This is a genomic window from Terrihalobacillus insolitus (assembly GCF_028416575.1).
GTDB lineage: Bacteria > Bacillota > Bacilli > Bacillales > Amphibacillaceae > Terrihalobacillus > Terrihalobacillus insolitus.
The window spans coordinates 230,687-333,189 of record NZ_JAMQKB010000002.1; the positions used below are offsets into that span (position 1 = coordinate 230,687).

The following is a 102,503-nucleotide window of genomic DNA, read 5'->3' on the forward strand; positions in this document are numbered from 1 at the left end:
GTGCAGCTTCATGTAGAACGTTTAATTGCTTTTCCAAATTTTCTAGAAGCTTTTTCCCCTCATCTTCATCTACCAAATCTAATCGGACAGCAAAGTCAATTTCTCTTGATAGACCAAACATTTGTGTATCTAAAACCTCTTCGTATAAAGGACACTGAGGCATCGTTAAGTTATCGATTTGAACCTTAATTAATTTCAAAATCTTATTTGCGTCAGCCTGTAGAAGGGCATAGGCTTTTTCACGATCACTAATAGCCACTTCAGGTATCAATAAAATCCCCTCCATAAACAACGTTCTTCTATTTATATTAGCGTTTGTCACATAAAAATGCAAGAAGTATTCTAATACTTCTACCCACTATGTTTAATGATTCACTCTAGATGAAATTTGAAATAATGTCTGCTATTCTGTTTAGAGGAATGTGACTCGATTATATCTTTCATCCAAATAATCGCCCTTCACAAAATAATTTCCGAAAGGTGGCTCATGCCATGATCGTTCAATTAACAGGCAAAGTAAATTATCCCATAACACTTGATCCGACAGTATGGATCTTTGATGATCGAAAAATTCCATTTGATGAATTAACCCAATCAATTGAAAAAAAAGAAAACAAAGTAGACGAGGCTGATCAGACTGCTTTAAGATTGGATCGAGAAGTCTTTCAACAAAAGATTAATCCTCCAGTAAACAAGAGCATTTCTAAATTTGAACGGGAAAAAATATTAAAAGGTACATACGTTATGCCAATCCATGACTTTATCCAAACTGCTGAAATAAAAAGCGATGCAGCAATTGCAAAAATCATAACAGACACCAGTAATGAAACCATTTCATTAAAAAAACTGGAACAAAGCTATCTATTGTTTTCCGTTGATGGAAAACCCGTTAAAGACAAAGGACCTGTTCACCTCTATGTTATGGATGAATCTGACCTTTCAGAACCAATCAAAGGAGTTAAAAAAATTGTTATTGACTAAGAAATGTTGTTCAACAACAGTTTTTCTGATTGACCAAAGTTTTTATTAATGGCAGATGCTGCACAATTTTAATAAAACAAGAAAAAGTTCGATCATCAAGGTTATGAGGACGTTTGTGGGTACGAAAAACTTTAATTCGCGCTCTCATTCTAATAAATATTTATGTGAATCGTCTTTTTTATTTATACATCTGTTTTTAATTCGTAATATCTGCCAATATTCGGCATATTTTTACGCAACCCATTTAGTTTATTCCATCCTCATGCATAATCTTCGTAATTACATCAAAAAATACGATAAAAAGGAGGAGTATACAACTATGGGTAAGCGTACTTTTATCATCAGTGCCATTAGCTTCACTACTCTTTTCCTTGTAGCTTGTCAAGAGGAAGAAAGCTTACCGAACCAAAAGAACCAAAATCCCACGACCATACAAGTAAAAGATTCGGATCCAATCAAAAAACAAACATTATCCAATGAGCAAATTGCCAATCACTTAGCCGATCTTGCTAATGACGTTCCTAATGTCCAAGGTGCTACCTCTGTAGTCGCTGGTTCATATGCTGTTGTCGGAATTGATGTTGATAAAGATTTAGATCGATCTCGAGTAGGGACTATAAAATACACAGTTCTAGAAGCTTTACAAGAAGATCCTTATGGGAAAACAGCAATTGTAATTGCAGATGCGGATGGTACTGAACGAATTAAGCAAATGGCTGACAAAATAGAACAAGGACATCCAATTCAAGGAGTAGTAGATGAGCTTTCTGCGATTGTTGGAAGATATATGCCAGAATTCCCAATTAATGAAGATCAGCCATCAGAACCAGATCAAAATGAAGAAGTTATTCCTAAAGAAGATGAAAAGGAATTAGATCAAATTCAAGATGATCAATCTAACAATAAGATTAATGAAAGCTCATAACCTAAAAGACCCTCCAACTCTTGAGGGTCTTTTTTTCCAAGAAGCACTAATAAATCGAGGAATTACAGCTCACTGTGCTGCCTTTCATTATAATAATGAACACCAAATTGAGATCCTTCCGATACCATCTTAGCATTTTCAGGATCTTCTATGTCTGGAACACCAGCTTGTTTAATAGGGAGCTGATTCGAAACTTGAATTGCTCCATTCTTTCCTTCTTTTTCTTTTGTCTTTTTCAACCGATCGGGACAAATAGCCAAATAGCTAGCAATACTAGTTGTTATGGCACCTGCAACAATAAACATTACCTTTTTAATCATAGTCACCACCTTCTTAGTCTATTTAATTTCCCGATTGTATATAGAATAAACATAAACACAATGAAAACGCATTCATATATCATTATCTATTTTTATCACTTTGTGTTACAATAGGCTGAAAGATAAAAGAGAGGTGACAACATGCGGGTAAAATGTGTGATTTGTGATACGATCGAAAATATTGAAAAGAACTCTCTACAAGCGAAACGACTCAGAAATCGCCGAATCCACATGTATCTCTGTAATAAATGCAATAATCGCATTGAAAAGAAGACAAAAGAGAGGCATGCAACAGGCAACTTCAGATTATATCGCGAAAAGAAAACGACTGATTGCTTATTATAAATGAAACCAACTATTCAAAAAAGACATCCTCTTAATAATGTGAGAATGTCTTTTTTGCATTTTATTTTTGGTGGTCAGATACCCTGTTTTGTCTTTCCCTGTGAAGTCGTACACGGTAAATAGCTAATACGATTGCTATTATCGATAGGCTTTCTGCAATTGGCAAATATAATCCTAAAATAGTCAAAATAATGGATCCAATGGCAAGGAGAATATAGATAACGACATTCTTTAAAATGGGTAGTTTCCTTGCAAATCCAAGTTTATATGTTATAGCTGACAATATAAAGATAGTGAAGTATAGAATAAAAGTTCCCTGTACCAAAATAGCCGTTTCCACATCATTATTCAAATTTATTTCGGAACCAATCTGCCTAAAAAGAAAATCAGTCAAAGGGCTTAGGTTTGTCGGCATCTGCATGACATTACTCATTGTACGTTCCCCCTATGTACATCTTAATCCCCTACCCTTAACATCATACTAAATCAAATGGAATGAAGCTAGTCTTACTATGTGTTCTTTCATAAAAAAATAAGTTATACTAATAACTGAAATAAAATTAAGGTGGTTATAAAAGTGAAGAAAATACAATTCCCTATGTTACTATTAGCATTTTTGGTTATTTTGTCTTATATGCTCGTTGGAGTTGCAATTGGTTACCGTAATTACATTTTGGCAATATTTTTTGTTGTCTTAGGATTTGTTTTAATGGGCTTTGGACTCGCTAGAAAACGAAGAAATAACAACACAGTAAATTAAACCCTTGTAAAACAAGGGTTTTCTTCTATTTACTTTAAATCAACGTATTCATTAACAATTTGATGATAAAGACTTGGATTGCATGTTAAAACAGTACTTTTGTTGAGCATGTCTAATTCTTTTCCATCGGCTGTTGTAGTGATTCCACCTACTTCATTCACAAGGATGACCCCAGCAGCAATATCCCATGGAGCAAGATTCATCGTTAAATACGCATCGACAATCCCCTCTGCTACAAAAGCAAATTCAAGTGCTGCAGAGCCATATGAACGTGTCCCTCGTACTTTTCTTACTAATTTTTGCATTTTTTTCTCGTCCACTTTTCGGTTTTCGCTTGTCCAGAAATTGTTTAAACCTATTATTGCTTCCTCGAGTTTTCTGTCCTCGAGGTTCGGAAGCTTTTCCCCATTTTTGAAGGCTCCTTTTCCTCGCTGAACATTGTAAAGCGTATCTTCCATCACATTATATATTAATCCAATTTCACCTACTCCATCTATAAAAATCCCAACCGATATCGCAAAATTCCTTTTTTGGTGCACAAAATTCATTGTCCCATCAATTGGATCGACAATCCAAACAACTCCAGCTAAATCAGAAATATCATGCCCAAATCCTTCTTCACTTAACAGTTTATGATCTGGATAGGTGGTAGCTATTTTTTCTGCTATTACTTTTTCTGTGTGTCGATCCATTTCTGTAACCAGATCATTTGGGTTTTCTTTTGTGTCGATCGATAAAGGATCATCAATCCTATCTTTTATGTGGTAACCAGCCTCTAATACCCATTTTTTAGCGTGGTCATACAATTGCTGTCGATTCGTTTCATCCATTTGCAACTTGTCCTCCATCCTACATGTTTCTATTCATCTTACCAAATAATATTGACACATGCACAATTAACACTCCTTATTGTTGGTCACAATTTTAAAATTACTATGAGTTTTGCAAACAGGATCTGGTGATAAGACTTTTTTAAAATCAAAAAAAAACGAGCGACTTGCCCGCTTCAATTTAGCAATCGATTTAATTCCTGTCGAAGCTTTTCTAACCGTTCCTTTGTTTTTCGTACCTGCTCTCTATCCCCTTCTACCATGGCATCATGCAATGTAACCAATTCATAGTCAATTTCCATTCGAATAACTGGAAGTTGCTCTTTTGCTTCTATCCGTTTAAAAACTTCCATCACATGCTTCAAGCCTTTTCACGCTCCTTTTCATACTGCTATCTACTACTATTATATAATCCGAAACCATTTTTGTGTCATTTCATCCTCTAATATGCAGACCTAAATTTGCATCAGTCATACTTAATCATTATTTTTTGTAGAAATATGTGGTAAACTGTTATCAAGAATTATCGTGAAAGGAGAGCGGCTATTGTCAACATTTATTGGATTTTCTGAACAGGATTTTGAAATATTTTCTATTGAAGGACTTGACGAGAGAATGGAGGCCATCCAAAACTATATACAACCAAAATTTAAATTGATTGGGGATGACGTAACCACTTACCTCAGCAACGCCTTAGAGTTAGATATGTTTTTACATATTGCTAAACATGCTAGAAGATCTGTTAACCCCCCAAAGGATACTTGGTTAGCGGTCGCGGCAAATAAACGTGGATACAAAAAACATCCCCACTTCCAAATTGGTCTATTTGATGATCACGTTTTCGTTTGGTTTGCATTGATTTATGAGCTTCCAATGAAGACAGAAATAGCAAAAAAATTGTTGGATCATTATCAGGACTTAAAAGCATTGCCTGCCAATTTCGTCATTTCTTTAGACCATACAAAAAAAGATGCTTTTCCAATTTCCGATTTACAGACCGAACATCTTGAACGTTTTCGTGATGTAAAAAAGGCAGAATTTTTAATTGGGCGACACTTTCAAAAGACGGATCCGATCATTCAAGATGGAAAAGCATTCATTACAGAAGTAAAGAAGACGTTTGATACAATGATCCCGTTGTATCAGATTTCAACGGATTAACTTTTTCCAAAAACACGCACTAACAGAAAACAGCTTAAGAGCACTCTCAAGCTGTTTTCATGTTTATTTTCTTGCCTTCTTGTGATTCCTTTGCTTTTTGAATCGTATGGTAGCTAGAATACCCAGAGTCTTTTTCAAATTTCGCAAACAATTGTTTTTCTTCGCTTTTAGAAGGGACGATTTGTTTAAACCTAGTATAGGTTATCATTAGATCCTCTCGCTTCACTCCTTGCTCATACGCTTGCTCTACAAGCGAGAAAAAATTTACTACATCAATCATTTCTTGTTTTGACCATGATTCATCTAGCGGATAACTATATTCCATATGTTCAATCCTTTCTAAGTTGTTGCTGAAGCCTTTTAAACACTTATGTTGCCCATTGCATCCTGATCTCTTCTGCCTTTGTTATGATTCTAGAAAAAAGTTCATCAACAGATGGGATATCCTCTATTTGTCCAGTTATTTGCCCTGCCCAGCCAAATCCTTCTAATTCCTGCCCATCTATAGCATACCTTTTGTTAGCGGTACCGCTAATATATGATTTCAATACTTCAAAACCTGGCTGTCCCTCTTCTAAACGCACAATATTCTCTGTCCAGTCGTTTCGCAGAGCTCTTGCAGGTGCTCCGATTGATTTTTTAATAACAACCGTGTCCTTTTCATCTGCGTGAATCAGAGCATCTTTATAAACAGGATGTGCGTGTATACATTCCTTTGTTGCGATAAAACGTGTTCCCATTTCAATCCCTTCCGCACCAAGAGAAAGAGCCGCAATCAATCCTCGACCATCACCAATTCCGCCAGAGGCAATAACAGGAATGGAAACCGAATCAACCACTTTAGGTGTTAGGACAAATGTACCAATATCGTCTCTACCTAGATGACCTCCACCCTCATTTCCGACTACCATGACAGCATCAGCCCCAAGCTCTTCTGCCTTTTCTGCTTGACGTCTTGCTGCAACGAGCACTAATTTCTTTATATTGTGTCCCTCCACCATTTCTAGTACAGGTTTTGGATTCCCACCTGTAACAGAGATAACAGGTACTTGTTCATCGATTGCTACCTCCACCATTTCTTCAAAGGGGCGACCGTGTTGACCTATCGCAAAATTCACCCCAAATGGTTTATCTGTCATTAACCGCAGACGCCTGATTTCATCTCGTAATTCATTGGGGTCGTCTAAACTCATCGCTGTTATTTGTCCCAGCCCACCTGCCTTAGATACTGCTGCCGCTAACTCTGCATATGCTAAATGTGCAAGACCTCCTTGAATGATCGGATAAGTAATACCTAGCAATTCTGTTACTCGTGTATTCCATTTCATGTAAAATAATCCCTCCCTTTATTTTATAAGTGAGTTGAACATCCTCATTAAGTTTAACATGATTGGAGAAATAGATGCTAAGACTAGTCATTAACTCACTAATTTGCTATAATGCTTTTGCTTTACCATTTGATACGAATGCTTAATTATATGAAGAGGTGCAGGTATATTATGTTGTCACAATTAAACACACCATTATTTACAGGACTACTTAATCACACCCAAAAAAATCCGGTGCAATTTCACATACCCGGACACAAAAAAGGTGCTGGAATGGATCCAGCATTTCGATCCTTTATTGGAGAAAACGCGTTGGCCATTGACTTAATTAATATTGAACCATTAGATGATTTGCATCACCCACAAGGTATGATTAAAGAAGCACAAGAGTTGGCTGCCCAAGCATTTGGAGCAGATCATACTTTTTTTTCTGTACAAGGGACGAGCGGGGCAATTATGACAATGGTACTCAGCGTTTGCGGACCAGGGGATAAAATAATTGTGCCAAGAAATATCCACAAGTCTGTCACAACAGCTATTATTTTTTCTGGTGCTACACCTATATTTATTCACCCAGAACTAGACAAGTCTCTAGGAATTTCCCATGGGATTACACCTAAAGCTGTGAGCAAAGCATTACAGGCACACCCTGATGCAAAGGCTGTATTGGTCATAAACCCAACATATTTTGGCATCGCAGCTGATCTTAAGAAGATAGTGGATATCGCACATGAGTGGGATACCCCAGTTTTGGTCGATGAAGCACATGGTGTTCATATTCATTTCCATGAACAGTTACCAATTTCGGCAATGGATGCAGGTGCAGATTTAGCAGCTACAAGTGTCCATAAATTAGGTGGATCCCTTACACAAAGTTCTATTTTAAATTTAAAGGAAGGCCTTGTCTCTCATGAAAGAGTGCAAAGTGTACTTTCTATGTTAACAACTACGTCTACTTCCTACATCCTCCTTGCATCGTTAGACGCGGCAAGAAAGCACCTTGCCACAATGGGAAAAAGCCTTATTAATGAGACAATCAAACTGGCTCAGTCAGCACGAGAGGTAATTAACCAAATCCCTGGGCTTTATTGTGTTGGAGAAGAAATAATTGGTAGTGAGGCTATATATGCTTATGATCCAACAAAATTAATCATATCCGTGAAAAATTTAGGTTTAACTGGATACGATGTCGAGGTTTGGTTACGTGAACATTGTTCAATAGAAGTGGAACTTTCAGACTTGTACAACATTTTGTGTATTATTACTCCAGGAGATACACAAACAGAGGTTACACTTTTAACTGAAGCCCTTCAAAAGCTTTCGGATGAAACAGCATTCACCAATAATGAAAAGGGCATTACAGTTAGAGTTCCAGATATTCCGCTATTGGCGCTTTCACCAAGAGAAGCCTTCTATTCCGAATCCGAAACAATCCAATTTCAGGATGCATCAGGCAGAATTAGTGCGGAATCTATTATGATTTACCCGCCTGGAATTCCTGTTTTTATACCTGGAGAAATCATTTCAAAAGATAATATCCGTTATATTAATGAAAATTTAAATGCAGGTCTACCTGTACAAGGTTTAGAAGATGAATCATTACAAACCATTCGAGTAATTAAAGAACATCGTGCATTTAAATAAAGAGAAATCCATTGTTTCATCTAGGAATTCTGTTTTTAGAAATAATTCACAACAAACAAGCCACAAATGTCAAAAACTTAACTTCAAGATAATTGCTAATTTAAATGAACCTGTCATCCTAGTCGATCATTTTGCTCATTTCATTAAAGAAAAAAACGAGTGTAAGAACCGTTATGGCTCACACTCGTTTTCCTAGTTATGTGTAATGTTTCGCCACCTTATTTAAACTTGTGGCGGAAACTATCTTTCGTCTTTCTCGTCGCAATTAGAGCATTTACTGTAAAGAGTTGTAACCTTTTCATCGTCAAAGTGTTCGATAATGCTTTGGCATTCCTGACAGACAATTGTTCCCATATTGTCCAACTCCCTTTTTTGTAATCGCTTCCTATATACATATTATAAAAGGTGTGACCACAAAATTCAATAGTATGACACAAATATTTTATTTGTGTCATACTATTGTCAAAAAAGAACATTCCAAAAATCCTTCCGACGAGAATTTTTGCCAAATCAAGGCATTTGGATTAAAGAAGGATCAGCAATCTCAAATTCTTTTTCACGTAGCCCCACGACAATTTCTTCTAGCGCATTTGCTGTCCATTCCCTGTCATGCATTAGCAAGTTAGCACCGTTACTTAACAATTTTGTATTCACCATAATGTCTGCTATAGCTGTTTCATTCATGTATTCTTTATTCCAATCATAACCATATGTCCAATTCATTAATATCATACCTTGTTTTTTAACGAATGATGCCGAAAAATCAGTATTTTTACCAAACGGGGCTCTAAAATACTTAGGTTTTTCTCCTGTGATTTCAGCAACCATTTCATTTACACGGACGATCTCTTCTTTTTGTTCTTCTTCCGGCATTTCCACTCTTTGTCCATCCTCTTTCCACCACAATGCTTTATGACTGTATGTGTGGTTCCCTATTTCAAAACCCATTTCAGCGATTTTTCTTAACGCTTCCTTTCCCTTATCAGTCGTTAAGAACTGTCCATTGACAAAAAAGATCGCCTCAGCATTCAATGATTTTAACGTTTTAGCCATTTCAAGAGAATATTTGTCTGGACCATCATCAATCGTCAGTAAAACAATTTTTTCATTACTTTCTTCCAACAAAGGCTGTAGACTCCAGTTGTCCGATACTCTATACTTTGGTTCCACATCTTCTTTCTTGACAGGAGAGTCTACCGTGGTATCTCTATCTTTTTTATTATCTTGCTCCGCATCTTCTTTCACCACATCCTGCTCCTCTTTTTCCTGTTTGTCCTTGTCCACATCTGTAGAAAAAACATCATCTTTCTGTATTTCCTTCTCGGATATCGATTGAACCGTTTGACATCCAGACAATATGAACAAAAACCCAAATAAAGTAATGATCGCTCTCTTTCCCATTCTGTTTCCCCCTTGATGTTTTCTCTATCTTTATTATTATACATAATTTCGACTCCGTTTTTTAGAAACAATTTTTGTTTATTTTATTTTTATTTGGGAAAAGTTTATGTGTGTTGTTGAACAACCTCTAAGATTGAATGATTTGCACTCATTGCTTTTATAGGATACCCTGTTTCTTGTTTCCAGTCTGTTTGAGAAGTATCATTTTAGAGTGTACGGTTATATTAAAAACAACATTTAGAAATGAACGTAAGAAAGGATGAATGATATGAAAAATGTAACAAAGGTTTTTTATATTTCTGTAGTTATTTCAATCTTATTTATCATATGGGGGATTATTCCAAAAGAGACCCTTCCGAATGCAAATATGTCGATTATCACAAATTCCATCCAAGAATTTATCGTCGAGAAATTTGGATGGTTTTATTTACTATCGGCAACTGGCTTTTTAGTCTTTGCTTTGTTTCTTATTTTTTCGAAATACGGGAACATAAAATTAGGGAAACCAGATGATCAACCGGACTATTCCTACATTACGTGGTTTGCTATGCTTTTCAGTGCAGGAATGGGAATTGGCTTAGTTTTTTGGGGAGCAGCAGAGCCACTGTCACATTTTCATAATCCTCCTTTTGGCGAAGCAGAAACAGATAATGCGGCCAGAGTTGCTTTGCGATATAGCTTTTTCCATTGGGGATTACACCCTTGGGCCATTTATTCCGTTATCGCTTTAGCCCTTGCTTATTTTAAATTCCGAAAAGGGGCTCCTGGATTAGTAAGTGCTATTTTAGAGCCTTTGTTTGGTGACAAAATTAAAGGTGGTTGGGGAACTTTAGTAGATTTCATAGCAGTTTTTGCAACCATTTTTGGTGTTGCTACATCACTTGGTTTCGGTGCCATACAAATAAGTGGTGGGTTATCCTATTTATTTGACGGGCTCGAAAAAACATTTGCCTTACAATTGACCATTATCTTGATTGTAACCGTATTGTTTTTACTATCAGCCATGACAGGATTGAATAAAGGAATAAAATATTTAAGTAACACAAATATTGTGCTTGCTATTTTACTCATGTTATTTCTCTTATTTACAGGTCCAACTAATTTTATTATGGATCTGTTCACAACAACGTTTGGGAGCTATCTGCAGAACATTCCTGGCATGAGCTTTCGATTAACCCCTTTCGATAGTGGAAATAACTGGATTCAAGGGTGGACGATCTTTTATTGGGCTTGGTGGATTGCTTGGGCACCCTTCGTCGGAATGTTTATTGCCCGTGTTTCAAAGGGCAGAACGATTCGGGAATTTGTTTTAGGCGTTTTGTTAGTTCCAACGATCTTTGGTGCACTGTGGTTTTCCATTTTTGGTGGATCTGGGATTTACCTAGAATATTTTGACGGAGCAAATATCATTCAATATATAAACGATCCAAACTTTGGTAATGAGGTTGCTTTATTTGTAGTATTAGAGCAGTTTCCACTAGGAACTTTTATGTCACTGCTCGCTATATTACTTATTAGTACATTTTTCATCACTTCAGCTGATTCGGCAACATTTGTTCTCGGCATGCAAACGACTGGTGGAAGCCTGAACCCTAGTAACAAAGTGAAATTTGTCTGGGGTATCATTCAATCGGCCGCAGCAGCCATCCTTCTTTGGCAGGGAGGCCTTACTGCATTACAAACAGCATCTATTATAGCAGCATTTCCATTTACCATTATCATGATTTTAATCGTTTTCTCTCTACTGAAATCATTTAAAGAAGAAGCAAAAAAAATGAACCTAAAAATTCCGAAATAAAAGTAGGAACACTTACATTTATCGAATTTAAAAGGTGACTTCATGAAAATGAAGTCACCTTTTGCCACTTTTAATTTACTTTATAATATGGATTGGAGAACCAAGTGCAACCTCAGCAGCTTCCATCGTAATCTCACCAAGAGTTGGGTGAGCATGGATCGTAAGTGCTAAGTCTTCTGCAGTCATTCCTGCCTCAATTGCAAGTCCCAGTTCTGCAATCATATCACTTGCATTTGGTCCAGCAACTTGAGCTCCAATAACTAAACCATCATTTTTTCTCGTAACAAGTTTTAAGAACCCATCACTATCATTCAACGATAATGCACGGCCGTTTGCAGCAAATGGAAACTTAGCTGTTGTTACCTCGTAACCTGCATCCTTTGCATCTTGTTCTTTGTACCCTACAGATGCTAATTCAGGCTCAGAGAATACAACCTCAGGGATGCCGTTGTAATCAATCTCTGATTTTTCACCACTAATTACTTCTGCAGCAATTTTTCCTTCATAGGATGCTTTGTGTGCTAATGGTGGCCCTTCAACAATATCGCCAATCGCAAAAATGTTGTCGATATTTGTTCTGCATTGTTTGTCAATTTTAACTAGACCACGTTCTGTTAAGTCAATTCCAACTTGTTCAAGACCAATTTCAGCAGTATTTGGACGTCGACCAACCGTAACGAGGACGTAATCCGCATCGATTTTTTCTTCTTTGCCTTTGGCTTCATAGGTAACTGTCACACCAGAATCCGTCTCTTCTACCCCTTTTGCCATTGCTTCCGTGATAACATCCATATTCTTTTTCTTCATACGACGTTTAACAAGCGAAGACATTTGCTTTTCAAATGTACCTAGAATTTCTTTTGTACCTTCCAGAACAGTTACTTTTGTTCCAAAATTCGCATATGCCATACCTAATTCTGTACCAATATAACCGCCACCAATGACAACTAGCTTTTCTGGTATCTCGTTTAAATTAAGTGCACCTGTTGAATCCAATACACGTTTTGAATATTTAAATCCAGGAATTTCAATTGGTGATGACCCTGTCGCGATTATACAATTGTTAAACGTATATGTTTGTGAATTTTTGTCATCCATTACACGAACAGTATTTTTGTCAACAAAGTAAACCTCGCCTTTTATAATGTCGGCTTTGTTTCCTTTTAAAAGCCCTTCAACGCCAGTAGTAAGTTTGTTTACAACACTACCTTTCCATTCTTGGACTTTCGAAAAATCAACATCGACTTTTTCTGACTTAATTCCCATATCTTCAGAGCCGTGAGCATATTCCACACGATGTCCTGCTTGAATTAAAGCCTTAGAAGGGATACACCCAACGTTTAAGCAAACGCCGCCTAAATCTCCTTTATCTACAATTGTCACCTTTTGACCTAATTGTGCTGCTCGAATAGCGGCTACATAGCCACCAGGCCCAGCTCCAACAACAAGAGTGTCTAGTTCAATCGGAAAATCTCCTACTACCATAATCTACGCCTCCATCATAATTAATTGTGGGTCGTTCAACAATCGCTTGATCTGGTTTAACGCCAGTTGTGCCGTTGCACCATCAACAATGCGATGATCAAAGCTTAAGGATAGAGATAACACTGGAGCGACAACAATTTCACCGTTACGAACGACTGGTTTCTCGCCAATTCTTCCAATACCCAAAATCGATGCTTCAGGGTAATTTAAAACAGGCGTAAACCATTGTCCACCAGCTGAACCAATATTAGATATCGTGCTTGATGCACCTTTCATTTCTCCAGATCCTAGTTTACCATCTCTTGCCTTGACTGCCAATTCATTTATTTCTTGGGAAATATCAAAAATAGACTTTTTATCTGCATTTTTAACAACAGGTACTAATAGACCTTTGTCCGTGTCGGCAGCAATTCCGATATTGTAGTAATGCTTATGGATGATTTCGTCTGTTTCATCATCAATAGCTGCATTTAATATCGGATAATTTTTTAATGCTGATACGAGCGCTTTTACAACATACGGTAAATACGTCAGCTTAATGTCTTTTTCAGCAGCAATCGGCTTGAATTTTTTGCGGTGTGCTACAAGTTCTGTAACATCCACATCATCATGTAATGTTACGTGTGGAGCTTTTGTTTTAGAATTAACCATCGCTTTTGCAATCGTCTTCCTAATTCCACTCATTTTTTCGCGTGTTTCTGGATATTGTCCCTCTGGTACCGACTGTTTTGCTTCTTTTGGCTGTTCAGCTGTTTGAGCATCTGTATTAGCTTCTGTTGGCTCCGTTTTTTCTTGTCCACCATCTAAATGTTGTGAGACGTCTTCTTTAAGGATACGTCCATTTTTGCCTGATCCTTGCACTGCGCGGATATCGACACCTTTGTCTCTAGCAAATTTACGAACAGATGGCATCGCAATTACACGTTTATTTTGATCCTGTGCATCTGCTTGTTCGTTTGATTTGGCAGCTGGTGCTTCTTTTTCCTCTTTTTCTTCTTGTTTCGATTCTTCTTCTTTAACAGCAGGTTCTTCTTTTTTTGTTTCTTCTTTAGATTCTGCGGCATCAGATTCATAACCTTCTGCATCAAAAGAAATAATTGTGTCTCCTACGATCGCAACTGTCCCCTCTTCAACGTGCAGCTCCATTACTTTACCCTCCACTGGGGAAGGGATTTCGACAACAGCTTTATCGTTCTGTACTTCACATAAAACATCGTCTTCTTTCACTTCGTCTCCAGGCTTGACAAACCATTTAACGATTTCGCCTTCATGGATACCTTCACCGATATCCGGAAGCTTAAATTCATATGCCATTATTAATTACCTCCCGTCTTATGTTTACTAAAAGTTAATTACTTTATCTACTTTTTCTATAATATCTTTATAATTAGGCAGCCATACTTCTTCAGCTTGAGAAAATGGATAAACAGTATCAGGTGCTGCGACTCGTAGCACAGGTGCTTCTAAATGTAAAATTGCCCGTTCTTGAATTTCCGTAACAATTTGTGCTGCCAATCCAGCCTGTCGTTGTGCCTCTTGAACAACGACTACTCGATTCGTCTTTTTAACTGATTCAAGGATCGTGTCAATATCAAATGGCATAACAGTTCGCAAATCGATCACCTCTGCCTGAATGCCGTCTTTCTCCAATTCCTCTGCTGCCTTAAGGGATGCATGCACCATTGCACCATAAGCTACAAGGGTTACATCGCTACCCTCACGCTTAACATCTGCCTTGCCAAGTTCAATCGTATACTCTTTTTCTGGCACTTCACCACGGAACGAGCGGTATAGTTTCATATGTTCTAAAAATAAAACCGGATCGTTATCTCGAATCGAAGATATTAACAGTCCTTTTGCGTCATAAGGGGTAGACGGAATCACAACCTTCATTCCTGGCTGTTGTGCTATTAATCCTTCCAAGGAATCCGCATGCAATTCGGGTGTATGAACACCTCCGCCAAAAGGAGAACGGATCGTGACTGGCTGAGAGTATGTTCCGCCAGAGCGGTAACGCATCCGTGCCATCTGCCCATTAATGGCATCCATCGCTTCATACACGAAACCAAAAAACTGAATTTCTGGCACAGGGCGATATCCTTGTAACGCAAGGCCAATCGAAAGACCGCCGATGCCTGACTCTGCAAGTGGTGTATCAAATACCCGTTCTTCACCAAATTCTTTTTGCAAGCCTTCCGTCGCACGGAATACACCGCCATTTTGGCCAACATCTTCACCATATACAAGCACATTTTCATCGTTTTTTAATTCGGTACGAAGTGCATCCGTTATTGCTTGAATCATTGTCATTTGTGCCATGATCTACTTCGACTCCTTTTCTTTGTACTCTTCCATTTGTTCTTTCAAGTTAGATGGAAGTTCTTCATACATATAAGAAATTAAATCGGTTACTTTTTGCTTAGGCTGTTCGTCCGCTTTTTTAATCGCAGCTTTAATTTCCTCTTTCGCTTGGTCAATCACTTTATTTTCTTCGTCTTCTGACCACAATCCCTTACCTTCTAGGAATTTGCGGAAACGAACGAGAGGATCCTTTTTCTCCCATTCATTATCTAAATCGTCCGTACGATAACGGGTTGGATCATCTCCAGCCATTGTGTGTGGGCCATAACGATAGGTTAACGTTTCGATTAATGTAGGGCCTTCACCATTAATTCCACGCTCACGAGCATCTTTTGTTGCTGCGTACACTGCAAGTACGTCCATACCATCTACTTGAATGCCCTCAATACCTGCAGCAACTGCTTTTTGGGCCAGTGTTTGAGCTGCGGTTTGTTTTTCTACAGGAACAGAGATCGCAAATCTGTTGTTTTGCACAACAAAAATCGCTGGAGCTTGGTAGGCTCCGGCAAAGTTCATTCCTTCATAGAAATCGCCTTGAGATGTTCCACCATCACCTGTATATGTGATCGCAACTGCTTTCTTACCTCGTTTTTTCATTCCAAGTGCAACACCAGCTGCTTGGGTTATTTGTGCTCCAATAATGATTTGAGGGCTTAATGCATTCACTCCTTCAGGCATTTGGTTTCCATGGAAATGTCCTCTAGAAAACAAAAACGCTTGATACAAAGGTAATCCGTGCCATATTAGTTGGGGCACATCACGATATCCTGGAAGAATAAAATCGTCTTTTTCTAACGCAAACTGCGATCCTAATTGTGATGCCTCTTGTCCTGCTGTTGGCGCATAAAAACCTAATCGTCCCTGACGATTTAATGCAATAGAGCGTTGATCCAAAATACGAGTATAAACCATTCTGTGCATAAGTTCTTTCAATTCTTCATCCGACAAATTTGGCATGGCTTCTTGGTTAACTATTTCGCCATCTTCGTTTATAATTTGAAACATTTCAAATTGGCTTTCTACATTTTCAATGGTACGTTTCAAAATAATTCACCTCTTCCTTTCTAATCCAGTTTTATTTATCCTCTTCTAGCTTTCCCAAAAGATGAAAAAATCTGTACCTTTTTTGCTAATCTGTACCCTTTTTTGTCTTCTACTAATCATTGTATCTCATTAGCGAGAAAACTGTTATATATGTAAGCAAAAAAATAATGGTACAATTAATTTCCTGTTTTTAGTTTAGCTTAAATGAATGGAAAAGGTCAAACACTTTACCTATTGTTTATTTCATTTTGTAGTTCTCGTACTTTTTAATAAGATCGTTTGGGTCAACCATCTGTTACAATCGTGTTTCACATATAAGCTTATTCTGTATTAGTCTGTCACAGCAAAAAGGAAGCGTTTGCAAGATGCGTCTTGTTATAATCGCGGTAAAAACAAATAAGACCCCTATTTTTATAGAGGCCGACTCCAACGTTCAATTAAGATTTGTTCATAAAATTACTAAGGTCAAATCCAGTACATGCACTAGTCTTTTTGATTTACATCGCCACTTTCACCTTTGTATTGAACATCTAATTCAACTAACTGATAAAATTCTTCCTTCAATTTGTTATACGCTTTTGTTTTCTCATTAAATGTTTGGTTAGCGGAAATGACATTTCCATAGCTTTTATTAATTTTGTCTATTTGCTCGCTTAATTCCTTCTCTGTTAAATCTTCTTTTTGAAGTAATTCATACAATGTTCTGTCGAGTGAAAGAGAATCTATGTACGCCTTGTTCAACTTGAAATAGGCCTCATACCTTTCACTCATTATTTTATACAACGTGTTTGCTTCCTCTTTTGCTTTTTCACTTTCTAGTTCTTCAATTAGAGGCTCTATTTTTTCAAATTCCTTTTGAGCAGCTATAATACTTTCTTTCTCTATTTTCATCCTGTCTTCCCTGTTGTCGATGCTATTGAGTGCCTTTTTGGATAACTTTTTCACTCGCTCAAGCTCTTCTATCCCAAGGGAAATAATTTGTGTGTACAATTCTTTTTCCTGCTCCTCAAGTTGGACTAAAGGCTCTTGTTGTTCCTGGAAATCTTTTTCTAAAGCTACCGTTTCCTCTAAGTGGTTGTACATTTTTTCTGCAGTTGAAGTGTCGTTACAAGCGCTAAGTAGTAACACGAAAAAGATGATCGTGAAAAGCTTTTTGAATAACACGGTGGTTCCTCCTTTAATGATGTCGTTGCAATTGATGAATGGATTTCTACCTTTAATAGTATATCACTAAGCTAGCTGGAATGACCCATGAATTTATTTGTTTTCTTGAACACATATGTGTTATTTCCATATCATTTACCATAAACTATCTTATGACTTGGGTGTTTAATTTATGTCTAGTATTAGGTGTGTTCCTTTTTTACACAGATTATCAAGAGGACGTTATAATACCACTACATTTTGATTATATGTTAGACTAATACTCACTAAAGATCGTTGTGAGGAGTGATGGAATGATTACCATGGATGATATTGTTCGAGAAGGTAATCCAATCTTAACACAGGTGGCAACAAAAGTAGAGTTGCCTCCAACTAGTGAAGAAATAGATACACTAAAGGAAATGCTGATGTACTTAAAAAACAGTCAGGATCCAGAAATTGCGGAGCAATACGAACTAAGACCAGGGGTGGGGCTAGCAGCACCTCAAATTGGCATTTCAAAGCGAATGATTGCTGTTCACTTTGATGACTTAGACGAAAAAATCAGTCACGGTTTATTTAATCCCCGTATTGTAAGCCACTCTGTTGAAAAAGCATATCTTACATCTGGAGAGGGTTGTTTATCCGTTGATCGAGAAGTACCTGGGTATGTGCCTCGTTATGCTCGGATTACGGTTAAGGGAACAAATATAGAAGGCGAAGAACTTAAATTGCGTTTGAAAGGATACGCCTCCATCGTAATACAACATGAAATTGATCACCTAAACGGTATCATGTTTTACGATCACATTAATCCAGATAACCCATTTGAAAAGCCAGAAAACGCTATTGCTTTGGATTAACGGGAAGGACCAGTTTGTTGCTGGTGCCTTCCTTACTTTGTTAATAATCCCAAATGGCGTAATCCTTTTACGATACCTCCATTGTCTACATCATCTGTTACATAATCGGCTATCTGCTTCAATTCTTCTATCGCATTGCCCATTGCAATACCCGTACCAACATGTTTGATCATTTCCAAATCGTTAAGCCCATCCCCAAATGCATATGAATCTTCCACTTTCAAACCACTAGCCTCTATTAATTTTTCTACACCAACTGCCTTTGAACCACCATTTGGTAAGACATCGCAAGAATAATCATGCCACCGAATGAATCGTAACTGTTCACTAGCATTCACATATGAAGCTTCTTCTTTATCTTTGCAGAAAAGTAGTGCCTGATAAATAGTCGTTTTATGAAGAAAGTCTGGGTCTACTTCTGGATAATGGAATTTTAAAGATGCTAAGCTATTTTTAATATCAGGATGACCTTCAATCGAAGCTTTCATATCATTATTTGTCATAAATACCATCGGGTGGCCGCCACTTGTTGCCTGTTTATAGAGTGTTACGAGATTCGTTTTAGTAATCGGATGCTCATAAACTGTTTCACCTTCAAAAACAACGTATTGTCCATTAAAACTGACAAATGATTCAATAGCTAATTTTTTGCGTATATCCTCAAACATAAACGGCGCTCGCCCAGTTGCAATTGCAACATATATACCACATTCTTTAAGAAGTTCAATTGCTCTAACTGTTTCTCTTGGAATATCCTTATTGTGATCCACCAACGTACCATCTATATCAAAGAATACAATTTTATTGTTCACGTATATCCCCCATTATTACTGTATTTGGCAAAGCCTTCGTTCAAAACTTATCTGATCAACATACTATTAGTTATACCATTATTCAATGTCCGACGTATAAGAAAATGCAATATGCAAAAAATATCCTTAAAGAGGATATTCAAAAAGTCACCAAATGATAAGCTGTGCATCTGCTTGATTCTAATTCGGCGACTTTTGAACACGCATTAAGAAAAGAAATTTGATTTGTTTGCACTGTTTCTATTTCAATCTGAACGAAACCATATTATACTATACATTAGAGGGATTGGATCGGTATTCGTTTTTTTGTTGCTTTTCTTTGGTATAAGGAAAGGGGCTGAAAGAAATAATGTTAAAACGTTTAAAGGAGAAGCTAAAAAAACGCTGGAAGGATTTTATTGGCCAAAAGCGTGTTCCTACTACGTACGATAACGATTTTTAATAGGTTTCCTGTTGACTAATATTAGGTACTTTCTGACAAAATAAACAAAAAACTATTAGCTATGATGTACAAAAAAGAGAAAAGAACACCAAAGTTAGGAGAGGTTTAAACATGATTTTTAAAGTAATGTATCAGGAACTTCCAAATGAAATTCCTGTTCGCGAACGTACAAAAAGCTTGTATTTTGAAGCTCAATCTCAACGTGAAGTACGCCAAAAACTCTCCGATCGTAGTATTAATATTGAATTTATCCAGCAGTTAGACGATGCGCATCTTGCTTACGAAAAAAATTCTCCAAATTTTAAAGTGGAGAATGCCTCGTAATGAAATTTGTTAAAAATGACCAAGCTGCTGTCTTTGCATTAGGTGGCTTAGGTGAAATTGGGAAAAACACATATGGAGTACAGTTCCAAGACGAAATTATTCTCATCGATGCTGGGATTAAATTTCCTGAAGATGAACTACTCGGAATTGACTATGTAATTCCAGATTACACCTACCTTGTGCAAAATCAAGATAAAATAAAGGGATTGTTTGTAACGCATGGTCACGAAGATCATATTGGCGGCATCCCTTATCTATTAAGGGAAATTAACATCCCTATATACGCTGGAAAACTCGCGATCGGAATTCTAAAAAACAAATTAGATGAACATGGCCTTTTACGGAATGCAACGATTCACACCATTCAAGAAGACGATATCATTAAATTCCGTAAAACGTCAGTAACCTTTTTCCGTACAACACATAGCATTCCCGATTCTTTCGGGATCGTAGTTAAAACACCACCAGGTAATATTGTGCAAACAGGTGACTTCAAGTTCGATTTTACACCTGTTGGCGAACCTGCAAATCTTGCCAAAATGGCCGAAATTGGTAATGAAGGTGTCCTTTGTTTATTGTCAGATAGTACCAACAGCGAAGTCCCAGGTTTTACCAAATCCGAACGAGTCGTTGCGAAAAGTATTGACGATATATTTGGGAGAGTGAACGGTAGACTGATTTTTGCAACCTTCGCTTCTAATATTCATCGACTTCAACAGGTAGTAGAAGCATCCGTGAAACACAATCGTAAAGTAGCCGTTTTTGGAAGAAGCATGGAAGCAAATATTAAAATCGGACAAGATTTGGGATATATCCGTGCGCCTAAAGATACTTTTATCGATGCCCAGCAAATAAATCGTCTACCTGCACATGAGGTAACGATATTGTGTACTGGGTCACAAGGAGAACCGATGGCTGCCTTATCTAGAGTGGCTAATGGTACTCATCGCCAAATTCAAATTATTCCAGGAGATACCGTTGTATTTTCATCCTCTCCAATCCCAGGCAATAATGTAAGTGTAAGTCGTACCATTAATATGTTGTACCGCGCAGGTGCAGAAGTTATTCATGGACCGCTAAATGATATCCATACATCTGGACATGGAAGTCAGGAAGAGCAAAAAATGATGCTTCGATTAATGAAGCCAAAGTATTTCATGCCTATCCATGGTGAATACCGAATGCTAAAAGAACATACAAAGTTAGCTCAAGCAACTGATATTGATCCTGGCAACTGTTTTGTGATGGATATTGGTGACGTTTTAGCACTAGGAAAAGATAGTGCGATGATCGCTGGAAAAATCCCTTCTGGCTCAATTTATGTTGACGGAAGTGGAATTGGCGATATTGGAAACATTGTATTAAGAGATCGTAGAATTCTTTCAGAAGAGGGATTAGTTATTGTAGTCGTTAGCATTAACATGAAAGAATTTAAAATCGCTTCTGGCCCAGACATCATATCACGAGGATTCGTATATATGAGGGAGTCAGAGGATTTAATTAATGAAGCACAAAAAATTGTATCCTCACACCTCGATAAAGTAATGGAAAGAAGAACGACACAATGGTCAGAAATAAAAAATGAAATCACAGATACGATCGCTCCATTTTTATATGAAAAAACGAAGAGAAAGCCAATGATATTACCGATTATCATGGAGATTTAACGATAAGAAAAACCCTTTGCTAAATAGCAAAGGGTTTTTCTTATCGTTAAATCACGACCTCTTAACAAGTATGAATACACACTTAAGAGGTTTTCAAGATTTTTAATCTTCATCGTCCACAACTAGATGTTTTTCAAAACGTGAAATATCCTTATCTGCACCAATGACAATCAATATGTCATTTTCGTGTATAAGCTCTGTAGCCATAGGAGATACATTTATTTCCTTTTCTTGTTTAATAGCTACTACGTTGCATCCATACTTCGCGCGAATATCAAGTTCAACCAGTGTCTTGCCACTCATTTTTTTTCCTGCTTTTACCTCGACAATGCTGTGATCATCCGATAATTCTAAATGGTCTAATATATTATTCGAAATAATACTATGAGCAATTCGTTTCCCCATATCGCGCTCAGGATGAACTACTTGATCTGCTCCAATTTTATTTAGCACTTTCTCATGATAATCATTTTGTGCCTTTACTGTTATTTTATTTATACCCAATTCTTTTAACATTAAAGTAGTAAGAATGCTAGCCTGAATATTGTCCCCAATTGCAACAATTACATGATCAATATTCCGGATTCCTAGTTCTATTAACACTTTTTCATCTGTAGTATCTGCTATGACAGCGTGGGAAGCAATATTTTTAAATTCAGAAACTTTTTCTTCTTCTATGTCGATGGCAAGAACCTCCATCCCTTCATTGCTTAGCTCCCTGCAAATACTACCACCAAAGCGGCCTAGTCCGATAACAGCAAATTCTCTTTTCATTACTCATCCTCCATCCTTATCGCCTTCCATAAGCAGTCTATCACATTTTTAAACAAGAAGGGAGTCAACTTATTTTTTTCCTTTTACATAATCTGCGTCAAACAAAAACATTTTCATGAGCAACAGTAATGACGGAATCAAAAGGAATAACCCTAAAATAAAGGCAATTACTAATGCATAACCCATTGATTCATGGGTAGCACCATCATAAATGGTGATATATGGCTCAAGTAAATATGGTAAATGCCCAGCCCCATAGCCGAAAAACGCGAAGAAAAATTGAAACATAACACATAGAAAAGCGATTCCATAAAGCTTACCTTGAAAAATAAGCCAGATTGCCAATGAAAAGAAGCCAATGGACAGTCCAAACACCCACCATAAATCAATTAAATTCATATAGTGCCTTGGGTTATGTTGGCTTAAAGCGATAAAGGTTGTAAGACTAGCAATAATCGTTGGAACACTCCAAAATAACGCGTAGTTGCGAACCAATGCTAGAGCTTGTTTATCATTCGCTCGATTGGCATAAAATGTTAAAAAGGTTGCACTAATAAATAATACCGAAACAATTGCTAAAAATACAACACTCCATGAATATGGACTTGTTAATAGCTTCTTTGTCATTAGGATTACACCGTTTTCTGTTTCCTGAATAAAACCACCCTCTGAGATCGTCAGCGCAGTAGATAAGGATGCAGGAATAAGCAGACCCGTTGCACCATATAAAAACAAATAAACCGGATTTTCCTTCGAACCATAGTTCTCAAATGCATAAAACGAACCTCTAATTGCCAATAGTACAATGGCAATACTCCCAGGTACGAGTAAGGTTTGTCCAAAGTAATAAGCAGTATCGGGAAAAAAACCGACCAAACCGACAAAGAAAAAAACGAAAAAAACGTTGGTCACTTCCCAAACAGGTGATAAGTAACGAGAAATTAGTTTGTTGATTACATGATCTTTCTTTGTCCGCTTGGCATAGTAAGCAAAAAAGCCGGCCCCGAAATCAATAGAAGCTACAATTAAATATCCGTAAAGAAATAACCATAATGCGGTAATTCCAATCATTACGTAGTCCATTTTGAATCATCCTTTTTTGTCACATTTGGATATCGGTGTTCTAGTTCTAGTTCCACTGGATTATTTCGAAACATTTTCCGAAGAACAACAACACAAGTTACCCCAAGCGCAGTATACAGCGCTAAAAAGAGTAGGAACATCAGGCCTACGTTTGGTGAGGTTGTTGCACCTTCCGCAACCTTCATATAGCCTTTTAATATCCATGGTTGCCGTCCAACCTCTGCATAAATCCAACCGAATTCTATTCCCAGCATTGCTAAGGGACCATTTGCAACAAGTAACCAAAGTAACGGCTTATTCAATTCATTCCATTTTTTTAGCCTCATGAACAGGATATACAAGAGTGAAACTCCAATACCATACATTCCTATCGTTATCATAAAGTCAAACATATAGTGTATCCATAAAGGAGGGGTTAGGGATTCTGGGAATTGATCTAGGCCAGTAACTTCACTGTTAAAGTCACCATTAGCTAAAAAGCTGAGCAATTTAGGGAATCTTATTCCACCTACAATTTCATTGCTTTCATTCAGCCTTCCAAACATTATTAAATCTGCACCCTCTTCTGTTTCAAACAACCATTCAGCAGCAGCTAATTTTTCTGGCTGGTTCTCAGCCAAATACTTAGCCGAAAAGTCACCAGCAACTGCTGTCAAGATACCAAACATAAGTGTTAACGTAACTGTTAATTTTAACGCCTTACGATGATATACATTTGATTTCTTACGTAAGATACTATAGGCAGCAATTGCTGCTAAAATGGCTGCAGACGTAAAGTAAGAAGATGTTAACACATGTGCAACCTTTGTTGGTGTTGCTGGATTTAGCATAGCTGCAATAGGATCTATCGTTGTTATCGTTCTCCCCTCAAGTGTAAAGCCTTGAGGTGCGTTCATAAAAGCATTCACAGTCGTAATAAAAACCGCAGACATACCAGAACCAATGACGACTGGGATGGACAATAGCCAATGGTAAATTGGTTTTTTAAATCGATCCCACGTATAAAGATAAGCACCTAAAAAAATTGCTTCAAAGAAAAACGCAAATGTCTCTAAAAAAAGTGGCAAGCTTATCACATTACCAGCAATCTGCATAAAGCTTGGCCATAATAAAGACAGCTGTAACCCAATAGCAGTACCTGTTACGACCCCAATAGCTACGGTAATAACAAATCCGCGCGTCCACCTGCGTGCTAAAAGAATGTAGTGCGAATCCTTTTTCTTAATACCTATATACTCTGCGATAGAAACCATGAGTGGTACCCCTACCCCGATGGTAGCGAAGATGATATGAAACACAAGTGTTAAAGACGTTAACATACGACTCAATACCACAGAATCCAATTCAGGCATATCTATCCCTCCGTTCTTTTAAATTGAACAACCTCTTTAATGTGAAAAAAGCTTCTTCTTCTTTTTATAACCCTAATTATTTTATGCTAAACAGTTACTTTTAGTATAAACCCTACATGTTCCGTATAATTAAAATAAAGCTGACACTTTTGTGACATTATTCACAAACTTTATTTTCATTAAAATAGGCAGACGCCTCTTTACCGACGTCCGCCATTATATTAAATGTTTATTGCTTATTTACCTTTTACTCGTCGATCAGCTGCTTTAGCCCTTTCCTGCGCTTCTAAATCTTCATGATCTGCGAGCTCCTGTGAAAATTCAATATCACGACCGTCTGGCGTGATCTCCTGTTTATCTGTCCCATTATTTTTGCTTCTCGTCTGTTGGTTTCTAGTACGGCTCATTCGAATCCCCTTTCTAACCAATAATTTGAACAGTTCCTGCTCATTTTTATGTTTTCCAAATTGACAATAAAGTATGAACATCTCGCTTGGATTTGCTTTATATACTTCATTGCCACCAGCAACACATAGTCAAAAAGAAAACCCTCACCATAAATGGCAAGAGCATTACATACATACGTTATATTGCATCTAACATTTGGAATTGGGATTTTACTAAATCAAAGTATTCCCCTTTTCGGTCCATTAACTCCTGATGGTTACCTTGTTCCAATATTGTTCCATTTTCCAAGACGATAATTTTGTCCGCTTCCCTTATCGTTGAAAGACGGTGTGCAATCATAATGGAAGTGCGACCTTTTAAGAGCCTCTTTAATGCTTTTTGAATTTTTACTTCTGTTTCCGTATCAATGCTTGCAGTTGCTTCATCCAGTATAATAATTCTCGGATCAGCCAACAATGCTCTAGCAAACGACAATAATTGTCTTTCACCAGCAGACAGTATGTTTCCTCTTTCTTCTACTTCTGTTTGATAATCCTCCGCTAAACGTTGAATGAAATCGTCAGCCCCTACGACCTTGGCTGCTTCGATTACTTCTTCATCGGTAGCACTAGGGCGGCCAAATCGAATATTTTCCATTATTGTTCCCGAAAAAATAAACGTGTCTTGTAGAACAACACTAATATTGTTTCTCAAGCTATCAATTTTCATGTCCTTAACATCTTGGCCGTCAATTTTTACAGACCCTTTCGTTGGGTCATAGAATCGACTAATTAAGTTTGCTATTGTTGATTTCCCTGAACCTGTATGTCCAACAAGCGCCACTGTCTGACCTGGTTTCATCTCAAGTGAAATTTCATGAAGTGCAATACGATCATCATCATAAGAGAACTGAACATGATCTAATTCAACATGTCCTCTCATATTTGAGAATTCTTTTGCATTTTCTTTTTCAGCGACATTTGGTCGTTCATCTAAAAATTCAAATATCCGTTCCGAAGATGCCATCGCTACAAGTAGCTGATTGTAAATTTGTCCTAATCTTGAAATAGGTTCCCAGAACATTCCTAAAAAGAAAGCAAAAGAAACGAACGTACCGATCTCTATTCCACCATTGGCTTCACCAAGAAGTAGTAATCGGGATCCATAGGAAATGAGAATAACGGTCCCTATTGCATTACTCATTTCTACAAATGGGCCAAAGTAAGCACTTTTCTTTGTAGCAATTCGCTCCGTTTCAAAATTGTCCGTGTTTACACCATCAAAGAACTCCGTGTTTTCTGTTTCTTGTGAAAAGGATTGTGTAATTCGAATCCCTTGAATACTTTCATTCAAATGAGAGTTCAGCCGGGATTTTTGAATTCGCACATCCTGCCAAGATCGACGGATATTTCTTCTTAATTTAGTAGAAATATAGAACATAATTGGTAAAATGACCATTACGGCAAGTGCTAGCTTTGGACTAAGTACAAACAAGGTGACGAAAATTCCAACTAACATAAATAAATCCATTAAGAGGTTGATTATTCCATTCGTAAACAATTCCTGTAGGGAATTAACATCATTTAAGATACGAACTAAAATAGATCCTGCCGACCTTTTGTCAAAGAAATTATGGGATAAACGTTGAATGTGCGAAAATAACTGCCGTCGCAAATCGTAAATAACATTTTGCCCTAACACGTTCACCCATTTAATTCGAAATACATTCGCTACATAACTGATCAGATAAAGTACACCAATTCCAATCACGAGATACATAAGAAAACTCATATCATTGTTGGCAATTGCCATATCTATTGCTACCTTACCAATAAGGATCGGCACAGCCAGTCGAACAAGTGTAGAAATCAACATAGCAATGATGGATCCAGGCAACAATGTCTTACTATAAGGTTTTACATAACTTAATAATCTAAGCATCTGATTCCAATTAAATGGCTTTTCTACTGCTTGATCTAACGGATAATAAAACCGTTTTAAATGATGGCTCTTTTTTTTCAGTTGATCTTTCGTACGTTTTGACAACTTTAATCCCCCCCTAGTTAACAGCATCCATTATTGCCTGTTTGTCTTGATACTGTATATCGTAAATGCGCTGATAGGGTCCATTATTTGTTAAAAGCTCTTCATGTGTTCCGCGTTCAACAATTCTCCCATTTTCTAAAACTAAAATTTCGTCTGCATGCTTTAAAGAAGAAATACGGTGGGCAATAATGAAGGTTGTTCGATCTTCCATTACTTCTTTTAACGCTTTTTGGATGTTAAATTCGGTTTCCATATCAACTGCTGACGTCGCATCATCTAGGACTAAGATGCTTGGATTAATTAGAATGGCTCGAGCAATTGCGATCCGCTGCTTTTGTCCTCCAGATAACCCCATACCTCTTTCACCAAGCATCGTGTCGTAGCCTTTTGGCATTTCCATGATGAATTCATGAGCCTGTGCTCGCTTCGCTGCATCCACAATTTCTTCCATTGATGCACTTGGGTTTCCATATGCGATATTCTCTTTAATGGTAGTTGAGAATAAAAAGGACTCTTGAAGTACAAACCCTATATTTCGCCTTAATTCTTTTAAGTCATATGAGTCCACTTTTTTACCATCTACCAATACTTCCCCTGCTTCAGGTTCATAGAAACGGGTGATCAGCTGGGTAATACTTGTTTTCCCAGATCCTGTTGCCCCAACAAGTCCTATAGTTTTTCCAGGAGGTGCATCAAATGAAATATTTTTGAGTGCTGCATCATCATCTTCAATATAGGTCAACGTAACATCGTTAAACGTAACATGCCCATTGATCGATTTTTTGTCTAATGTGTTTTCTTTTTCAACAATATCTTCTTTTGCTTCTAAAATTTCTAGTAAGCGCTCACCAGATGCCTTCGCTTGTGAGAACATATTTATAACAAATCCAAGATTGATTAATGGCCATAAAATGTAGCTAATCAAACTAAAGAATGCCACAAGTTCCCCTATGCCTAACTGTTCATCAACAACAAGGAATCCTCCATATGCGATCAGGACGACCATACATACGTTTCCAATGAATTCCATCAACGGAAAATATCGAGACCATATGTTAGAGGTGTGAATATATTTTCCACGATAATCTTCGTTACTTGAAGTAAATCGGCCAATTTCAAAATCCTCTTTTGACAAGGATTTTACCGTATTCATCCCACTTACATTTTCTTGTATTCTAGTATTTAAGCGACCGAGTGACTTTCGAATATTCCGAAATGCGGGATGCACACGTCGGTCAAACTTGTAAACTACAATCGCTAAAAATGGCATAGCAGCCATCGTTGTCAATGTAAGCGTAACAGAGTAATAAAACATGACACTAATACTGACAACAATAAGAAGGACGAGGCGAATCAATTCTTTCATACCAGCGGCTAAAAAGAATTTAAATCCCTCCACATCCATTGTTAGCCTAGACATTAAATCTCCTGTTCTAGCATTATCGTAATACGTAAAAGAAAGACGTTGGAGTTTTTTATATAAACCATCCCTCAATGTATAAACCGACTTCACTCCAAAAAGATCCCCGAGATATTGTTGCAGAAAATTTGCGATTCCTTTTACCATCATTAAGAGTATGAAACCAATCGATAGGTACGGAATTAAGTTGTACTGCTCTCCAAGTACAACATCATCAATCGTAATTTGCAGAACGATCGGATAGACCACTGTAATCCCAGTAACCATCAAAACAAACACTATTGATAATAGGAAATACCTCCTAAACGGCCAATAATACTGTTGAAGCTTTTTAAAGGTTTCCATCGTTTCCCTCCCCCTGATGAATTTTTTACCGTAATAATAAATATATCGGGTATCGAAATAAATTTCCACCTATTTGGCTTAATTTTTTTAAAGTTTTTTTGTAATAATTCTTGACTTTTTTAAAGAGAAATCAAAAACCCCCTGTTTTCAGTAACAAGGGGTTCGTTTTATCATTTTAAGTCTTACCAAGGACACGATTCACACGTTTACGAAGCATTTTCATTCCTCCACCACCTGCTTGAAAGTGACGCAGCTTTCCATCAACGTCAAAAACATAGTAGGAGGGAACATATTTATTATCAAATGCATCATTTAGCTTCCTGTCGTTATCAACGAAAATGGTTTGTGAAATATCGTACTGTTTTGCAATCTCCTTAATCTTGTCAAGATCTAAATCCTTTTCAGATCTTGGTATATGGACAGCGAGGACATTTAGTTCCTTCTCATATTCATCTCTAAATTCGTTTACTTTCGGCATTGCCTCTTTACACAGCTCACAGCTTACAGACCAAAAGTGGATTAATGTCGGCTTGTTACCAATCAAAGCTTCTTTCCTTATTTCACTACCATTAAGCCACTCTGATTCACCTAGTAGCTCTGGCATTTCATCACGCAACTTCATATATTTTTCTCCTCCTTTAAACGCTTCAAATAAACAGACCCATCATATATAGGAGACGAGTAGAAGAGATACGTCGCTTAACATTTGGTGACTTTTTGAACAACCTCTTATAGCGTCGCTTGGCCTGGTTTCCAATCTGCTGGACATAATCCACCAGTTTGTAATGCTTGCAACACACGAAGAGTCTCATCAACATCACGGCCTATATTGTTATGATTCACTACTTGATATTGGAGTTCTCCTTCTGGATTGATAATAAAAAGACCCCGAAGTGCAACACCTTCTTCATCAATTAATACACCATAATCACGGGCAATTTTATGATTGGTATCTGCAGCTAAAGGATATTGTAAATCACCTAGGCCGTTTTTATCCCGCGACGTATTAATCCATGCCAAATGTGTGTGGATTGTATCAGTGGAAACACCAATCACTTCCGCATCAAGATCTTCAAACTCATCAAAACGATCAGATAAGGCTGTAATTTCTGTTGGGCAAACAAACGTAAAATCCATTGGATAGAAAAAGAGAACCGTCCATTTATCCTCTTTCATGTTCTCCTCCAGAGACACCTTGCCAAATTCTTTGTTTGGAAGTACAGCCTCCATTTCAAATCGTGGAGCTTGTTTTGCTACCATACGTTCTACCATATGTAATTCCTCCATTATTATATATTAAGTGAATACGTTTGTTTATTATGCCCAACATAGTAAAAAATAGTACCATTCATCTTGGATTTTTTTACATGTTATCGTATGATCATTTTCTTTTCGGGGTGCGTGTTCCATCTTGAAAATCATATAACTTGTCCATAAAAATCCTTTATATTATCGTAAATAATGAGTTCCTAGAAAGGAGAATATATATGGATTTATTTAATGATTTTGATATAACTGCAATAGTGGGGCCTGTTGTTTCAAATGGATTAAAAATAATCTTGTTAATTGTAGCATTTATGATTGCTTCACCTATTGGAAAAAAGGTAATTAAGTTGTCGATAGAAAGAGCAGGTAAACACCATCAAGTTAATAAAGGAAGAACAAGAACATTAGAAAAACTATTAATTAATGCATTCTCTTATACATTAATCTTCCTTTTTATTGCAATGCTGCTTGGCATATTTGAAATTGAAATAGGACCGCTTTTAGCTGGTGCTGGTATTCTCGGTCTAGCAATAGGTTTTGGTGCCCAAGGTCTTGTGAGTGATGTTGTGACAGGATTCTTCCTCTTACTAGAAAAACAAATTGATGTTGATGACTATGTGACAACTGGTGGCTTTGAAGGAATTGTAGAAGAAGTTGGGCTACGTACAACTAAAATTAGAAGCTTTGATGGCACATTAAACTTCATTCCTAATCGAAATATTTCCGGTGTAAGTAATCACTCCCGCGGCAATATGCGGGCACTCGTAGATATTGGAATTAGTTATGAAGAAAATATGGATGAGGCGATGAAAGTTTTGCAAAATGTCTGTGATGAATTTGCTTCTGATGAGCGAATGAAAGAAGGGCCAGATGTTCTAGGCGTACAGCAGATGGGTTCCTCTGATGTTGTCCTTCGTATTATTGGCTTTACGGAAAACATGGAGCAATGGGCAGTAGAAAGAGACCTTAGAAAAAGACTGAAGGAAGCTCTCGATACTGCTGGAATTGAAATCCCATACCCACACCAAGTCAATATTACAAAGTAATTCATTCATGCATTTATTACCCATTCAACTTTTATAGAGGATGTTCAAAAAATAACAGAAGGAAGCTGCTCCCTTCTGTTATCGTATTATTGTAAGCGACTTTCCACCTCTTGTGTTACTTCTTCAGCGGTCAGTCCTTCTGCATTAATGACAGAACCTTGCGTACTCGTTGTAGCAATTCCCATTACATTTTTATCTTGACCAGAGATGACACAACAATCAACACCCTTTGCATCCTCTTCTTGCCGAAGATCAACGATATCATACCCTTTTTCTTGAAGTGCTGCCTTAATATCAGATAATGATCCTTCAATTCCAACTCGTGCCAATTGAATACCTCCTCAGAATTTTATACACGTTTATCTTTTCCAAGTTATGACTTCGTATTCAAGAGTTTGTTCAAAAAAGGGAATCACTTGCTTGGAACGAGAGAATTGAACGCACTTAAAGCCTTCTTAAAGTTGATTCAACAACATCAACCCCAACCTGGAGCGCTTCTTCCTTCGGATTCAATTTTGCGTGATGTAGGCCATACCCTGAATCAACCCCTAACCAGAACATGAATCCTGGTATCTCTTTTAACATATAGCCAAAATCCTCTCCCGTCATAGCTGGACCTGCTTCTTGGTACTGAACACCGATTGCTTCTACCGTGCTTTTAAAGCGTTTAACGAGATTTGCATCATTAAATACTTGATAATAATTCGATCCATAGTCAATCGAAATGGAGCAATCAGCGGAAATTTCGAAGCCTTTGGCCATTTGTTCTATGTTTTGTTTAATGTCATCTATAACAGGAGCCTTTAACGTGCGAATTGTCCCCTCTATGCGCGCTTCTTCCGCAATGACATTTTGAACAAACCCACCACTTATCTTGCCAATTGAAATAACTGCGCTTTGCAGCGGGTCCATTTTTCGAGAAACGATTTGTTGAAGCTGTGTTACAAAGCTGCTAGCAGTTACGACCATGTCCTTTGTTAAATGGGGGTATGCCGCATGACCGCCTTTTCCCTTAAAATGAACAAAAAGTTCACTCGTATTTGCAAAAAGTAAACCAGCTCTCGAAGATACCGTACCTACTGGAAGCTCTGGAGCTATATGAAGCGCAAATATAACGTCTGGGTTCCATTGTTTCCATTCGCTCGATTGCAGGAAAGGCAATGCACCTCCTGGGCCTTCCTCGGCTGGTTGAAAAATAAATACAACATCATCATCGATTGGTTGATTAATAAGACGTTCTAACACCCCAAGTGCAATTGTCATGTGAAAGTCATGTCCACAAGCATGCATGTTGCCCTTGTGCATGGATTCAAATTCTAGTCCTGTTGCTTCATGAATAGGTAGACCATCTATATCAGCCCGAAAGCCAATTGTTCTAATAGGATTTTTTCCCGAAACCTTAACTAAAATACCTGTTCTCCACTGTTTTACCTCAACATGTCTCTTTTTCATTCTCTCAACCTTCTGAAGTAAATATGCTTGTGTCTTTATCTCCTGAAAGCCGAGCTCAGGTATCTGGTGTAAAGTTCTCCTAGTTTCCTGTAGTGTAGTATAATCCATTTGTTCTTCCCCCCCCAAACTTTCATTCTCATCGATAAAAAGACAGGAGAATGAATCTCCTGCCCTGTTCATGACTACTGATCCAGTTTCCTTAGTTCTTGCTTGATCTCAGTCTTTGCTTTCGTTTGGTCGTCAATTTCTTTCAGTATTTTTGCGGGGGTACCTGCTACTAATGTGTTCGGTGGGACATCTTTTGTAACGATAGCACCAGCAGCAACGACAGCGCCTTTTCCGACAGTTACACCCTCAAGTACAACAGCATTGGCACCTATAACAACATCATCTTCAATGACAACGGGCTTAGCAGAAGGTGGTTCAATGACTCCCGCTAATACGGAGCCAGCACCGATATGACAGTTCTTTCCAACGGTTGCTCTTCCTCCTAGCGTCACATTCATATCAATCATCGTACCACTACCAACAACAGAGCCAATATTAATCATTGCTCCCATCATAATGACACAGCCATCGCCTATTTCGACTTGATCACGAATAACCGCTCCAGGTTCAATTCGAGCATTAATATTTTTAAGGTCTAACAAAGGAATGGCAGAATTTCGTCGATCGTTTTCAACCACATAATCTTCAACCTTGTCCTTTTGTTGATCGAGTATATTTTGGATATCCTTCCATTCACCAAAAAGAATACCTGTGTTTCCCGTTACAAAATCCTTCACACTCTCTGGAAATGAGATATCCTCTAATTGTTTCCCTTTAATATAAACCTTTACAGGCGTTGATTTTTTGCTGTTTGAAATAAAAGAAATTATTTCGTTTGCATCCATCATTTTCAATCTGCTTTTCCTCCTATGTATTAAAAAACTATTTTCTCTACTTTACCAAAAGAACTTCTGTCTATTCAAGAAATATCACTCTTCTTAATTATTAAAGGGCTCCTGACTTATATATGACAAGAGCCCTTTAAACTTTTCTACACTTTATTCGGTTTTGCTTTTATTGGCGTGAAGGTCTTTATTCAACTGCTTGAGAATTGCTCTCCTTGTCAAAATCCCATCAAAATACCCTTCTTCATCCGCAACACATACAAACGGGTAATCAATAACGGCTTTTAAAGCTACCAAAAAAGAATCGGACTTTTTTAAACAAGGCACATCCTTTTGCATTACGTCGTTTACAGTGATTTTAGATAAACGTTCCATTTCAAACCGCTCAATGCCAAGAATATGATTTAAAATGACCGTTTTACCAATGGTTCCCTTTAGTTTATAAGATGTATCCAAAACAGGCACTGCAGAATAACCAGATTTCACTAACACCAATAAAGCATGTTCCAATGGATTAGCCAATTGGACGTGAGCAACTTTTTCAGAAGAAATCATTAATTCCTCAACCACAATTTCAGTTAATGGTTTATGTTGAACACTTGTCACAGTAACACTCCCTTAGGATAATGCCCAAAAAATTTTTTTGAACATTTACATTCATTTAATTGAAGGAGTTTTCATTTACGCTTTTTAATCCCATACATAGTTTACCACAAATAACCTAAACAGACCACGGAAACGAATGACGGAATTTTTAAGAACACACATGATAAAACCCTTTATTTTACTTTACATATTTTATTCCAAAATCCAAGGCAATACATGCTATAATGCAGTTACCCATTCTAGAGTATTAAGAAAGGTTCGAGTGTTGCATGAAACGAAGATCATTTTTAAAAAAATCGCTTACAAGTACATTGTCTCTATTTGGACTGAGTGGAGGAACTTATTATTATGCAAAGGAAATAGAACCTTCCATGCTTCGAATACAGAAGGAACAGATATCTTCATCCAAAATTCCAAAAACATTTCACAATTATAAAATTGTTCAGTTTAGCGATACGCACATTGGATTTAACTATAATTTGGATCAATTTAGTGAATTAATTGAAGAAATGAATAAACAAAAAGCAGACATCGTAATTTTTACTGGAGATTTAGTAGATAAGCCACAGGAGTATGATTGGAATCAAGAAATAATTGATTTACTGCAACGAATTGACGCCCCAAAAAAGTATTGGATATACGGAAACCATGATCACGGAGGCTATGGTACAGAAATTGTAAAAGAGACAATGGACCGTGGTGGTTTTGTCCTACTTCAAAATTCTTCGGTCCGTATTGAAAAATCAAGCCAATACATTAATCTGGCAGGAATAGACGATATCATGTTAGGCAAACCAGATATAAAAAAAACACTTAACAATGTAGATCCAAATTACTTTACGATATTTTTGGTTCATGAGCCAGACTTTGCTGATACAACGAAATCGTATGATGTAGATATTCAGCTATCAGGGCATAGTCATGGAGGACAAATTCAAATACCCTTTTTCGGTTATGTCTATACCCCTGCACTCGCAGAGAAATACGTTGAAGGAAGATATAATTTACCGGCATCTTCTTTGACACTCTATGTTAGTAGAGGAATTGGCACAACAAGACTTCCGTACCGCTTTTTATGCAAACCTGAGTTTACTGTTTATCAATTAAAGGCGACTGTTGAGTGAGAATAAAGGAGGAGATGATATCTAATATGTACCTTATTCTTCCTTTTTACGGAATATAGTTTTAGCCCTGTTTCTGATTTCCTACTTATTTCTTTCCATATATTCTATTTTTTTGTTGATCTTTTATGGACAGTTGCTGTAAGATGGTAGAAACCTTACTACTAATAGTGGGTGTTCAAAAATGGAACATCCTCTATATAACGGAATTTGATCGAAAGGAGGAAAACGGTGAAACCCTACACAACTCACGATTTGGCAATGGCCATATTTACAGTTAATCGGCATGCAAAGACCGCCCCAAATCCAAAGGCATTGTATACATTAAAAAAAGAAACCATTTATAAACTATTAAAAGAAAATAGAGCAAAAAAAATAGGCCTCCATTTTACAGAGCAACCTAAGCTTAGTCATCAGCATTCTACACTTCTGATCCAGATAGAAGATTACTTCTTCCATATTCCACCATCTAAGGAAGACTTCAAAACAGTTCAGCACTTAGGGAAAATAGATCAACACTATCGTAATCCGAAAACAAAGATGTCTCTTTCCTATGCAAAAAAAGTGCTTTATCATTACCTAGATTGGAAAGAAGAAAAAAGTAATCCCTCATCGAAACATAGAAGATTTGCTTCTTATTATACACCTTCTTCTTTAGGAAAAATGGACTGGCCCAATAACAAAAACGGTTTCAGAAAATAGTTCAAATTTAACAATCCCAATGTGTATTGGGATTGTGGTTAACGTTGTACATTCGAATTTTTCCCTTTGGCCAATCTGAAAATACTTTGAACTAGTTCGATGACAAATAAAATACCACCAAAAAAAGTAATACCAAGTATTCCACTAGCAAGATCCTTTAGTTGCAGATTATATGGTTGGCTTGTTTCTTGATATAACTTATACAAGATAAGAAGAAATAACATCCCAACCCCTGCAACAATATAGGTTAGTAGTCTATTCATATTTAATGCAATTAGCCATCTTAAAACAGGTCTTAGTACATAATAGCAACAAAAAATTCCGATTAAACCTATAATAAAGTACAATTGCTGATCCGTGATCCCTAATGGCAATAACTGTGATTTTGTATTTGCCCAATTCAGATTGCTTATTTCTCCAAATGAAAACAATTGAGCCACCCGATCACCCCCTGCTTTCAAACAGGATGCTCACTCTAAATTAGATTTATACATTTATGACTGAAAACAATGTTATATTGTACAACCGTTAGAAGGGATGAACATGCATTGAAACGTGCCTATATTTTTATTTTAATTGGAGCAAGTCTTTGGGGAACGATTAGTTGGTTCGTTAAGCACCTTTATGCTCTTGGATTTACACCAATGGAAGTTGTTACATTAAGGGTTTGGACAACTGCTATTGTTTTAGTATTATTTTATTCTATTACATCTCCTAACACCTTAAAGCTAAAATCTATCAAGGACATCCGATATTTTCTAGGTACTGGGATTATTAGTATCGTCTTTTTTAATTTTTGTTTATTCACTGCCATTCAATTATCTACTGTGCCAGTTGCAACTGCCTTACTATATACTGCACCAGCATTCGTTTCTATTTTTTCTTATTTTTTATTTGGTGAATCATTTACCAAAAATAAAGTAATTGCGTTAATCGCAACACTTGTTGGTACGTCATTCATTGTTGGACTTTTCCCAGTTTCCGAACAATCACTAGGAGTTAGCACGATTTTAATTGGACTTGGATCTGGTTTAGGATATGCTTTATATAGTGTATTTAGCAAATATGCGTTAAAGAAATATTCTAGTAATAGTGTGACAGTACATACTTTTATTGTCTCAAGTATCTTTTTGACTCCATTTTTTTCGTTTGGAGATAAAGGAACGAGTATAATGGATCCAATGGTGCTTTTTTATGCATTCGGTCTTGGTCTATTTCCTACAGCGATCGCCTACCTCATCTACACAAATGGCTTACATTTTGTTGAAGCATCAAGAGCATCCATTTTAACAACAGTTGAGCCAGTGGTCGCATCCATCATCGGAGTTTTCGTTTTTCAAGAGTCCTTTGGGCTTTTTCAGGCAATTGGAATGGTGTTAATCCTTTCTGCAGTTTATCTTGTACAAGCGAAACAAAAGGATAAGGCGATCGACTATGCAGAAATGCGGGAAAATGGATAATATAAGACGAAAATCAAAAATTGCATCCCATTATAGTACTAAAATACCTAAATATGCGGATTACCCCTCTTACTATGTACTTCTATAGCAATTGCGAGGATTCACCTTCCAAAAATGCTTGGATATTTTCCTTTTGTTGTTTAGCTTCGAAATAGCCTTGTTCATAAAGGGCGTGAAGCTTTTGTTTATTTTTTTCTACTCTGCTAACCAGTAGTGGTTCTTTCGGTCGTATTAGAAAGGCCTCTCCTACCTTTTCCATCGCCTCTAATTTTGTCATTGTATGATTGTATAATTGATGTCTTTTTGAAATTGCTTTCTTTAAACCAGGGTGTTTTTTATAGGCATTCTTTACTACCCAATTAAACTTTGCACGTTTCTTTATGTACCCTTCGTTTCTCGTTAACACTACAACATGTTTTTTGTTTCCCGCTTCAATTGACGGCTGGATCGCAATAGGATCTGCAATTCCTCCGTCCATTAGATTTTTCCCTTTATAATGAATACTTGGTGCTAAGAAAGGCAAAGAACTCGAGGCTCGAATGACTCTTAATAGCTCCTCCTTGCTCGAAAAATGATGATAATAAACGGATTGGCCACTGTAAATATCTGTTGTGCCAACAACAAATTTAGTGTTACTTTCTGAGAAACTAGCATAATCAAACGGAACCAAACTGTTTGGCAATATGTCAAACAAGAAATCCATTCCAAATAATTCCCTTTTACGAATGGCACGTGTGAATGAAATATATTCAGGATGGTCTCCATACTCAACGATTATCTTATAGTTTCTCTCACGCTGTTTCGCAACATAGGAACTACCAACGCAGGCACCAGCTGAAGAACCAACTACATAAGGAAAAGTGATATTGTTGTCAAGAAAGAAATCAAGGACCCCTGCAGTATAAGCGCCTCTCATTCCTCCTCCTTCCAAAATTAACCCTGTTTTTTCTATCACATTGACACTTCCTTCTCACACCGAAAAATTAAAAATCATCCTAAAACTGAAAAATAATCTTCCTACACAAATACAATTTATGGATAAGTATAACACAGGCATCGATAAAATTAGTACACAATGCTTAAGACAAAAAGATACTCCTTTTACAGTAGTAAAAGGAGTATCTTTTTGTCTTGTTTAAATCATCTATGGTATGATCTTTTTACACGATTTTTTTTGTCGCTTCATTCTTTTTTTGTTGTTTTAACTCCATTTGTTTCTCAATTTCAGTCATTGCTTGTTGATCTCTTAAAAGCTCTTGTTTATTTTGATCAACCAATTCCTGGAAAGTTAACCGACGTGGTCTCAATTGTGACACACTCCTTAGTCTAGTAGTAGTTTTTCTTGTTTCTATTTATATTATACCCAAAAGATCAGCGCACTAATCGAAATTGTTTGAACATTTTGTTAACATTTGCACACAGGAGGATCTATTTTGAAAAAAAATCTAAATCACCAAGTAACCAATATCGAAATATCGGGTATCCGACAGTTTTTTAACCTAGTATCAAACAAGAAAGACATCATTTCATTAACGATTGGGCAACCAGACTTCCCAACCCCTGAACACATAAAACAAGCTGCAAAGCATGCGATCAATATGAATTATACAACCTATACACATAATGCTGGAATAACGCCACTGCGTCAGGCTGTTGCGATGTATATGGAGGAAAAATACAACCTAACTTATCGTTCCGAAGACGAGGTGATTGTTACTGTCGGTGCTTCTCAGGCTATTGATATCACGCTTAGAACAATCCTGACAGAAGGAGATGAGGTGATCCTACCTGGCCCGATTTACCCAGGTTATGAGCCCCTCATTACACTGACGGGTGCCAAAACAGTGTTTGTAGATACAACAACAAGTGGATTTAAATTAACGAAAGAATTGTTAAGGCAGCACATTTCACCCAAAACAAAGTGTCTCATTTTACCCTATCCTTCTAATCCAACTGGTGTCTCGTATACAAAAAAAGAGCTTTCAGAATTGGTAGAGGAATTAAAACAAAGAAACATTTTCATTCTTTCTGATGAGATTTATAGCGAACTCAATTATGAGGGGAAACACTACTCGATTGCTCGGTTTGAAGAAATAAAAGATAAAACGATTGTAATTAATGGATTATCAAAATCACATGCAATGACAGGTTGGCGTATCGGGTTTTTACTTGCACCGAGGTGGCTTAGTGAACATATATTGAAGGTTCACCAATATAATGTGTCTTGCGCAACGTCTATCAGTCAGTATGCTGCATTGGAAGCTTTGACCAACGGGAAAAACGACGCCATATACATGCGTAATGAATATCGAAGCCGACGTGATTATGTTTATGATCGTTTAACAAAAATGGGATTGGAAGTAACCAAACCAGACGGTGCATTTTACTTTTTCCCAAAACTTGCGTTAGGCACTATGTCCTCTTTTGAACTAGGAATAAAGCTGTTAGAAGAAGCCAAGCTTGCATTAGTGCCTGGAGATGCCTTTTCGAAACATGGACAAGGCTACATGCGACTTTCCTACGCATATGACAGAGAAACATTAGAGAAAGGATTGGATCGGCTTGAAAATTTTATACAAAAGAAATAATGAACGATAGCAGAGATGGCAATGCCATCTCTTTACTTATCACTAAGCGAACTCGTTTCAGCAAGCTGAAACATCGGGGGAATCAGATGGAGTCTCGACTCCACCTAATTGGAAATTCTCACCTACGCTTCGCTTAGAGGTGGGGGTCTAAAACCCTAAAACCATTTAAAGATAAAAAAATCCTTTATACAAAGGATTTAATGAACTAATTTTTGTTATTGTTTTTATACGACTCATATACATTTAAGAGCCTGTCCAATTCTTGACTAATTTTAATCGAATCTTCACTCGTAAATCCTTTTTTTAAGGCAACCTCGGTCATTTTATTTCTCAAATGTTCAATTCTCTCCAAAAGCTGTTCTAGATTACACACCTTAATACCGGGTTACCCCCTCTCATAGACAGCCAATTTTTTATATTCTACCATATTAGAACTTTATATAATAGAATATTTTCTTCAACCTTTTAACAAATTAAGTACAAATTACATGCTATTGTTTTTATATAAAAAGTACTTATTAATCAATAAGTCTAGTTCTTGGCTTTCTTGAACAGTCTTCACATCGGATAACCCGTATAAATTTGCCGTCTTAACCATTTCTTTTCTTTTTTCAGAAATTTTTCTTTGGAGTACATACTCCTTTTTCTCCATTAATTCTAATTCTTTCTGCATACTCCCCATTACCCTTCTTTTATATATTTCACAAACGCTAATGAGTATGACAGAGTGAACAAAAGTTGTAAAGAGATTCGCAAAATTAGACAAACTTTTCAAAAAAATATCGAACCATTAGCACTAAAGGGCTGTTTTGGCGACAAATACCGACAATTAACTCGGTTGCCCCACTCTTTTTTCACCTGTTTTTTTCTATCATTTTATTTCATTAAATGGTATCTTTAAATTACATATGTAAAAAGGAGCATTAAATTCTATGTACTACAAACGTAATGAGCCCTATCGTTATTCCTTTCCCGAACCAGTACAAGGCACCCTAGAAGACATAACAGAAGAAAGGGATGCTGTTTTTGACGTATATCTACTTGACCTAAGCTTAAGCGGGGCTAAAATCACATGCCCCCTAGACTCGCCAATCGAAAAATGGACGACTTATATGTTACGGTTTTCACTTAAGGATGAGGATTTTCACACTGCAGTGAACCTAGTTTGGATCAGACAAGCTGGTAAAATATCTATTGGGGGGTTAAAGTTGGATTCTGATAACGAATTTCGACAGCGTATTACTAGCATATTAAAACAGTTAGCTAAAGCCAATACATAACCAGTCAAACATAATAATCCATCTTGTGTCGATACAGAAAGGAAGTACAATCATGTCAAGTCATACGAATAGCGAATGGATAGATTGGCTAAAAGCCATTTTCATTGCTATAATTCTTGCATTTATCTTAAGAACTTTCCTATTTTCTACCTCGATTGTTCTAGGGGAAAGCATGTATCCAACTTTAGAAGATGGAGAGCGTATACTATTTAATAAATTTGTTTATCTTGTCGATGAACCTAATCGGGGTGATATTGTAATCATTCAACGCCCAAACAAAAATTACGTAAAGCGTGTCATTGCATTACCTGAAGAAACGATCTCTGTCAAAGACGGTGCTTTATATATAAACGGGGAAAAGTATACGCAATCCTTTCTTGAAAAACAAGCTATAATGAGGACAGGAAATTTTGGCCCGATCACTGTTCCACCTAACAGTTATTTTGTAATGGGAGATAATCGTGGTATAAGTAGGGATAGTCGAAATGGATTAGGCTTTATTTATAAAGATGAAATTGTTGGCCGTACAGAATTTATCATCTACCCGATTGATGAATGGGATAGAACAAAATAAGTCCTGACAATCGACTTATTGACGCACACTACATAAAAGGGGATCAAAAGAATAATATTTTGCACCCCCTTTTATGTACTTTATGAAAGATTTTCGTCGGATCAAAATATAAGAAATATCTCATTTTCCGATTTTTGGATAATGTTTTTCCTTTTAAATCACTGTCACGAATATTAACCTCTGTCAAAAATGCAATAACCAATATTCAATAGAATGATACCCAATCCAACAACAAACATGATAATCTCCAACACTTAGAACCCCTCCTTTGAATTTCTTTAGGACATTAGTTTAAAATTGACTAAAGATGATAAGATCTATTGTTTCCACTTTTATACTACCAAGAAATGAATATCAAATAAAGAAAAATATATGGTAAACTATTAGCAGTGCGTATTTTTTTGACGGAAGTGGGTGAGCAATTATGTTCTATTGCCCATATTGTGGTAGCATAATTAAAGATGATGAACAGTTTTGTATTCAATGTGGCAAGAAATTGCCTTCAGACATGTATACTCGTATGGAAAAACCTGCACCAAATCGGTTCTGGTATCTCCCTTTCATCTCTGTCTTTTTTATTTTGGCCATTATAGGGAGTTTTTATTTATTTTTAAACTACAAAACAACTCAAGCCAAGGAACTATACTTAGAAGGAGAACAATTAGCATTAGATGGCAGTTATGACAAAGCAAGCTCTGCATTTACAGAAGCACTATCCTACAAGCCGAATTTCCCAGCAGCAGAAACAAATCAAGTGTTTATGGGTATTGCTAAAAAAGTTACCAACTTACTTAATGATGCGCAGGAACAATCAAAGGAAAACTCTTTCAACGAAGCATTGGAACTTATCGATAGCGCTGAAAACAAGCTTCAGAATTATAATGGTGAGGTAGTCAATGAACTCATCAAATCGATATCGGAGCAAAGAAATTCGATCAAGTTGCAACAGCTTACTGTTGAAATGAATAATGATCCAACCATTGAAGAATTGAAAACATTATTGTGGCAGGCCCAAGCTATTAAACTAGAAGAAGCAACTCGAATTGCAACCGAAATAAGAGACAGAATCATTGCTTATACATTTTCTCGTGCTAGTGAACTACTAAATAATAAGCAATTTTCCGATGCAAAGGCCACTGTAAAAGAAGGCTTAAAATATGCTCCAGAATCCGACAAGTTAGTCAGTCTTAAAACAACAATTGAAAAAGAAAAAACAGCATTTGAGACAGCTCAGCAACACAGAATTGAACAAGCAATAAATGCAGCTGAAGAAGAAGAAAAATGGAATGAAAACGAAGCAGTTTCCCTTCAAGATACAACATTAGAAGAAGATAAACAGCAAAATATTGTCGTGAAAGGAAAAATTAAAAGTCTTGCTACCGTTCCTATTACATCTGTATCTATCCAATACCAAATTTTAGATAAAGATGGGTATGAGATTACTTCTAATGAGGTGTTTGTGAACCCTAACACCATATATCCCGAAGAAAACGGGGAATTTGAGTTCACCCACTATGACATTAAAGAAGATGTCACGAACATTCAGGTGAAAGTAACGAAAATAAAATGGTTTGTAGACTAGAGCAATGGGGGGAGAAAATGACAAAGAAAAAAAAAGTTTTTCCTATCCTGCTAACCTGTTTTCTGTTATTACTCGGAGCTTTAAGTGTTTCTAAACTATATGAAAAATGGAACAAGGATTCGCTGTCCGTAAAAAATACTTTAGCAACAAAAGTGAAAGTGGATGATAACGAAAATAAAGATTTAAAAACGATTATCCACGAGGCCCAAAAAGGGGTTGTCCAAATTGAAGCAGCCGGAGAAGAAAGTGACATGATTGGTTCAGGATTCCTCTATAATGAAAAAGGAGACATTATCACCAATGCCCACGTTGTAAAGGACGCGAATGCTATATATGTCAAAACCACAAATGCCAGCACATATCCTGCAGCAGTTGTTGGTATTGGAAAAGAAACTGACATTGCAGTTATTCGTGTACCACAACTTGCCAATCAAAGTCCAATGCAACTAGAGCAAAATATCGTAACAGATGTGGGAGATGAAATCATAGCTGTCGGCAGCCCATTAGGCTTTCAAAATTCAGTAACACTCGGAATCATTTCTGGAATGAATCGTAGCTTTTCAATAGATGATTTCTCATATACTAATGTGTTTCAAATATCCGCTAATATTACGAACGGTAATAGTGGTGGACCATTAATCAATCGTGATTCAGGAAAAGTGATCGGAATAAATTCTGCAGGAGCTGAAGAAGGAACAATTGGATTTAGTATACCAATTAAAAATATAATCGATCAAGTTACCGAATGGTCAAAAACCGCGGACGAGGATACACTTGAATATGCAACACTTGAAAATGAAGTAAAAGAAATAGATCAAGAGCAATTAAAAGAGGATGCGACCTATCTCATCCAGTATTTTTTTAGTAGTCTCGAAGTAAGAGATTATGTGAATGCGTATGCTTTGTTAGGCAGTGATTGGCAAAGTCAAACGACTTATCAAGAGTTTCGTGAGTCCTTTGTCCGTGTTGTCACTACTACAATTACAAATATCGATATAACCTTAGTGGAAGAACAACAATTTATGGTAAAGGTGAATGCCGATAGTACCATTAGACAATCTGATCAGACGACCCAAAAGGTAACCTCTACGTTTGCATTTGAAGTTGGATATGAAAATGATCAGCTCAAAATTTTAAACAGTGAACAATCACCCCTTAACTTAGAAGATCAAGTTGATCCTAACAACTAGAAGCATTTATTTAATTACACCAAAACGAGCTTGGAATTCCAAGCTCGTTTTGGTGTAATTAAAATGTGAGTTCATCCTCTTTAAGTGCGTGTTCAAAAAGTCACCGAATTAGAAGCAAGCAGGTCGAGGTGGCGTAGTTTTGAGGAGCGCAGTGTAGACATAACCTACATGAGCACAAGGAATGCTTCCCCGAATATACATCGCACGAAGGAAAAGTGGGTTTCTTTTCCAAGGACCAGAAAAACAAGCCATTTAAGGAATACAGGCTAAGACCGCCACGTCCTGTGGCAACGCCTGCATGACCCACATCGTGTGGGCCTGAGATGCGCAGCTTATCATTTGGTGACTTTTTGAACATCCTCTTTAAATTCTTTCTTTAAATTCTTCCAACAACTTCTCACCTTGGTGGCCTTCTTCAATCAACGTTTTTAGCATATGCTCAATCAAACTTTTCTTCCGATCTACTAATGTTCCGATAAATAACACATTAATATGATCACCAATTTCATTTACATCTATTACAGTGGACATGAAGGTTGCCGGTTCATTGCTTTCTTTCGTAATTTTAGCTTGAAGCATGATCGGTTCATTATGATTATGAAATTCATTAAAATAGACTAGATACGATTTGTCTAAATATGCTTCTAATACCCAATGGTTTTTATCGTCTTCACGATTTATAATGAGCCCATCCAGTAACGGGATCTTATGTTGGACAATATCCTTCTGCTTATCTTCTAATACATCAAGGGATATCAACTTAAATGTTTTCAACTGAGCACCTCCTTGAGGCCTTTTGTCATATTATTTGTAAACGTTTCAACAACAAAAAATTAACCACCAATATAAGACATTTCTATTTTTTCACGTTTGGTGACTTTCCCCTCTGCACGCTCATCTGAATAGCGATCCTTTCGATTGGACCAAATACTTATCAACTTTTCTTCTAATTGTTCATCGGTAATACCATCCCGTAGTAAGACTCTTAGATCATGACCTGATCCAGCAAAAAGACAAGTGAATATTTTGCCGTCTGCAGACAAACGAACCCTTGTGCAGCTTCCACAAAAAGAATCAGTTACAGAAGAAATCACACCAATCTCGCCTACTCCATCCTTGTATTGATATCTTGAAGCAACTTCACCAAAATAGTTTTGCTCGACAGGAACAAGCGGGAGTTCAGTGTCTATTTGATCAACAATGTCTTTCTTCGTTATGACTGCGTCCATATTCCATCCGTTATGGTTTCCAACGTCCATAAATTCAATAAATCGAAGGATTACGCCTTTATCCTTAAAATGTCTCGCCATTGGAAGAATCTGACTTTCGTTAAGACCTTTTTTTACTACCATGTTTACTTTTACCTCTAGCCCTGCAGTGATTGCAGCTTGAATGCCTTTTAAAACAGGTGCAGCTGTTACACCCCTACCATTGATATGTTTAAACACATCATCATCAATTGCGTCAAGACTAATGTTTACTCTTTTCAAGCCTGCATCTTTAAGTCTTTTAGCTCTTTTTGGTAAAAAAACACCATTTGTCGTTAAAGCAATGTCTTCAATACCTTCAATTTGCAGGAGTTGCTTCACAAGCTGATCTAAGTTTTGCCGAAGAAGCGGCTCTCCCCCGGTTAGTCGAATTTTTTCTGTACCAAGCTTAGCAAACTTAGTCGCAACCCGAATGATTTCGTCAAAGCTTAACAATTGATCCTCATTCAAAAAGCGATATCCTTCTCCAAATATCTCAGCAGGCATACAATAAGTGCATCTAAAATTACATTTATCAATAACAGAAATTCTCAAGTCTTTTAAGGGTCTATCAAACTTGTCTCTGATGAATGCTTTCTTTTTCCCCATTTACCTAAACTCCTTAGATCTGACGTTTAACTTTTTTATGACTAATGGAAAATGTTTCTTGACCGGACAGGGAATCGACCAGCAAAACATCCACAACAGCTCCTGCTTCAAATCCTCTAGTTCCCCCAGGCAGAACCATCAATGCATTTGTATTAGAAAGAGAAGTAACAACAGCAGATTTATCTATTCCTGCTGGGCGAACATAAACACTACCGTTTCTGTAGTTAATCTTTGCTCGTACAAACCTTGTAAACGGGTTAGGTTTCGGAAAGTCTTCTTCTAACGTTGCTTGAATCGTTTGCGTAAAAGGCTTATTATCATGCAAAAACATTTGGATAATCGGCCGCGTAAATAGTTCAAACCCAACATAACAAGCAGAAGGATTACCTGAAAGGCCGAACAATAATTTCGAATTCCATTCTGCTACTGTTGTTACACTCCCTGGCCGCATCCCAATTTTATTAAATAACACACGAGCCCCTAATTTCTCATAAATGGCAGGAAGCAAATCAAAGTCTCCTACAGAAACACCACCTGTTGTTACTAAAAAGTCAACATGTTGGATGGCTTGCTCAATGGCTTCAAAACTTTGTTCAAAATCGTCAATCAGCTTACCAAAATAAACAGGTTCTCCGCCTGCGCGCTTAATTTGGCTAACGATCATCGGCGCATTTGAATTTCTGATCTTTCCTGGTTCTAATTCTTGCTCAATATCCAAGAGCTCTGAACCAGTTGCAATAACACCTATAACAGGCTTTTTTACAACTTTTACTTTCGCATATCCAAAGGTCGCTAGTAAGGCCTTTACCCCTGGATTAATCCTAGTTCCTTTTTCAACAAGTATTTCACCTTGAGACGTTTCTGAACCTTTTATAATAATATTCTGTCCAGGCTTTATAGTACGCTTGATCGTCATAAAGTGATTGCTATCTTGTTCATACGTTTGGCAAATTTCAAACATGGCAACACAATCGGCACCATATGGGATTTCTGCTCCTGTCATTATCCGTACAGCTTCACCCGCTTTGACAGCATTTTGGGCACGGTGACCTGCTCCAATGTGCTCTGTTACCTTAAATGTAACGGGATTGTGTTGCGAGGCGTTGGCTGTATCTAAAGAACGAATAGCAAAACCATCATAAGGGGATTTGTCAAATGGTGGGATAGGATGTGTGGCAATTATCGTTTCAGCAAGCTTTCTGTCATCGCAATCATCAATTGAAATGCTTTCCATTTCACCTGTTTTTTTATAATCCATTACTAATTTCACAGCTTGATCTACAGGTATTGGCTTTCTAATTTCCAACTGAAATCCATCCCTTCCACCGAACACTTATTTTATTTAATTTTAACAGAAAAAAAGCAAAAAAAACAACAGTAAGTCACTGCCAGCAGAAAAGGGGGAATGGTTAACAAATGTATCTTTTCGGGAATAGTATTAAATACACATAAAAAGGAGGATTAAATATGGATCAGAAGCAATTGCATATTGGGAAATATGACATATTTTTTAAAAAACGTTATGAGATCATGTATAATATAAATGACTTCTTAATCGCAATCTTGTTTTTAATTGGGAGCATTTTCTTTTTTTACGATTCCTTACAATATTACGGGATATGGCTTTTTGTTATAGGAAGTATACAATTAAGCATTCGTCCATTCATCCGAATCATTCATAACATCCATTTTAAAAAGCATATTGAAAAACAACAAAAAAATCGCCGCTCATAATTTGGAGGATATAAATTCACAGGAGATGGTTATGTGAAAAAGTACTTATTTTTTATTTTATTTTTTATTTTACTTAGTGCATGTTCAAAGGAGGAAAAACCCGTTATTGAAAAAGAAGTTTCTCCTGCTAAAGGTCAGGACGAACAACCAGTCCTCGTTGAAAAACAAGATGAAGAAAAACAGAAAAAGGAAATGTCCATTACGTTTCCACTAGAAGATGAGCAAATTATTATTAACCTAGAAATGGTCCCAATTTTAGAGGAATATTTAGCTGCGGTTCCAAATCGCAAAGAAGAAATCAAACGAATGAAATTAGAAAGAATGGATATTGTAGACAAAAGCACCATCTATCTGCTGGAGTTTGCCTGTCAAAATGACAAATGTTCTTACATTCTGTTTGATCAAAGTAATGACGATAGCGCCTACCTTGTCGCTGATTTAGCAAAACTGAACAAGATACTTGTTTCCCCAGACGAAAGTAAGCTTGCATTACAATTCCGGCGGCAGATTAATAAAGAAAATGACGTCTATACAGATAAATTGATCGGTGTAAATCTTGAGGATTGGGGAGTGGTGTCTTTCGTATCGGATACAGATGAAATAGACCTTAACTATAAGTGGCCGATCATTTTCTCCACTTGGAAAGATAACAACACGCTGTTGGTTGAAATTCCAGATCTAATTGAACCTTCTATCGAATCATTAAAACAGTGGAAAAACATGGATAAAAAAACGAAATCAATCAATCTGAAGGTAAAAACGGAACAGTAATTTTGTTCACAGAAAAAGCCATGGGTCAGTGAAACCACGGCTTTTTCCATTTATGTAATTTACTGAAACTGAATCGTTTCTTCTGATTTAATATTAATAATTTGACCATTAAAATAAAACTGACCATTGGCAAATAAGGTGTACTCTCCTTTTTCCAGAGAGGAGTAGACTCTAGGTTCTTGCGGATAATATACATCACCAGGATCTAGAGTTTGTGTCACAGGACTTCCAGTGAAACGTGGTTTATCATATTCAACTGAAATAGAAATTAATGGTGTCCTGTGCATAATGGTAATTTGTTCTTCTCCTTTATATTCCAGTGATCGAAGGACCTGAAACCCTTGATCCGTTCTTTCTGCACGCACATGCAAAATAAAATCATCATTCACCTTGTTCATTTCAACTGGCTCCGTCAACTTCGCTTTGCTAGAACCCATAACTAAATAAAATGTACCACTAATAACAACCATTAATATGAACAAAAGTCCTATTAAACGTTTCACACGCTAACTCCTCCCATCCTCTTGTAGATCCTCTTTAAAAAACTTCTCTATATATTAGTAAGACGTTTGAAAGTTGGAAAAAGTTTCATTATTTTCAGAATTTATTTCCATACCGCTCCATATTTTTCGAAACATGCATACGCTTTATGCCCATAATTCTAAATTAGATTACTCCTATAATTTTAGGTCAATCCTTTATTCTTGTCCGTATAATAAACCTTTATTTGCAAAAATTAATTCATGTGAACTTCTTTATTCTTCTATAAGTAGGGATAAATAGGAAGGTTAAAATCGTCATTTTGTAAGACACTATATCGTGTAAGAAATGAATGAAGGAGGAAACTAGATGACCGTAGCAACGCAAGTAAAACAAACATTAGCTGGACTTAAAAGTGCACAAGCAAGTTTTGAAACATTTGCACTTCAAACCCAAAATAAACAGGCGAAACAATTATATGAGAGTGCAGCACAACAAACCCAAACACTTGTTAATGAATTACAACCCCGAATAAACCAAATAGAAAACGAAGAACCACAATATAAATAATTTGTTAACAAAGAGGTTGGACTCAACCCAACCTCTTTATACTTATTTAAAGAAATGGGTGATAAAAGGATGAAAATCAAACATCTGCACCTTTTGGTTTGTTTAATCTTTCTTATGACATTCATAGGAGGCTGCTCGAACCAAGATAATGACAATCGTGAAACAGTAGAAGGGTCAGACATTAACTACACAAAGGTAAAAACAACTACGCCACTTGACCAAACCGTGTCAAATGAGGCCAAAAAATTGTTAGCAAACAAAAATAGTATTTCAGGTGTCCGGGCAGTTAACACAGATAAAAAACTCTTTGTCGCACTTGAAATAACTCAGTTTGATCGCCTTCAGCTTAAAAAAATCGAAAAAGAAACTAAAGAAACTTTGAAAAAGAAATACCCAAACATGCAACATGAAGTATCAACAGATAAAAAAATTTATATTGAGTTAGATGAATTAGAAAAAAAACTACAACAAAAAAAGATAAAAATGAAAGATTTAAATCAAGAAATAAAGTCAATTAAAAAGAAAATGAATGACAAAGCCTAAACACGATACGGGAGGGACTATAATGGCAAACAAGAAAAAAAAGAAACTAACCCCAACACAGCAACAATATCAAACATTACAAAAACAAAACGAAACAAAACGTCCTGTCCTTAAAAACTGTATAAAGGCCTTTTTTGTAGGTGGATTTATTTGCTTTGTCGGTCAGCTCCTTTCTACTTTTTACATTTATTACTTTAATTTCACGGAACAAACAGCTGGTAATCCAACCGTTGCGACACTAATTTTTATCACGATGTTGTTAACTGGTTTTGGTGTGTACGATCGGATAGCGCAATTTGCAGGAGCTGGAAGCGCCGTCCCTGTAACTGGCTTTGGCAACTCCGTTATTTCAGCCGCAATTGAACATAGGACAGAGGGTTTTGTGCTAGGAGTAGGTGGAAACATGTTTAAGTTAGCTGGATCGGTCATTTTATTTGGTGTATTTTCTGCCTTTATTGTTGCTTTAATTAAAACCATCTTGATCCAATGGGGGGGATTATAATGCTTACTGGACACCGAACTTGGTTATTTGAAAACAAACCAACTATCGTATCCACAGGGACGATTGGTGGCCCTTTTGAAGGAAACGGAAACATTCCAGATGATTTCGATACGATACATGCCGATCTTTACATTGGTCAGGATTCGTTTGAAAAAGCGCATAAAATTTTGCTTGAAGAGGCCTGTCAAAAAGCGATTGAAAAAGCGGGCATCCAAAAAGAAAATGTACAATTTTTTCTTGGCGGTGATTTAATCAATCAAATCACACCGACAAGCTTTGCAGCTCACACACTTGGTTCACCATACTTAGGACTATTTGGTGCATGTTCGACCTCAATGGAGGGACTTGCTCTGGGTGCTTTTTTAGTAAATGGAAATGGGGCACAATACGTCCTAACTGGAGCTTCCAGTCATAATGCAGCTGTTGAAAGACAATTTCGCTATCCTACAGAATATGGGGGACAAAAACCGCCTACAGCACAGTGGACTGTTACTGGTGCAGGAGCTGCATTATTAACAAATATAGGACAAGGCCCTAAAGTTACTTCGGCAACAATAGGAAAAGTTGTTGACATGGGGTTAACAGATCCATTTAATATGGGGGGAGCAATGGCACCAGCTGCCGTTGACACAATTGAAGCACACCTAAAAGAACGAGGTGTAGATGCCTCCTATTATGACTTAATTGTAACGGGTGACTTGGGTCATATTGGTAGAAAGGCTTCCCTTGAGCTTTTTGAAAAACATGGAACAAAGATAAATCCTGACCGTTATGTGGATTGCGGATTAACCATTTACAAAGAGGAACAACAGGTGAATGCCGGAGCAAGTGGTGCAGCATGTTCCTCTGCCGTTATATATGGGCATTTTTTAAACCGACTCAAAAAAGGGGAAATTTCCAAAATGTTGGTGGTGGCAACAGGTGCCTTACATTCTCCAATTACCGTGCAACAAAATGAAACAATGCCTTGTATAGCCCATGCGGTATCAATAGAGGCTGGAGGTGACGAAAGGTGATCTTCTTTTGGGCTTTTGTCGTTGGCGGGCTCATTTGTGTTATTGGTCAAATTATGTTTGACGTCTTTAAATTAACACCAGGTCATACTCTTAGTACTTTAGTTGTAGTAGGAGCAGTGTTAGATGGGCTCGGTCTTTACGAACCACTAATCGATTTTGCTGGTGCTGGTGTGACCGTACCGATTACGAGCTTTGGTAATTCCCTCGTACACGGTGCAATGGAAGAAGCAGAGAAACACGGACTTATCGGTGTTGTAACAGGGATGTTTGAAGTAACAAGCGCAGGCATTTCAGCTGCCATTATCTTTGGTATGATTGGTGCCATTCTATTTAAAGCAAAAGGATAAGGAGTAATCAACATGACCATTGGAACACAGGTAAAACAGTGTCTTTCAAGTATAAAAAGTATTGAGGCCGGACTTTCCAGTTTAGCAATCCGTACTCAGGATAAAGAAACAAAAGCTATTTTAGAGGAAAGTGCAGGAACAATAGGCGAGATCAAACATGATATGAAAGCAAGAATAAAAGACCTAGAAAGAGAAGAAGATCAATACAAAGGCTTTTGATCAAAGGAGTGGAAACAATGCCAGATTGGCTGCTTGTAATCCTACGAGCGATAGGCCTGCTCATTACAGTGTTCGCCATATTAAAGTGGCTTGGAAAACGACAACTTTCAGAATTAACCTTGTTTGAATATATAATCGGAATCGTACTGGGAAGTATTGCTGCTGAGATTACAATAAGCCCGAATCAAAACATGACAAATGGATTAATTGGAATGGCGGTTTGGTTCATTGTTCCATTTATCGTTATTTTACTGTCAATGAAAAGCCACGCAATACGGAATATTACCCAAGGAAAAGGGACAGTTTTTATTAAAGATGGGAAAGTATTAGAAGATAATTTAAAAAAAGAAAAATATACAGCGGATGAACTGCTAGAGAAATTAAGGAGAAAGAGTCTTTTCAATACAGCAGATGTGGAATTTGCTGTACTTGAAACAGATGGTAGCTTGAGCGTTCTTCCTAAAAAGGATAAACAACCCATTACGCTTAGTGACTTAGGAGTAAAACAATCAACAAAAGAACCCCAAACCGTTCTGATGGATGGAGAAATTTTAAACGAACCATTAGCAACAGCGGGAAGAAGTGTGGCATGGTTGGAAACGGAATTAGATAAGCTTGGTGTTAGTATTGAAAATGTCTTTTTAGGACAAGTAGATGCAATGGGTCAGCTAACTGTTGACTTATATGATGACAAGTTAACGGTTCCGTCTCCACAAGAAAAGCCGCTTTTATTAGCTGAAATGAAAAAATGCCAAGCAGATCTTGAATTGTTTGCACTTCAAACAGACAATACAGAAGCAAAGAAAATGTTTGAAAAAAACAGCAAAAGGCTTCAATCCGTAATTGATAAAGCAACTTCTGTCTTACAAAATTAAATATTCCCAAACCATCTGAGATCAGGTGGGTGTCTCCTCCACCTGATGAAAACTCTAATGGAGATCTATCCTAACCAATATTCCTTTTCAACCTATTTTCAATGCTACTTTTCCAAATTGTTTCCCTGCTTGTAAATAGTCAAACGCTTCCTGTGTATCCTTTAAATCAAACACTTGATCAACAACAGGTTTGATATCTTTCGTTTCAATAAATCTTAACATGTCACGAAGTTCTTCTCGACTCCCCATCGTAGTCCCAAGTAATTGATACTGACCATAAAAGAATTTGCGGATATTAATCGTCACATCATCCTCAGTAGTTGCACCAAATGTAACCAATTTACCTCCACGTTTTAACACCTCAAGTGATCGGTTAAAGGTTGCTTTACCAACACTTTCAATAACGATATCAATTTGCTCATTTTGAAGAATTTCTGGCCAGTCGGCTGACGTATCGATTGCTAGATCTGCCCCAAGTTGGATTGCTTTTGCACGCTTCTGTTCACTTCTTGAAGTGACAATTACTCGTGCATCTGCAGCTTTGGCGAACTGAATGAGATAGGTTGCAACACCACTACCAGCACCCGGAATAAATACGGTATCTCCACTTTTTACTTGTCCTTTTGAAAATATAGCACGATAACCTGTTAACGCTGATAATGCAACAACCCCTGCTTCTTTCCAATCAAGATGAGCAGGCTTTTTTTCAACGTGATCTTCCGAAACCACTATCTTTCCAGCGAACGTTCCATTGTCTGGAAGACCTAAAATTTCAAAACCTTCAGGTGGTGCATCACTCTTTTCTTTCCAACCAAGACCCGGGTTTACGATCACTTCATCCCCAATCGTAAATTCTCGAACCCCTTCTCCAACTTCAACAATAATTCCTGCCCCATCAGACCCAATCACAAGTGCAGGATCTGCTTCGTTTCTTCTATTGGGCAATTTTAAGTCGCGGTGGTTTAAACCTGCATACTTCAATTTAATCTTGACTTGGTTTTGCGAAACTACTGGCTCCTCTACTTCTTTGTATACAAATGATTTTCCTTGTAGCACAAAAGCATGCATACTGCCTCACCCTTTCTGTAAAAATGACCCGAATTCTTCTAGCTGATCCATCGTCGTAATATCGCGATCAAAAAACGGAACTTTTATAATGGATTGATCCACGAACGTTTGCTCAATCATAGCTAAATAGTGTTTTTCGTGTTCTTTACGATTCGAGAAAAACTGCCCCTCCACTTGATCTGGTAACTGCTTATTTACGATAATTGTTCGGACGTGCAAGTGATAATTGTCAAGTAATTGGATCGCTTTTTTCGTTTCCAATATGGGTACCTTTTCTGGATTAAGCACAAAAATAAATCCAGTTTTTTTCGTATCCAGTAGAATTTCTCTTACTCTCTTAAATTTTGTTTGTCTTTGCTGTAATACGTCAAAAATTGGATCTTCAACAGGTTCACCATCATGCAACAATTGTGCATAGTTCTGATTCGTCTTTTTCCTTTTTTCAAGAAGTCCTTCCATCCATACCCCCATTAACTCAGGCAAGGATAACAAGCGAATCGTATGACCAGTTGGAGCTGTATCAAAGATCAGCATATCATAATTGTCGCTTTCCTCTAAAATGATTGATACAAGCTTGTCAAAAAGAGCCGCTTCCTCCGCACCTGGAGAAGCTTTTGCAGTGTCAATTTGACGATTTACTTCATCTACCATTTCCGCTTTCACTAGACCTTTTAAGTTTTCTTTTACGCCTTTTATATAGTGCTCAGTCTCCAACTCTCCATCTATTTCTAATGCATCAAGGTTCGTAGTTATATTGGTGATGGATCCACCGATTCCCTGGTCAAACATATCTCCAAGATTATGGGCAGGATCCGTTGAGATGAGTAAGGTCTTTTTTTGATTTTGTGCACTGTTTAATGCCAGGGCTGCTGCGGTAGTCGTTTTCCCAACACCACCTTTGCCACCAACGAAAACAATCGACTTATTTAATTCATTCATTTCTACACCTCTTTTTTTTGAACAACCTCTATTAACAGCAACGAAAACCATCTAATGGTGATTTGTCCATCCCCATTCTTAGATGCCAATCATGAAATTTCTCTAACATATAAGGATACAGTTCTAACGTGTAATAATATACAGGGTTCGGAATCCCAATCATTTCTGAGTATAATAAAAGTAAAAACAGGTCATCTTCATCTCTTAGTTCTCTGGCAATCTCCAAACGATGGGGCATGCTTAATACCTCATCATACCATTGGATTAATTTTTTCAGCTTGTCCAACGCCATCTTAACAGATACTCCCTTCTTTTCTTATGAAAGCGGGGATCAAAATAATGATCCCCGCAAATCTTATTTAAGTACATTGAGACATTCGCTTGCTTTACGTTAGTCTATCTTTTTTATATAAGGTTGACACTGCTGTCAATATAATCCATACAGCAAATACAAAGATAATCGCGCCAAAAATAAATAGTAACATACTAGCTTCAGAACCGTACCAAGCCCACTTGAAAAGTACTTGGTTAAACATCGCTAGTAGCGTCATAAATAATAGGAACACCATCGGGATAAATGCAATCATATAGTTTCTGCCCTGATTCTTTAACCAGATCGAAATAAGTAACAAGCTAATTCCTGCTAAAAGCTGATTGGATGTTCCAAAAAGTGGCCATAGTAAATATCCTCCTGAACCAAAACCCTTTGGTCCTTCTGGTAATAGCACAAGTGCTGCACTTAATACAACCGCAACCGATGTGGCCACATGTGTTTTTGTTAAGGCAGGAATCTTATATTCCACGCCTAGCTCCGATATGATGTAGCGCATTAACCGAACAGATGTATCAAGAGTCGTTGCCGCAAAACTCACAACGATGACAGACACAATGGTTGTAGCAATATCAGCAGGAATGCCAAGTCCTCCAGCAAGTTGACTTGCACCATTTACAAACACACCTAGACCTGCACCACTTGCTTCCGTAAAACTGCTATATGTTGCAGTAAATTGTTCGGTAGACGGAAAAAATGTAATAACCGCAACAATGGTGACCAGTGCAAGTGCACCCTCACCAACAGCACCTAAGTATCCAACAAATCGAGCATCTGTTTCCTTATCTAACTGTTTTGAAGATGTGCCCGACGAAACGAGTCCATGAAATCCTGAAATGGCACCACACGCAATCGTAATAAAGAGGAGCGGGAACCAGGATACATCTGCACCACTATTTGTCGCTGGTGCTGTAATTTCTGGATTCGAGAATAACAGACCCAAATATAAAATAGCCAGACCGACAACTAGTTGGTGTGAATTAATGTAATCCCTAGGTTGTAAAAGCTTCCAAACAGGTAGCGTAGAAGCGATATATACATAGATCATTAAAATAATAATCCAGATAAAAAACGCGCTAGAAGTTGTGCTCAATCCGAACATTCCTGTTGCACCTTCTCCACCCATCCATGCGATTAAATCAATTTGGAGAAATGATACCCTGCTTGAAATAATAGCAGTCAAATACATGACAGCTAACGCAATTAGGGAAGGAACCAACATGCTTCCCTTCTTCTTATAGACGGAATAACCAATCCAAACCGCGAGTGGAATTTGAATAAACACAGACAATACACTCGCTGGAAAGGAAATGAATAGATTTGCAATAACCCAAGCAAACACTGCATTAACCATAAGCACTAAAATGAGAATGATGAACAAAAACAACAATTTTGCTTTCTTTCCAATCAAATTCTGTGCTAGCGTACCTACAGATTGTCCTTTGTTACGTACCGACAACACCAATGTTCCAAAATCGTGCACACCTGCTGCAAAAACCGTTCCTAGTACTACCCATAAAAATGCGGGCAGCCATCCCCAATAAACGGCAATTGCTGGTCCAACAATTGGAGCTGCACCTGCCACAGATGTGAAGTGATGTCCCCATAACACAAACTTATTTGTTGGTACAAAATCTACTCCATCCTTGTATTGATGTGCTGGAGTGACATAGTTTGGATCTAATCGATAGATCCGTTCGGCAATCAGCTTAGAGTAATAACGGTAACCTAAGAAAAAAACAATAATACCCACAATTGCAATACCAATACCACTCATTTTTAAACCTCCCTTTGATTAAGTTTTACTCGTATAAGTAGCTTTGCGCCGCGCCTTCACTAAGAAAGCGCTTTAACCTTATACAAGAAATAAAACCGCATGGCGATCCCATTACCACTAGTGTATCGTCTAAAACACCTAAATAGTACTTATTAACGAAGAAAAATTGCGTAATAGATGGATGAACTAGTGTTAACAGAATTTTATAAATAGCGGTTCCATTTCATTTTAAACGATGATAGAAGTTGAATCAATACATAATCACATCACCATCGACTAAACACAAAAATGCTGAGTTCTCACTGAACCCAGCATTTTTTGTAAAACCTCTTAAAATAATAAAACCGCTAAAATGGTTGATACAATCAACCCTAGCATAACAGGAAGAAAGTTTTTTCGAACTAATTCCATTACTGGCACACCACAAAAGCCAGCTACCGCTACTAAGGAGGACCAAGCAACAATCGTTCCACCACCAGTCCATATCGAACCCATTTGACCAATTGCAGCTAAAGTTGCGGGGTCAATTGGGCCGTTCGCTAGTGCACCTGCCAATGAACCTGTCAACGGAAGACCGGAAAATCCTGAACCATCTAATCCAGTGATGATCCCAATAATCAAAATACTGAAAGCAGCCAAGAAAGCATTTTGCGGTAGAAATGCTTGAGATGACTGAACGAGTTCAAATAAAAGTGCAGGTGGATCTCCTTCCGTAATCGAAAGGATGCTTCCAGAAAAATCAGAGCTTCCAAGGAAGAAGAAACCTGCTATCGGGATAACTGGTCCCATCGCTTTAAAAGCAAAAACAAAACCATTTGTTATATGGTCACTAATATGATCTAGAGCACTTCTTTTTCCGAATGCAACAGTTGACAATAAGAGTAGAATAACAGCAACGCCACCAATAAATGCAGCACCGTCCCCACCTTCAAAACCACCCATTCTGCCTGTCGTTAATTTGGTAGACACCATATAAACCATGACAGCTAGCATGGAAAGTGGAACTAAAACGGCAAAAATTCTACTCCAAGTTGTTGTCGCTTTGCTTTCGGCAGGTTCTGTTTGTTCTTCAGAGCCTTGCAATAATTGCAACTCACCCTCTATTCTAGGGTCGTTTGCAGACATTATTGATTTACGGTTTACTAAATAGGCTACAGCAAGTGCGACAAAACCTGAAATGAGTGATAAAATTAACGCCTCATTAATCATTGCACTAGGTTCAATTCCCGCAGCTTTTGCCGATAATCCTGGAGCGACTTGAATCACGTAGTCTGAGGAGAGTGCCATCCCCTGACCCGCAAGTGCGACCGCCACAGCGGCGAGCATTGCTGGCAATCCAGCCCTTACGGCAGCAGGTACTAATAGTGCACCAATAAGTGGTACAGCTGGTGTCGGCCAAAAGAATAACGAAATCACATAGGTGACACCAATTAACACGAAGAATGCGACATGACCATTGACCATTATCTTCTGAATTGGTTGAATCATCCGTTTATCTGCACCTAAATCTTTAAGTGAGTGCAGCAATGCAACCATGAACGTGATAATCAAAAAAATGTTAAACAATTCTTTTGCCGCAACTAAATTTGCATTAAAAATGGCAGTAAATCCATCGATTACACTCCCCTTATATACCCACGCAATGACAAAGGTACCGAGCAAGGTCGGGAGAACCACACCCCGGCGGCATGCCATCGTGATAATAATGAGCAGCGTAAAAGCACCATACAACCAATGAGAAACCGTTAAATCCATCCGTATACCTCCCTTTCGCATGATCACTTACTTGGTTTCTATGTGATAGCCTATGCGAAAGGGTAGGATTGGGTGATACTAGCGGAGTCTGCCTCTTAGTGTATGGAGTAAATTAGAAAATTTTCAAGTTTATTTATTTTTCATGAACTCCAACACTTCTTTGTCGATTTTTCCTTTTTCGAGCTCCCTTTCTTCAAAATTTTCAGTATGGAGAAATTGTGTTAATGCCTTGTGAAAAGCGTCATTTTCAGGATTCGACTCTGATAGATAGCCCCATTTATTGAGTGCCTCGATCACTTCTGTTTTCGTATCTCCCTCAATGGATAAAATGTTCTCCTTTTTTGTTTCACCAAAATAAAGCTGTTGGAGCTTGTATAACCTCGCCAATTCATCAATTGGTTCAGGATGATCATCGACCCGTAAATCAATATACCTGTCATTAAAACCACCATAGCCACCTTGTTCCTTAACAACGTATAGGGCCGCTGATTGTTTTCCCCTGCTATCACCGCCAGCAGTTTGGGCGGCGTCTAATGCTGCTAATAAGCGCTCTGCCAAGCTTCCTTTATTCTCCTCAAAAGCACGCCCCATGGCAGTCACTGTTTCTTCGTTCACGAGAATATTTCCTTGTACCGCATAATTTTTTCCTGTGACTCCACCTGCCCAATCATAACAATTTTCACCTGTAAAAGTGGCAGCATTCCCTTTTGCATCTATTATTCCAACCTGACGTTCCTCACGATCTGAATCATGAGCAAGTAATGCCTGTAAAGCCTCCTCTGGTGATTTACCTTCCTCCAAAAGCTGCAATCCGTCTGGCCCATAGGATGGATTACCAAATGCTTGTGTTGCAACGGCTCCTACACCCGCCTTTGCCCAAGGAACAACAGACCCAACTGCAATAAATTTAGACTGAACACCTACACCAAGTTCACCTGTTTCTGGATCAAATCCGACAATAGAAAAAGTAGCAATCGTTTTCGTTGTATTCATTTCCAATTCCTCCTTGTATGTACGTTCTCTTCTATTTTTCTAAATCATCTGTATCAAAGCAAGCAAAACAAAACAATTGGCCATTCTCATGAACACCGTTAAGGAAACCATTTTCACAATAAATCTCTTTCTCGCACTTCTGACAGGTGCCGATCAACTCTTGCATAAAAAGGTCAACTCCTTTTTTACGATTCCTTTAAGCGGATGTTCAACCGTTAATACGTTGTGTTTCCTTCTGTCAATTTTAAAAATTCTTCAACATCCCTAATACAAATTTGAATTGCCTTTTCCCAAAAATCAAGTTCTTCAAGGTCAATCCCTAAATGTTTTTTTGCCAAATCTTCTACTTGCATTTGCCCAGTATCTCGTAATAATGCTTGATAGGACTCTTCAAAATTATCTTCCCCATCTAAGGCATTCGCGTAAATTCCTAGGCTAAACAAATAACCAAACGTGTATGGAAAGTTGTAAAAAGGTACGTCGGTAATGTGGAAGTGTAATTTGGAAGCCCAAAACATTGGATCGTATTCTTCTAACTCGCCACAGTATGCCTCGGTCTCGGCCCCTACCATTAGTTCCTTTAATTTTTCTACAGATACAAGTCCTTGTTTACGTTCCTCATAAAATTTAGTTTCAAAAAGAAATCGCGCATGAATATTCATAAAGAATGCAACGCTTCGTTGAATTTTATTCTCCAATAAAGCAATTTTTTCTTGTTTGTTTGTAGCTTCTTTCACTGCCGCATCTGCTACTACCATTTCAGCGAAAGTAGAAGCCGTTTCGGCAACATTCATCGCATAACTCTGGTTTATAATATCTAAATCATTCATTACATGCTGATGATAACCATGACCAAGTTCATGGGCCAATGTCGCAATATTGGAAGATGTCCCTGAATAGGTCATAAAAATCCGAGTTTGTTGACTGTCTGGGAAGCTTGTGCAAAATCCACCTGGTCGCTTTCCAGGGCGATCCTCTGCCTCAATCCACTGTTCCTCAAATGCTTTTTTCGCAAAAGATGCCATTTGCGGACTGAACTTTTGAAACTGGTTCATAATAAAATGTGCTCCATCTTGATAATGAAATGTTTTTGTTGAATTGGAAATAGGGGCATCAAGATCATACCAGCTTAATTTTTCAACACCAAGTAATTCTGCTTTCCGCTTTAAATACGAAACAAATGGCGTTTTGTTGTTTTCAATTGCATTCCACATGGCATATAGTGTCTTTTCACTCATCCGATTATACTCAACTGGTTCCTTTAAAACATTATTCCATCCTCTATGCTTATACGTTTGTAATCGAAACCCAGCTAAATGATTAAGCGTTTCACCGAATAATTCCGCATTTGCATCCCATGCTTGTGAGATTTTCTCAAAAACCTCCTTTCGTACATTTCGATCAGGATCACTTAATTTATTAGCTGCTTGGCCCATCGATAAGTGTTTTGTTTGCCCACTTTCACTAATAGGCACACTCATTTTTCCAACAATCGTGTCATACATTTGACCCCATCCATGGTAACCATCAACCCCCAAATCATTGATCATAACCTCTTGCGTAAACGGTAACCTGTCCTTTGCTTTACGGCGTCTTTCATCTAATACAAATGAAACATTTAATATAGGAGGTTGAGCGATTAACTCTTCCCAAACTACATCCGTTACTTCCACTATTTTCTGGTCAAAAGCAGCTAATATTGTCGACTTCTTTGCAGAGAACTCGGATCGCTTTCCAATAAGAAGTTTTGCCTTTTTATCGTTCACATCCTGGGCTGAAAGACAACTGATGTAGGCACTCGATTCTTGAAGCATTTTCGATGTCTTGTTTAGCAAAGAAACAATTGATTCTAGTTCTTCCCTTTTACTAGAATCAGTAGGTACGCTCCAGCGATTCACCCTTTCTGAAAGCCTATCCAATTCTTTATCTAACGCACTCATGTACTCCATTAATTCCCTTGAGTCACTACCACCTTTAAAAATAACGTCTAAGTCCCAAGTAGGTTTATAACCAACAGCCACGTAACCATCTCCTTTTTGTAGATCTTTAGTACAGTAATGCGGTGGGATACCCTTCAACTAGTATACGCTTTTTTTAAAAATGAGGAAATCTATCCCACTTTTCTTTTCAAAATTCCCTGGTTTTTTACTAGCAAAACGTGTGAACGACATTCATACCTAATACTCTATTAGATAAATAAAAAAAGCCCCCAGCAAGAAGAGCTAGGGGGTAAGGTTAACAGTTTTTTTACACTACTTCGCTAATCCTTTTTCCTTTAAAACATCACGTTGTTGTCGTCCTTTTTTCGTTATATAGTTATTTTTAAACCACGCTATAATGGATGATGCAATTGTAAAAAGAAGTGCAAGGAATTGTTCGAGTTCTTCACTTTCGATTGGTAGTGGAGACATATCAAACATAACAAGAATTTGATTTAAAAACGCAACACCTAGAACGACAGTACGAATTAAAGTACCTTTATCCAATTTGGTCACCTCCAACTAGGATAGAATAGATAGCCAATCATATGCACCTTCTTACATTGGCTACTACATTTTTTTCATTTAACATCCAATTTGGAACGGCTTTTCGAGTAATTATGAAAAAAATAGGTAGTGAACCAGTATAATGGAGGGTGTAAATGAAGACCCATCTATTCTTATATCGTATGGATGAGGCGGGTAGGTGTTGAAAACGAGTGTATGCAGGGGGGTAATTCGCTGTAACATCAAAAAAGACACCCCAGTAGGTGACTTTTTGAACATCTTCTATAAATGAATTGGCTTGTGTTCTTCTAATGAACGCTTAAGCATTTGTTGCATATAACCGATCCCTTTTGTTCCTAAAAGTGGAAAAAGTATCGTTCCATTTTCATGAGCTTCAAAGCTTTCTAACACGATAGGTTTGTATTTCTTGCCGGTAAGCACTACTATTTTTTTATACTGTCCAAGTCCTTTGTCTTTCACTTGACTTTGTAAAAAATCTGTTTTAATTACTTCCTTGCTGTTTTGATTAAATGTAACATCATACGGACCATCTACTATGTCATCAGGATCTAAATAACCATACTTTGCAGACAATATGACCCAGCGATCTAAAAACGTGGTTGCATATTGTTCACAAAGCGTATGAAAAGTTCCTATATAAGCCTCTTTTGCACGTACAGGTCCTACATCTTCATTTTTATCCCATATTTTTTTGTTCCCGCATGGAATAATTCCTAATTGTTTCATCAATGTCCCACCCACTATTCTTGTTTGTGCTACAATAAATGATCTTCTAGATGAAACATTACTATATAACCATCTAACTGACCAGTCCGCGCCACCTGTTGAGCTAAAATAAAAAATATGTTTTCGCCTACAGTCACTACTTTTCCCAATATATCAACAATGAAAGCGTTTGCTACTTATCTGACTTATCGCAACTATCAGAAAACTTTTCATTTACCTGTTGACCTTGCTTCAAAATCGCTGTATGATTATCGACAATACAAAAAAATATCATTTTCATATGATTATGTGATTGCATGAAAAAGCGAGCAAAAGTATACCAAAATTTAAAGCTATCGCCAATAGGAAGTTGGCGCCTAAGCAAAGTTTTTCTAAGTTGCTTAATTGATAAAAAAATAGACAGAGAGGAGTGAAAATATGGGCAATCAATGGATCTTCCTTGACGAAGGCTTTGTAAAAAAAGAAGATGCCGTCGTTTCCGTTTACGATCATGGATTTCTATATGGAGACGGGGTCTTTGAAGGCATTCGTGTATATAACGGGAATGTGTTTAGGCTTGAAGAACACCTCAATCGATTAGTTGAATCCGCGCAATCGATTATGCTAGACATCCCATACACAAAGGAGGATCTCGAACAAATTATTGTGGACACTGTTCGAAAAAACCAACTAGAAAATGCCTATATTCGTGTCGTCGTATCACGCGGGGTTGGCAACCTTGGACTTGATCCAACAAATTGCTCCAAACCTCGACTGATCGTCATTGCGGAGTCACTTGCTCTTTTCCCAAAAGAAATGTATGAGCGCGGCATAAAAGTTGCTTCTGTTCCTAGCAGGAGAAACCGTCCAGATGTATTAAGTCCACAAGTAAAATCATTAAATTATTTAAATAATATTCTAGTGAAATTGGAGGCAAACCAAGCTGGCGTTGACGAAGCACTAATGTTAAATGATCAAGGATACGTAACAGAAGGTTCTGCTGACAACATTTTTATTATAAAGAACAATGTAATCTATACACCGCCAGTATATTTAGGTGCATTACAAGGGATTACTCGAAATGCAATTATTGATATAGCGAACCATTTAGACTATGAAATAAAAGAAGCTCCATTCACTCGTCATGATGTGTATGTTGCAGATGAAGTATTTTTGACTGGAACCGCAGTTGAAGTCATTGCAGTTGTTCAAGTAGATGGTCGCAAAATAAAAGACGGAACACCAGGAAATATTACGAATCATTTGCTTTCTGAATTCAGAAAAGTGGTTACAAGTGACGGCGTTCAGTGCTATCATGATACAAAAAGTAGTGCTATCGTTAGTTAAGGAGAAACACGATGCGAGGTAACATTGTACAAAAAGAAACAACATGTGCTTCCCATCGCAGTTTACTATTGTGGACAAATAAATTGTAGACAAAGTATAAAACAGTGGAAAAATACAGAACCTAAATAATAACTTGTTATTTACCGAAAATATGCAAAACTTGTTACTTCTGCCAACACGGGCGGGATAATGAAAATATACTATAATAATTAAATAATTTTCAAATCGATGACGGGAACAAAGGAATAAGAACCTGTATTCACAGAGAGCCGGGGTTGCTGGAAGCCCGGAAATACACCTTATTCTGACTTCATCCCAGAGTGTTAAACGGAACGATTTTTTCTAGTAGGTTTAACCAGGTGTTCCAACTGAGCACCTGTTATCAAAGAGGAACATTATGTTACCTCATAAGGCAGTATTCGTGAGGATGCTGCAAACACAGGGTGGTACCGTGAAAAAGGAAAGGCCTTTTCTCCCCTTCTATTCTGCAATTGTGCAGTTTATTTGGGAGGAAGGCCTTTTTATTATTTAAAAAACGAAATCTAATAAGCTTTTAGGAGGGATTAGAAAAATGAAGGTAGAAGCAGAGAACAAAGTTGACACGAGCACACAACCGAAAACGGGTGCCGATCTTTTTGTTGAATCATTAATAAAAGAAGGTGTCGACACATTATTTGGCTATCCTGGTGGTGCAGTGTTACCGATCTATGATGCCTTATATAAAGCACAAAAATCATTGAATCACGTTCTTTCTAGACATGAACAGGGTTCTATTCATGCCGCTGAAGGATACGCGCGAGTATCTGGTAAACCTGGTGTCGTAATCGCAACCTCAGGTCCTGGAGCAACCAACTTAGTCACAGGAATTGCGGATGCAATGATGGATTCTTTGCCACTTGTTATTTTTACAGGACAGGTTGCGCGTAACGTTATCGGAACGGATGCGTTTCAAGAAGCGGATGTAATTGGAATTACCACTCCCATTACAAAGCATAATTATCAGGTGCAATCATTAAGTGATTTACCAAAGATTATTAAAGAAGCATTTCATATTGCTTCTACCGGCAGAAAAGGTCCCGTTTTGGTAGATATTCCGAAAGATATTTCTGCTAGTCTATTTGAGGAGGTAAATGACACTGACTTTCATCTCCCAGGCTATCAACCAACAACGAAGCCCAATCCTTTGCAAATAAAAAAATTGGCGGATGCATTAGCAAAAGCAAAGAAACCTGTACTTCTTGCTGGTGCTGGAGTACTTCATGGTGGAGCGTCAACAGAATTAAAAACATTTATTGAAAAACATTCTCTACCTATTACGACCACTTTACTAGGTTTAGGAAGCTATCCAGGAGAAGCAGAACTTAGTCTGGGAATGGCAGGAATGCATGGCACATATGCTGCAAACACTGCTTTATACGAATGTGACCTTTTAATAAACATTGGAGCACGTTTTGATGATCGACTAACTGGAAATCTAGCCCATTTTGCTCCTTGGGCCACCGTTGCACACATCGATATTGATCCAGCCGAAATTGGCAAAAACATTGAAACACATATACCTATTGTTGCAGATTCTAAAGAGGCATTGAAAGCTCTATTATCTAATACTGAAGAATCACCCGACCATCAAGAATGGCTCACTGAGTTGAAAAGATTTAAACAAGATTATCCATTGTGGTACAACAATCCCAAAAACGAAATTTCACCACAATGGTTAATAGAAGCCATTCACAAAGTAACGAAAGGCGATGCAATCGTCACAACCGACGTTGGACAGCACCAAATGTGGGCTGCACAGTATTATACTTTTACTAAGCCTGATCGCTGGGTTACATCTGGAGGGCTTGGAACGATGGGGTTTGGCTTTCCTGCAGCAATTGGCGCACAAATAGCGGCACCAGATGAAACAGTTGTGGCAATAGTTGGTGACGGTGGATTTCAAATGACACTTCAGGAGCTTTCGATTCTGCAAGAAAAGGGTCTCCCTGTCAAGGTCATTATTGTGAACAATCAAGCACTCGGAATGGTCAGACAATGGCAAGAATCTTTTTATGAAAAGCGATATTCTGAATCACTACTTACCACGCAACCTGACTTTGTCAAACTTGCTGAAAGCTACGAAATACGTGGTATGAAGATTGACAATCAAGAGGATCTGATTCACGCGCTTCCAGAAGTATTCTCATACGACGGTCCAGTTCTTTTGGATTGTAGAGTACGAAAAGAAGAAAATGTATATCCAATGATTGCACCAGGAAAAGGACTAAACCAAATGATTGGGGTGAAACCATGAAACGCATCATAGCTGCTACCGTACAAAATCGGAGTGGTGTCCTCAATCGAGTGACCGGCCTCCTCCAAAAAAGGCAATTCAATATCGAAAGTATCTCGGTTGGTCGAACAGAAACAGAAGGCGTGTCTAGAATGACTTTTGTCGTAGAAGTAGCAGACAATCAAAAGCTAGAGCAATTGATGAAGCAGCTAAATAAACAAGTGGACGTATTGAAGGTATCGGATATAACGGACAAAGCAATCGTCGCCCGCGAGCTTGCCTTAATAAAAGTAATGAGCAATGGCCAGGTTCGTAACGAAATCCAAGGAATGATTGAACCTTTTCGCGCATCCGTTATTGACATTAGTAAAGATAGCTTAACCGTACAAGTAACTGGTAAGACAGATAAAATTGAAGCACTCATTGACTTATTACGTCCGTATGGGATTAAAGAATTAGCTCGCACTGGGTTGACCGCGTTCTTACGTGGACATCAACCACAAGTTACAGAGCTTGCACCCTATTCTTTATTAAAATAAAAAAATTTGGAAGGATGATTTAAAATGGCAAAAGTACTTTATCACAATGACATTCAAGAAGAGGCATTGAAGAACAAGAAGGTTGCAGTAATTGGTTACGGCTCTCAAGGCCATGCACATGCATTAAACTTAAAGGAAAGTGGTTTTGAAGTTGTAGTAGGATTACGCCCAGGTAAATCATGGGATAAAGCAGTAGAAGATGGCGTACAAGTTGAAACAGTTGCGGATGCAGTAGCACAAGCAGACGTTGTTATGATCTTACTACCTGATGAACATCAACCAAAAGTCTTTGAAGAACACATTAAACCGAATCTTCAAGCTGGTAATGCATTAGCATTTGCTCACGGGTTTAACGTCCATTTCAACCAAATTGTTCCCCCTTCTGATGTTGATGTTTTCCTTGTCGCACCAAAAGGTCCTGGGCATCTTGTTCGTCGTACATTCACTGAAGGCGCTGGAGTTCCAGCTTTATACGGAATTAAACAGGACATTACAGGAACTGCAAAAGAAATTGCACTTGCTTATGCAAAAGGAATCGGCGCTGGCCGTGCAGGTATATTAGCCACTACATTCCAAGAGGAAACCGAAACAGACTTGTTTGGTGAGCAAGCCGTCCTATGTGGTGGTCTTACCAGCCTCGTTAAAGCTGGCTTTGAAACGCTTACCGAAGCTGGCTACCAACCTGAAGTTGCTTATTTTGAATGTATGCACGAATTAAAACTAATTGTAGATTTGATGTATGAAGGTGGACTCGAGTATATGCGGTATTCCATTTCCGACACTGCTCAATGGGGTGATTTCGTATCAGGCCCTCGCATCGTAAATGAAGAAACAAAAGCCCGCATGAAAGAAGTGTTAAGCGAAATTCAAACAGGTACCTTTGCTAAAGGATGGATTTTAGAAAACCAAGTGAATCGTCCACAATTTAATGCTATTAATGCCAAAGAAAATAATCATTTAATTGAAAAGGTGGGTCGTGAATTACGTGAATTAATGCCGTTCGTTAAGCAACCAACCAAATCAAAAAAGGAAGTGGTTTCTAATGGCACACGTTAAAATTTTTGACACTACGCTAAGAGACGGTGAGCAGTCTCCTGGTGTCAATTTGAACCAGCTTGAGAAGTTGGAAATCGCAAAGCAGTTAGAACGATTTGGAGTAGATATTATGGAAGCGGGCTTTCCCGCTTCCTCCAAAGGTGATTTTGAAGCGGTTCGACAGATTGCTAGAACGATTAAAAACACCTCTGTAACTGGTCTTGCACGAACAAAAAAATCAGATATTGATATTGCTTGGGATGCATTGAAGGATGCAGAAGAGCCAAGAATTCACATTTTTCTAGCAACCTCCCCTATTCATATGACATATAAACTAAAAAAGACACCCGATGAGGTTATTCAAACAGCGGTAGAAATGGTTTCTTATGCTAAGCAAAAATTTACGCATGTTGAATGGTCAGCAGAAGACGCTTGTCGATCGGACCTTGATTTTCTTGCCCGGATTGTTGAAAAAGTCATCGACGCTGGAGCTACCGTAATCAATCTACCAGATACAGTTGGTTACATTACTCCAGAAGAATATGGAAATGTATTCCGTTATATGAAAGAAAACGTACCAAACATTGATAAAGTTTCCCTATCTGCTCATTGTCATGATGATCTAGGTATGGCAGTCATCAATTCCATTGCGGCCATCGAAAATGGAGCAACCCAAATCGAAGGAACAATCAATGGTATTGGTGAACGTGCTGGAAATGCTGCACTGGAGGAAATTGCAGTTGCACTAAACATTCGAAATGATAAATATAAACACACTACCAACCTTGTTCTAAATGAAATAAAACGCACCAGTGACCTTGTAAGCAAATTCACTGGCATGATTGTCCCTCCAAACAAAGCAGTTGTCGGTCGTAACGCTTTCGCACATGAAGCAGGTATTCACCAGGATGGCGTGTTAAAAAATGCTTCCACATACGAAATTATTACACCTGAAATGGTCGGTATCCATTCAAACAATCTTGTACTTGGTAAACATTCTGGGCGCCATGCATTTAAAGATAAAGTAATACAACTAGGCTACCAATTATCAGAAGAAAAAATAACCGAAGCTTTTCAATCCTTTAAATTGTTAACAGACCGCAAAAAAGAAGTAACAGATGAAGATCTTTTTACAATACTGACGGATGTTCAAACCGAGTCAATCAATGTTGCAAAATACGAGTTGAACGCATTTCAGGTTCAATATGGAACATCAAACCTACCAACAGCTACTGTAGCTCTAACCACTCCAGATGGAACAAGGGTGGAAACAGCGGGCACAGGTGCTGGAAGTGTAGAAGCAATCTACAATACACTAGAAGCACTCATTAGAGAAGAAATTCATTTAACTGACTACAAGCTTAATTCGATCGGTAAAGGTCGTGATGCACTTGCCGAAGTTCACGTCCAGCTCACAGTGAATGATACACCTGTTAGTGGCCGTGGATCTGCTCAAGACGTATTAGAGGCATCAGCACACGCTTTTCTTAACGCGGTTAACCGCGTTTTACTCAATCAAACCTTAGCCGAAAGAAAAAAAGCGCATATTTAATTGTTAGTCCCATATAAACAAGGAGGTATATCCCTTGAAAAAAAACATTGTGTTATTACCGGGTGACGGAATTGGGCAAGAAGTCATTGCCGCTGCTAAAGAAGTTTTAGCAGCGATTAGCGACCAATTCAATCACACATTTACCTTTGACAAACAAGATATTGGGGGAACTGCTGTTGATAAACACGGCACCCCCCTCCCTTCTCAAACAGTCGAAGCTTGTAAAAAGGCAGACGCTGTGTTGCTCGGGGCAGTTGGTGGGCCTAAATGGGATCAGCTTCCTTCCCACCTTCGCCCCGAAAAAGGGCTACTTGGCATACGTAAAGAGCTAGGATTATTTGCAAATCTACGCCCGATTAAAGGGTTTGACCAGCTTTTGCACGCTTCTCCACTAAAAGAGGAAATCGTAAAGGGTAGCGATCTATTAATCGTTCGCGAACTTACGGGTGGTCTTTATTTCGGAAAACCAAGTGAGCGTCGCAACAATGGCAACTCAGTTGTAGACACACTAGCTTATGATCGTTATGAAATTGAACGAATTGTTGACAAAGCTTTCCAGAGTGCCCGGCTAAGAAGAAAACATCTAACATCTGTTGACAAGGCTAATGTCTTGGAATCTAGTAAACTATGGCGTGAGGTTGTCGAAGAAAAGAAAACTGCTTACCCAGACGTAACGGTTGAACACGTGTTAGTAGATGCTGTTGCGATGAAACTAATCACAAACCCCACTCAGTTTGATGTTATTGTAACAGAAAATATGTTTGGTGATATTTTAAGTGATGAGGCTTCCGTATTAACAGGTTCATTGGGAATGCTTCCGTCTGCTAGCCTACGAGAGGATGGGATTGGTCTTTACGAGCCTGTACACGGATCGGCGCCAGATATTGCAGGGAAAGGAATCGCTAACCCACTAGCCATGATCATGTCCGTAGCCCTTATGCTTCGTCATTCTTTTCAGTTGGAAGAAGAGGCAAATGCAGTAGAAGAGGCTGTTAAGGCAGTGCTCAAAGACGGATATCACACAGCTGATTTAAAAATAGAAAACGGACAATTGGTTGGAACAAAGGAAATGACCAATCTAGTCGTCGAGCGTCTTTCCTCGAAAAGTGCAACAGAAAGTATTCAGAGCTGCTATGTTTAATCTTTAAATGGTTTTAGGGTTTTAGACCCCCACCTCTAAGCGAAGCGTAGGTGGGAATTTCCAATCAGGTGGAGTCGAGACTCCACCTGATTCCCCGATGTTTCAGCTTGCTGAAACGAGTTCGCTCGTCGTTTCTGCTTCACGAGCTCAAATATTTTACAAGTAAGGAGTTGATACAATGAAAACACCGAAAACGATCGTAGAAAAGATATGGGAACGTCACGTTGTTCATCAGGAAGAAGGGAAACCTGATTTATTGTATATTGACTTACACCTCGTTCATGAAGTAACCTCTCCCCAAGCCTTTGAGGGGTTACGTATGAATGGACGTTCGGTTCGACGACCAGATAAAACCTATGCCACAATGGATCATAATGTTCCAACAAGGGAACGACACATTATTAGAGATCAGATCTCAAAAACCCAAATGGATACACTGAAACAAAACTGTCAACAATTTGGCATTTCATTAGCAGACATTGATCACCCAGACCAAGGAATCGTTCATGTCATTGGTCCTGAACTTGGATTAACACAGCCTGGAAAAACAATCGTCTGTGGAGATAGCCATACATCCACACATGGTGCATTTGGTGCACTTGCATTTGGGATTGGCACGAGTGAGGTGGAGCACGTTTTAGCCACACAAACATTGTGGCAAGCAAGACCCAAAACTTTAAATGTCAAAGTAAACGGGAAGCTTGGACTTGGCGTTACAGCTAAAGATTTAATTCTAGCCATCATTGCTCAAAATGGTGTCCGTTTTGGAACAGGTTACGTTATAGAATATACAGGTGAAGCGATACGAAACCTTTCAATGGAAGAACGAATGACCGTTTGTAACATGTCGATTGAAGCAGGCGCCCGAGCTGGGTTAATCAGCCCCGACAAAACAACATTCGAATACTTGAAAGGGAAACGCCACTCCCCTGAAAATTATGAAGAAGCTGTTGCAAATTGGAAAGAACTCGCAACCGACAATGGCGCCACCTATGATGCAACAGTAGAAATAAATGCTGATGAAATCGAACCACAGGTGACATGGGGTACCAATCCAGGTATGTGTATTCCTGTAAGCGCCTCTGTTCCGCACCCTGAAGCAGCTGCATCTGCAAACGCAAAGGAAGAAACAGAGCGAGCTTTAGAATATATGGGATTAGAAGCCGATCAGCCCATTTCTTCTGTGAACATTGAGCACGTCTTTATCGGCTCTTGTACTAATTCAAGGTTAAGTGACCTTCGTAAAGCAGCGGATATCGTAAGCGGTAAGAAAGTAAAAGATGGCGTTCAAGCGATTGTCGTACCTGGTTCACATAGCGTGAAAACAGCTGCAGAAGCAGAAGGTCTAGATGCTATTTTCAAACAAGCAGGATTTGAATGGCGAGATGCTGGTTGTAGCATGTGCCTTGCAATGAACGATGATGTAGTTCCACCGGGTGAACGCTGTGCATCAACATCCAACCGCAATTTTGAAGGTCGGCAAGGAAATGGCGCTCGCACCCATCTTGTTAGTCCAGAAATGGCAGCTGCTGCAGCAATTGAAGGTCATTTTGTTGATGTTCGCAACTATAAGCAACCAGTTACAAATTAGGATAGGAGGTCTTTACGAATGGAACCAATAAAGAAGCATAAAGGGCTTGTATACCCGTTAAATCGATCCAATATAGACACAGATCAAATTATCCCGAAGCAATTTTTAAAGCGAATTGAACGACAAGGTTTTGGTCAGTTTCTTTTCTTTAATTGGCGATTTTTTGATGACGGTACACCTCGTGAAAATTTTTCATTAAATGATGACAAATACAATGATGCCTCCATACTTGTAGCTGGTGAGAATTTCGGTTGCGGTTCTTCACGCGAACATGCTCCATGGGCTTTACAGGATTTTGGCTTTAAAGTAATCATCGCTTCAAGCTTTGCAGACATCTTTTATAACAATTGTATTAAAAACGGAATTCTTCCCATTGTTTTAAATGAGGAAACCGTACAAAAATTAATCGTTAACGGTTCGAACGAAAAATACGATATAACAGTGGATTTAGAAAGACAGATAGTAGAGGATGAAAACGGCTTGCAAGCAACATTCGACATCACCCCTTACCAACGCCAGATGCTACTGAACGGATGGGATGAAATCGCAGTAACTCTGACACACGGAGATAAAATTGATCTGTATGAATCGACCCATTGATTTTTCAAGACAAGTCGAACTCACGTTGAGAACAACCCTAGTCACATAATTGACTAGGGTTGTTTTTTACTTGTAATGCGCCTCCCCACACTAGCCCACTTCCATATAGAGGTGTTCAAAAACACCCACTTATAGACAACGGTCTAATCAATTTTTGATGCATTTGCATACGATGAACCAAAGCGAGAAAGGAGTGTGCTATAGTGAGTGACTTATTTAAAAAAATAGAAAAAAAGACCGGAGTCAAAATGGATGACGTATCAAAAATTGCTAATTCTTTTAGCAAAAGTGATTTAAAAGATGAAAAATCCATTCGGAAGTTAGTCAGACAAGTTTCCAAATTATCTGGAAAAAAAGTCCCGAAACAAAAAGAAGATATGATCGTCAACATGCTATTAAAAAATAATTCAAAAATTGACTCTTCTACTATTTCAAAAATGCTTGGTAAAAAATAACGTAATGTTTACACTCCCAAGTTTATTCACTATCATCCTACAATTCACTAAAACACTTAATCAGCCTCAACTTTCTTTACAAGGGATGAGGAAGCAAATTCTTCCTCATCTTACATACACTTGCACATTGATGCTAGATGTGGCTAACTAGTCGATCGACGTCATCCACATGTAAATAATTTTATCATTTCTCCTACGAAAAAAATGAGCCCACTTTTTCAAAACTCCTACATTCGCCTTTTCACATTGTAGGTTATCTACATACGATAAACATATAAGGTACTAAGGAGGTGCTTTCATGGGACATTTCCACGGTAACTATGGCTACGGACATGGTTATGGTTACGGGTATGCAGGTGGTGGTCATAACAACGGGTTTATTTTGCTCGTAGTTCTCTTTGTCCTATTAGTAATAGTTGGAAATAACTATCCAATTGGTCATGGGGTCGAATAAATCAACATTTTATAGGAGGTGACAAAAATGGGATACGCAGGCGGATTTGGTAACAACGGTTTCATCCTTCTTGTTGTTATCTTCGTATTACTCGTTATCGTTGGGAACAACTACCCAATGGGTGGAGACATTTATTAATTGAAAATGTATCCGACGTCAGAACAATGGCGTCGGATCCTTTATTCACCTCTTTACATAATGACGTAATCATAGCTATCATCCTTCTCAGCATAATCTTGTTGTACTTTTTTAATAATGGTGCAGGAATAAAGATATAAAAACACCAGTAGCGGTAATAAAACCTACGCTTGGTCCACCCTCTTTATACGCTTCAGGCATCATCGTTGATGCAACCATTGCAATGATTGCCCCACCTGCAAATGCACTCATGATCGCTTTGATACTATTTGATGTTCCGTCCAAAAACAACGCGCCTGCAAGGGAACTAAGTGCAGAAAAAACAACAACAAATATCCACATGATCAGTATTTTGCGGTTAGAAAACCCACTTTTCTGGAGACCGTAAGTACTGGAAAGTCCTTCAGGGAAATTACTTATAAAAATAGCAATTACTAATGCAAAACTAACCGACTGTCCCCCTACTAAGCTTAGTCCAATCATTGCAGACTCTGGCAGTGTATCCATAATTGTTCCAATAAACGTTCCTAATCCTGCACCAGATTTTGACTTATTCTCACCACTTTGATCCGACCATTTTCGTTGATTCCCTCCACTATGGGATACCCACATGTCCAATAACGTAAAAAGAAGTGCGCCACCTAAAAAACCGATAGCAACTTCCTTAAAACCGCTAAGTTTCAATGCGTCACCTAATAACTCATAGGTCGTAGCGCCAATAAGTGCTCCTGTTCCTAATGCCATAATAAAGCCGATCAATCGCTTTGGCACCGAAAGAAAGATAACTGTTAACGCACCAAATAATGTTGCAGATGCTGCAATTGTTCCCCAAAGGATCGCACTCCACATCGTTTCGTATCACGTCCTACCTAATGTAATTTGTGTTTTTGCAGCACACTTATTACTGCTACACTTTATTTCTTGGAATTTTATTGGTAGCCTGCAAATTGGCTGATGATATATTGCTATCACTATTTTTATTCAGTTTTCGAAACAATATTCAGACTTGCAATTTCTCCAAAAAAATCGAACCTGATTCCAGGCTCGATTTCTAAGTTTAAATTCGTAGTAATTCCGTTTTGTTATCCTCTTACATTTGGTTTCACAACCATTTCTTTGCCATATGGCAGGATGTGATAAACGGTAAGTAAACCAGTTCCAATCAATGCAATCATCCCTAGTACAAAATAGAGTGTTCCACCACCGAATGAATCGATTAACGCCCCACCTAAAAGGGAGCCAATGATACCCGATATTCCGAAAAAAACCGTCACAAACATAAGGTGTCCTGTAGCCTGTAAGGTTGTTGGAATTAATCGGGTGATGTAATCAAAAGCAGTTACATAAAACACGCCAAAGGTCAATCCATGCATGAATTGAAAAGCAAAAATTAATATCGGTACGTCTATAGCAGCATAAATGAACCAGCGTATCGAGTAGAGAAGACCCGCAGCAATAATGAATACAAATGGATGGTAACGTCGAAACCAAACACCTGCTAGTGCAAATACCAATGCTTCACTTGCAACCCCGATGAACCATGACAATCCAATCAATCCTTCACTTCCACCAAGCTGGTCAATATACAAGCCTATGAAACTATCATTCGTACGGTGTGTCAATGTGACAAACATGATTAGAAAAAGAAAAATGAAAAAAGGGCGATTCTGGAATAATTGCTTTACGTCCTTCAGTTGTATTTTCGTAGATGTTTTCACTTTAATATCGGTCAAAGAAAAACAAACAAACAACGCTGCAAGGCCGATCAACAAATATGGCCACATAATGTATTCAATTCCGACTGCCGATAAAACCTCTCCCATCACTAAGGAAGAGGTTGCAAAACCAATCGACCCCCACGTTCTAATCCCACCAAATGATATCCCGAGCATACTGGCTCTTCGTTGCGCTAAGCTATCCCCCAACGCTCCAATCGGCGATGTGAAAAAATAAAATACAAATCCCATCAACAACAAAGGCCCAAACAAATTCATTTGAAAAAAAACAGTACTGCTGATTAATAATCCTACGATACAAATCAGTAACATCCGTTTGACAGTCTGGTATTTATCACTCATATATCCCCAAAAAGGCTGCGAAATGATAGCGGCTAAAGGTCCAATCGCAAGTACCCAGCCAATTTCCTTTCCATCCAAACCTTTGTACTGCAAATACAACGGCAAAAAACTAATAATAATGGTATTCGATGCATGAAAACTAAACAATAAACCTTTTAACGGTAATAAACTTTCTTCCTTTGGCAACGAAACCTCTCCCCTGACTTCTGTAAATAATTTGATTTCAGCAAAACGGTAACAGTTAACGTCTACTCAATATATCACTTTTTTATGTCTAATTCTATGTTTTATTGGGTGTCTATTCCGTTGGGAGATATCAACTATTATCTGGTTACTTTTCTATCACACTTTCAAAGATAAAAATTTCGGAAAGGTTGTCTTTCCTTTTGCATATGTATGTGGTAAAGGAAAAAGGAGGTGTTTGAACATGAGGGGTTCGTATCACACACTAGATCTCATTCGTTATGCGGTTAGCTATGTCTTCATTACATCGGGATTAATAAAATTATTAGTTGGTGACTATATTCAGATTTTTTCAAATCTCGGAATTCCAAGCCCAGAAACAGTCGTCCTTCTCGTTGGACTTACGGAAATTATTTGTGGATGCTTGATTCTCTTTAAAAGGTATATCAAACAAGCTACCATTATACTATTCATTATTGTAATTGGTGCATTTTTGTTTGCAAAAGTACCAATCCTACACCAAGGTTTCCTACAGTTTGCCTTTGAAGCAAGACTGGATATTGTCCTGCTTGTACTGCTTACGATCCTATGGCGAAGTCACAAGTAAAAAAATCCGTTCTCAAGAACAAATTTGGTGATGTTACATTACTAGAAAATCTAAGCGGACTGAGAAGCCGTTATTTTCAAAAAAAAGGCTGATTTCGATGATTAAGCGGACTCACAGGCCGTTATTTGCTATAAAACGGCTGAAAACGGCTGGATTTTTGGCAAATAGCGGCCTCTCAGTCCGCTAAACTCGCTTAAACCTCGGATTTTTGGCAAATAAGGGCCTCTCAGTCCGCTAAATCCACCAAAACCACAGATTTTTGCCAAACCCGCCACTAGCAAACATTTTCACTCGCGAGCATCTATTAATTTTCCTTTATGCAGTTCTTTTTTCAGGATGATTATTCCCAGTTTACGTCCATACTTAGCCAATAGTCGTGCTTCATAAGGTGTTACAATACTTATAACTGTTCCAGCAGAAGCGGAGCCAAGCCTACCTGTTCTGCCAGCTCTATGAACATATTGGGTAACATCCTTAGGAAGATCCAAATTTATAACATGGGTTAAATCAGATATGTCTAATCCTCTGGCCGCGACGTCTGTTGCAAGGAGAATAGGATATATTCCCGATCGAAATCCTTTGATCGCATTTTCTCGATCCTGCTTCTTCGTATCGCTATGTAATACACCCACACATGATCCTTTATACTGAAGTTTCTCTGCTAATACAGACAGATTCCCGATTTCTTTCACAAAAACGAGTGCCTTCAGTTCCTCCGTTCTGATCATTTTCCTTAGGACGTCTATTTTATCTCTTTGTTCACACACAACATACACATGCTCCACATTTGGCTGATTTTTTGCTTCCTGAATCTTTATGATCTTTGGGTTATTCATAAAGGATTTAGCTTCGTCTTCAATGTTTTGAGGTAATGTAGCTGAAAATAATACGACTTGTCGATCACTTAATGTACTTTTGATAATACTTTGAATCTCATTCTTATGCTCAGGTACGAGCAATTGATCACCTTCATCCAATACAATGGTTTTTACCTCATGCATTTTAAGCTTTTTTTGCTTTATCAATTCGAAAATACGCCCAGGTGTGCCTACGATAAACTGCGGACGTTTTTTTAATTTCTCCAACTGCCTTTTCATGCTGGCGCCACCGATAAGTGATGCACTCCAAAACTCGCTTCCCTCTGTCCATTTTTGTAGCTCTTGATGGATTTGCATAACCAATTCGTGAGAGGAAGCCAATATAACAACTTGTACATTCTTACTGTTTTCTTCCATAATTTGAAGTAAAGGTAGGAGATACGCTAATGTTTTTCCGCTTCCAGTTGGGGATTCAGCTATCACGTCCTTTCCATCGAATATTAATGGAATTGCTTCACGTTGTATCGCAGTTCGTTCGGTAAAGTTTGATCTTTTCCAGATCCTCTGTAAAAAAGGGTGCATTAATGAAAAAAACGCTTTTTCATCTTGTAGTTTATTATTCATAATATGGATATCCTTTCTTTAAAAAAGTATAGCTTATTCACAAATGTTTCACTAAAAATAGATTTTGAAACTTTTGCTAGTAAAAAATAACCATTATAATAGAGGTTATAGACATATTTATTGAGGGGGATTATCGTGAACCAATCATACACTACTATTCAAGAAATGCAAAAGGCAATGGAAGCAAACCAAACAACATCGCTAGAATTAACCAAAAATTATTTAGAACGTATCGCCAAATATGACAAAAGTGGGCCTAGTATTAATGCGATTTCGGAAATAAATCCAGATGCTTTACATATTGCAGAAGCGTTAGATGCGGAAAGAGTGACGAAGGGTGTAAGGGGGCTACTTCACGGGATCCCTATTTTGTTGAAGGACAACATTGACACAGGGGACCACATGCATACTAGTGCTGGTTCAGTTGCACTTGAAAATCATTTTGCAGAAGCGGACTCGTTTGTTGCAAAAAAACTACGTGAGGCAGGTGCTGTTCTTTTAGGAAAAGCAAACTTAACGGAATGGGCAAACTTCATGACAGAAGGGATGCCTAACGGATATAGTTCACGTGGTGGGCAGGTATTAAACCCATATGGCCCAGGCAAATTTGATGTTGGTGGTTCAAGCTCAGGACCAGGTGCGGCCGTAGCTTCAGGCTTTGCAGCAGGGGCAATTGGAACAGAAACGAGTGGTTCGATTCTTAGCCCCGCAAGCAGTAACTCAATCGTCGGTATAAAGCCAACAGTCGGATTAATTAGCCGTACTGGAATTATCCCAATCGCACACAGCCAAGATACAGCTGGCCCGATGACGTTAACAGTAACCGATGCAGCTATATTACTCGGTGTATTAACTGGAGTAGATGACAAAGATCCTGCAACTGCGATTCGTATAGAAAAAGCGGACAAGGACTACACAAAAAACCTAAATAAGGATGGCTTAAAGGGTGCAAGAATTGGGGTTGATCGTAATTACCTTTCCGATATAGATTCAGAAGACTTAGCATTAATTGACCAAGCACTAAAGGAAATGACAAGACTAGGAGCAGTGATTGTCGATCCAACAGAAATCCCAGTTAAGATGCAGGGTTCCAGTGTCCTTTTTCATGAATTTAAAAAGGATGTAAACGCCTATTTAGCCAAGGTGTCTGCAAATGTCCCTGTTCATAGTTTAAAGGATGTTATCAAGTATAATGAAAAACATGCTGGACAAGCACTAAAATACGGACAGACTTTATTAACAGCCTCAGAAGAAAAAAATGGTACACTGACAGAACCAGAGTACATCATAGATCGGTTGAATGATCTTAGATTATCCCAAACAGAGGGCATCGACGCCGTCATGGAAGAGCATAAATTAGATGCTTTACTATTTTGCAACAACTATGGTGCAGGAATCGCCGCCAAGGCAGGTTATCCCTCCATTACTGTGCCAGCAGGATACACTGCTTCAAATGGCAAGCCTGTGGGAGTAACATTTACAGGTAAAGCTTTTACAGAGCCTAAATTAATTGAACTGGCTTATGCGTATGAACAAGGAACAAAGCATCGGAAGGCCCCGGTGTTGGATTGAACAACCTCTATTAAAGTTCTCAAAGAGGTTTTTTAAATAAAATAAGGGAGGAATTTTTTGTTTAGTCAGCTTTTAGTTTATTATAGTTTTAATGACTTTTGGCATCCTGAATGGATTTTGATAACGGTAGCGGTGGCTGGAATCTACTTGCTTATTGTCGGTCCGTTTCGTCACCATTTCCCTAACTCTTATCCATTTCGAATGTATCGTAAAATTTTATTTTTGTCTGGATTGCTTATAGGATACATAACGCTAGGAAGTCCACTAGAGCTTCTCAGTTCATACTTATTTAGTGTTCATATGCTGCAAATGTCATTACTTTATTTCGTAATGCCGCCACTAATTCTGTTTGGTACTCCAGGTTGGTTGTTACGACCGTTGTTGAACATACGTTTTATAAAAGCAATTGTTACAAAATTTAATCGTCCATGGATCATCGTTGTAGTCTTTAATATGGTTGTTTCCTTTTATCATTTTCCGGTTATCTTTGATTATTTTGCAGCGGCCAATCCATTATATGATAGTATTGTCCATTTTGTTATGTTAGTCGGCGCTTTTTGTATGTGGTGGAACATCATATGTCCTTTGCCAGAAATGGAACGCTTTTCTGATTTGTTAAAAATCGCCTACATATTGTTAAATGTCATACTGCTATATCCAGTATGTGTGGTGATCATGTTCTCTAGTTCCGTCATGTATGAAACCTATGTCAATGTACCACAATTGTTTAGCTTTTTACCGACTCTTGAGGATCAACGGGCTGGTGGAGTTGTGATGAACGTTATCCAAGAGTTCACATTGGCAATTGTTCTTTTGCCAATTGTTTATCGTTGGGTTCAGAAGCAAAAAGCTAAAGACCATAGCACAGACCCGCTTCAACCTACACCGGATGTACAATCATTGAAGAAAGATCATTGGCAAGAATAACTCTTATCAGAATATATTGAAATACCAAATTCCAAAGAAAAGCCACGACCTAGTTTAAACTGATCGCGGCTTTCTTTTTATCGTGTGGCTCTTTTGATACTCCACTTGTGCACATTTATCTTAGTCTCCGCTGATGCAAAAAATCGAATGGATCCGTCGGTCGGATTGTCAAAAATGCGTGACGAAAAAACTGCTTCCCCTTCATTTACGAATATTTCTATCGATGATACATCGCGAAATAGCTGGATTTTATTTATGTTTTTTAGATGACAGCGCCTTTCTTCTTGTTTTGACTGTTTAAATTGCTGTCTTTGAAACGTAAGCCGCTCCTTTGACGCATCAAAAACTATTTTGCTTTTCTCTCCTATTTCAATACAAAAGATGTCCGATTCATTGTCCACTACATCAATTAAAAGCTCTATAACTGTTCCATTTACTTGATCTAATTCTAAAGGTTCCGTTGTATTTAATAAGACGTCGGCGTAATACACTTCTTTTCCTCTAAGTGTTTTCAGTTCTTCTACTGGCAGTTGATATAGCTTCCCTTTCACTAATTCAAGCTCTCGAGGCAATGTCATAGCATGAATCCAGTTATGTGAAATGGTTGGATGATCAGCCTCATTCTCTTCGGGAATCCCCATCCAACCTACTAGCAGTCTTCTCCCTTTTGAATCCTCTGATGTTTGAGGAGCATAAAAATCAAAACCTCGATCCAACTCATGAAACCGTCCATGAGTATAAGAAGGTTGCTTTACGTCTAGTGCACCTACAAAATAGCCAGATTGATAGATATTGTTAAATTCATCCCCATTGGGGTCAAGTCCTTGTGGAGAAACGAGTAACACTTCTTTTCCATCGAGATAAAATAAGTCTGGGCATTCCCACATGTACCCAAATTTACCAAGACCATTTAAGTTTGCTCCAGCAATTCCACCCAAAAACGCCCATTTTTCTAAATCTGTAGATGAGAATAAAACAACTGTACCTTCCTTGTTCACTGTTTGGGCACCGACAATCATGTACCAATGATCCTGATACTTCCAAACTTTTGGGTCACGAAAGTGGGGGGTGTATCCTGCAGGAAGTGTAGCAATTGGCCCTTTTTTCTCAAAATAAACACCATCCGTTGAAACGGCCATACACTGATACGTCTCACGATTCCCATTCTCATCTCTTACATTCCCAGTGTAAAAGATGACGAGCTTACCATCCACTTCTATTGCGCTTCCAGAATAGCAACCGTCCTTGTCAAACCAATCGCTTGGTGCTAATGCAATAGGCTGTGCCTGCCAGTTTACTAGATCTTGAGAAGTAACATGGCCCCAAAACTTGGTTGTGTGTTCCGTTCCAAACGGATTCCATTGATAAAACAAGTGATAGGTTCCTTTGTAGTAAATAAACCCGTTTGGATCGTTTAGCAAACCTACTGGTGGCATAATATGATAATGCATACGAAATGGATCATTCGATACAACGTCTTCGTATTTTTCTATCGCTTTATATGCCTTTTCCTTTCGTAACACGTCACGCTGATTCATTCTTGATGCACTCCCATTGTTAGAGATACTTTTGGATGGTTTGTAAATTAGGAAGGGCTGACATCGCTCCCTTTACGGATGCAGCAAGGCCTCCAGAAACACTAGAAAATGCAGCCATTTGTGCTAGATGATCGACAGTCAATTCTCGTATGTCACCCTTATAATTGTTCAATTGATACAGCATACTAGACATAAAAGCATCACCTGCACCTGTTGTGTCAACAGCGTTAACTATCATCGCTGGGACGCGTTTTTTCCCGTCTTTCGTAACAACAATGCTTCCATCTGCTCCAAGGGTAACGAGAATGAGTGGAACATCGAACTGTTTCAACAACTCGATCCCATGATCAACACTGTCATTCCCAGTTATAAACGCTAATTCTTCCTCCGAAATCTTTAAAACATCTACTTCAGCGATCATCGACACGATCATTTCTTTTGCTTGATTTTCATTTCTCCATAATCCTAGTCTTAAATTGGGGTCATAGCTAACGAGCATTCCATTTTGTTTTGCTAGTTCAACGGCCTTATTCGTTGCACTTCTAACAGGTTCATTAATCATTGAAATCGAACCAAAGTGTAAGATCTTATGTGACCGAAATAGGGCCTCATCCAGTTCTTGTTCGGTTAAAAATTGATCTGCACTCGGATCAATGTAAAAATCAAAGCTCCGATCCCCAGTTTCATCAAGACTAACAAACACAACACCCGTTCGAACATCCTTTGAGAAAAGCATGGCTGCCGTATTTACACCATATTCTTTTAACGTGTCCCTTAAGAATCGGCCAAGGACATCCTCTCCCACTTTCCCTAGAAAGGTAGATGGAAGTCCCAATCTTGCAACACCTACAGCAACATTAGCTGGTGCGCCCCCAGGACTTTTTATATACACATCATTCGTTTCGTCCGTTGGGATAAAATCAATTAGTGCTTCCCCTAAACTTAAAACACCTTGTTGCATAATAGTAGCTCCTTTCATCTAAGTTTTAAGCTACATCTTTTTTTCTTTATCCGAATAACCAAATAACCATGTTAGCGTAAAGGCAACACCAATCGCAATCATGTTAACCAAAAGGTACGGCAAAATTTGTCCGTTCAAATACAATAGTGTCCCAGGTATAACTGTAATGGCCATCCCTGTCGCCTTAAGACCTAGCAACGAAGCAGTAAAACCACCAACTGCCCCACCAATTAATCCCATAAGAAAAGGTTTACCATAACGTAAGTTGACACCAAATATTGCTGGTTCTGTAATGCCTAAAAACGCCGATAAGGACGACGGCAATGCTAATGCTTTTAATTTCTTGGATTTCGTTTTCACCCCAACAGCTAAAGCAGCTCCACCCTGTGCAGCAATTGCCGCTGTAATAATCGCATTAAAAGGATTATTACCAAACTTATCAAGAAGCTGTATCTCTAATAGATTAAAAATTTGATGGACACCCGTAATAACAATAATTTGATGGAAAAATCCGATTAGTAAGCCACCTAACCCAAGTGGTAATCCTAAAACAAATAGTGTCCCTTGCAAGATGTATTCCTCTACTGACTTGAAGAGAGGGCCTATTATAAACAATGATAGGAAACTCATGACTAATAGTGTTAAGAATGGTGTAACAATCAAATCTAATGCTTCTGGTACACGCTTGCGAATTTGTCTTTCTAGCTTTGCACCTATAATCCCAGCAATAAACGCTGGTAGTACGGATCCTTGATAACCAACGACTGGAATAAACCCAAAGAAATTAATGGGTTCCACGTCACCAACAGCAGCGCCCCAAGCATTAGGAAGAGATGGACTCACGAGCATCAACCCAAGAACCAACCCAATAATAGGGGTTCCACCAAACACACGAAAGGCTGACCACGCTACCAAAGCAGGTAAGAATATGAATGCAGTATCCGTCAATATCTGGGTGAATAAAATAAAGTTATCTGAAATGTCCGCTAGTGTTAGGCCAAATAATGCTAGGATTTGCTCTTGCATCACAAGCCCACGTAGACCCATGAATAGACCTGTCGCAACTAGAACGGGAATAATTGGAACAAATACATCTCCAAGAGAACGAATTGACCTTTGAAGCAGATTCCCATTTTTTGCAGCTTCTTTAGATTGATCGGATTTTGACATTCCTTCAATCCCTAGCTTCTCTACTTCCTCATATATTCGATTGACGGTACCTGTACCAAGTATAACCTGATATTGACCAGAATTGTAAAATGCACCTTTTACCTTATCAATTTCCTCAATGGCAGGTTGATTAATGTTTTCTTTATCTTCCACCATTATTCTTAAGCGTGTTGCACAGTGTGCGATAGAAGAAATATTTTCCTTCCCACCAACTGCCTTTATAATCTCTTCAGCTATTCTACGGTTGTCAGACATGGTTTTTCCTCCCTTTCTTTTGATGTGGAATCGATTCCACATTGTACAAAAAATAATAGTATTATGTGCAAAGCAAAATTATGGAGTGGTTGACTAATTTGGAAGCTCATTATATTTATCCTTAAAAAGGTTATTTATACAGTGTGATTCATCCATCTTTCAAAATAAATTCACCAAATAAGAATCATAGCCAACACTCCAACTTTCCAACCTACAAAAATGTGGAATCGATTCCACCATAAAAATAATTAAACTGTAACCGATTCCACATAGAATCATACACTATCTCGAACAAGAAGTCTATAGTCTAACGTAATTTTTTTTGGTTCCTTTTTGTTCGTCTCGATTGACTCAATTAGTAGCTTTGCAGCAGCCTTACCTGCCGCTTCATTCTGATAATCAACCGTTGTTAATGGCGGATTGACATACTGAGAAATTTCGGATGCTCCAATTCCTGCAATTGCCATATCCTCAGGAATCTGATAACCTTTTTCTTTCAAATAATTAATCGCTCCGACAGCTAATCGATCGGTTACTGCAAAAATTGCAGTTGGAGTATGAGTGGATGTTTCAATTATCTTCTTCATTGCTTCATAACCTGATTCAATATCAAAAATCCCTTTTTGAATCCATGTATCTTCAACCGTAAGACCATGCTGCGTCATTTCGTCTATGTACCCTTTTTTCCTTAGATGACCTACAGCCACATCTGATTCATCTACCCCGATGAAGGAAATTGCCTCATGCCCTTTTTGGATGAAGAGAGAAACAACTGCTCGAGCAGCATGATAATCATCATACAAAACATTTGATACACTATCTACTTCTTGGCCGATCACAATTAGTGGTATATCCGTTTTATTGATTTGTTGAACAAGTCGCTCATTAACATTCGTTGCCGTCAGTATAATACCATCAACTTGTCGAACCTTTAACAATTTAATGAATTCTAGTTCTTTTTCTTGATCTAAGTTCGTATTTGCTAATAAAATCTGATAGCCTTTTTCCGATAGTATGTCATCAATCCCCGCCACTAATCTACTCGACGTTTCGGTACTAATCTTCGGTAAGATGACACCGATGACCTTTGTTTTCTTTGTACGAAGAGACTTTGCATGCTCACTAGGAACATAGCCTGTTTCTTCAATTACTTTCATAATACGTTGACGAACATCTTTACTAACATAGCCTGAATCATTTAATACTCGAGAAACGGTTGTACGTGAAACATTTGCCATGTCTGCAATTTCTTTAATTGTTGCCATTCATATTCCCCCAAACCGACTACTCTCTATCATACAACAATTCAAATCAAGATAAAATAGCTCTGCCTTACAGTCAAATAGTACCGACCTAAGAACATCCACATATACTACTATAAATGTTCGTGGGATCTGTCCCCCGCTTTTTTTTAATCACAGAGCACTATAGTACTAAGTATGGGAGAGGAGTTTTTTTATTGAGTTATGTTTGGGGTGTTGACTCAGCGGTTAATGTCACGGAGGATGTATATAATTGTGTGTTGAATAATTTCGGAAAGCCGATGTTTTGGGGGAGGTATTTAACAACTGTTCCAAATGCTTCAGAAGGACTTACACAAACAGAAATAAGGCTACTTCATAATAGTGGAACGAAAATTCTTCCCATTTATAATAAATTTACGAAATCTACCGGAAAGCGACAAGGAAGAGTAGTTGCTCAAAATGCAGTATTTCATGCAAAAAGACTTGGCATACCAAAAGGGACGTTTCTGTTTGCTAACGTGGAAAAGGAATTTGAAGTGGATGCTGCCTGGATTTTGGGCTATGTGGAAGCACTGTATCCAAGTGGATATAAACCAGGATTTTATAACGATCCAAAAACAGGCAACTTCCGAAGTGCCTATTGTAAAGCAGTTTCACAAAACAAATTAATTGCTGAACAAGCTGTGTTGTGGAGTGCCGAACCAGAACCAGGGGTAACCAAAAAAGCAAAGGCACCTACATTCCGTCCTTCCAAACCATCGTGTCAAGCAAACGTTTGGGCATGGCAATATGGCCGTGGTGCAACCCAATGCCCTGTAGATACGAACTTAATTGATCAAAGACTTCAGAATGAGCTATGGTAAAAGAAAGTAGGAAGCATTGAATCATGCTTCCTACTTTCTTTCGTTACCAATATTGCATCCAACGTTTTTTCTATATTTGAGAGAGTATAACATCATCTACTAAGATTACGGTGCTTTAAACCCTTCAACCGCTTTGTTTTCGATCCACGAAGTTAAATAAACGTATAAACCAATTCTAACAGGAAAATGATAATAGAGGAACGTAAAATAGAAAGGCGGGAAAATAGTGAAACAAAAAAATCGTTGGTTAATTGCTCTTAGTGCGATAGCCATTCATTTATCGATCGGTTCGGTCTATGCCTATAGTGTTTTCAAACAACCATTTTCGGATACGTACGGTTGGAGCAGTACCGATGTTGCATTTTCCTTTACAATAGCCATTTTCTTCCTCGGACTTTCTACAGCTATTTTTGGAAGGTTTGTTGAAAAGCGTGGCCCTCGTGTTTCTGCTTTTGTTGCAGCCCTTCTCTTTAGCGGGGGATTAATTGGTGCAGGATTCGCTTTAAGTATCGGCTCTTTATATGGATTTTATATTACGTATGGAGCGATCGGGGGGATTGGTCTTGGGATCGGTTATATTTCTCCAGTTTCTACACTTGTTAAATGGTTCCCTGATCGACGTGGGTTAGCTACAGGTATGGCTGTTTTTGGTTTTGGTGCGGGTGCCTTGATCGCAGGCCCACTTGCTGAAAGGCTAATGAATACTTTAGGAATCCCAGCAACCTTCTACATACTAGGAGTAAGTTACCTTGTTTTAATGTCACTTGGTGCTAGTTATATTGTCAGGCCTCCTGAAGGTTGGGTTCCTGAAAGTATGAAAGACGGAAAATCGGATGGACAGGCGAAAGTGAAACAGGATCTCTCTCAAATGACAGCGAGCGAAGCAGTGAAAACGGGACGCTTTTGGATGCTATGGTGGATGATGCTGATCAATATATCTGCAGGTATTATGTTGATCTCTGTGGCGTCTCCTATGGCACAAGAAAAAGTAGGAATGACTGCAATTGCTGCTGCAACGATGGTCGGGATCATGGGTCTTTTTAACGGTGGTGGAAGGATTGGATGGGCTACGGTCTCTGATTACATCGGAAGATCGAACGTTTATGTTATTTTCTTTGTTGTTCAGCTCGTGTTCTTTTTACTCCTTCCTTACATTACGAATGGTCTTCTATTTCAAATTGTCATCTTTACCATCCTAACCATTTACGGAGGAGGTTTCGCGTCCCTTCCAGCTTTTATTGGGGACTTATTTGGAACAAAGCAATTAGGAGCGATACATGGATATTTACTTACAGCATGGTCAACAGCTGGAATTCTTGGTCCGATGGTAGTTGCTTATATTCGTGAGACGACCGAAAGCTATAACGTAACTTTTTATATTTTTTCCTTTTTAATTGTGACTGCATTGATCGTTTCACTGATCATGCGTTCTGGTATTAAAAAACAACGACGACAACAAACGGAATAAGAATTAGACAGGTAATGAATCTTTTATATAATGGTATCTGAGTTCACAAAAAAATCGCAAGTGGATAAAATACCCGCTATACGACGTTTTTATCCACTTGTTTTTTAAGTTGTTCCGTAGCTTGCTTAACATTTTCAGCGGCTGCAATCGCTGAAATAACAGATACACCATTGCCGCCCGCTTGGATCACTTTATTCGCATTAGATGAGGTAATTCCACCGATACCAACGATCGGTGTGGTAATATTAAGTTCTCGAAAGTTCTGAATTAATTCTGTTCCCTGAACTTTTTCAGTATCCTCTTTGGATTGCGTTGGGTAGATTGGGCCAAGTCCTAAATAATCTGCACCGTCTGCAATTGCATGATGTGCTTCAGATAGTGTATGAGTTGATATCCCTAGAATTTTATTACCGATGCGTTCACGAACAGCGCGAGCACACTCATCCTCTTGTCCTACATGCACACCATCTGCATCTATCGTTAGCGCCAAATCCACATCATCATTGACAATAAAAGGGATACTCGCATCCTTACATATTTTTTGTAATTTTTCTGCCAGCTTCACTTTCTGTTTGCCTTCGAGTGCGCCTCTTCCTTTTTCTCGATATTGAAAAAGAGTGATTCCTCCTTCAATTGCTTGTTCGAGTACATAAACAGGATCTCGATCACAGTTTGTACTTCCCATAATGAAGTAAAGCGTGAGCAATTCCTCTATTCTTTTGCTATCAAACTCCGACATTTCCGATCACCTCAACCTCTCTCATTATATGCCCAGTGATTCGTTGGACCATGCCCCTTCCCAATTCCTAATTGCTTTTCAATAGCTGCCCGGATAAACTGTTTACCAGTCATGACAGCTTCTCTAATTTCTTTCCCTTTTGCTAATTCTGCCGAAATTGCTGCTGAGAAGGTACAGCCAGTACCGTGTGTATGGCGAGTTTCTATTCTAGGTGAAACCATCTTTTCAAATACCTCCCCATCGTAAAAGAGATCTACCACTTCTTGGCCGTTTCCATGACCTCCCTTTATAACAACAGTCTTAGCACCCATATTGTAGATAGACTTTGCCGCTTCTTTTCGTTCTTCAAGTGTATTAATATCCCGATTGGTCAACAGCTCTGCCTCAGGTATATTTGGAGTAATGACAGTGGCAAGCGGAATCAGCTTTTCTATTAACGCCCGAATCGCTTCATCTTGCAGCAGTTTAGCTCCACCTTTTGCGACCATAACAGGATCGACTACCACATTGTGCCAACCATAATGGTCGATTTTCTCGCTTACCGCATCGATGACTTCACTTGAAAAAAGCATTCCTGTCTTTAAAGCATCTGTTCCTAAATCGTCACCAATGGCGGCTATTTGTTCGGTAATGCCTGCAATAGGTATTGGGTAAACCCCTTGAACTCCCAATGTGTTTTGCGCGGTGACCGCGGTGACTACTGACATACCAAAAGCACCTAGCTCTTGAAACGTTTTTAAATCCGCTTGGATGCCAGCACCACCACCACTATCCGATCCAGCAATCGTTAATGCTTTGTATACTTTCATATTGTTTGCCCACCTTTATTCGATAATAACTTGCTCCGTTTTCGCCAGTACTTGATCCACTACACCCACTTTTGACAGTTGGTTTAAAAACTCAATTTGAAAACTACCAGGCCCTTTATCAGATGTAAGTTCTGCGGCTTTTTCAGCTGCAACTCCGTAAATTGCAACTGCTGTAGTAGCAGCTTTGAGACTGTCAGATTCAACCGCAGCAAATGCCCCAATCACAGATGATAGCAAACATCCTGCCCCAGTCACTTTTTTTAGTAGTGGATCCCCGTTGGAAACTAAGTTTGTTCCTTTTTTGTTTGAAATTACATCCACCGCACCTGTAATCACAACCGTACAGTCGAATAACGTTGCAGCTTTTTGAGCTAACTGTTTAGCATCTCCACCATCTGAAGTAGCATCCACACCTTTTATCGCCCAATTTTCATCTGCAATATTAGCGATCTCCGCTGCATTTCCTCTTAAGATCGCAATGCTTACCTCTGCTATTATTTTTTTAACCATTTTTGTTCGGAACTTCGTAGCACCTGCTCCAACGGGATCCAAGATGACAGGAATCGCTTTTTCATTGGCGGCTTTTCCTGCAATAATCATCGATTCAATTTCTTCTGTTGTTAATGTTCCGATATTCAGAACGAGTGCATCTGCTATACGAGCCATATCTGCCACTTCTTCTTTCGCATAAGCCATCACTGGTGAAGCTCCAATTGCTAGCAATCCATTTGCTGTAAAGTTGGTAACAACCACGTTTGTGATATTATGCACCAAAGGGTTCCGTTCTCGAACTCGTTTAATCATTTCAAACATGTTAACCTTCCTCTCTTCATCCTAAGCTACTATCGACCACAAGGTTTTCACATACCAGCAAATAAACTCTTTACCTAATGACTACAACCACATCTTTCCAAACTGAATTCCTTGCCAGTTTCAATCATATAATAGCCGATAACCTTGAAGCCCTTTTTACGTAAATACCTTACACTGAAATTTAACGATAGTAAATCTGGAACGATTACAATAACCTCTTGTGATTTAATCTTCTTATAATACCTGTTTAAATGCGCTTGAGGTAGGTTGATCGCATTACTTACGGGCATTCGATCTGCAACATTAAAATCTCTAATATCTAACAACGTGATGTCATCGTGGATCGTCTCCCTCTCAATATCCACACACTTCACTCGATAAACTGGGAAATATCGTTGGTACAATAAATATAAGAACGCGACTAATAAGCCACTTATTAAAAGGAACATTATGATTTCATACCTCTCCTACATGATCTATTTCAATACTTTTACTTTTCAAATGATACTACATAGGATACACCTAATAACATACCCCATCCAGTATTATAACATGATTTCTATAAACTGCAATTATCTTCTTTGCCTTTAAGTGCTTGTTCAAAAATAAAGCTCAAAATTCTTGTTGAATTCGTACAACAAGAATTTTGAGCTACAATTGGATTAAGCAGTCTCCTCAATCGTTTTCACTTTATATCCGCTTTCTTTAATAGCCTGTTTTAATATTTCAACATCTGTATTGGCAGGATCAAATATTACAAAAGCCTGATCCTTTGGTGGAACCTCTACTTTAAACTCTTTCACACCATCCACACTTCTAAGTGCCTCTTCAACGAGAGGCTTACATCCGTGTGCTCAGTGCATGCCAATCCCTTTCATAAAGACGCCTTTCATTCCTTCAGGTACGTCTGGATACACTTCTGGCGTTTGTTCTTTTTTATTGAAAATTTTTTCAAAAATGCTCACCCGATCATCCCCTTCCCCTGATCCGCTCTATTACTATCACTTCATTTTATTTTAACACAAGGCAATTATTCATAAAAACAAATGGCTTGTTAAAATCCAGTGAAACCATTAAAAAACCGAGTGGTTAGAAAAGCAATAATCTTTGTCATCCAATTCATATATAAGAAGATTCCCATAACAACCATCCCGAAACCGCCAATTTTAATCAATAAACGATTATATTTCTTAATCCAATTCATTTTGCCGATAAAAAAAGCCATAATGAAAAAAGGAATCGAAAAACCGAAAACGTATGAAATCATATAGGCCATGCCAGCCTCTGGATTTGATACGCCAAGTGCAATTACTCCTGCAAGAATTGGCCCAGTACAGGGTGTCCAACCAGCTGCAAACCCCATTCCTATGACACTTGAACCTACATACCCCGATGGTCTATTTCGAATTGTGAACGTTTTATTCATCATCAAGAATTTGGGCTGAAATACCCCCAATAAAACGAGGCCGAATATAAAGACAATAATACCACCAATTTGGCGAATCATGTCATTATAGCTTTGAAACAAGCTACCAACTAAAGAAGCAGAAAATCCTAAAGCAATAAAAATAACTGAAAATCCTAGGAGGAAAAAAGTTGTATGTAATATCGCTCGTTTTTGCAGCATACCGTTGTTTTCCTTTAATTCTTCCACTGATACCCCTGTAATGTAGGACAGGAATGCTGGATATAGTGGTAAACAGCATGGAGAAATAAAAGAAAGAAAGCCAGCTGCAAATGATAAAAATAAATTTATATCTGTCACCACTCCCCCTCCTTCCTTTGTTTTCAAGCCTTACTACACTGAAAAAATGTAACTTTCAAGATGCATGATGAAACCCAGCCTGTTCAAAGCTGGGCAAGCATTATTTTGTACAAGTGTACACGATAAATATGTGGAAAATATGAAGAATATAATATATTTTAAGAAGTTGTTCAAAAAGTCACCAAATGATAAGCGGCGCATCTCTTCGTTGGCTTGTTTTTCCGTTACTCACGTATTAAAAGCATATCCTTAGAAAAAGAAGAACACTTTTTCTTCGTGCGAGGTAATGCTTTCGAAGCAACAAGCTTTCGCTCCGTTACTCAAAACAGCGCCGCCTCGACCTGCTTGCGACGCACAGGACGTGCTAGTGTCGACGTTGCCACAGGACGTGGCGACATTAGTCGACCTTCTAATTTGACGACTTTTTGAACACGCACTTTATCTGAAAACTAAAATGAACAACCTCTAAATAATTATTGAGGTTACACCCTTATAAGAGTAACCTCAATAATTTCCCTACAGTTATATTTACGCTGCTACTTCTCGGACAGGTTTCCATCTCCGTAAAAATAACGTATTGGTTACAACGGATACGGAGCTAAATGCCATTGCGGCACCTGCAAGTACAGGATTGAGTAACCCAATAGCCGCAACAGGGATGAGAACTGTGTTATATGCAAATGCCCAGAATAGGTTTTGTCTGATTTTCCGCATCGTAGTCTTGGAAAGACGAATCGTATCGACAATTCCCATTAAGTCACCACGCATTAAGGTTACATCTGCAGCTTCAATTGCAACATCCGTACCTGTTCCAATTGCAATGCCAATATCGGCTGCAGCGAGAGCTGGCGCATCATTAATACCGTCACCGACCATTGCGACAACTTTGCCTTCCTGTTTCAATTTTTCAACCTCAGCCGATTTATCTTCAGGAAGTACTTCCGCTAGGACACGATCAACACCAACTTGCTTGGCAATCGCCTCTGCTGTTCGTTGGTTGTCACCAGTAATCATGGCAACTTCAATTCCCATTTCTTTTAGTTTCGCAATTGCTTCTGCTGATGTTTCTTTTACCGTATCAGCAACAGCTATAACCCCAGCAAGTTCTCCTTCGACTGCTATTAGCATTGCTGTTTTACCTTGACCTTCCAATTCTTCCATCTGTTTGACCAAGGATTCAAAAGCAATGTTTTGTCTTTGCATTAATTTTGTGTTTCCGATATAAACTTTCTTTTCATCCACTTTTACTTCAATTCCGTGTCCTGGAATTGCATTGAATTCTGTAGCATCACTTAAAGTAAGTCCTTTGTCTTTTGCATCATTTACAATCGCTTCACCAAGTGGATGTTCAGATCCTCTTTCCGCTGAACCAGCCAATCGAAGTAATTCATCTTGTTTGAAATTATTTATTGTGATTAGATCGGTTACTTCTGGTTCACCTTTCGTGATTGTACCTGTTTTGTCTAGAACAATCGTTGTTACTCGGTGTGCACTTTCTAAGTGTTCTGCACCTTTAATGAGAACTCCAGTCTCTGCCCCTTTTCCGGTGCCGACCATTACTGCAGTAGGTGTAGCTAAACCAAGTGCACAAGGACATGCAATAACTAGAACTGCTACAGCACTAATAAGGGCTGGAGTGAACCCAACGATGAAATAAGTGAGTAAAAATGTCAGCAAGGCTATACCGATAACAATCGGCACAAAAACACCTGAAATTTTATCTGCCAATTTCTGAATCGGTGCCTTTGACCCTTGTGCATCCTCAACTAGTTTAATAATTTGAGCTAGTGCAGTATCTTTACCTACTTTTGTTGCTTTAAATTTAAATGACCCATGCTTATTAACGGAAGCTCCTACAACGGAATCACCTGGCTTTTTAGTAATCGGCAAACTTTCGCCAGTAAGCATTGATTCATCAATCGTACTACTACCTTCAATTATCTCACCATCGACAGGAATCTTTTCTCCTGCTCGAACAAAAATGACATCATCGACAACAACATCTTCAATCGGAAGATCTTTTTCTTCCCCATCACGGATCACGCGAGCCGTTTTTGCCTGTAATCCCATTAATGTTTTAATGGCCTCTGATGTTTGACCTTTCGCCCGTACCTCTAATAGCTTACCAAGAATAATCAAAGTGATAACGAGGGCTGCTGCTTCGTAATAAAGTCCTGCATCTGACCCAGTTATTGTAACAACTAGACTGTAAAAGTAAGCAGCCGATGTCCCTAAAGCAACTAGGGTCGCCATATTGGCACTTCCACCCCGAAGTGCATTATAGGCATCTCGATAGAAGTGGCCACCGACATAAAATTGTACAGGTGTTGCTAATAGAAATTGAATCCATGGGTTTATTTCATATTGAAATCCTACATTAAATCCATATTCCACACCTAAATCGGAGATCATTTGTGGTAGGAACCATATCGAAAACAAGACCCCAAGCAAGAATTTATTTCGTTGTTTTTTGTATTCTTTCTCACGTGCTTCTTTTTCCGCCTCAGCATTGGCATCACCAGCTACTGTTGCACTATAGCCAGCCTTTTTCACTGCAGCAATTAGTTGATCTATATCGGTTTTTCCTGGAATATATTCAACATTTGCTTTTTCACTTGCCAAATTGACATTTGCATTGACAACACCATCCACTTTTCCAAGTCCCTTTTCGATCCGTGTTGCACACGCAGCACATGTCATACCAGTTACCGCCAGTGTTGTCTTTTGTTCACGAACACCGTAGCCAGTCTTTTTTACCTTTTCCATCAGTTGTTCAACTGAAGTCTCTGAAGGATTATAGGAGACACTAGCTTTCTCCGTTGTAAGATTGACATTCGCCTTACTTACTCCGTTTACCTTCGAAAGATTTTTCTCGATTCGATTGGCGCATGCAGCACATGTCATTCCAGTTATGCCCAATGTAACCTGCTCATCTATAGAATCAAGGGCTTTTGCTGTTTCGCTCATTGTTAAAACCCCCTTAATGATTTTCTGATTTTTTTAAAACGTGAGGGGCAGAGCCGGTAGAGAAGACACCTACCAGCTCCTATATGTCTTTATGCAACATCATATCCAGCTTCCTCTATTGCTTCTTTTACTTTGTCTATTTGTACTTCAGACTCGTTATAGGAAACAGTTACTTTGTTGCTTGAAAGGTCGACATTCACTGTTTCAATACCTTTTAACTCGTTTACAGAGCTTTCAATTGCACTGACACAGTGACCACAAGACATACCCTTAACATCCAGTGTTTTCGTTGCTACTGCCATTATTATCACCTCCTTCAAAGTACGTATACAAAATTGTTATTTCGTAAATGTGCGGAAAACCTCCATTAATTCTTCAATATGACTTTCACCATCATCATCTTGACTCTTAACAGCTCTTGCCACACAGCCTCTTGTATGATCTTCAATAAGCTCAAGTCCGATTTTGTTTGTTGCTGCTTTAATGGCCGCTAGTTGATACAAAACCTCCACACAATAACGGTCTTCTTCTATCATTTTGTGAACTCCCCGAACTTGACCTTCCATTCTTCTTAGTCTTTTCAAAAGTTTATCTTTATGGTCGTGATATTTATACGTCTCCTTCGTTACTTCCTTCATACAATACCCCCCTTTAGTATTATTAAAACATATTCATTTCTTTAATGCAATTACTTTTCCCTATTTTTTTTAATATTATTTTGCGTATCGTGTCACAAATACATCATCTAATAATCATTTCATTTATCTTCAAAAGGGAACAAACTATTCATTCAAATGTTTGTTTTATCATTGACAAATGATATTTGTTTTGATTTACTATCATTATAATCAAATTAAAATTTGATTGTTTTTGGTAATTCAATCTACTATTTACTTAAATGAGGAGGGGTTTTTTGAGTGCGAATAAAGCTGAAGTTGAACCAGTGGTTGTAAAAAAGGGTGATGACACATGTGAAGTCTTCATTTATGATCCAGAAAAAGTGGAACGACGTCAGCAGGAACTAGCTCAGACGAAAGATCTATCGCAATTATTTAAAGTTTTTGCCGATGATACACGTTTAAAAATTTTATACGCACTAACACAAGAAGATGAACTATGTGTCTGTGATGTAGCGACCATTATCGGTGCATCCAATGCCACTGCATCCCATCATCTACGAATGCTCCGAAATTTAGGGATTGCTCAATACCAGAAAAAAGGCAAGATGGTGTTTTACAGCTTGGTAAGTGACCATGTTCATCACCTTATGCAAGAAGCATTACAATTGAAGGGAAAAGGAATGAATATAATATGAGTGTTGCTGAAAAGGAACTTAAAAACAAGCAGAAAAGTCAGGTTGTACGACTTACAGGCCTAACCTGAGCGGACTGCTCTGCTCAGTTCGAGCAGGTCGTAAAAAAGGAACCTGGTGTCACAAATGCCAAGGTCAATTTTGCTGCTTCTAAGATTACAATTGAAGGATCGCAGCTAAGTAAAGAGAAAATTGAAGAATTAGGTGCTTTTGAAGATATAAAGGTCGCGGATGATAAAGAAGACAATGAAAAGGAAGTAGGTTTTTGGGATAAAAACCGAACGAAAATTATCATGGGGATCTCATTAGCATTTATCCTAATCGGTTTAGCGGCTGATTACTTGTTTGGTGCACCAGCCCCATTAGCAATCAGCTTATTGGTTATCGCGACACTATTAAGTGCCTGGGGGAACTTTAAAAAAGGGATCGCTAATTTATTGAAACTGCGGTTTACGATGAATACGTTAATGACAGTAGCCATTTTTGGCGCTTTTTCGATTGGTTATTGGGAAGAAGGTGCTGTCGTCGCCTTTTTGTTCGGAGTAAGTGAATGGTTAGAAGCCTATTCGTCGGATAAAGCAAGACAATCGATCCGTCAGTTGATGGATATTGCTCCGAAAACGGCAACCATTATTAGAGATAGTCAAGAAAAGGTTTTACCTGTTGAAGAAATTGAGATAGATGACATTATGGTTGTTAAGCCTGGCGAAAAAATTGCGATGGATGGAGACGTAATAAAAGGAAGCTCATCTGTTAACCAAGCTGCCATTACTGGAGAATCGATACCAGCTGAAAAAGAAATAGGAGATCCTGTATTTGCTGGGTCTTTAAACCAAGCAGGATCCATTGAAGTAAAAGTAACAAAGCTAGTAGAAGACACAACCATCGCTAAAATTATTACGATGGTAGAAGATGCCCAAGAACAACGTGCACCCTCTCAAGCATTTGTTGAAAAATTTGCAAAGTATTATACGCCAACGGTCATGGCTGTTGCTGTGATTCTTGCCTTGGTACCACCGTTAGTATTTGGTGCAGCATGGGAACAATGGATTTATAATGCCCTTGCGCTCTTAATCCTTGCTTGTCCTTGTGCCCTGGTCATCTCTACACCAGTATCTATTGTTTCAGCGATCAGTAATGCTGCTCGTAATGGTGTCCTGATTAAAGGTGGCTTACATCTAGAAAATGCAGGAGCTTTAAATGCAATCGCTTTTGACAAGACAGGTACACTGACACGCGGGGAACCAGCAGTGACAAATGTCATTCCATTAAAAGGGCAAAGCGTGGAGGAAGTGCTTGCTTTATCTGCTGGAATCGAAAAATTTTCCGAGCATCCATTGGCAGAAGCAATTGTCAAAGACGCACAAAAGAAAGGCGTAGAGTTAGAGAACGCAGAAAATTTCCAAGCAATCATGGGTAAAGGGGCTCAAGCTACTGTAAACGGTGAAACGTACCTTATTGGGAGTCCACGATTCTTTGAAGACATGGGAATATCACTCGGAGATGTAAACAAGCAAATTCTCACCCTACAACAAGAAGGTAAAACAGCAATGATTCTAGGGAAAGATAGCGAAATGTTTGCCATCATTGCCGTTGCCGACGAAATCAGAGAAACAAGTAAAGAGGCACTAAAACAGTTGAAACAAGCAGGCATTGAAAGAACCATCATGCTAACAGGTGATAATGAAGCAACTGCCAAAGCAATAGCCTCACAAGTAGGGATTGATGAATATCGAGCAGAACTGTTACCTGAGGATAAAGTTGCAGCAGTTAAGGAGTTACGCACTACCTATGATCGAATAGGTATGATTGGTGACGGTGTAAATGACGCACCAGCCCTTGCAACAGCAACAACTGGGATCGCGATGGGTGGAGCTGGAACAGATACCGCACTAGAAACAGCGGATATTGCTTTAATGGCAGATGATCTTTCCAAACTTCCTTTCACAATACGATTAAGTCGATCTGCCCTCGTTACGGTCAAACAAAATATCACATTCTCATTGGGCATTAAAGCTGTCGCTACTCTTCTCGTATTCCCAGGTTTATTGACACTATGGCTTGCGATTTTAGCCGATGTCGGTGCAACGCTAATCGTTACTGCAAATGGGATGCGATTGCTCAAAATCAAGCCAGATACCACTAAAATGAAAAAATAACGAAGTAGCTGAATGAATGAAAGTAAGGCAGTTCCCATGAACGATCACAGTTTAAGTGAAGCAGCCCTGGTACTTACCAGAGCTGCTTTTTTAATAAATTTCATGGCCTGCTACTTACGAGAATACGATTTTGTTCTGACAACTCCCACGGCTAAAGCAGTGGGCTTTTTCGTTCGGAAAATCTGTAACTCAAAGAATATTTTAGATCATTACAATCATATAGTGAAATATATTGGACAAGTCAGAGAGGAGTACTAGATTGGGAGCACCTATATATTTTATCTTTCTGACAGTACTTATCCTTTCCATCGTTGTGATTGCAAAAATTGTTTACTACAGAAAAGTAATCCCTTGCATGACTGGTATGATGATTGCAATGACAATGGGGATGAGTGTTGGTTTAATTGTCGGAATCACGGTTGGAATTTTACTTTCAGGTAATATATTTCTATCATCCATGTTCGGAATGACAGTCGGAATGTTCATTGGTTTTCTATCTGGGGTACCTGTTAGTTTAATGGCCGTACTGGATGGAACGCTTTCTGGCATCATGGCTGGGATGATGGGAGCGATGATTGGAGAAATGGTCGCATTAGAATATCAGGATACGTTAATCAAAATATTTTTCATTGTATTCTTTGCAACGATGTTAATTCTCCTGCGATTGATTCAAATAGACATTGAAAAAAAACAAACACATTTTCTCAACAATCCACTCATATTGGTAGTACTTTTTGGATTCATATTTTTAGTTTTCGATCAGTTGGGTCCTATTTTCAGGTGAATCCACCCCACTTAACCACTTTAAAATGTTTTAGGTGGGGCATCTTTTTTAAAGCTACCGCTGCATTATGTTTTTCTATACACAGTTGGACGTCCTATTGAATGGTATTCGATATGCGCCTTTTTTATTTGATCGAGGTCAAAACAATTTCTTCCGTCAAAAACAACTGGATCTTTCATTAATTGGTTAAATATATGGATGTCTAACCGTTTAAACTCATCCCATTCCGTTAAAATAAATACGATGTCAGCACCAGTAATTGCAGTCTCTATCGAATCCGCATACTGGACATTATTCAAAAAAATTTTTTTTGCAGTTTCCATTGTCGCTGGGTCATAGACAACAACGTCTACCCCTTCTTTTAAGAGTTCATTTACAATCGGGATGGATGCTGCCTCACGCATGTCATCGGTATTTGGTTTAAATGCTAGCCCTAACAAGGCAATTCGCTTGTCTGCCAGTGTTTGAAACCGATCAATTGCCTTTCTGATTAATAATTTCTGTTGGTTATGGTTGATTGTTATGACCGACTTTAACAGCTGGAACTCGTGCTTCATGTTGCCAGATAATTGCACTAATGCCCTTGTATCCTTTGGAAAGCAAGAACCTCCATATCCAATACCAGCCTGCAAAAATGCGTTCCCAATCCTTTGGTCAAGACCCATTCCATATGCGACATCATCTACATTTGCACCAATTTTCTCACAAAGATTTGCAATTTCATTGATAAAACTAATTTTCGTGGCTAAAAAAGCATTCGAGGCGTACTTAATCATTTCGGCATTTCGCAAATCGGTTTTGACTATTGGAATGTCAAATGGTTTATTTACTGATTCAATTACAGTTGCGGCCCATTCATTATTTGAACCTATTACGATACGATCACCATGAAAAGTATCATGAATGGCTGAACCTTCTCGTAAAAACTCTGGATTGGCGACAACCTCAATCGATGCACTACTAACGATGTTCGTGTCGATTAATTGTTTGATGTATTCATTCGTTCCTACTGGGACTGTCGATTTAGTCACCACAATCATATCCTGCAAAATAATATGAGCGAGGTCAATCGCCACTTTTTCAATATCCGTTAAATCAACAGTTCCATCGTTTTTCTGTGGCGTTCCTACCGCGATATATACGATCTCTGCATTAGAACAACCACTAGAAAGATCGTCAGCAAAAGCTAACCGGCCATTTGCTACATTTTTTTTCATTAATTCATCTAAACCTGGTTCAAAAAATGGTGCAATACCTGACTGTAATGTATGCACTTTTTCCTTATTATTATCTATACATGTTACATGATGTCCAATCTCAGCCAGACTCACTCCTGTAACTAGTCCAACATAACCAACCCCGACAACGGCAATATTCAACATGGATCCTCTCCCTAGAACAAGTTCTTTTTTTAACGTACTTCCGAAAGAAGTCTCCCTCTTCAAGCGTGTGAAGGGCTTAGCCCAACGGTAAGGGGGAGATAAATTTCGTTTGGGCGACAGCCCAAACGCTTTTTCTTTTGTCTTTTTTTCTCAATGCGGTATAATCAGTATTATAAAGTATAAGGATTGATATAACAATGAAATTAGACAGTAATAATCATTCAGTATTCTTGATGTATTACCACCTTGTGTTAGTTGTGAAATATCGAAGAAAAGTAATAGATGATACTATTTCAGACTATGCCAGAGATAAATTTGTGTCTTTGAGTGAAAAATATAATATTTCATTGGTGGAATGGAACCACGATAATGACTATGTTCATATTTTGTTCAAAGCACAACCCAACAGTGAATTATCGAAATTCATCAATGCCTATAAAAGTGCCAGTTCAAGACTTATCAAGAAGGATTTCCCTCATGTTCGTAAAAGGCTATGGAAAGAAATGTTTTGGTCAAGAAGTTTTTGTTTGTTGACGACTGGTGGTTCGCCTA

The 102,503-nt window shown here is 38.3% G+C and carries 110 protein-coding genes (1 of these 110 cut by a window edge); 48 read left to right on the forward strand and 62 right to left on the reverse strand.

The window, feature by feature from the left end; translation table 11 throughout:
- Positions 1 to 286, reverse strand: the 5' portion of a protein-coding gene (locus NC797_RS04315) for an Fpa/YlaN family protein (RefSeq protein ID WP_417168681.1). The gene continues 11 nt to the left of window position 1, outside the view; only the first 286 of its 297 coding nucleotides appear in the window; it begins with the start codon at positions 284 to 286; its stop codon lies beyond the left edge, outside the window.
- 206 nt (positions 287 to 492) lie between these two features.
- Between NC797_RS04315 and NC797_RS04320 the strand changes: the two genes are divergently transcribed.
- Both NC797_RS04320 and NC797_RS04325 read left to right on the forward strand, forming a co-directional pair.
- Positions 493 to 981 carry a hypothetical protein gene (locus NC797_RS04320; protein WP_272435480.1) on the forward strand — a complete coding sequence of 163 codons (489 nt, stop codon included), beginning with the start codon at positions 493 to 495 and terminating at the stop codon, positions 979 to 981.
- A gap of 319 nt (positions 982 to 1,300) precedes the next feature.
- On the forward strand, positions 1,301 to 1,906 hold the full coding sequence (locus NC797_RS04325; protein WP_272435481.1) for a YhcN/YlaJ family sporulation lipoprotein: 606 nt from the start codon (positions 1,301 to 1,303) through the stop codon (positions 1,904 to 1,906).
- A 62-nt stretch (positions 1,907 to 1,968) separates the two neighbouring features.
- Here NC797_RS04325 and NC797_RS04330 read toward each other — a convergent pair whose 3' ends face one another.
- On the reverse strand, positions 1,969 to 2,226 hold the full coding sequence (locus NC797_RS04330; protein ID WP_272435482.1) for a hypothetical protein: 258 nt from the start codon (positions 2,224 to 2,226) through the stop codon (positions 1,969 to 1,971).
- 141 nt (positions 2,227 to 2,367) lie between these two features.
- Here NC797_RS04330 and NC797_RS04335 point away from each other — a divergent pair, with 141 nt between their 5' ends.
- Positions 2,368 to 2,571 carry a YlaI family protein gene (locus tag NC797_RS04335; RefSeq protein ID WP_272435483.1) on the forward strand — a complete coding sequence of 68 codons (204 nt, stop codon included), beginning with the start codon at positions 2,368 to 2,370 and terminating at the stop codon, positions 2,569 to 2,571.
- A 61-nt stretch (positions 2,572 to 2,632) separates the two neighbouring features.
- Here NC797_RS04335 and NC797_RS04340 read toward each other — a convergent pair whose 3' ends face one another.
- Positions 2,633 to 3,004 carry a YlaH-like family protein gene (locus NC797_RS04340; protein WP_272435484.1) on the reverse strand — a complete coding sequence of 124 codons (372 nt, stop codon included), beginning with the start codon at positions 3,002 to 3,004 and terminating at the stop codon, positions 2,633 to 2,635.
- Positions 3,005 to 3,148: 144 nt separating this feature from the next.
- Between NC797_RS04340 and NC797_RS04345 the strand changes: the two genes are divergently transcribed.
- Positions 3,149 to 3,331, forward strand: coding sequence for a DUF5325 family protein (locus NC797_RS04345; RefSeq protein WP_272435485.1), 183 nt, complete (start codon positions 3,149 to 3,151; stop codon positions 3,329 to 3,331).
- A gap of 29 nt (positions 3,332 to 3,360) precedes the next feature.
- Here the strand turns inward: NC797_RS04345 and NC797_RS04350 are convergent, their stop codons facing one another.
- Both NC797_RS04350 and NC797_RS04355 read right to left on the reverse strand, forming a co-directional pair.
- Positions 3,361 to 4,161: an inositol monophosphatase family protein gene (locus NC797_RS04350; RefSeq protein WP_272435486.1), complete on the reverse strand. Its 801-nt coding sequence runs from the start codon at positions 4,159 to 4,161 to the stop codon at positions 3,361 to 3,363.
- A 176-nt stretch (positions 4,162 to 4,337) separates the two neighbouring features.
- Positions 4,338 to 4,517: a hypothetical protein gene (locus NC797_RS04355; protein ID WP_417168684.1), complete on the reverse strand. Its 180-nt coding sequence runs from the start codon at positions 4,515 to 4,517 to the stop codon at positions 4,338 to 4,340.
- Positions 4,518 to 4,707: 190 nt separating this feature from the next.
- On the opposite strand from NC797_RS04355, the gene NC797_RS04360 reads away from it, so the two are divergent.
- Positions 4,708 to 5,322, forward strand: coding sequence for a YktB family protein (locus NC797_RS04360; RefSeq protein WP_272435488.1), 615 nt, complete (start codon positions 4,708 to 4,710; stop codon positions 5,320 to 5,322).
- Between the two features lie 46 nt (positions 5,323 to 5,368).
- Here NC797_RS04360 and NC797_RS04365 read toward each other — a convergent pair whose 3' ends face one another.
- Together NC797_RS04365 and NC797_RS04370 are read right to left on the reverse strand one after the other, a co-directional pair.
- Complete coding sequence (locus NC797_RS04365) at positions 5,369 to 5,647, reverse strand: UPF0223 family protein (protein WP_272435490.1); 279 nt, start codon at positions 5,645 to 5,647, stop codon at positions 5,369 to 5,371.
- Positions 5,648 to 5,690: 43 nt separating this feature from the next.
- Positions 5,691 to 6,650, reverse strand: a complete 960-nt coding sequence (locus NC797_RS04370) for an NAD(P)H-dependent flavin oxidoreductase (protein WP_272435491.1) — start codon at positions 6,648 to 6,650, stop codon at positions 5,691 to 5,693.
- 174 nt (positions 6,651 to 6,824) lie between these two features.
- On the opposite strand from NC797_RS04370, the gene NC797_RS04375 reads away from it, so the two are divergent.
- On the forward strand, positions 6,825 to 8,294 hold the full coding sequence (locus NC797_RS04375; protein ID WP_272435611.1) for an aminotransferase class I/II-fold pyridoxal phosphate-dependent enzyme: 1,470 nt from the start codon (positions 6,825 to 6,827) through the stop codon (positions 8,292 to 8,294).
- A gap of 240 nt (positions 8,295 to 8,534) precedes the next feature.
- Here NC797_RS04375 and NC797_RS04380 read toward each other — a convergent pair whose 3' ends face one another.
- Positions 8,535 to 8,648 (reverse strand): GapA-binding peptide SR1P, encoded by a 114-nt coding sequence (locus NC797_RS04380; protein WP_272435492.1) that lies wholly within the window; start codon positions 8,646 to 8,648, stop codon positions 8,535 to 8,537.
- A gap of 156 nt (positions 8,649 to 8,804) precedes the next feature.
- Positions 8,805 to 9,695, reverse strand: a complete 891-nt coding sequence (locus NC797_RS04385) for a polysaccharide deacetylase family protein (protein WP_272435493.1) — start codon at positions 9,693 to 9,695, stop codon at positions 8,805 to 8,807.
- Positions 9,696 to 9,963: 268 nt separating this feature from the next.
- On the opposite strand from NC797_RS04385, the gene NC797_RS04390 reads away from it, so the two are divergent.
- Positions 9,964 to 11,493, forward strand: coding sequence for a glycine betaine uptake BCCT transporter (locus NC797_RS04390; protein ID WP_272435495.1), 1,530 nt, complete (start codon positions 9,964 to 9,966; stop codon positions 11,491 to 11,493).
- 75 nt (positions 11,494 to 11,568) lie between these two features.
- On the opposite strand, the gene lpdA is transcribed toward NC797_RS04390, so the two are convergent.
- From lpdA to NC797_RS04415, 5 genes are all read right to left on the reverse strand, one after another.
- The gene (lpdA, locus tag NC797_RS04395; RefSeq protein ID WP_272435496.1) at positions 11,569 to 12,978 is read right to left on the reverse strand and encodes a dihydrolipoyl dehydrogenase; all 1,410 of its coding nucleotides are present in this window, start codon (positions 12,976 to 12,978) and stop codon (positions 11,569 to 11,571) included.
- A 3-nt stretch (positions 12,979 to 12,981) separates the two neighbouring features.
- Complete coding sequence (locus tag NC797_RS04400; RefSeq protein WP_272435498.1) at positions 12,982 to 14,292, reverse strand: dihydrolipoamide acetyltransferase family protein; 1,311 nt, start codon at positions 14,290 to 14,292, stop codon at positions 12,982 to 12,984.
- A gap of 27 nt (positions 14,293 to 14,319) precedes the next feature.
- A complete protein-coding gene (locus NC797_RS04405; RefSeq protein WP_272435500.1) occupies positions 14,320 to 15,297 on the reverse strand; it encodes an alpha-ketoacid dehydrogenase subunit beta in 978 nt (325 codons plus the stop codon).
- Between the two features lie 3 nt (positions 15,298 to 15,300).
- Positions 15,301 to 16,344 carry a pyruvate dehydrogenase (acetyl-transferring) E1 component subunit alpha gene (gene pdhA / locus NC797_RS04410; RefSeq protein ID WP_272435612.1) on the reverse strand — a complete coding sequence of 348 codons (1,044 nt, stop codon included), beginning with the start codon at positions 16,342 to 16,344 and terminating at the stop codon, positions 15,301 to 15,303.
- A gap of 522 nt (positions 16,345 to 16,866) precedes the next feature.
- Positions 16,867 to 17,547 carry a YkyA family protein gene (locus NC797_RS04415; RefSeq protein WP_272435501.1) on the reverse strand — a complete coding sequence of 227 codons (681 nt, stop codon included), beginning with the start codon at positions 17,545 to 17,547 and terminating at the stop codon, positions 16,867 to 16,869.
- Between the two features lie 293 nt (positions 17,548 to 17,840).
- On the opposite strand from NC797_RS04415, the gene def reads away from it, so the two are divergent.
- Positions 17,841 to 18,389 carry a peptide deformylase gene (gene def / locus NC797_RS04420; protein ID WP_272435502.1) on the forward strand — a complete coding sequence of 183 codons (549 nt, stop codon included), beginning with the start codon at positions 17,841 to 17,843 and terminating at the stop codon, positions 18,387 to 18,389.
- Between the two features lie 32 nt (positions 18,390 to 18,421).
- On the opposite strand, the gene NC797_RS04425 is transcribed toward def, so the two are convergent.
- Positions 18,422 to 19,207, reverse strand: a complete 786-nt coding sequence (locus NC797_RS04425; protein ID WP_272435613.1) for a Cof-type HAD-IIB family hydrolase — start codon at positions 19,205 to 19,207, stop codon at positions 18,422 to 18,424.
- Between the two features lie 547 nt (positions 19,208 to 19,754).
- Between NC797_RS04425 and NC797_RS04430 the strand changes: the two genes are divergently transcribed.
- A complete protein-coding gene (locus NC797_RS04430) occupies positions 19,755 to 19,967 on the forward strand; it encodes a DNA-dependent RNA polymerase subunit epsilon (RefSeq protein ID WP_272435503.1) in 213 nt (70 codons plus the stop codon).
- Positions 19,967 to 21,634, forward strand: a complete 1,668-nt coding sequence (gene rnjA / locus NC797_RS04435; protein WP_272435504.1) for a ribonuclease J1 — start codon at positions 19,967 to 19,969, stop codon at positions 21,632 to 21,634. The genes NC797_RS04430 and rnjA overlap by 1 nt, the downstream gene beginning before the upstream one ends.
- Positions 21,635 to 21,736: 102 nt before the next feature.
- On the opposite strand, the gene NC797_RS04440 is transcribed toward rnjA, so the two are convergent.
- The 8 genes from NC797_RS04440 to NC797_RS04475 all read right to left on the reverse strand — a co-directional run bounded on the left by NC797_RS04440 (position 21,737) and on the right by NC797_RS04475 (position 30,313).
- A complete protein-coding gene (locus NC797_RS04440; protein ID WP_272435505.1) occupies positions 21,737 to 22,408 on the reverse strand; it encodes a potassium channel family protein in 672 nt (223 codons plus the stop codon).
- A gap of 69 nt (positions 22,409 to 22,477) precedes the next feature.
- Positions 22,478 to 23,491, reverse strand: a complete 1,014-nt coding sequence (locus NC797_RS04445) for a cytochrome d ubiquinol oxidase subunit II (protein WP_272435506.1) — start codon at positions 23,489 to 23,491, stop codon at positions 22,478 to 22,480.
- Entirely contained in the window at positions 23,479 to 24,843 is a 1,365-nt protein-coding gene (locus NC797_RS04450) for a cytochrome ubiquinol oxidase subunit I (protein ID WP_272435507.1), read from the reverse strand. The genes NC797_RS04445 and NC797_RS04450 overlap by 13 nt, the downstream gene beginning before the upstream one ends.
- A 236-nt stretch (positions 24,844 to 25,079) precedes the next feature.
- Positions 25,080 to 25,250, reverse strand: a complete 171-nt coding sequence (locus tag NC797_RS04455) for a YfhD family protein (RefSeq protein WP_272435508.1) — start codon at positions 25,248 to 25,250, stop codon at positions 25,080 to 25,082.
- 178 nt (positions 25,251 to 25,428) lie between these two features.
- Positions 25,429 to 27,276 carry an ABC transporter ATP-binding protein gene (locus tag NC797_RS04460; RefSeq protein ID WP_272435509.1) on the reverse strand — a complete coding sequence of 616 codons (1,848 nt, stop codon included), beginning with the start codon at positions 27,274 to 27,276 and terminating at the stop codon, positions 25,429 to 25,431.
- Between the two features lie 13 nt (positions 27,277 to 27,289).
- The gene (locus NC797_RS04465) at positions 27,290 to 29,041 is read right to left on the reverse strand and encodes an ABC transporter ATP-binding protein (RefSeq protein ID WP_272435511.1); all 1,752 of its coding nucleotides are present in this window, start codon (positions 29,039 to 29,041) and stop codon (positions 27,290 to 27,292) included.
- A 175-nt stretch (positions 29,042 to 29,216) separates the two neighbouring features.
- The gene (locus tag NC797_RS04470; RefSeq protein ID WP_272435512.1) at positions 29,217 to 29,663 is read right to left on the reverse strand and encodes a TlpA family protein disulfide reductase; all 447 of its coding nucleotides are present in this window, start codon (positions 29,661 to 29,663) and stop codon (positions 29,217 to 29,219) included.
- Between the two features lie 107 nt (positions 29,664 to 29,770).
- Positions 29,771 to 30,313 (reverse strand): peroxiredoxin, encoded by a 543-nt coding sequence (locus tag NC797_RS04475; RefSeq protein WP_272435513.1) that lies wholly within the window; start codon positions 30,311 to 30,313, stop codon positions 29,771 to 29,773.
- A 215-nt stretch (positions 30,314 to 30,528) separates the two neighbouring features.
- Between NC797_RS04475 and NC797_RS04480 the strand changes: the two genes are divergently transcribed.
- Positions 30,529 to 31,353, forward strand: a complete 825-nt coding sequence (locus NC797_RS04480) for a mechanosensitive ion channel family protein (protein WP_272435514.1) — start codon at positions 30,529 to 30,531, stop codon at positions 31,351 to 31,353.
- A gap of 86 nt (positions 31,354 to 31,439) precedes the next feature.
- On the opposite strand, the gene NC797_RS04485 is transcribed toward NC797_RS04480, so the two are convergent.
- The 4 genes from NC797_RS04485 to cbpB form a co-directional block, all read right to left on the reverse strand.
- Positions 31,440 to 31,682, reverse strand: a complete 243-nt coding sequence (locus NC797_RS04485) for a YkuS family protein (protein WP_272435515.1) — start codon at positions 31,680 to 31,682, stop codon at positions 31,440 to 31,442.
- A 115-nt stretch (positions 31,683 to 31,797) separates the two neighbouring features.
- Positions 31,798 to 32,913 carry an N-acetyldiaminopimelate deacetylase gene (locus tag NC797_RS04490; protein WP_272435516.1) on the reverse strand — a complete coding sequence of 372 codons (1,116 nt, stop codon included), beginning with the start codon at positions 32,911 to 32,913 and terminating at the stop codon, positions 31,798 to 31,800.
- Between the two features lie 74 nt (positions 32,914 to 32,987).
- A complete protein-coding gene (dapD, locus tag NC797_RS04495) occupies positions 32,988 to 33,707 on the reverse strand; it encodes a 2,3,4,5-tetrahydropyridine-2,6-dicarboxylate N-acetyltransferase (RefSeq protein WP_272435518.1) in 720 nt (239 codons plus the stop codon).
- A 144-nt stretch (positions 33,708 to 33,851) separates the two neighbouring features.
- Positions 33,852 to 34,304: a cyclic-di-AMP-binding protein CbpB gene (gene cbpB / locus NC797_RS04500; protein WP_272435520.1), complete on the reverse strand. Its 453-nt coding sequence runs from the start codon at positions 34,302 to 34,304 to the stop codon at positions 33,852 to 33,854.
- Positions 34,305 to 34,573: 269 nt separating this feature from the next.
- Between cbpB and NC797_RS04505 the strand changes: the two genes are divergently transcribed.
- Positions 34,574 to 35,428: a metallophosphoesterase gene (locus tag NC797_RS04505; protein ID WP_272435521.1), complete on the forward strand. Its 855-nt coding sequence runs from the start codon at positions 34,574 to 34,576 to the stop codon at positions 35,426 to 35,428.
- A 228-nt stretch (positions 35,429 to 35,656) separates the two neighbouring features.
- Positions 35,657 to 36,127: a YkyB family protein gene (locus NC797_RS04510; protein WP_272435522.1), complete on the forward strand. Its 471-nt coding sequence runs from the start codon at positions 35,657 to 35,659 to the stop codon at positions 36,125 to 36,127.
- A gap of 38 nt (positions 36,128 to 36,165) precedes the next feature.
- Here the strand turns inward: NC797_RS04510 and NC797_RS04515 are convergent, their stop codons facing one another.
- Entirely contained in the window at positions 36,166 to 36,567 is a 402-nt protein-coding gene (locus NC797_RS04515; RefSeq protein ID WP_272435523.1) for a hypothetical protein, read from the reverse strand.
- A 108-nt stretch (positions 36,568 to 36,675) separates the two neighbouring features.
- Between NC797_RS04515 and NC797_RS04520 the strand changes: the two genes are divergently transcribed.
- Entirely contained in the window at positions 36,676 to 37,587 is a 912-nt protein-coding gene (locus NC797_RS04520) for a DMT family transporter (protein WP_272435524.1), read from the forward strand.
- Between the two features lie 82 nt (positions 37,588 to 37,669).
- Here NC797_RS04520 and NC797_RS04525 read toward each other — a convergent pair whose 3' ends face one another.
- Both NC797_RS04525 and NC797_RS04530 read right to left on the reverse strand, forming a co-directional pair.
- Entirely contained in the window at positions 37,670 to 38,542 is an 873-nt protein-coding gene (locus NC797_RS04525; protein WP_334313181.1) for a patatin-like phospholipase family protein, read from the reverse strand.
- A gap of 205 nt (positions 38,543 to 38,747) precedes the next feature.
- A complete protein-coding gene (locus tag NC797_RS04530; protein ID WP_272435525.1) occupies positions 38,748 to 38,894 on the reverse strand; it encodes an FbpB family small basic protein in 147 nt (48 codons plus the stop codon).
- A gap of 126 nt (positions 38,895 to 39,020) precedes the next feature.
- Here NC797_RS04530 and NC797_RS04535 point away from each other — a divergent pair, with 126 nt between their 5' ends.
- On the forward strand, positions 39,021 to 40,175 hold the full coding sequence (locus NC797_RS04535; protein WP_272435526.1) for an aminotransferase A: 1,155 nt from the start codon (positions 39,021 to 39,023) through the stop codon (positions 40,173 to 40,175).
- 205 nt (positions 40,176 to 40,380) lie between these two features.
- Here the strand turns inward: NC797_RS04535 and NC797_RS04540 are convergent, their stop codons facing one another.
- Both NC797_RS04540 and NC797_RS04545 read right to left on the reverse strand, forming a co-directional pair.
- Positions 40,381 to 40,548 carry an aspartyl-phosphate phosphatase Spo0E family protein gene (locus NC797_RS04540; RefSeq protein WP_272435527.1) on the reverse strand — a complete coding sequence of 56 codons (168 nt, stop codon included), beginning with the start codon at positions 40,546 to 40,548 and terminating at the stop codon, positions 40,381 to 40,383.
- 111 nt (positions 40,549 to 40,659) lie between these two features.
- Positions 40,660 to 40,848, reverse strand: coding sequence for an aspartyl-phosphate phosphatase Spo0E family protein (locus tag NC797_RS04545; protein WP_272435528.1), 189 nt, complete (start codon positions 40,846 to 40,848; stop codon positions 40,660 to 40,662).
- 259 nt (positions 40,849 to 41,107) lie between these two features.
- On the opposite strand from NC797_RS04545, the gene NC797_RS04550 reads away from it, so the two are divergent.
- The 4 genes from NC797_RS04550 (at position 41,108) to NC797_RS04565 (ending at position 44,801) form a co-directional block, all read left to right on the forward strand.
- Positions 41,108 to 41,455, forward strand: a complete 348-nt coding sequence (locus NC797_RS04550; protein WP_272435529.1) for a PilZ domain-containing protein — start codon at positions 41,108 to 41,110, stop codon at positions 41,453 to 41,455.
- A 52-nt stretch (positions 41,456 to 41,507) separates the two neighbouring features.
- Positions 41,508 to 42,029 carry a signal peptidase I gene (gene lepB / locus NC797_RS04555; protein ID WP_272435530.1) on the forward strand — a complete coding sequence of 174 codons (522 nt, stop codon included), beginning with the start codon at positions 41,508 to 41,510 and terminating at the stop codon, positions 42,027 to 42,029.
- 424 nt (positions 42,030 to 42,453) lie between these two features.
- A complete protein-coding gene (locus NC797_RS04560; RefSeq protein WP_272435531.1) occupies positions 42,454 to 43,611 on the forward strand; it encodes a zinc ribbon domain-containing protein in 1,158 nt (385 codons plus the stop codon).
- 17 nt (positions 43,612 to 43,628) lie between these two features.
- Positions 43,629 to 44,801: a S1C family serine protease gene (locus NC797_RS04565; RefSeq protein ID WP_272435533.1), complete on the forward strand. Its 1,173-nt coding sequence runs from the start codon at positions 43,629 to 43,631 to the stop codon at positions 44,799 to 44,801.
- Between the two features lie 363 nt (positions 44,802 to 45,164).
- On the opposite strand, the gene NC797_RS04570 is transcribed toward NC797_RS04565, so the two are convergent.
- From NC797_RS04570 to NC797_RS04580, 3 genes are read right to left on the reverse strand one after another with little or no spacing between them, the layout of a single operon-like run.
- Complete coding sequence (locus tag NC797_RS04570; RefSeq protein ID WP_272435534.1) at positions 45,165 to 45,575, reverse strand: YwpF-like family protein; 411 nt, start codon at positions 45,573 to 45,575, stop codon at positions 45,165 to 45,167.
- Positions 45,576 to 45,634: 59 nt separating this feature from the next.
- On the reverse strand, positions 45,635 to 46,657 hold the full coding sequence (moaA, locus tag NC797_RS04575; protein WP_272435535.1) for a GTP 3',8-cyclase MoaA: 1,023 nt from the start codon (positions 46,655 to 46,657) through the stop codon (positions 45,635 to 45,637).
- Between the two features lie 13 nt (positions 46,658 to 46,670).
- Positions 46,671 to 47,963 carry a molybdopterin molybdotransferase MoeA gene (locus NC797_RS04580; protein ID WP_272435536.1) on the reverse strand — a complete coding sequence of 431 codons (1,293 nt, stop codon included), beginning with the start codon at positions 47,961 to 47,963 and terminating at the stop codon, positions 46,671 to 46,673.
- A gap of 161 nt (positions 47,964 to 48,124) precedes the next feature.
- On the opposite strand from NC797_RS04580, the gene NC797_RS04585 reads away from it, so the two are divergent.
- Positions 48,125 to 48,391, forward strand: coding sequence for a YrhK family protein (locus NC797_RS04585; protein ID WP_272435537.1), 267 nt, complete (start codon positions 48,125 to 48,127; stop codon positions 48,389 to 48,391).
- 33 nt (positions 48,392 to 48,424) lie between these two features.
- Positions 48,425 to 49,162, forward strand: coding sequence for a hypothetical protein (locus tag NC797_RS04590; RefSeq protein WP_272435538.1), 738 nt, complete (start codon positions 48,425 to 48,427; stop codon positions 49,160 to 49,162).
- Positions 49,163 to 49,221: 59 nt separating this feature from the next.
- On the opposite strand, the gene NC797_RS04595 is transcribed toward NC797_RS04590, so the two are convergent.
- Complete coding sequence (locus NC797_RS04595; RefSeq protein WP_272435539.1) at positions 49,222 to 49,665, reverse strand: hypothetical protein; 444 nt, start codon at positions 49,663 to 49,665, stop codon at positions 49,222 to 49,224.
- A gap of 346 nt (positions 49,666 to 50,011) precedes the next feature.
- Here NC797_RS04595 and NC797_RS04600 point away from each other — a divergent pair, with 346 nt between their 5' ends.
- From NC797_RS04600 to NC797_RS04630, 7 genes are all read left to right on the forward strand, one after another.
- Positions 50,012 to 50,212, forward strand: a complete 201-nt coding sequence (locus tag NC797_RS04600) for a DUF1657 domain-containing protein (protein WP_272435540.1) — start codon at positions 50,012 to 50,014, stop codon at positions 50,210 to 50,212.
- 69 nt (positions 50,213 to 50,281) lie between these two features.
- Positions 50,282 to 50,755: a hypothetical protein gene (locus NC797_RS04605; RefSeq protein ID WP_272435541.1), complete on the forward strand. Its 474-nt coding sequence runs from the start codon at positions 50,282 to 50,284 to the stop codon at positions 50,753 to 50,755.
- 22 nt (positions 50,756 to 50,777) lie between these two features.
- Positions 50,778 to 51,257 carry a stage V sporulation protein AC gene (gene spoVAC, locus NC797_RS04610; RefSeq protein ID WP_272435543.1) on the forward strand — a complete coding sequence of 160 codons (480 nt, stop codon included), beginning with the start codon at positions 50,778 to 50,780 and terminating at the stop codon, positions 51,255 to 51,257.
- On the forward strand, positions 51,257 to 52,273 hold the full coding sequence (gene spoVAD / locus NC797_RS04615) for a stage V sporulation protein AD (protein WP_272435545.1): 1,017 nt from the start codon (positions 51,257 to 51,259) through the stop codon (positions 52,271 to 52,273). The genes spoVAC and spoVAD overlap by 1 nt, the downstream gene beginning before the upstream one ends.
- Entirely contained in the window at positions 52,270 to 52,620 is a 351-nt protein-coding gene (gene spoVAE / locus NC797_RS04620; protein ID WP_272435546.1) for a stage V sporulation protein AE, read from the forward strand. Before spoVAD ends, spoVAE begins: the two co-directional genes overlap by 4 nt.
- Before the next feature lie 12 nt (positions 52,621 to 52,632).
- On the forward strand, positions 52,633 to 52,839 hold the full coding sequence (locus NC797_RS04625; RefSeq protein WP_272435547.1) for a DUF1657 domain-containing protein: 207 nt from the start codon (positions 52,633 to 52,635) through the stop codon (positions 52,837 to 52,839).
- Between the two features lie 8 nt (positions 52,840 to 52,847).
- On the forward strand, positions 52,848 to 53,714 hold the full coding sequence (locus NC797_RS04630; RefSeq protein WP_272435548.1) for a DUF421 domain-containing protein: 867 nt from the start codon (positions 52,848 to 52,850) through the stop codon (positions 53,712 to 53,714).
- Between the two features lie 87 nt (positions 53,715 to 53,801).
- On the opposite strand, the gene NC797_RS04635 is transcribed toward NC797_RS04630, so the two are convergent.
- The 9 genes from NC797_RS04635 to NC797_RS04675 form a co-directional block, all read right to left on the reverse strand.
- Positions 53,802 to 54,782 carry a zinc-binding dehydrogenase gene (locus NC797_RS04635; RefSeq protein ID WP_272435549.1) on the reverse strand — a complete coding sequence of 327 codons (981 nt, stop codon included), beginning with the start codon at positions 54,780 to 54,782 and terminating at the stop codon, positions 53,802 to 53,804.
- Positions 54,783 to 54,788: 6 nt separating this feature from the next.
- Positions 54,789 to 55,721, reverse strand: a complete 933-nt coding sequence (locus tag NC797_RS04640; RefSeq protein WP_272435550.1) for an ArsA family ATPase — start codon at positions 55,719 to 55,721, stop codon at positions 54,789 to 54,791.
- 31 nt (positions 55,722 to 55,752) lie between these two features.
- Complete coding sequence (locus NC797_RS04645; protein ID WP_272435551.1) at positions 55,753 to 56,013, reverse strand: cory-CC-star protein; 261 nt, start codon at positions 56,011 to 56,013, stop codon at positions 55,753 to 55,755.
- A gap of 94 nt (positions 56,014 to 56,107) precedes the next feature.
- On the reverse strand, positions 56,108 to 57,829 hold the full coding sequence (locus NC797_RS04650) for a carbon starvation CstA family protein (RefSeq protein ID WP_272435552.1): 1,722 nt from the start codon (positions 57,827 to 57,829) through the stop codon (positions 56,108 to 56,110).
- A gap of 330 nt (positions 57,830 to 58,159) precedes the next feature.
- Positions 58,160 to 59,584: a hypothetical protein gene (locus tag NC797_RS04655; protein ID WP_272435553.1), complete on the reverse strand. Its 1,425-nt coding sequence runs from the start codon at positions 59,582 to 59,584 to the stop codon at positions 58,160 to 58,162.
- 129 nt (positions 59,585 to 59,713) lie between these two features.
- On the reverse strand, positions 59,714 to 60,577 hold the full coding sequence (locus NC797_RS04660) for a DUF1028 domain-containing protein (protein WP_272435554.1): 864 nt from the start codon (positions 60,575 to 60,577) through the stop codon (positions 59,714 to 59,716).
- Positions 60,578 to 60,792: 215 nt separating this feature from the next.
- Positions 60,793 to 62,598 carry a M3 family oligoendopeptidase gene (locus NC797_RS04665; protein ID WP_272435556.1) on the reverse strand — a complete coding sequence of 602 codons (1,806 nt, stop codon included), beginning with the start codon at positions 62,596 to 62,598 and terminating at the stop codon, positions 60,793 to 60,795.
- A gap of 231 nt (positions 62,599 to 62,829) precedes the next feature.
- Positions 62,830 to 63,072, reverse strand: a complete 243-nt coding sequence (locus tag NC797_RS04670; protein WP_272435558.1) for a phage holin — start codon at positions 63,070 to 63,072, stop codon at positions 62,830 to 62,832.
- Between the two features lie 273 nt (positions 63,073 to 63,345).
- Positions 63,346 to 63,810, reverse strand: a complete 465-nt coding sequence (locus tag NC797_RS04675) for a DUF6884 domain-containing protein (protein ID WP_272435559.1) — start codon at positions 63,808 to 63,810, stop codon at positions 63,346 to 63,348.
- Positions 63,811 to 64,227: 417 nt separating this feature from the next.
- Here NC797_RS04675 and ilvE point away from each other — a divergent pair, with 417 nt between their 5' ends.
- From ilvE to NC797_RS04730, 11 genes are all read left to right on the forward strand, one after another.
- A complete protein-coding gene (gene ilvE, locus NC797_RS04680; RefSeq protein WP_272435560.1) occupies positions 64,228 to 65,136 on the forward strand; it encodes a branched-chain-amino-acid transaminase in 909 nt (302 codons plus the stop codon).
- Positions 65,137 to 65,707: 571 nt separating this feature from the next.
- The gene (ilvB, locus tag NC797_RS04685; protein ID WP_272435561.1) at positions 65,708 to 67,429 is read left to right on the forward strand and encodes an acetolactate synthase large subunit; all 1,722 of its coding nucleotides are present in this window, start codon (positions 65,708 to 65,710) and stop codon (positions 67,427 to 67,429) included.
- Positions 67,426 to 67,947: an acetolactate synthase small subunit gene (ilvN, locus tag NC797_RS04690; protein ID WP_272435562.1), complete on the forward strand. Its 522-nt coding sequence runs from the start codon at positions 67,426 to 67,428 to the stop codon at positions 67,945 to 67,947. Before ilvB ends, ilvN begins: the two co-directional genes overlap by 4 nt.
- 24 nt (positions 67,948 to 67,971) lie before the next feature.
- Positions 67,972 to 69,003: a ketol-acid reductoisomerase gene (ilvC, locus tag NC797_RS04695; RefSeq protein WP_272435563.1), complete on the forward strand. Its 1,032-nt coding sequence runs from the start codon at positions 67,972 to 67,974 to the stop codon at positions 69,001 to 69,003.
- Positions 68,990 to 70,534 (forward strand): 2-isopropylmalate synthase, encoded by a 1,545-nt coding sequence (locus NC797_RS04700; RefSeq protein WP_272435565.1) that lies wholly within the window; start codon positions 68,990 to 68,992, stop codon positions 70,532 to 70,534. The genes ilvC and NC797_RS04700 overlap by 14 nt, the downstream gene beginning before the upstream one ends.
- Before the next feature lie 34 nt (positions 70,535 to 70,568).
- The gene (gene leuB, locus NC797_RS04705; RefSeq protein ID WP_272435566.1) at positions 70,569 to 71,675 is read left to right on the forward strand and encodes a 3-isopropylmalate dehydrogenase; all 1,107 of its coding nucleotides are present in this window, start codon (positions 70,569 to 70,571) and stop codon (positions 71,673 to 71,675) included.
- A gap of 178 nt (positions 71,676 to 71,853) precedes the next feature.
- The gene (leuC, locus tag NC797_RS04710; protein ID WP_272435567.1) at positions 71,854 to 73,266 is read left to right on the forward strand and encodes a 3-isopropylmalate dehydratase large subunit; all 1,413 of its coding nucleotides are present in this window, start codon (positions 71,854 to 71,856) and stop codon (positions 73,264 to 73,266) included.
- Between the two features lie 18 nt (positions 73,267 to 73,284).
- Positions 73,285 to 73,866, forward strand: a complete 582-nt coding sequence (leuD, locus tag NC797_RS04715; protein ID WP_272435568.1) for a 3-isopropylmalate dehydratase small subunit — start codon at positions 73,285 to 73,287, stop codon at positions 73,864 to 73,866.
- Between the two features lie 203 nt (positions 73,867 to 74,069).
- Positions 74,070 to 74,321, forward strand: coding sequence for a stage VI sporulation protein F (locus NC797_RS04720; protein ID WP_272435570.1), 252 nt, complete (start codon positions 74,070 to 74,072; stop codon positions 74,319 to 74,321).
- Positions 74,322 to 74,619: 298 nt separating this feature from the next.
- Positions 74,620 to 74,775, forward strand: coding sequence for a YjcZ family sporulation protein (locus NC797_RS04725; protein WP_272435572.1), 156 nt, complete (start codon positions 74,620 to 74,622; stop codon positions 74,773 to 74,775).
- A 27-nt stretch (positions 74,776 to 74,802) separates the two neighbouring features.
- Positions 74,803 to 74,913, forward strand: a complete 111-nt coding sequence (locus NC797_RS04730) for a YjcZ family sporulation protein (RefSeq protein ID WP_272435573.1) — start codon at positions 74,803 to 74,805, stop codon at positions 74,911 to 74,913.
- A 111-nt stretch (positions 74,914 to 75,024) separates the two neighbouring features.
- Here NC797_RS04730 and NC797_RS04735 read toward each other — a convergent pair whose 3' ends face one another.
- Together NC797_RS04735 and NC797_RS04740 are read right to left on the reverse strand one after the other, a co-directional pair.
- Positions 75,025 to 75,762, reverse strand: a complete 738-nt coding sequence (locus NC797_RS04735) for a ZIP family metal transporter (protein WP_272435574.1) — start codon at positions 75,760 to 75,762, stop codon at positions 75,025 to 75,027.
- A 233-nt stretch (positions 75,763 to 75,995) separates the two neighbouring features.
- Positions 75,996 to 77,177 carry an MFS transporter gene (locus NC797_RS04740; RefSeq protein WP_272435575.1) on the reverse strand — a complete coding sequence of 394 codons (1,182 nt, stop codon included), beginning with the start codon at positions 77,175 to 77,177 and terminating at the stop codon, positions 75,996 to 75,998.
- Positions 77,178 to 77,418: 241 nt separating this feature from the next.
- Here NC797_RS04740 and NC797_RS04745 point away from each other — a divergent pair, with 241 nt between their 5' ends.
- Positions 77,419 to 77,781 (forward strand): DoxX family protein, encoded by a 363-nt coding sequence (locus tag NC797_RS04745; RefSeq protein WP_272435576.1) that lies wholly within the window; start codon positions 77,419 to 77,421, stop codon positions 77,779 to 77,781.
- 287 nt (positions 77,782 to 78,068) lie between these two features.
- Here the strand turns inward: NC797_RS04745 and NC797_RS04750 are convergent, their stop codons facing one another.
- The gene (locus NC797_RS04750) at positions 78,069 to 79,223 is read right to left on the reverse strand and encodes a DEAD/DEAH box helicase (protein WP_272435577.1); all 1,155 of its coding nucleotides are present in this window, start codon (positions 79,221 to 79,223) and stop codon (positions 78,069 to 78,071) included.
- A 135-nt stretch (positions 79,224 to 79,358) separates the two neighbouring features.
- Between NC797_RS04750 and NC797_RS04755 the strand changes: the two genes are divergently transcribed.
- Together NC797_RS04755 and NC797_RS04760 are read left to right on the forward strand one after the other, a co-directional pair.
- Positions 79,359 to 80,795 carry an amidase family protein gene (locus NC797_RS04755; protein ID WP_272435579.1) on the forward strand — a complete coding sequence of 479 codons (1,437 nt, stop codon included), beginning with the start codon at positions 79,359 to 79,361 and terminating at the stop codon, positions 80,793 to 80,795.
- Positions 80,796 to 80,852: 57 nt separating this feature from the next.
- Positions 80,853 to 81,722: a cytochrome c oxidase assembly protein gene (locus NC797_RS04760; protein WP_272435580.1), complete on the forward strand. Its 870-nt coding sequence runs from the start codon at positions 80,853 to 80,855 to the stop codon at positions 81,720 to 81,722.
- A 77-nt stretch (positions 81,723 to 81,799) separates the two neighbouring features.
- On the opposite strand, the gene NC797_RS04765 is transcribed toward NC797_RS04760, so the two are convergent.
- The 4 genes from NC797_RS04765 to NC797_RS04780 all read right to left on the reverse strand — a co-directional run bounded on the left by NC797_RS04765 (position 81,800) and on the right by NC797_RS04780 (position 86,911).
- A complete protein-coding gene (locus NC797_RS04765) occupies positions 81,800 to 83,260 on the reverse strand; it encodes a sucrose-6-phosphate hydrolase (RefSeq protein WP_272435581.1) in 1,461 nt (486 codons plus the stop codon).
- Positions 83,261 to 83,279: 19 nt separating this feature from the next.
- Positions 83,280 to 84,221, reverse strand: a complete 942-nt coding sequence (locus tag NC797_RS04770) for an aminoimidazole riboside kinase (RefSeq protein WP_272435582.1) — start codon at positions 84,219 to 84,221, stop codon at positions 83,280 to 83,282.
- A gap of 30 nt (positions 84,222 to 84,251) precedes the next feature.
- Complete coding sequence (locus NC797_RS04775; RefSeq protein ID WP_272435583.1) at positions 84,252 to 85,646, reverse strand: sucrose-specific PTS transporter subunit IIBC; 1,395 nt, start codon at positions 85,644 to 85,646, stop codon at positions 84,252 to 84,254.
- 275 nt (positions 85,647 to 85,921) lie between these two features.
- A complete protein-coding gene (locus NC797_RS04780) occupies positions 85,922 to 86,911 on the reverse strand; it encodes a LacI family DNA-binding transcriptional regulator (RefSeq protein WP_272435584.1) in 990 nt (329 codons plus the stop codon).
- Positions 86,912 to 87,105: 194 nt separating this feature from the next.
- Between NC797_RS04780 and NC797_RS04785 the strand changes: the two genes are divergently transcribed.
- A complete protein-coding gene (locus NC797_RS04785; protein ID WP_272435585.1) occupies positions 87,106 to 87,753 on the forward strand; it encodes a glycoside hydrolase domain-containing protein in 648 nt (215 codons plus the stop codon).
- Positions 87,754 to 87,976: 223 nt separating this feature from the next.
- Positions 87,977 to 89,221: an L-lactate MFS transporter gene (locus NC797_RS04790; RefSeq protein WP_272435615.1), complete on the forward strand. Its 1,245-nt coding sequence runs from the start codon at positions 87,977 to 87,979 to the stop codon at positions 89,219 to 89,221.
- A gap of 76 nt (positions 89,222 to 89,297) precedes the next feature.
- Here the strand turns inward: NC797_RS04790 and thiE are convergent, their stop codons facing one another.
- The 9 genes from thiE to NC797_RS04835 all read right to left on the reverse strand — a co-directional run bounded on the left by thiE (position 89,298) and on the right by NC797_RS04835 (position 96,952).
- Complete coding sequence (thiE, locus tag NC797_RS04795) at positions 89,298 to 89,960, reverse strand: thiamine phosphate synthase (RefSeq protein WP_272435586.1); 663 nt, start codon at positions 89,958 to 89,960, stop codon at positions 89,298 to 89,300.
- A gap of 11 nt (positions 89,961 to 89,971) precedes the next feature.
- Complete coding sequence (gene thiD, locus NC797_RS04800; protein WP_272435587.1) at positions 89,972 to 90,769, reverse strand: bifunctional hydroxymethylpyrimidine kinase/phosphomethylpyrimidine kinase; 798 nt, start codon at positions 90,767 to 90,769, stop codon at positions 89,972 to 89,974.
- 15 nt (positions 90,770 to 90,784) lie between these two features.
- Positions 90,785 to 91,582: a hydroxyethylthiazole kinase gene (thiM, locus tag NC797_RS04805; RefSeq protein WP_272435588.1), complete on the reverse strand. Its 798-nt coding sequence runs from the start codon at positions 91,580 to 91,582 to the stop codon at positions 90,785 to 90,787.
- Between the two features lie 74 nt (positions 91,583 to 91,656).
- Positions 91,657 to 92,031, reverse strand: a complete 375-nt coding sequence (locus tag NC797_RS04810) for a sulfurtransferase (RefSeq protein ID WP_272435589.1) — start codon at positions 92,029 to 92,031, stop codon at positions 91,657 to 91,659.
- Between the two features lie 213 nt (positions 92,032 to 92,244).
- Positions 92,245 to 92,394 carry a hypothetical protein gene (locus tag NC797_RS04815; protein WP_272435590.1) on the reverse strand — a complete coding sequence of 50 codons (150 nt, stop codon included), beginning with the start codon at positions 92,392 to 92,394 and terminating at the stop codon, positions 92,245 to 92,247.
- 242 nt (positions 92,395 to 92,636) lie between these two features.
- A complete protein-coding gene (locus NC797_RS04820) occupies positions 92,637 to 93,347 on the reverse strand; it encodes a cytochrome c biogenesis CcdA family protein (RefSeq protein ID WP_272435591.1) in 711 nt (236 codons plus the stop codon).
- 528 nt (positions 93,348 to 93,875) lie between these two features.
- Entirely contained in the window at positions 93,876 to 96,314 is a 2,439-nt protein-coding gene (locus NC797_RS04825) for a heavy metal translocating P-type ATPase (protein ID WP_272435592.1), read from the reverse strand.
- A gap of 89 nt (positions 96,315 to 96,403) precedes the next feature.
- Positions 96,404 to 96,616 carry a copper chaperone CopZ gene (gene copZ, locus NC797_RS04830; protein ID WP_272435593.1) on the reverse strand — a complete coding sequence of 71 codons (213 nt, stop codon included), beginning with the start codon at positions 96,614 to 96,616 and terminating at the stop codon, positions 96,404 to 96,406.
- A 36-nt stretch (positions 96,617 to 96,652) separates the two neighbouring features.
- A complete protein-coding gene (locus NC797_RS04835) occupies positions 96,653 to 96,952 on the reverse strand; it encodes a metal-sensitive transcriptional regulator (RefSeq protein ID WP_272435594.1) in 300 nt (99 codons plus the stop codon).
- 275 nt (positions 96,953 to 97,227) lie between these two features.
- On the opposite strand from NC797_RS04835, the gene NC797_RS04840 reads away from it, so the two are divergent.
- The 3 genes from NC797_RS04840 to NC797_RS04850 all read left to right on the forward strand — a co-directional run bounded on the left by NC797_RS04840 (position 97,228) and on the right by NC797_RS04850 (position 100,569).
- Positions 97,228 to 97,629, forward strand: coding sequence for an ArsR/SmtB family transcription factor (locus NC797_RS04840; RefSeq protein ID WP_272435595.1), 402 nt, complete (start codon positions 97,228 to 97,230; stop codon positions 97,627 to 97,629).
- The gene (locus NC797_RS04845; protein WP_272435596.1) at positions 97,626 to 99,785 is read left to right on the forward strand and encodes a heavy metal translocating P-type ATPase; all 2,160 of its coding nucleotides are present in this window, start codon (positions 97,626 to 97,628) and stop codon (positions 99,783 to 99,785) included. Before NC797_RS04840 ends, NC797_RS04845 begins: the two co-directional genes overlap by 4 nt.
- Positions 99,786 to 100,044: 259 nt before the next feature.
- On the forward strand, positions 100,045 to 100,569 hold the full coding sequence (locus NC797_RS04850; protein ID WP_272435597.1) for a hypothetical protein: 525 nt from the start codon (positions 100,045 to 100,047) through the stop codon (positions 100,567 to 100,569).
- 65 nt (positions 100,570 to 100,634) lie between these two features.
- Here the strand turns inward: NC797_RS04850 and NC797_RS04855 are convergent, their stop codons facing one another.
- Positions 100,635 to 101,951, reverse strand: a complete 1,317-nt coding sequence (locus NC797_RS04855) for a UDP-glucose dehydrogenase family protein (RefSeq protein WP_272435598.1) — start codon at positions 101,949 to 101,951, stop codon at positions 100,635 to 100,637.
- A gap of 197 nt (positions 101,952 to 102,148) precedes the next feature.
- Between NC797_RS04855 and tnpA the strand changes: the two genes are divergently transcribed.
- Positions 102,149 to 102,503, forward strand: a 355-nt coding sequence (tnpA, locus tag NC797_RS04860; protein WP_272435599.1) for an IS200/IS605 family transposase, incomplete at its 3' end; no start/stop codon positions are given.

Coding starts and splice junctions, on each gene's coding strand:
- NC797_RS04320 (WP_272435480.1), top strand. CDS start 493: ATGATCGTTCAATTAACAGGCAAAGTAAATTATCCCATAACACTTGAT.
- NC797_RS04325 (WP_272435481.1), top strand. CDS start 1,301: ATGGGTAAGCGTACTTTTATCATCAGTGCCATTAGCTTCACTACTCTT.
- NC797_RS04330 (WP_272435482.1), bottom strand. CDS start 2,226: ATGATTAAAAAGGTAATGTTTATTGTTGCAGGTGCCATAACAACTAGT.
- NC797_RS04335 (WP_272435483.1), top strand. CDS start 2,368: ATGCGGGTAAAATGTGTGATTTGTGATACGATCGAAAATATTGAAAAG.
- NC797_RS04340 (WP_272435484.1), bottom strand. CDS start 3,004: ATGAGTAATGTCATGCAGATGCCGACAAACCTAAGCCCTTTGACTGAT.
- NC797_RS04350 (WP_272435486.1), bottom strand. CDS start 4,161: ATGGATGAAACGAATCGACAGCAATTGTATGACCACGCTAAAAAATGG.
- NC797_RS04365 (WP_272435490.1), bottom strand. CDS start 5,647: ATGGAATATAGTTATCCGCTAGATGAATCATGGTCAAAACAAGAAATG.
- NC797_RS04370 (WP_272435491.1), bottom strand. CDS start 6,650: ATGAAATGGAATACACGAGTAACAGAATTGCTAGGTATTACTTATCCG.
- NC797_RS04380 (WP_272435492.1), bottom strand. CDS start 8,648: ATGGGAACAATTGTCTGTCAGGAATGCCAAAGCATTATCGAACACTTT.
- NC797_RS04385 (WP_272435493.1), bottom strand. CDS start 9,695: ATGGGAAAGAGAGCGATCATTACTTTATTTGGGTTTTTGTTCATATTG.
- NC797_RS04390 (WP_272435495.1), top strand. CDS start 9,964: ATGAAAAATGTAACAAAGGTTTTTTATATTTCTGTAGTTATTTCAATC.
- lpdA (WP_272435496.1), bottom strand. CDS start 12,978: ATGGTAGTAGGAGATTTTCCGATTGAACTAGACACTCTTGTTGTTGGA.
- NC797_RS04400 (WP_272435498.1), bottom strand. CDS start 14,292: ATGGCATATGAATTTAAGCTTCCGGATATCGGTGAAGGTATCCATGAA.
- NC797_RS04405 (WP_272435500.1), bottom strand. CDS start 15,297: ATGGCACAAATGACAATGATTCAAGCAATAACGGATGCACTTCGTACC.
- pdhA (WP_272435612.1), bottom strand. CDS start 16,344: ATGTTTCAAATTATAAACGAAGATGGCGAAATAGTTAACCAAGAAGCC.
- def (WP_272435502.1), top strand. CDS start 17,841: ATGATTACCATGGATGATATTGTTCGAGAAGGTAATCCAATCTTAACA.
- NC797_RS04430 (WP_272435503.1), top strand. CDS start 19,755: ATGATTTTTAAAGTAATGTATCAGGAACTTCCAAATGAAATTCCTGTT.
- rnjA (WP_272435504.1), top strand. CDS start 19,967: ATGAAATTTGTTAAAAATGACCAAGCTGCTGTCTTTGCATTAGGTGGC.
- NC797_RS04440 (WP_272435505.1), bottom strand. CDS start 22,408: ATGAAAAGAGAATTTGCTGTTATCGGACTAGGCCGCTTTGGTGGTAGT.
- NC797_RS04445 (WP_272435506.1), bottom strand. CDS start 23,491: ATGGACTACGTAATGATTGGAATTACCGCATTATGGTTATTTCTTTAC.
- NC797_RS04450 (WP_272435507.1), bottom strand. CDS start 24,843: ATGCCTGAATTGGATTCTGTGGTATTGAGTCGTATGTTAACGTCTTTA.
- NC797_RS04455 (WP_272435508.1), bottom strand. CDS start 25,250: ATGAGCCGTACTAGAAACCAACAGACGAGAAGCAAAAATAATGGGACA.
- NC797_RS04465 (WP_272435511.1), bottom strand. CDS start 29,041: ATGGAAACCTTTAAAAAGCTTCAACAGTATTATTGGCCGTTTAGGAGG.
- NC797_RS04470 (WP_272435512.1), bottom strand. CDS start 29,663: ATGAAGTTGCGTGATGAAATGCCAGAGCTACTAGGTGAATCAGAGTGG.
- NC797_RS04475 (WP_272435513.1), bottom strand. CDS start 30,313: ATGGTAGAACGTATGGTAGCAAAACAAGCTCCACGATTTGAAATGGAG.
- NC797_RS04480 (WP_272435514.1), top strand. CDS start 30,529: ATGGATTTATTTAATGATTTTGATATAACTGCAATAGTGGGGCCTGTT.
- NC797_RS04490 (WP_272435516.1), bottom strand. CDS start 32,913: ATGGATTATACTACACTACAGGAAACTAGGAGAACTTTACACCAGATA.
- NC797_RS04505 (WP_272435521.1), top strand. CDS start 34,574: ATGAAACGAAGATCATTTTTAAAAAAATCGCTTACAAGTACATTGTCT.
- NC797_RS04545 (WP_272435528.1), bottom strand. CDS start 40,848: ATGCAGAAAGAATTAGAATTAATGGAGAAAAAGGAGTATGTACTCCAA.
- NC797_RS04550 (WP_272435529.1), top strand. CDS start 41,108: ATGTACTACAAACGTAATGAGCCCTATCGTTATTCCTTTCCCGAACCA.
- lepB (WP_272435530.1), top strand. CDS start 41,508: ATGTCAAGTCATACGAATAGCGAATGGATAGATTGGCTAAAAGCCATT.
- NC797_RS04560 (WP_272435531.1), top strand. CDS start 42,454: ATGTTCTATTGCCCATATTGTGGTAGCATAATTAAAGATGATGAACAG.
- NC797_RS04565 (WP_272435533.1), top strand. CDS start 43,629: ATGACAAAGAAAAAAAAAGTTTTTCCTATCCTGCTAACCTGTTTTCTG.
- moaA (WP_272435535.1), bottom strand. CDS start 46,657: ATGGGGAAAAAGAAAGCATTCATCAGAGACAAGTTTGATAGACCCTTA.
- NC797_RS04585 (WP_272435537.1), top strand. CDS start 48,125: ATGGATCAGAAGCAATTGCATATTGGGAAATATGACATATTTTTTAAA.
- NC797_RS04600 (WP_272435540.1), top strand. CDS start 50,012: ATGACCGTAGCAACGCAAGTAAAACAAACATTAGCTGGACTTAAAAGT.
- NC797_RS04605 (WP_272435541.1), top strand. CDS start 50,282: ATGAAAATCAAACATCTGCACCTTTTGGTTTGTTTAATCTTTCTTATG.
- spoVAC (WP_272435543.1), top strand. CDS start 50,778: ATGGCAAACAAGAAAAAAAAGAAACTAACCCCAACACAGCAACAATAT.
- spoVAD (WP_272435545.1), top strand. CDS start 51,257: ATGCTTACTGGACACCGAACTTGGTTATTTGAAAACAAACCAACTATC.
- NC797_RS04625 (WP_272435547.1), top strand. CDS start 52,633: ATGACCATTGGAACACAGGTAAAACAGTGTCTTTCAAGTATAAAAAGT.
- NC797_RS04635 (WP_272435549.1), bottom strand. CDS start 54,782: ATGCATGCTTTTGTGCTACAAGGAAAATCATTTGTATACAAAGAAGTA.
- NC797_RS04640 (WP_272435550.1), bottom strand. CDS start 55,721: ATGAATGAATTAAATAAGTCGATTGTTTTCGTTGGTGGCAAAGGTGGT.
- NC797_RS04645 (WP_272435551.1), bottom strand. CDS start 56,013: ATGGCGTTGGACAAGCTGAAAAAATTAATCCAATGGTATGATGAGGTA.
- NC797_RS04650 (WP_272435552.1), bottom strand. CDS start 57,829: ATGAGTGGTATTGGTATTGCAATTGTGGGTATTATTGTTTTTTTCTTA.
- NC797_RS04655 (WP_272435553.1), bottom strand. CDS start 59,584: ATGGATTTAACGGTTTCTCATTGGTTGTATGGTGCTTTTACGCTGCTC.
- NC797_RS04660 (WP_272435554.1), bottom strand. CDS start 60,577: ATGAATACAACGAAAACGATTGCTACTTTTTCTATTGTCGGATTTGAT.
- NC797_RS04675 (WP_272435559.1), bottom strand. CDS start 63,810: ATGAAACAATTAGGAATTATTCCATGCGGGAACAAAAAAATATGGGAT.
- ilvE (WP_272435560.1), top strand. CDS start 64,228: ATGGGCAATCAATGGATCTTCCTTGACGAAGGCTTTGTAAAAAAAGAA.
- ilvB (WP_272435561.1), top strand. CDS start 65,708: ATGAAGGTAGAAGCAGAGAACAAAGTTGACACGAGCACACAACCGAAA.
- ilvN (WP_272435562.1), top strand. CDS start 67,426: ATGAAACGCATCATAGCTGCTACCGTACAAAATCGGAGTGGTGTCCTC.
- ilvC (WP_272435563.1), top strand. CDS start 67,972: ATGGCAAAAGTACTTTATCACAATGACATTCAAGAAGAGGCATTGAAG.
- NC797_RS04700 (WP_272435565.1), top strand. CDS start 68,990: ATGGCACACGTTAAAATTTTTGACACTACGCTAAGAGACGGTGAGCAG.
- leuC (WP_272435567.1), top strand. CDS start 71,854: ATGAAAACACCGAAAACGATCGTAGAAAAGATATGGGAACGTCACGTT.
- leuD (WP_272435568.1), top strand. CDS start 73,285: ATGGAACCAATAAAGAAGCATAAAGGGCTTGTATACCCGTTAAATCGA.
- NC797_RS04725 (WP_272435572.1), top strand. CDS start 74,620: ATGGGACATTTCCACGGTAACTATGGCTACGGACATGGTTATGGTTAC.
- NC797_RS04730 (WP_272435573.1), top strand. CDS start 74,803: ATGGGATACGCAGGCGGATTTGGTAACAACGGTTTCATCCTTCTTGTT.
- NC797_RS04735 (WP_272435574.1), bottom strand. CDS start 75,762: ATGTGGAGTGCGATCCTTTGGGGAACAATTGCAGCATCTGCAACATTA.
- NC797_RS04745 (WP_272435576.1), top strand. CDS start 77,419: ATGAGGGGTTCGTATCACACACTAGATCTCATTCGTTATGCGGTTAGC.
- NC797_RS04750 (WP_272435577.1), bottom strand. CDS start 79,223: ATGAATAATAAACTACAAGATGAAAAAGCGTTTTTTTCATTAATGCAC.
- NC797_RS04765 (WP_272435581.1), bottom strand. CDS start 83,260: ATGAATCAGCGTGACGTGTTACGAAAGGAAAAGGCATATAAAGCGATA.
- NC797_RS04770 (WP_272435582.1), bottom strand. CDS start 84,221: ATGCAACAAGGTGTTTTAAGTTTAGGGGAAGCACTAATTGATTTTATC.
- NC797_RS04775 (WP_272435583.1), bottom strand. CDS start 85,646: ATGTCTGACAACCGTAGAATAGCTGAAGAGATTATAAAGGCAGTTGGT.
- NC797_RS04780 (WP_272435584.1), bottom strand. CDS start 86,911: ATGGCAACAATTAAAGAAATTGCAGACATGGCAAATGTTTCACGTACA.
- thiE (WP_272435586.1), bottom strand. CDS start 89,960: ATGTCGGAGTTTGATAGCAAAAGAATAGAGGAATTGCTCACGCTTTAC.
- thiD (WP_272435587.1), bottom strand. CDS start 90,769: ATGAAAGTATACAAAGCATTAACGATTGCTGGATCGGATAGTGGTGGT.
- thiM (WP_272435588.1), bottom strand. CDS start 91,582: ATGTTTGAAATGATTAAACGAGTTCGAGAACGGAACCCTTTGGTGCAT.
- NC797_RS04810 (WP_272435589.1), bottom strand. CDS start 92,031: ATGTTCCTTTTAATAAGTGGCTTATTAGTCGCGTTCTTATATTTATTG.
- NC797_RS04825 (WP_272435592.1), bottom strand. CDS start 96,314: ATGAGCGAAACAGCAAAAGCCCTTGATTCTATAGATGAGCAGGTTACA.
- copZ (WP_272435593.1), bottom strand. CDS start 96,616: ATGGCAGTAGCAACGAAAACACTGGATGTTAAGGGTATGTCTTGTGGT.
- NC797_RS04835 (WP_272435594.1), bottom strand. CDS start 96,952: ATGAAGGAAGTAACGAAGGAGACGTATAAATATCACGACCATAAAGAT.
- NC797_RS04855 (WP_272435598.1), bottom strand. CDS start 101,951: ATGTTGAATATTGCCGTTGTCGGGGTTGGTTATGTTGGACTAGTTACA.